General features: G+C 50.9%; 99 protein-coding genes, 2 pseudogenes and 1 riboswitch (1 of these 102 running past the window's edge). Of the genes and pseudogenes, 32 read left to right on the top strand and 69 right to left on the bottom strand.

The features are described from left to right. Positions 1-445, bottom strand: the 5' portion of a protein-coding gene (locus F456_RS0111535; RefSeq protein ID WP_018977188.1) for an HAD family hydrolase. It extends 227 nt beyond the left edge of the window; 445 of the gene's 672 nt are visible here — the first part of the coding sequence; its start codon is at positions 443-445; the stop codon falls past the left edge of the window. Positions 446-631: 186 nt separating this feature from the next. Here F456_RS0111535 and F456_RS22435 point away from each other — a divergent pair, with 186 nt between their 5' ends. Further along, the gene (locus F456_RS22435; protein ID WP_018977187.1) at positions 632-1,681 is read left to right on the top strand and encodes an FUSC family protein; all 1,050 of its coding nucleotides are present in this window, start codon (positions 632-634) and stop codon (positions 1,679-1,681) included. Positions 1,682-1,946: 265 nt separating this feature from the next. Here the strand turns inward: F456_RS22435 and F456_RS0111525 are convergent, their stop codons facing one another. Beyond that, positions 1,947-3,677: an alpha/beta hydrolase gene (locus F456_RS0111525; protein WP_018977186.1), complete on the bottom strand. Its 1,731-nt coding sequence runs from the start codon at positions 3,675-3,677 to the stop codon at positions 1,947-1,949. Positions 3,678-3,992: 315 nt separating this feature from the next. Here F456_RS0111525 and F456_RS0111520 point away from each other — a divergent pair, with 315 nt between their 5' ends. The 5 genes from F456_RS0111520 (at position 3,993) to F456_RS0111500 (ending at position 15,506) form a co-directional block, all read left to right on the top strand. After that, positions 3,993-10,079, top strand: a complete 6,087-nt coding sequence (locus F456_RS0111520; protein ID WP_018977185.1) for a cadherin-like beta sandwich domain-containing protein — start codon at positions 3,993-3,995, stop codon at positions 10,077-10,079. Positions 10,080-10,335: 256 nt separating this feature from the next. Further along, entirely contained in the window at positions 10,336-11,691 is a 1,356-nt protein-coding gene (locus tag F456_RS0111515) for an MFS transporter (RefSeq protein ID WP_018977184.1), read from the top strand. A gap of 275 nt (positions 11,692-11,966) precedes the next feature. After that, positions 11,967-12,797, top strand: a complete 831-nt coding sequence (locus tag F456_RS0111510; protein WP_018977183.1) for an aldo/keto reductase — start codon at positions 11,967-11,969, stop codon at positions 12,795-12,797. Positions 12,798-13,360: 563 nt separating this feature from the next. Next, complete coding sequence (locus F456_RS0111505; protein ID WP_018977182.1) at positions 13,361-14,887, top strand: glycine betaine uptake BCCT transporter; 1,527 nt, start codon at positions 13,361-13,363, stop codon at positions 14,885-14,887. Positions 14,888-15,086: 199 nt separating this feature from the next. After that, entirely contained in the window at positions 15,087-15,506 is a 420-nt protein-coding gene (locus F456_RS0111500) for a bifunctional (p)ppGpp synthetase/guanosine-3',5'-bis(diphosphate) 3'-pyrophosphohydrolase (RefSeq protein ID WP_018977181.1), read from the top strand. A gap of 108 nt (positions 15,507-15,614) precedes the next feature. Here F456_RS0111500 and F456_RS0111495 read toward each other — a convergent pair whose 3' ends face one another. The 4 genes from F456_RS0111495 to F456_RS0111480 all read right to left on the bottom strand — a co-directional run bounded on the left by F456_RS0111495 (position 15,615) and on the right by F456_RS0111480 (position 19,954). Further along, positions 15,615-16,625 (bottom strand): ABC transporter ATP-binding protein, encoded by a 1,011-nt coding sequence (locus F456_RS0111495; protein ID WP_018977180.1) that lies wholly within the window; start codon positions 16,623-16,625, stop codon positions 15,615-15,617. Positions 16,626-16,638: 13 nt separating this feature from the next. Next, entirely contained in the window at positions 16,639-17,475 is an 837-nt protein-coding gene (locus F456_RS0111490) for an ABC transporter permease (RefSeq protein ID WP_018977179.1), read from the bottom strand. Then, the gene (locus F456_RS0111485; protein WP_018977178.1) at positions 17,472-18,287 is read right to left on the bottom strand and encodes an ABC transporter permease; all 816 of its coding nucleotides are present in this window, start codon (positions 18,285-18,287) and stop codon (positions 17,472-17,474) included. The genes F456_RS0111490 and F456_RS0111485 overlap by 4 nt, the downstream gene beginning before the upstream one ends. 260 nt (positions 18,288-18,547) lie before the next feature. Continuing rightward, positions 18,548-19,954 carry an NAD-dependent malic enzyme gene (locus F456_RS0111480; protein ID WP_018977177.1) on the bottom strand — a complete coding sequence of 469 codons (1,407 nt, stop codon included), beginning with the start codon at positions 19,952-19,954 and terminating at the stop codon, positions 18,548-18,550. Positions 19,955-20,201: 247 nt separating this feature from the next. Between F456_RS0111480 and F456_RS0111475 the strand changes: the two genes are divergently transcribed. From F456_RS0111475 to F456_RS0111465, 3 genes are read left to right on the top strand one after another with little or no spacing between them, the layout of a single operon-like run. Next, on the top strand, positions 20,202-20,978 hold the full coding sequence (locus F456_RS0111475) for a Cof-type HAD-IIB family hydrolase (RefSeq protein ID WP_018977176.1): 777 nt from the start codon (positions 20,202-20,204) through the stop codon (positions 20,976-20,978). 48 nt (positions 20,979-21,026) lie between these two features. After that, the gene (locus F456_RS0111470; protein ID WP_018977175.1) at positions 21,027-21,806 is read left to right on the top strand and encodes a Cof-type HAD-IIB family hydrolase; all 780 of its coding nucleotides are present in this window, start codon (positions 21,027-21,029) and stop codon (positions 21,804-21,806) included. A gap of 51 nt (positions 21,807-21,857) precedes the next feature. Then, on the top strand, positions 21,858-22,370 hold the full coding sequence (locus F456_RS0111465; protein ID WP_018977174.1) for a hypothetical protein: 513 nt from the start codon (positions 21,858-21,860) through the stop codon (positions 22,368-22,370). A gap of 174 nt (positions 22,371-22,544) precedes the next feature. Here F456_RS0111465 and F456_RS0111460 read toward each other — a convergent pair whose 3' ends face one another. The 3 genes from F456_RS0111460 to F456_RS0111450 form a co-directional block, all read right to left on the bottom strand. Further along, positions 22,545-23,069 (bottom strand): hypothetical protein, encoded by a 525-nt coding sequence (locus F456_RS0111460; RefSeq protein WP_018977173.1) that lies wholly within the window; start codon positions 23,067-23,069, stop codon positions 22,545-22,547. Positions 23,070-23,154: 85 nt separating this feature from the next. Next, the gene (locus F456_RS0111455; RefSeq protein ID WP_018977172.1) at positions 23,155-23,739 is read right to left on the bottom strand and encodes an SLOG family protein; all 585 of its coding nucleotides are present in this window, start codon (positions 23,737-23,739) and stop codon (positions 23,155-23,157) included. A gap of 82 nt (positions 23,740-23,821) precedes the next feature. After that, on the bottom strand, positions 23,822-24,313 hold the full coding sequence (locus tag F456_RS0111450; RefSeq protein ID WP_018977171.1) for an LURP-one-related/scramblase family protein: 492 nt from the start codon (positions 24,311-24,313) through the stop codon (positions 23,822-23,824). Positions 24,314-24,477: 164 nt separating this feature from the next. Here F456_RS0111450 and F456_RS0111445 point away from each other — a divergent pair, with 164 nt between their 5' ends. Then, positions 24,478-24,870, top strand: coding sequence for a winged helix-turn-helix transcriptional regulator (locus tag F456_RS0111445; RefSeq protein WP_018977170.1), 393 nt, complete (start codon positions 24,478-24,480; stop codon positions 24,868-24,870). 130 nt (positions 24,871-25,000) lie between these two features. Beyond that, a complete protein-coding gene (locus F456_RS0111440; RefSeq protein ID WP_018977169.1) occupies positions 25,001-25,564 on the top strand; it encodes an NAD(P)H-dependent oxidoreductase in 564 nt (187 codons plus the stop codon). A gap of 100 nt (positions 25,565-25,664) precedes the next feature. Here F456_RS0111440 and F456_RS0111435 read toward each other — a convergent pair whose 3' ends face one another. The 9 genes from F456_RS0111435 to F456_RS0111395 form a co-directional block, all read right to left on the bottom strand. After that, a complete protein-coding gene (locus F456_RS0111435) occupies positions 25,665-26,165 on the bottom strand; it encodes a hypothetical protein (RefSeq protein WP_018977168.1) in 501 nt (166 codons plus the stop codon). 438 nt (positions 26,166-26,603) lie between these two features. Next, positions 26,604-28,238, bottom strand: a complete 1,635-nt coding sequence (locus F456_RS0111430; RefSeq protein WP_229675651.1) for a glycosyl hydrolase — start codon at positions 28,236-28,238, stop codon at positions 26,604-26,606. Between the two features lie 116 nt (positions 28,239-28,354). Continuing rightward, positions 28,355-30,058 carry a methyl-accepting chemotaxis protein gene (locus tag F456_RS0111425; protein ID WP_018977166.1) on the bottom strand — a complete coding sequence of 568 codons (1,704 nt, stop codon included), beginning with the start codon at positions 30,056-30,058 and terminating at the stop codon, positions 28,355-28,357. 164 nt (positions 30,059-30,222) lie between these two features. Beyond that, positions 30,223-31,074, bottom strand: coding sequence for a MetQ/NlpA family ABC transporter substrate-binding protein (locus tag F456_RS0111420; protein WP_018977165.1), 852 nt, complete (start codon positions 31,072-31,074; stop codon positions 30,223-30,225). 48 nt (positions 31,075-31,122) lie between these two features. Continuing rightward, positions 31,123-31,800, bottom strand: a complete 678-nt coding sequence (locus F456_RS0111415) for a methionine ABC transporter permease (RefSeq protein WP_018977164.1) — start codon at positions 31,798-31,800, stop codon at positions 31,123-31,125. Next, entirely contained in the window at positions 31,797-32,558 is a 762-nt protein-coding gene (locus F456_RS22430) for a methionine ABC transporter ATP-binding protein (protein WP_229675649.1), read from the bottom strand. The genes F456_RS0111415 and F456_RS22430 overlap by 4 nt, the downstream gene beginning before the upstream one ends. A 233-nt stretch (positions 32,559-32,791) precedes the next feature. Further along, the gene (locus F456_RS22425) at positions 32,792-33,340 is read right to left on the bottom strand and encodes a hypothetical protein (RefSeq protein WP_018977162.1); all 549 of its coding nucleotides are present in this window, start codon (positions 33,338-33,340) and stop codon (positions 32,792-32,794) included. Positions 33,341-33,483: 143 nt separating this feature from the next. Next, on the bottom strand, positions 33,484-34,935 hold the full coding sequence (locus F456_RS0111400; protein WP_018977161.1) for an N-acetylmuramoyl-L-alanine amidase family protein: 1,452 nt from the start codon (positions 34,933-34,935) through the stop codon (positions 33,484-33,486). 217 nt (positions 34,936-35,152) lie between these two features. Continuing rightward, positions 35,153-36,865 (bottom strand): alpha-keto acid decarboxylase family protein, encoded by a 1,713-nt coding sequence (locus F456_RS0111395; RefSeq protein WP_018977160.1) that lies wholly within the window; start codon positions 36,863-36,865, stop codon positions 35,153-35,155. 405 nt (positions 36,866-37,270) lie between these two features. On the opposite strand from F456_RS0111395, the gene F456_RS0111390 reads away from it, so the two are divergent. Further along, positions 37,271-37,678, top strand: coding sequence for a hypothetical protein (locus F456_RS0111390; RefSeq protein WP_018977159.1), 408 nt, complete (start codon positions 37,271-37,273; stop codon positions 37,676-37,678). A 17-nt stretch (positions 37,679-37,695) separates the two neighbouring features. Here F456_RS0111390 and F456_RS24810 read toward each other — a convergent pair whose 3' ends face one another. The 8 genes from F456_RS24810 to F456_RS0111350 form a co-directional block, all read right to left on the bottom strand. Then, a complete protein-coding gene (locus F456_RS24810) occupies positions 37,696-39,030 on the bottom strand; it encodes an acyl-CoA dehydrogenase family protein (protein WP_018977158.1) in 1,335 nt (444 codons plus the stop codon). 732 nt (positions 39,031-39,762) lie between these two features. Next, positions 39,763-40,650, bottom strand: a complete 888-nt coding sequence (locus F456_RS0111380) for a radical SAM/SPASM domain-containing protein (protein ID WP_026293827.1) — start codon at positions 40,648-40,650, stop codon at positions 39,763-39,765. 124 nt (positions 40,651-40,774) lie between these two features. Beyond that, complete coding sequence (locus tag F456_RS22420; protein WP_018977156.1) at positions 40,775-41,149, bottom strand: Asp23/Gls24 family envelope stress response protein; 375 nt, start codon at positions 41,147-41,149, stop codon at positions 40,775-40,777. 170 nt (positions 41,150-41,319) lie between these two features. Next, positions 41,320-41,745: a universal stress protein gene (locus F456_RS0111370; protein ID WP_018977155.1), complete on the bottom strand. Its 426-nt coding sequence runs from the start codon at positions 41,743-41,745 to the stop codon at positions 41,320-41,322. Between the two features lie 120 nt (positions 41,746-41,865). Continuing rightward, positions 41,866-42,966, bottom strand: a complete 1,101-nt coding sequence (locus F456_RS22415) for a YhgE/Pip domain-containing protein (protein WP_229675632.1) — start codon at positions 42,964-42,966, stop codon at positions 41,866-41,868. A gap of 90 nt (positions 42,967-43,056) precedes the next feature. Continuing rightward, positions 43,057-43,482 (bottom strand): MarR family winged helix-turn-helix transcriptional regulator, encoded by a 426-nt coding sequence (locus F456_RS0111360; RefSeq protein WP_018977153.1) that lies wholly within the window; start codon positions 43,480-43,482, stop codon positions 43,057-43,059. Between the two features lie 164 nt (positions 43,483-43,646). Continuing rightward, positions 43,647-43,862, bottom strand: coding sequence for a helix-turn-helix domain-containing protein (locus tag F456_RS22410; RefSeq protein WP_018977152.1), 216 nt, complete (start codon positions 43,860-43,862; stop codon positions 43,647-43,649). Beyond that, on the bottom strand, positions 43,814-44,152 hold the full coding sequence (locus F456_RS0111350) for a hypothetical protein (protein WP_018977151.1): 339 nt from the start codon (positions 44,150-44,152) through the stop codon (positions 43,814-43,816). Before F456_RS0111350 ends, F456_RS22410 begins: the two co-directional genes overlap by 49 nt. Positions 44,153-44,438: 286 nt before the next feature. Between F456_RS0111350 and F456_RS0111345 the strand changes: the two genes are divergently transcribed. Further along, positions 44,439-46,358, top strand: a complete 1,920-nt coding sequence (locus F456_RS0111345; RefSeq protein ID WP_018977150.1) for a DUF4127 family protein — start codon at positions 44,439-44,441, stop codon at positions 46,356-46,358. 204 nt (positions 46,359-46,562) lie between these two features. Here F456_RS0111345 and aroD read toward each other — a convergent pair whose 3' ends face one another. After that, positions 46,563-47,333, bottom strand: a complete 771-nt coding sequence (gene aroD / locus F456_RS0111340) for a type I 3-dehydroquinate dehydratase (RefSeq protein ID WP_018977149.1) — start codon at positions 47,331-47,333, stop codon at positions 46,563-46,565. Positions 47,334-47,520: 187 nt separating this feature from the next. Between aroD and F456_RS0111335 the strand changes: the two genes are divergently transcribed. Continuing rightward, positions 47,521-47,724 carry a helix-turn-helix transcriptional regulator gene (locus F456_RS0111335; RefSeq protein WP_018977148.1) on the top strand — a complete coding sequence of 68 codons (204 nt, stop codon included), beginning with the start codon at positions 47,521-47,523 and terminating at the stop codon, positions 47,722-47,724. Then, positions 47,721-48,113, top strand: a complete 393-nt coding sequence (locus tag F456_RS0111330; protein WP_018977147.1) for a hypothetical protein — start codon at positions 47,721-47,723, stop codon at positions 48,111-48,113. The genes F456_RS0111335 and F456_RS0111330 overlap by 4 nt, the downstream gene beginning before the upstream one ends. Before the next feature lie 5 nt (positions 48,114-48,118). On the opposite strand, the gene F456_RS0111325 is transcribed toward F456_RS0111330, so the two are convergent. The 12 genes from F456_RS0111325 to F456_RS0111270 form a co-directional block, all read right to left on the bottom strand. Further along, entirely contained in the window at positions 48,119-48,943 is an 825-nt protein-coding gene (locus F456_RS0111325) for a nucleotidyltransferase domain-containing protein (protein WP_018977146.1), read from the bottom strand. A gap of 306 nt (positions 48,944-49,249) precedes the next feature. Further along, positions 49,250-50,149: a L,D-transpeptidase family protein gene (locus tag F456_RS0111320; protein ID WP_018977145.1), complete on the bottom strand. Its 900-nt coding sequence runs from the start codon at positions 50,147-50,149 to the stop codon at positions 49,250-49,252. Positions 50,150-50,743: 594 nt separating this feature from the next. Further along, complete coding sequence (locus F456_RS0111315) at positions 50,744-51,805, bottom strand: iron-hydroxamate ABC transporter substrate-binding protein (protein ID WP_018977144.1); 1,062 nt, start codon at positions 51,803-51,805, stop codon at positions 50,744-50,746. A gap of 244 nt (positions 51,806-52,049) precedes the next feature. After that, entirely contained in the window at positions 52,050-52,895 is an 846-nt protein-coding gene (locus F456_RS0111310; protein ID WP_018977143.1) for an undecaprenyl-diphosphate phosphatase, read from the bottom strand. Positions 52,896-53,010: 115 nt separating this feature from the next. Next, positions 53,011-53,676: a hypothetical protein gene (locus F456_RS22405; protein WP_018977142.1), complete on the bottom strand. Its 666-nt coding sequence runs from the start codon at positions 53,674-53,676 to the stop codon at positions 53,011-53,013. Positions 53,677-53,712: 36 nt separating this feature from the next. Next, positions 53,713-54,381 (bottom strand): deoxynucleoside kinase, encoded by a 669-nt coding sequence (locus F456_RS0111300; protein ID WP_018977141.1) that lies wholly within the window; start codon positions 54,379-54,381, stop codon positions 53,713-53,715. A gap of 27 nt (positions 54,382-54,408) precedes the next feature. Beyond that, entirely contained in the window at positions 54,409-55,032 is a 624-nt protein-coding gene (locus F456_RS0111295; RefSeq protein ID WP_018977140.1) for a deoxynucleoside kinase, read from the bottom strand. A gap of 463 nt (positions 55,033-55,495) precedes the next feature. Beyond that, positions 55,496-56,539, bottom strand: a complete 1,044-nt coding sequence (gene mnmH / locus F456_RS0111290) for a tRNA 2-selenouridine(34) synthase MnmH (RefSeq protein WP_018977139.1) — start codon at positions 56,537-56,539, stop codon at positions 55,496-55,498. A 36-nt stretch (positions 56,540-56,575) separates the two neighbouring features. Continuing rightward, a complete protein-coding gene (selD, locus tag F456_RS0111285; protein WP_018977138.1) occupies positions 56,576-57,625 on the bottom strand; it encodes a selenide, water dikinase SelD in 1,050 nt (349 codons plus the stop codon). A gap of 316 nt (positions 57,626-57,941) precedes the next feature. Then, complete coding sequence (locus tag F456_RS0111280) at positions 57,942-58,628, bottom strand: Na-translocating system protein MpsC family protein (protein WP_018977137.1); 687 nt, start codon at positions 58,626-58,628, stop codon at positions 57,942-57,944. 159 nt (positions 58,629-58,787) lie between these two features. Next, positions 58,788-59,180: a response regulator gene (locus F456_RS0111275; protein WP_018977136.1), complete on the bottom strand. Its 393-nt coding sequence runs from the start codon at positions 59,178-59,180 to the stop codon at positions 58,788-58,790. A 114-nt stretch (positions 59,181-59,294) separates the two neighbouring features. Beyond that, positions 59,295-59,972 (bottom strand): Na-translocating system protein MpsC family protein, encoded by a 678-nt coding sequence (locus tag F456_RS0111270; protein WP_018977135.1) that lies wholly within the window; start codon positions 59,970-59,972, stop codon positions 59,295-59,297. 241 nt (positions 59,973-60,213) lie between these two features. Between F456_RS0111270 and F456_RS0111265 the strand changes: the two genes are divergently transcribed. From F456_RS0111265 to F456_RS22400, 3 genes are all read left to right on the top strand, one after another. Then, positions 60,214-61,293, top strand: coding sequence for a permease (locus tag F456_RS0111265; protein WP_018977134.1), 1,080 nt, complete (start codon positions 60,214-60,216; stop codon positions 61,291-61,293). Between the two features lie 303 nt (positions 61,294-61,596). Beyond that, positions 61,597-64,695: an ATP-binding protein gene (locus F456_RS0111260; RefSeq protein WP_169577839.1), complete on the top strand. Its 3,099-nt coding sequence runs from the start codon at positions 61,597-61,599 to the stop codon at positions 64,693-64,695. Between the two features lie 29 nt (positions 64,696-64,724). Beyond that, positions 64,725-65,912: a response regulator gene (locus F456_RS22400; RefSeq protein ID WP_018977132.1), complete on the top strand. Its 1,188-nt coding sequence runs from the start codon at positions 64,725-64,727 to the stop codon at positions 65,910-65,912. Between the two features lie 150 nt (positions 65,913-66,062). Here F456_RS22400 and F456_RS0111250 read toward each other — a convergent pair whose 3' ends face one another. The 6 genes from F456_RS0111250 to F456_RS24010 form a co-directional block, all read right to left on the bottom strand. Further along, positions 66,063-68,036 carry a helix-hairpin-helix domain-containing protein gene (locus F456_RS0111250; protein WP_018977131.1) on the bottom strand — a complete coding sequence of 658 codons (1,974 nt, stop codon included), beginning with the start codon at positions 68,034-68,036 and terminating at the stop codon, positions 66,063-66,065. After that, the gene (locus tag F456_RS0111245) at positions 68,033-68,821 is read right to left on the bottom strand and encodes a PP2C family serine/threonine-protein phosphatase (RefSeq protein WP_018977130.1); all 789 of its coding nucleotides are present in this window, start codon (positions 68,819-68,821) and stop codon (positions 68,033-68,035) included. Before F456_RS0111245 ends, F456_RS0111250 begins: the two co-directional genes overlap by 4 nt. Then, a complete protein-coding gene (locus F456_RS0111240) occupies positions 68,821-69,492 on the bottom strand; it encodes a vWA domain-containing protein (RefSeq protein ID WP_018977129.1) in 672 nt (223 codons plus the stop codon). The genes F456_RS0111245 and F456_RS0111240 overlap by 1 nt, the downstream gene beginning before the upstream one ends. Before the next feature lie 181 nt (positions 69,493-69,673). Continuing rightward, positions 69,674-69,961 (bottom strand): NifU N-terminal domain-containing protein, encoded by a 288-nt coding sequence (locus F456_RS0111235; protein WP_018977128.1) that lies wholly within the window; start codon positions 69,959-69,961, stop codon positions 69,674-69,676. 272 nt (positions 69,962-70,233) lie between these two features. Then, positions 70,234-70,731 (bottom strand): CYTH domain-containing protein, encoded by a 498-nt coding sequence (locus tag F456_RS0111225; RefSeq protein WP_018977126.1) that lies wholly within the window; start codon positions 70,729-70,731, stop codon positions 70,234-70,236. Positions 70,732-70,903: 172 nt separating this feature from the next. Further along, positions 70,904-71,062 carry an aspartyl-phosphate phosphatase Spo0E family protein gene (locus F456_RS24010; RefSeq protein ID WP_018977125.1) on the bottom strand — a complete coding sequence of 53 codons (159 nt, stop codon included), beginning with the start codon at positions 71,060-71,062 and terminating at the stop codon, positions 70,904-70,906. Between the two features lie 338 nt (positions 71,063-71,400). Next, a riboswitch (cyclic di-AMP (ydaO/yuaA leader) is annotated at positions 71,401-71,538 on the top strand. Between the two features lie 3 nt (positions 71,539-71,541). Between F456_RS24010 and F456_RS0111215 the strand changes: the two genes are divergently transcribed. Next, positions 71,542-72,012, top strand: coding sequence for a C40 family peptidase (locus F456_RS0111215; RefSeq protein ID WP_018977124.1), 471 nt, complete (start codon positions 71,542-71,544; stop codon positions 72,010-72,012). A gap of 143 nt (positions 72,013-72,155) precedes the next feature. Here F456_RS0111215 and F456_RS25010 read toward each other — a convergent pair whose 3' ends face one another. After that, positions 72,156-72,848 carry an OmpA family protein gene (locus tag F456_RS25010; protein ID WP_169577838.1) on the bottom strand — a complete coding sequence of 231 codons (693 nt, stop codon included), beginning with the start codon at positions 72,846-72,848 and terminating at the stop codon, positions 72,156-72,158. A 397-nt stretch (positions 72,849-73,245) separates the two neighbouring features. Here F456_RS25010 and F456_RS0111205 point away from each other — a divergent pair, with 397 nt between their 5' ends. The 5 genes from F456_RS0111205 to F456_RS0111185 all read left to right on the top strand — a co-directional run bounded on the left by F456_RS0111205 (position 73,246) and on the right by F456_RS0111185 (position 80,460). Further along, entirely contained in the window at positions 73,246-74,898 is a 1,653-nt protein-coding gene (locus tag F456_RS0111205) for an ABC transporter ATP-binding protein (RefSeq protein ID WP_018977122.1), read from the top strand. A 70-nt stretch (positions 74,899-74,968) separates the two neighbouring features. After that, entirely contained in the window at positions 74,969-76,684 is a 1,716-nt protein-coding gene (locus tag F456_RS0111200; protein WP_018977121.1) for a cellulase family glycosylhydrolase, read from the top strand. Positions 76,685-76,910: 226 nt separating this feature from the next. After that, positions 76,911-78,023, top strand: a complete 1,113-nt coding sequence (locus tag F456_RS0111195) for an aminopeptidase (RefSeq protein ID WP_018977120.1) — start codon at positions 76,911-76,913, stop codon at positions 78,021-78,023. Positions 78,024-78,189: 166 nt separating this feature from the next. Then, positions 78,190-79,884, top strand: coding sequence for a cellulase family glycosylhydrolase (locus F456_RS0111190; protein WP_018977119.1), 1,695 nt, complete (start codon positions 78,190-78,192; stop codon positions 79,882-79,884). 159 nt (positions 79,885-80,043) lie between these two features. Then, positions 80,044-80,460 carry a DoxX family protein gene (locus F456_RS0111185; protein ID WP_018977118.1) on the top strand — a complete coding sequence of 139 codons (417 nt, stop codon included), beginning with the start codon at positions 80,044-80,046 and terminating at the stop codon, positions 80,458-80,460. A gap of 68 nt (positions 80,461-80,528) precedes the next feature. Here F456_RS0111185 and F456_RS0111180 read toward each other — a convergent pair whose 3' ends face one another. From F456_RS0111180 to F456_RS0111150, 7 genes are all read right to left on the bottom strand, one after another. Further along, entirely contained in the window at positions 80,529-80,804 is a 276-nt protein-coding gene (locus F456_RS0111180; RefSeq protein ID WP_026293819.1) for a helix-turn-helix domain-containing protein, read from the bottom strand. After that, positions 80,761-81,159 carry a type II toxin-antitoxin system RelE/ParE family toxin gene (locus tag F456_RS0111175; protein WP_018977116.1) on the bottom strand — a complete coding sequence of 133 codons (399 nt, stop codon included), beginning with the start codon at positions 81,157-81,159 and terminating at the stop codon, positions 80,761-80,763. Before F456_RS0111175 ends, F456_RS0111180 begins: the two co-directional genes overlap by 44 nt. 109 nt (positions 81,160-81,268) lie before the next feature. Then, a complete protein-coding gene (locus F456_RS0111170) occupies positions 81,269-81,883 on the bottom strand; it encodes a DUF2087 domain-containing protein (RefSeq protein ID WP_018977115.1) in 615 nt (204 codons plus the stop codon). 106 nt (positions 81,884-81,989) lie between these two features. Next, complete coding sequence (locus F456_RS0111165) at positions 81,990-82,616, bottom strand: histidine phosphatase family protein (protein ID WP_018977114.1); 627 nt, start codon at positions 82,614-82,616, stop codon at positions 81,990-81,992. A 91-nt stretch (positions 82,617-82,707) separates the two neighbouring features. Next, positions 82,708-83,097: a DUF2087 domain-containing protein gene (locus tag F456_RS22390; RefSeq protein ID WP_018977113.1), complete on the bottom strand. Its 390-nt coding sequence runs from the start codon at positions 83,095-83,097 to the stop codon at positions 82,708-82,710. A 247-nt stretch (positions 83,098-83,344) separates the two neighbouring features. After that, the gene (locus tag F456_RS22385) at positions 83,345-84,217 is read right to left on the bottom strand and encodes a hypothetical protein (protein ID WP_018977112.1); all 873 of its coding nucleotides are present in this window, start codon (positions 84,215-84,217) and stop codon (positions 83,345-83,347) included. Between the two features lie 109 nt (positions 84,218-84,326). After that, positions 84,327-84,905 carry a hypothetical protein gene (locus F456_RS0111150; protein ID WP_018977111.1) on the bottom strand — a complete coding sequence of 193 codons (579 nt, stop codon included), beginning with the start codon at positions 84,903-84,905 and terminating at the stop codon, positions 84,327-84,329. 256 nt (positions 84,906-85,161) lie between these two features. Here F456_RS0111150 and F456_RS0111145 point away from each other — a divergent pair, with 256 nt between their 5' ends. Then, positions 85,162-85,971 carry a polysaccharide deacetylase family protein gene (locus F456_RS0111145; RefSeq protein ID WP_018977110.1) on the top strand — a complete coding sequence of 270 codons (810 nt, stop codon included), beginning with the start codon at positions 85,162-85,164 and terminating at the stop codon, positions 85,969-85,971. 545 nt (positions 85,972-86,516) lie between these two features. Here F456_RS0111145 and F456_RS0111140 read toward each other — a convergent pair. The 7 genes from F456_RS0111140 to F456_RS22375 form a co-directional block, all read right to left on the bottom strand. Then, complete coding sequence (locus F456_RS0111140) at positions 86,517-87,140, bottom strand: LysE family translocator (protein WP_018977109.1); 624 nt, start codon at positions 87,138-87,140, stop codon at positions 86,517-86,519. A 269-nt stretch (positions 87,141-87,409) separates the two neighbouring features. Further along, positions 87,410-88,873 (bottom strand): S8 family serine peptidase, encoded by a 1,464-nt coding sequence (locus F456_RS0111135; protein ID WP_018977108.1) that lies wholly within the window; start codon positions 88,871-88,873, stop codon positions 87,410-87,412. Between the two features lie 178 nt (positions 88,874-89,051). Next, on the bottom strand, positions 89,052-89,873 hold the full coding sequence (locus tag F456_RS0111130) for a WD40/YVTN/BNR-like repeat-containing protein (protein WP_018977107.1): 822 nt from the start codon (positions 89,871-89,873) through the stop codon (positions 89,052-89,054). Positions 89,874-89,992: 119 nt separating this feature from the next. Then, a complete protein-coding gene (locus F456_RS22380; RefSeq protein ID WP_018977106.1) occupies positions 89,993-91,501 on the bottom strand; it encodes a serine hydrolase domain-containing protein in 1,509 nt (502 codons plus the stop codon). Between the two features lie 75 nt (positions 91,502-91,576). Further along, positions 91,577-92,236 (bottom strand): M48 family metallopeptidase, encoded by a 660-nt coding sequence (locus F456_RS0111120; protein WP_018977105.1) that lies wholly within the window; start codon positions 92,234-92,236, stop codon positions 91,577-91,579. Beyond that, positions 92,233-92,790, bottom strand: a complete 558-nt coding sequence (locus F456_RS0111115; RefSeq protein ID WP_018977104.1) for a DUF2812 domain-containing protein — start codon at positions 92,788-92,790, stop codon at positions 92,233-92,235. The genes F456_RS0111120 and F456_RS0111115 overlap by 4 nt, the downstream gene beginning before the upstream one ends. Next, positions 92,780-93,109 carry a PadR family transcriptional regulator gene (locus F456_RS22375; protein ID WP_018977103.1) on the bottom strand — a complete coding sequence of 110 codons (330 nt, stop codon included), beginning with the start codon at positions 93,107-93,109 and terminating at the stop codon, positions 92,780-92,782. The genes F456_RS0111115 and F456_RS22375 overlap by 11 nt, the downstream gene beginning before the upstream one ends. Positions 93,110-93,392: 283 nt before the next feature. Here F456_RS22375 and F456_RS22370 point away from each other — a divergent pair, with 283 nt between their 5' ends. Further along, positions 93,393-93,746: a hypothetical protein gene (locus F456_RS22370; RefSeq protein ID WP_018977102.1), complete on the top strand. Its 354-nt coding sequence runs from the start codon at positions 93,393-93,395 to the stop codon at positions 93,744-93,746. Between the two features lie 230 nt (positions 93,747-93,976). On the opposite strand, the gene map is transcribed toward F456_RS22370, so the two are convergent. The 3 genes from map to F456_RS0111090 form a co-directional block, all read right to left on the bottom strand. Further along, a complete protein-coding gene (gene map, locus F456_RS0111100) occupies positions 93,977-94,726 on the bottom strand; it encodes a type I methionyl aminopeptidase (RefSeq protein ID WP_018977101.1) in 750 nt (249 codons plus the stop codon). 118 nt (positions 94,727-94,844) lie between these two features. Further along, entirely contained in the window at positions 94,845-95,753 is a 909-nt protein-coding gene (abnA, locus tag F456_RS0111095) for an arabinan endo-1,5-alpha-L-arabinosidase AbnA (RefSeq protein ID WP_229675645.1), read from the bottom strand. A 308-nt stretch (positions 95,754-96,061) separates the two neighbouring features. Further along, positions 96,062-98,260: a GTP-binding protein gene (locus F456_RS0111090; RefSeq protein WP_026293818.1), complete on the bottom strand. Its 2,199-nt coding sequence runs from the start codon at positions 98,258-98,260 to the stop codon at positions 96,062-96,064. Between the two features lie 268 nt (positions 98,261-98,528). On the opposite strand from F456_RS0111090, the gene F456_RS0111080 reads away from it, so the two are divergent. Further along, positions 98,529-99,257: a hypothetical protein gene (locus F456_RS0111080; RefSeq protein WP_018977097.1), complete on the top strand. Its 729-nt coding sequence runs from the start codon at positions 98,529-98,531 to the stop codon at positions 99,255-99,257. Between the two features lie 402 nt (positions 99,258-99,659). Here F456_RS0111080 and melA read toward each other — a convergent pair whose 3' ends face one another. Together melA and F456_RS0111070 are read right to left on the bottom strand one after the other, a co-directional pair. Next, positions 99,660-101,165: an alpha-glucosidase/alpha-galactosidase gene (melA, locus tag F456_RS0111075; RefSeq protein WP_018977096.1), complete on the bottom strand. Its 1,506-nt coding sequence runs from the start codon at positions 101,163-101,165 to the stop codon at positions 99,660-99,662. A gap of 194 nt (positions 101,166-101,359) precedes the next feature. Further along, positions 101,360-102,289: an AraC family transcriptional regulator gene (locus F456_RS0111070; protein WP_018977095.1), complete on the bottom strand. Its 930-nt coding sequence runs from the start codon at positions 102,287-102,289 to the stop codon at positions 101,360-101,362. Positions 102,290-102,526: 237 nt separating this feature from the next. Here F456_RS0111070 and F456_RS0111065 point away from each other — a divergent pair, with 237 nt between their 5' ends. Next, entirely contained in the window at positions 102,527-102,982 is a 456-nt protein-coding gene (locus F456_RS0111065; protein WP_018977094.1) for a GNAT family N-acetyltransferase, read from the top strand. Between the two features lie 141 nt (positions 102,983-103,123). Here the strand turns inward: F456_RS0111065 and F456_RS0111060 are convergent, their stop codons facing one another. Then, on the bottom strand, positions 103,124-104,020 hold the full coding sequence (locus tag F456_RS0111060) for an SDR family oxidoreductase (RefSeq protein ID WP_018977093.1): 897 nt from the start codon (positions 104,018-104,020) through the stop codon (positions 103,124-103,126). Between the two features lie 282 nt (positions 104,021-104,302). On the opposite strand from F456_RS0111060, the gene F456_RS0111055 reads away from it, so the two are divergent. Beyond that, positions 104,303-104,830, top strand: a complete 528-nt coding sequence (locus tag F456_RS0111055) for a pyridoxamine 5'-phosphate oxidase family protein (protein WP_018977092.1) — start codon at positions 104,303-104,305, stop codon at positions 104,828-104,830. Between the two features lie 257 nt (positions 104,831-105,087). Here F456_RS0111055 and F456_RS22365 read toward each other — a convergent pair whose 3' ends face one another. Next, entirely contained in the window at positions 105,088-106,794 is a 1,707-nt protein-coding gene (locus F456_RS22365; RefSeq protein ID WP_018977091.1) for a sensor domain-containing phosphodiesterase, read from the bottom strand. Positions 106,795-107,101: 307 nt separating this feature from the next. Here F456_RS22365 and F456_RS0111045 point away from each other — a divergent pair, with 307 nt between their 5' ends. The 3 genes from F456_RS0111045 to F456_RS0111030 all read left to right on the top strand — a co-directional run bounded on the left by F456_RS0111045 (position 107,102) and on the right by F456_RS0111030 (position 111,222). Further along, positions 107,102-108,598, top strand: a complete 1,497-nt coding sequence (locus F456_RS0111045) for a hypothetical protein (protein WP_018977090.1) — start codon at positions 107,102-107,104, stop codon at positions 108,596-108,598. Further along, positions 108,582-110,024, top strand: coding sequence for a sensor histidine kinase (locus tag F456_RS0111040; RefSeq protein WP_018977089.1), 1,443 nt, complete (start codon positions 108,582-108,584; stop codon positions 110,022-110,024). Before F456_RS0111045 ends, F456_RS0111040 begins: the two co-directional genes overlap by 17 nt. 301 nt (positions 110,025-110,325) lie before the next feature. Then, positions 110,326-111,222, top strand: a complete 897-nt coding sequence (locus F456_RS0111030) for a prenyltransferase/squalene oxidase repeat-containing protein (protein ID WP_018977087.1) — start codon at positions 110,326-110,328, stop codon at positions 111,220-111,222. A 63-nt stretch (positions 111,223-111,285) separates the two neighbouring features. Here F456_RS0111030 and F456_RS24795 read toward each other — a convergent pair. Together F456_RS24795 and F456_RS24790 are read right to left on the bottom strand one after the other, a co-directional pair. Then, positions 111,286-112,377 (bottom strand): annotated as a pseudogene (locus tag F456_RS24795) (cohesin domain-containing protein); the annotation flags it as partial. A 339-nt stretch (positions 112,378-112,716) separates the two neighbouring features. Beyond that, a pseudogene (locus F456_RS24790) lies at positions 112,717-114,621 on the bottom strand (rhamnogalacturonan lyase); the annotation flags it as partial. Positions 114,622-115,343: the final 722 nt, after the last annotated feature.

The raw sequence follows: 115,343 nt of genomic DNA, 5'->3' as shown, positions 1-115,343 counted from the left end.
AAAAAACGTCTGGAGCCGGCTTGCCTCTCGGTACTTCCTCTCCGCTGGCTACCGCCTTAAACGCATCTCTCAGGCCGAACTTCTCCAATACGGCTTCGATAAACACTGGTGGCGACGAAGAAGCGACAGCACACGGAATACCGCCTTTTTCCAGTTCGGCGATTAGATCGGAGATGCCGTCGATCGGTTCCATTTCCGCTGCTCGCAGCACTTCAATCTTATGACCCATCTGGTACTCGACAATCTCTTCCACTGTCTGGGTCATGCCGAATTCAGCCCGAATCGCGGCCCACAATTCAGGGTTGGTCATGCCGACATACTCTTCCAACTTTTCCTGCGTAATCGGATAACCGTAGTACTCCATGACCCGGCGATCCACATCGAAATGCATCGGTTCGCTGTCGATAATGACTCCATCCATATCGAAAATAAACGCTTCAATCATACTCTTTCCGCCTCCCTTGTCGCTTCACTTCTTCCACCTTAACCGGAGTCATTTCTTTTCGCAACTTGCCACAGTTTCGACAATTGCCCTATGAGCCAAAAGTACGTATAATATTTCACATAGGTAAATATTTTGAAAATCGTTTATTTACATTTGAAATCCGATCAGGAAGGATTTGAAACCAATATGAGATTCTCAATCGGGATGCGGACGGTCAAAACGGCGCTCGCTGTCCTGATCTGTCTGCTGATCTCCAAGCTTCTAAATCTGGAATATCCGTTCTATGCAGCGATCGCTACCATTATCGCGATGGAGAGTTCGATCACCAGCTCTTACGCCGCAGGCAAGAACCGCACAATGGGTACCTTGGTTGGTGCCGCTTTTGGCGGTCTGTTTGCGTTTATCGGACCTCATAATGCCTACTTGTCGGCGCTGGGTATCATAGGTGTAATCGCCGTCTGCAACATGCTGAAATGGAACAAATCCGTTTCGATCGCCGGGATCGTTTTCCTTGCCATCATGTTGAACTTGCAGCCTCACGAAGCGCCCTTCGCCTATGCGGTGCATCGTGTGCTGGATACGCTCCTCGGAATCGGAGTAGCGGTGCTCGTCAACTACTTCGTCGCTCCACCCAAACATGACCGAAATCTGGAAAAAGCCAGACTGAAGGTGCGGCGGCATCTGAACCGATTGGCTCATGATCTGCTCCGGCAGGGCGGCGCTGTTCATATCAGTCCGCTTAAAAAAGACCTGGCCGCTCTGCAGAAAGCTTGCGATACGTACAAGGAGGAATTCGATATTGGTCAGAACAAACAGCACGATCTGATCGAACGTATCGAACAGGAACTGGACGTCTACCGCAATACGTATTCGCATATGCGAATGATTCGTCTGCTGACCGATCCCGACCCCGAAGGCGTCGCAAGTCTGGGGAACAGCTTACTGCAGACATCCAACCAGAAAGCCGAGAGTACGCTGTCGTCCGAATCCCAAGCCATTATTTACCGCTATCATGTCGCCTGCATTCTTGGCGAGCTGCAGACGCTGGGACTCGTTATACCGACGAATATTGCCTACCCATTGGAGAGGGAATCGGGCCACCTGCCATTTGGTACGTCAGAAACCTCCGGCGATCCGTCCAAGCAAGAAAAAAGCCGGCCAGCCGAGCGCACAGCCGGAACCCCGTTGAACAGAACTTCGGCGGTTCCATACCGACGGCAGACTGTGAAGTCGTGATTCGCAAAATAAAAAGAGCCGGGCTTATCGCCCGGCTCAATGTGTCGAGAAAGTCTGATTCAAGGTGAAGCCAATGTACGGAGGGAGAAATTCAGTGTAGGAGCGCCAGCGTTCGCCTTTGAAATCGAGAAATTACACTGAAATTTAATCCTTTTTCTCGATTTCAACACGCGACCGGAACGAATTTCTCCTGCAGTTAATGAGCTTCTATAACGAATAGGAATTTATCAACAACCTGAGAGCCGGGCTTATCGCCCGGCTCTTTTTATTTGTACTGATTCATAAACCGCTCCATCATATAGGTGAATGGCTCATTGTAATAACTCGGGAAATAGATGTCGCTGCCGTGAGTACCGAACGGCATTTCGACAAGAGCGGCTTGTTCATTCTCCGCTTCCCGATACGCGCGAATGAAAGTTTGTGCGATCTCCGGATCGACAATCCCGTCCTGTTCGCCCTGATAGATAAGCGCCGGAGGGCTGCCCGCGTTCACAAGCAGCGCAGGATTGGACAGCTCATCGGTGCTGCCTGCAATACCGATATCCGACGCCAGTCCGTTGGCTGGGTAGTAAGGAATGATTCCCTTGACCGTTAAGCGGGAATCGATCACGTTCTCGAAACCTTCAGCGAATGGCGCAAGCCCCGCTGCGGCCGCCAGCTGTCCGCCTGCCGAACCGCCGGAAATAAATACCGATTCCGTATTTGCCCCGAACTGCTCCGCATGATCCGCCATATAGGTCGTAAACAGACCGATATGACGAATCATATCGTCGATATTGAAATCGCCTACCACTTGCTCCGGCACTGGCGCCGACTCCACAAATTTTTTCTGATTGCTGAGGCCGTACTGCACGTCGAAGACGACATAACCTTGCGAAGCAAAATACTTATTCATCTGGGCGTAGTTGCCCGCCCCTTTATCTCCAATTGTCCAGCCTCCGCCGTGGATACGGATCAGCACCGAATCCTGTCCCGGCAGACCTTCTGCTCCTTCGGGAGGCATGTAGGCATCGAAGGCCAGTTTCACGCCTGCGTCAACGCCTTCCTGACCTTCATAATAGACGATATCCGTTTCGATGCGATAATCTGAGGTTTTAGCTCCATAGAAATAATCCGGCAGCAGGAAAGCGGTCTTCATAAAGTGCTCGTTCTGCATATCTAACGGATTGCTGCCGAATGCCTCCGTATACGATTCCTTCGCTTCACTAATAATTTTCGGTGCCGAAGCGAGCGGCAGCACACATATGATAAAAACAAACAGACTGATGCACCGTACTCCGACCCGGAATACGCCTGCAAAGAAACGCTCCGATTGTCCGTACATTTTGACCAGCAGGGCAGCCGCGCCAAGAAACATCAGACCGAAGAACAGCGCATATTCCGGAACAACCACTTCGAGCAGCCCCGGATCGACCGTACCCATCAGAATAGCCGCCATATACACACCTAGCGCCAAGTTCAGCAGGAACCAGACTGTAAGCAGTCCTCTGAAACCTTTTTTGACCCAGCCTTTTTCGGCAGAATTTCTTCCGTATGCAGAATAAGACGAATATCCGCCCCTGCTGTCTCCGCGCTCTTCCGTACCGCTGCGCAGTCTTAAGAAGGCAACAGCCGTCCCTACAGCAAAAAGTGCCAACAGAATAACCGCCGACCAGATGCTCCGGGAATCGTAATCACGAACGGCAGCCGAAGCGACCGTATTCAGCAGCGGCACCGCCGTCAATCCAAGCGCATGCAGCGCGAGATAGACATACTCCCAAACTCTATGTACGCCCCGCCCCATTGCCAAATGCAAATTCCCCAGCAGTGTCAGCAGCATCAGCAGCCCGTATAAGTTCCACCATCCTGCAGGTGTGTCGATCAATAAATAAGCAATGCCAAGCAGCAGCGAAGCCAAATTGCCGATTAGCAGCAGAAGCGTTCCTATTTTGCGAATTCCGAAGCCGCCGCGTCTACCTGACGAAAACGAAGATCCGTATCCGCTTATGTATCCCATTTGTACCCTCTCCTTATATTTATACTCTTTATGTATCCTATTATTCTTGAAGGAATTTGTCGAATCCGTTTGAAAATTATCAAAAGAAAACCCAGAGAATCTCAAAAGAAAAAAAGAGGTATTATTTGCAAAAAAAGCGTAAATTAAAATCTCTTCTCTACCGATAATTACGACGTGGATCATATTTTTCGTGCAGTTACCTAAAAGGGAGGTTTGTATAAGAGAGCGATATAGGGATATTCGAATCCGGTAAAGGCGCTCACATCGGTATCCGGGCAACAAGCATTTGACATCGTAGAAAATGGAGATGAAAGCGTGCATAAAAACAAAATATCCAGAATACTGATTTGCTTTTTGGTCTTCTCCCTGCTGCTGGGCACTTCGAATTTCCCCTTAAACAGCGTTTATGCAGAAGAATCCACAGAAGCTGCTCCTGCAGCGATCGAAGCTTCACAAGAAAACATTTCACAAGAAGAAACTTCTGACACCTCAATCCAAAGCGTAACAGCAAATGTATATATGGATCCGATTACGGAAGATCAATTCGATTCTCCGGGACAACCGACTTCGACTATTTATTCTCAAGGAATCGGCGTTACCGAAATGGACAATACCAACGGCCAGTGGCAGTACTTCAACGGTATGGTCTGGTACGCTCTGGAAAATCCGAACACGATTTTCGTACTCGGCGGCAACGTTCCTATTCGATTCGTTCCCAAAGCGAATTGGAACGGAACGGCGCAGATTCAATACCGGGACTGGCTTGCAGACCCGGACGGAATGAACCAGAACTGGATTGATCAAAATGCCAATTATTCCGCAGTACCAGACCATTTCGGCAGCGAAGTGAAGACTGTGCAAATCACAGTAACACCCGTCAATGATCATCCATATGTAACAGAGCTCGGCGGGTCCTTTTATTACGACCTGGACGGAAAAAGCTATGCTGCTCTTCCCGATCTAGGGCTGTATACAAACTCGTTCACCTTTGAAAGCTGGGTATATGCAACAAGCCGACCGACTTGGGGACGCTTTTTCGAAACTGCATACGGTCCCGACAACTTCAACGTATTTTTCGGCTTCGAAGGCAACACCGGGCAAACAAGCTTGACGGTCCTTCCTCAAAAAGGTGTCCGGACGAAAGAGTACAAGGTGTCTACCACGGAAGTACTTCCAACAAACAAATGGGTTCATGTTTCCATGGTATATAACCACGCTCAGAAAATGGCTTATATCTACTGGAACGGAATTCTGAAAGCTTCCGGTTCGGCCGATCTTAGCCAGATGATCTATGCCAGCGGCCAAAACGGCGGCGGACCAAGACCGATCAACTATATCGGCGAGAGCGCCTGGACTCAGGACGCTAACTATACAGGCGGCATAAAAGATGTCCGTTTCTGGAGCAAAGCCAAGACCCAGAGCGAAATTGCCAATGAAATGGGCATTCGTCTCAGCGGCAGCGAAAAAGGGCTTGCTGCTCTGTACCGTTTCGACAACCCGGATGATGGAGACATTGCCAGAGATTATTCGCTTGCAGGAAAAAACGGCAGCATCATCGCCGGCAAATGGCAGTCGAGCGAAGGCTTCAATTACGGGGTGAAGACGACAGTCAACAATCCTGTAACTAAAGGATTCAAGATTAATGAAGTTGACGGAGATCCCGTTAACGTTACGGTGACTTCCTCAAATCAACAACTGATTCCCGACGAAAACATCGCAATCAGCGGAGAGGGAGTTGAAAGACAGCTTCTATTGACTCCTGCCTTTGATCAGGCCGGCACAGCACAAATTACCGTCAAGCTGGATGACGGCCTAGGGCTTGTGAACAGCGTCAGTTACAGCAGTTTTCAGTTCAGCGTAATTGCGGGGCAGTACGAACTGATTTCAATCAAGCCTTCCGTTGGTGTCATGGAGCCTTCCTTCAGCCGAGCGATCACTTACAACAAAGTGCACGTTCCCAATAAAACGAAGGGTCTTCCGAACAACGATATCGACATTAACGTGACCGCAGCTGATTTGAGCACATCCACAGTCACTGCATATGCCGAAAAAGGCAGCGGAGTGACCGTATCGGGAACTTATCCGAAGTTCACGGTGAGCGGCTTGGCAGTCGGGACGTACAAATTGGTTAAGATTCGGGTTGCCGATAAAGGCGGATCCGGGTTCAAAGAATATGGACTCGATATTATCCGTTATCCTGGAAACGATGCCGATCTGGCAGCTGTAAACGGACTGAGCCTATTTGACGAAACACGGCCGGTAGCACTAAATCCCGCTTACGCCAACAATACGCCTAATTATACGGCAGAGGTTGCGTCCGGGGTCGAACGGCTCAGAGTAGACGTTGAGAAAGCCGCTCCGTTCTCCAGCGTACAGCTCAACGGCAGTCCGATCGGTTCATCGAGTGAGGCCAAAGCTTCTGGAACCGTCGAACTCAAACCGGGCCGGAACAGTATTCAGGTTCAGGTCACGGCCGAAGACGGCAGAACCGTGAAAAACTACACGGTCACCGTTATTCGCAAGCTTTCCGCGGATGCGAGACTGATCAGTTTGTCCACTCAACCGGGCGGAATGTCGCCAGCATTTGACAGCAATAAAGGCGATTACACCCTGAGCGTACCGTACCGTTCGGCAGAAGCAGTCTTTACACCGACTGCGGTTGAAGGAGCCTCTCTCCGGATTAACGGTATCGGACACGCAAGCGGAACGCCATTTACGGCGAAGAATCTTGTCAGCGGCAGCAACTATTTTAACATTGAAGTGATCGCCCAGGACGGCATTACTTCAAGAACGTACAAACTGTCCATTGTTAAAGCACCTTCCGATGTAGCGGATCTTGCAGGTTTGGAAGTCGCTCCCGGAACGTTGGCTCCGGCATTTACAAATACAAACACGGCTTACAGCGTCCATGTACCGAATAACGTGACGCATATCGGCGTAACGCCGACTCTCTCCGACAAGTCGGCGAGTCTTACAGTAGACGGAACTCCGCATAAAAGCGGTTCCGCCTATGACAAGTCGCTGCGTGTAGGTCTGAACACGGTTGTGGTGAAGGTTACTTCCGAGAGCAGATCGTATGAAAAAACGACAATCGTCACTATTGTAAGGGAAGCATCCTCCAATGCAGACCTTCGTGCGTTGGATGTATCCGAAGGGGTCTTAGCCCCTGGATTCGACCGCAACCTGGTTCAATATGCGGTAACCGTAGAACATGAAACGACTCAGGTCGACCTTTCTCCGGTAACCGATGACAGCAGCGCCCAAGTGTCTCTGAACGGCCTGTCGGTAGAAAGCGGCGGTCATTACGCCGTGCAGCTTCAAACAGGGATTAATACGGTCGACATTACCGTGAAAGCTCAAGATGGAAGAACTTCCAAAACGTATACGGTAACCCTTATACGCAAAGCTTCTTCCAACGCTGACCTGGCCAATATTTTCTTGAACGGCAAGCCGCTGAGCGGCGGCTTCGATCCGTCAACCTCGACTTACGTCGAGTATATGGCCAACAACGTAACATCCCTGTCCGCTTCCGCAGTGACAGTCGATCCGAACACCACTTACACGATCAATGGTGCGGCAGCCAAAGGGGCTCCGATCGATCTTGCAGTCGGAGAAAATCGGATTGTATTTGTTACGAAAGCTCAAGATGGACAGACAAGTAAGACTTATACGGTTACTGTTATTCGAGCAGCCTCCGGCAACGCCAACCTGGGCATTCTGTCGATGAGCGATGACCAAGGTCAGCCCGTTATCCCGGTTCCGGATTTTGCTCCTGACGTATTCGGCTACAAAGCTTCGGTTGAAAACACGGTCAATACCGTTACGCTGAGCGCAGCTGCAGAGGATGAAAATGCAGGAATCAGCGTCTATCTGAACGGCAGCCCGTCAGACGACCCTTATGTTCTGACTCCGAAAATCGGATTGAATATCATCGAAGTTGATGTGATCGCTCAGGATGGAAGCATGCAGCGTTATACAATCAACTTAATCAAGAATTCTAACACCGATGCAACGCTTAAAGATCTTGTTCTTGGCCCAGATATTTTGGGCGTCCCTCCCGTCTTTTCTCCGGGAACGGAAGAATTTGTCGTTAACGTAGCCAGCGGTACCCATAATCTGACTATTGATCCGACAGTCAATGCCGTAGGAGCGACGTATACTGTTACTCAAAACGGACAGCCGTTGTCTGGCAAAGACGCCGAACTGACAGAAGGCGACAATCTGTTTATTATCACTGTCACAGCGCCGGACGGTGTAACCACCAAGAAATACACAACAATCGTTCATCGTGAAGTTCTTCCGAAAGATGCGACTCTTGCCGACCTTTCTGTGACATCCGTAAGAGGAGTCGAGCCGCTTACACCGGACTTCCCTGCCAAAGAACATCGTTATACGGCGGAAGTTCCTTACAGCGTAAGCAGCGCATCCATCAAAGCTTCCGTAAATGATATGCTTGCAAGTACGACGATAAATAGCTTCTCCGTCGACGGTGCCGAAGAAGTTACTTTGACGGAAGGCGATAATCTCTTCGTCATCCGCGTACAGGCACAAGACGGAAAAACGGTACAGCTTTACACGCTTAATATCATTCGTCATTATTCGGCCAAAGATGCCAACTTGATCCGACTTGTACCAAGCTCAGGCAGCCTGCAGCCTGTATTTACGCCGGAGTACACACACTATACACTCGATGTCGATCATGAAGTTGAAGCGCTCGATCTGAAGATTGAACTTTCCGATCCTGCAACATCGACTTACCAGATTGTAGGCCAAGATGGTGCATCGCTTGAGCGCCTGCCTAGAGGCATCAGCCAATTCAATATTATTGTACTAGCGGAAAACGGAACAATAAAAATCTATACGCTTGTCGTCAATCGTGCGGAAGCTCCGGCTTCAACACCTGATCCGATACCGGCACCTAACCCAGTTCCGGTTCCGAGTCCTGAACCGCTTCCTGCTCCGGTACCTAGCCCGGTTCCGACTCCCGCACCTAGCCCAGCTCCGGTTAAAGAGAATGTAACCATTCGGGTAGAAACCGGCGAGTTGAATCAAGGACCGCTGCTGACTCAGATTCCGATCGAGCGGACGAGAGAAGCCGGCAGCGTTCGAGATGTAATAACGCTCAACGAAGCCTATAGTACCGAAGCATTGAAAAAGCTCGCCGAATCCGGTGGTAAAGTCGCTCGTGTCGTTATACCGGACGAAAAGGACGAAGTAACCGATCAGCGATTAAACGTAGCAAAAGCGGCAGTTAAAGCGCTCGGTACTGCAGATGTAAATATGGAGATCTTTACAGAAAACGTAAAAATCATTGTACCGCAAGCCTCCATGGACGGATTCGATGACGATCTTTATTTCCACCTCGTTCCAATCAAAGAAGAATCGGAACGCCTTGCAGTGGAAAATCGGGCAAGAGTGGAAAGGATTGTTCGTCAAGTGGCTCAAAACGATCAAATTACAGTCGTCGCGCGGCCGATGACCATCGAAACAAATATGCAGAGCCGTGCAGTTACCTTGGTCCTGCCGCTTACCGGCGTTACTCTGCCGAGCAACCCTGCCGAAAGAGAAGCATTCTTGTCCGATTTGGCAATCTTTATCGAACACAGTGACGGGGATAAAGAACTTATTCGCGCCAAAGTTGTCGATTATAAGCCAGGTCTGAAAGGTCTCGAATTCGATGTTAACAAATTCAGTACTTTCACAATCCTCAACATGAACGGAGCCGACCTAGACAGCCTGCTTGGTCCTGCCGACGGCAGCGAAGCCGGTGACTTGAACAACGGCGAATCCGGAAGTGTACGGTTCCACAAAGCTTATATCAAAGGATTCACAGACAACACATTCAAACCGAACCGTACAATTACGCGGTCCGAAATGGCTGCAATTCTGGCCAGAAATCTCGGCTACTCGGCAGCTCGGCTTCCGTCCGGTTACCCGGACGTCAAGTCTTCGCACTGGGCATCGAGCGAGATTGCTTTTGTACGAAACTTGGGATTGATGGTCGGTGACGAAGGCGGTTTGTTCCGCCCGAATGCTCCGATCAGCCGCGGCGAAATGGCAGCTATCGCCTTCCGTTACAAAAAGCTGGCATCTGCTGATGCAAATGCAGGCTTTAAGGATACGGTCGGTCACTGGGCAGCCAAGGAGATTGCAGCAGCTCATACTGCCGGCATCTTGAACGGATATACGGATGGAAGCTATCGTCCGAATGGTCGTTTAACACGCAGCGAAGCGGTCAAAATTGTCAATCGCCTATTTGATCGCGGTCCTCTGTACGGCACTTCTACTCCGAATTGGCCGGACGTCCCTGCTTCTCACTGGGCTTATAAAGAAATCGAAGAAGCTTCAAGAGATCACAACTTTACCATCCGTCCCGAAGGCGGAGAGAACGTTCAGCCGTAATGCAAATCTGATAGACAAAAAAGCCTGGCGCATCCCGCGCCGGGCTTTTTTATATACCAGAAACTCAAAGTCCGCTCCCGTTCATTTCTCCTCCCATCCTCTTCGCGTAAACCCAAGATCAAAATTGTTTGCCTGCCGTAAATCTTGCCTGCTTTCCCCCTCACTATGCGTTCGTTAATGATATGATTCGGTTAAGGAAACATACCGAAGGTTCGGCTTCCACGCTGACCACCTATTTCATGAAAAGGGGATTGCCATGTCTCAGCTTGCCGCTTCCAAACCACCCCGCCGCGCCCGCAAAAATCGTGCTGGCACGGGGCTGTTGTTGTCGCTTCCTGTACTCTCCTGGGCGCTGTTCGATTTCGCCAACACGATCTTTTCTTCCAACATCGTCACCATCTTTTTCCCGCTTTATCTGCAGCAGGTGTTGGGCGGAGATGCCCGTATGGATCAGATCGCCAGCACCTTCATCAGCTATGCCAATGCCGCTGCGGGATTTCTGCTTGTTATTTTCACTCCGCTGCTGGGCGTATGGATGGACCGGACCGGGCGTAAAAAAGCTTTTCTCGTTCCGTTTGCGCTCGCCGCAATCGTCTTCACCTTCCTTATGGGCTTTACTGCCTATACAAACAACTCTTCCACACTGTTCGGACTGCCGCTGTCTATCGTCGTGGTACTCATTTTCTTCACCGCGGCCAAGTTCTTCTACAATTCCAGCCAACTGTTCTACGACAATATGCTTCCGGATATCGCCACCGGTCCGCAGGTTCCGATTGTGTCAGGCTTCGGCATCGCGGTCGGCTATATCGGCACACTGATGGGACTTGTCGTCTACGGTATCGTGGGCAGCAGCGATTATCCGCTTGCCTTTATTCTGACCGCCGTACTGTTCCTAATCTTCTCGCTGCCGATCATTCTGCTGTACAAAGAAAAGCCGGCCGTACCGGCTCCCGCCGCTGTCGGCGAACGGAAAAGCTTTTTCAGCGGATACCGGGACATCTACGAGACATTCAAAGAAGCGAAAAAGCACCGTGCCGTATTTACATTCATGATCGCTTACTTCTTCTTTAATGATGCCGTGGCCACGGCAATTGCCATGATGAGTATCTACGCTACGGCCGTAATGGGGTTCAGCGCCGGACAGTTCATTCTGCTCTATCTGGTAGCGACAATCTGGGCAATTATCGGCTCTTATGCGTTCGGCTTGATCACCCGCCGCATCGGCGCAAAAATGGCCTCCGGCCTTGTATCCGTCGTGCTGATCGTCGCATTGGTTCTGGCGGCCTTCGCTTTTGCAGACACCGTCTTCTGGGTCGCTGCCTGTCTCTACGGAATCGCAATGGGCTCACTCTGGGTAACGTCGCGCACGATGATCGTCGAGCTGTCCCCACCGGAAAAAAGAGGCCAGTTCTTCGGCTTGTTCGCCTTCTCAGGCAAACTGTCCTCCGTACTCGGACCGCTTGTGTACGGCTCCGTCACCTGGGCGCTGGCCGGATATGGCACACTCGCCAGCCGTGCGGCGCTGCTGTCGCTCGTCGCTATGGCTGTGATCGGTTTGATTGTGCTGGTTCGGGTTCCTTATACAAAGCCTGTCGAAGAAATCCAAGCCTAAATCCTGCCATACTTTCGCTGTACCCCTCACTACTGCCGAACGATCCCGCTTCTGCGGAAACGTTCGGTTTTTTGCGCTCTTTTTCCGAAATCGGATTAGCGCCGGGTCTGGCGGGTATCTTATACATGGATGAGCACAGCGCCCGGTCTCAGCCGAAGCGTACACTCAATGACTGCTTTGTTGTAAGAAGCAAGTTTGTTATAATAAGTAACTGTAGGGCGGTGCCGCCCAGCGCGGCATACGCTCAATTTGTTGACGACAAGGAGGAGTTTGGAATGACGACAAGTTTAACCGCAAAAGTAAAACTGAATAACGGCGTTGAAATGCCTTGGTTTGGCCTGGGGGTCTGGCAGGTCAAAGACGGTGAGGAAGCGAAGGATTCCGTAAAAGCAGCAATTAAAGCCGGATATATCGGTATCGATACTGCGGCCGCTTACAAGAACGAGACAAGCGTAGGCGAAGCGATCCGCGAATCGGGCGTGAACCGCGAAGACCTGTTCATCACATCCAAAGTCTGGAACGGCGATCAAGGTTACGAAGAAACGTTGGCCGCATTCGACGCCACTATGGAGAAGCTGGGTCTTGACGTGCTCGACCTCTATCTGATCCATTGGCCGGTCAAAGGAAAATATAAAGACACATGGCGTGCGATGGAGAAATTGTACAAAGACGGACGCATTCGTTCGATCGGCGTCAGCAACTTCCAACCGCATCATCTCGATGATCTGCTCGCGGATGCAGAAGTCGTACCGGCGGTCAATCAGGTGGAATTCCACCCGCTGCTGACCCAGAACGAGCTGTTGAACTACTGCGCGCAAAAAGGGATTCAGGTTGAAGCCTGGTCGCCGCTTGCCCAAGGCCGACTGTTCGACAACGAAGTGGTCAAAGGTCTCAGCGAGAAACACGGCAAATCCCCGGCGCAGATTCTGCTCCGCTGGGTACTCGACAAGGGCGTTATCGTCCTAACCCGTTCCGTTAAGGAAAGCCGTATTGTAGAGAACGCCGATATCTTCGATTTTGTGCTGACGCCGGAAGAAATTTCGAGCCTGGAAGCACTGAACAAGAACGAGCGTACCGGTCCGGATCCGGACAACTTCAACTTCTAATCCGATTGCAATCGATCACATCACCCATGCAGTCAATCGAATCGCTTTCTTAAAGAAACCCAACAGGCTGCCGAGAAACTCTCGGCAGCTTTTTCATGTCCATTTTCTTACTCGTAATGCGGCTATGCACGCTCATTAAACCCTACTCGGTAAGCTTCAAAAACAGTCTTCACAGCCTTCAGAAAACCCACTATAAATGAAAGGCTGCAGCTCATCTTTATTCATGCAAAAAGCGAATTTTTCGGTGCGCTGACCAATTTTTTTATTTTTTTTGTATCCCTTTGCCTGCTTGGATTGGTCGCGCTTTCAATTTTAAGATTACACGATTGAATTTTTGCATCGTCATTGAAAGTTAGGGTATACTTGAACCTCGTATACCGGCCGACCCTCATTTTCCACCATGAATCGACACAATAAGTCACCGTGCATTTTCTATGAGGACGAGGAAGATCAAAAGCAAAAACGGAAATGATGCATTTCGTAAGTCTGCTTGACCGACTCGCAAATCGAAAAAGAGAAAACCCTCTGCGAGCAAATCAAAGATGGGAGTTGTAAATCCAGTTATGAAGAAAGCAACAAGTGTATTTTATATTTCGGCGTCTATTATCTTGGCGCTAGTCGTCATCGGTGCCTTAATTCCAAAGGCATTTGAACAATTCACCGCAAATGTACAGGGGTTCTTAACCGACAGCTTCGGTTGGTACTACCTCATCATCGTAACCTGCTTCGTGGCCGTCTGCCTCTATCTGCTGTTTAGCCCGATGGGCAAAATCAAACTGGGCAAAGCGGAAGACAAACCTGAATTTTCCCGTCCGACCTGGCTGGCTATGCTGTTCAGTGCCGGCGTCGGCATCGGATTGGTCTTCTATGGAACGGCCGAGCCAATCAGCCACTACGCCATAAGCTCTCCGACCGGCGAGACAGGAACAAATACGGCCATCCGGGAAGCCATGCAGTATACGTTTTTCCATTGGGGCATTCATGCCTGGGCCGTCTACGGTCTGGTTGCCATGACCTTGGCCTACTTCATGTTTAGACGCGGCGAGCCGGGTCTGATCAGCGCGACGCTGAAGCCGATTCTGGGACGACATGCAAGCGGCGGAATCGGTAAAACGATCGACGTCATCGCCGTAATTTCCACGGTGATCGGTGTTGCAACATCGCTCGGCTTCGGCGCCGTACAGATTAATGGAGGATTGTCGTACCTCTTCGGCGTTCCGTCCAACATGACCACTCAGTTTATTATCATTTTGGCCGTTACCGTGCTGTTCATGATCTCTGCCCTGACGGGACTCGGCAAAGGTATCAAAATTCTGAGCAATGTGAACATGCTGCTTGCGGCCGGACTGCTCGCTCTCGTGTTCATCTTCGGTCCGACGTTGTTTACGCTGAACCTGTTCACCGACACGATTGGCCGTTATCTGCAGAACTTCCTGAACATGAGTTTCCGAATTTCTCCGCTCAACGAAGAGAATCGGGCATGGATCAACGGATGGACAATCTTCTACTGGGCATGGTGGATCTCCTGGTCCCCATTCGTCGGCATCTTTATCGCCCGCGTTTCGAAAGGACGGACTATCCGTGAATTCGTTGCTTACGTGCTGTTGGCTCCTTCTCTGCTTGGCTTCCTGTGGTTCTCGGTATTCGGCGGATCGGCTATCTCGCTCGAACAGAGCGGACAAACGATCATCTCGGCTTTGGCTACAGAACAGTCATTGTTCGGCATGCTGGACACTTTCCCGTTCGGACATATCATTTCCATTTTTGCAATCTGTCTGATCGGCACGTTCTTCATTACTTCGGCGGACTCCGGCACTTTCGTTCTCGGCATGATGACGACGAACGGTTCGCAGAATCCGAACAATATGTTGAAAATGGTTTGGGGCGCACTGCTGACTTCCATCGCGCTTGTCCTGCTGTATTCCGGCGGACTGCAGGCGCTGCAAAACACGATGATTATCGCAGCATTCCCTTTCTCGTTCGTCATCATTATGATGGCGTCCAGCCTGCTGAAATCGCTGAAGCAGGATGCCAAAGAAACACTTCCCGCCAAGCGGAAAACCTCGCCTATCCTCGAGAAGAAAGCTTAATATACGGTATATTCCTCGGATCGGTACCGGAAATTCCAATTGTCGATAAAGTCCGATTCGCCTTGTGCGGACCAAGCTTTATCGACAGCCTTACGCACCTCTTAGGAGGTGCTTTTTTTATTAGGTATGAGATCCATTTCGGCAGAGGATGTGTGTTATGGACTTCCGGCGGTTAAAAAGAAGCAAAGGAGGTCTGTCTATGTCTACGCTAACCAAAGCGATCACCCTGGCAGCGCGCTATCACGAGGGCCAGACTGATAAGGGCGGTCAGCCGTTTATTTTCCACCCTTTTCGTCTGATGCTCCGTGCGCTGACCGAAGAAGAACAGATTGTTGCTGCGCTGCATGATACGATCGAGGATACCGAGCTGACGCTGGACGATCTGCGGCGCGAAGGTTTCTCCGAAGAAATCGTTGCAGCGGTCGATCATTTGTCCCGCCGGGAAGACGAGGAATACGAACATTTTATTCGCCGAATCAAAGGCCATCGTCTCGCTTCCCGGGTCAAAATTCTCGACCTGCAGGACAATATGGATCTGACCCGAATCAAAGAAGCGTCGGAGGAAGACCATAAGCGTGTAGAGAAATACAGTAAAGCGCTGGATACGCTGCTGTCCTGAACAAGCGGCTCGAACAAAACGATACATGCTAAGCGGAATGTATCCTTAGAATTCCATAAGAAGAAGGGCTCTTCGCTTCAACAGGAAGCAGGGCCCTTTTCTATTTACCTACATATATACTTGCCGGATAATTTCTTCGAAATCCGGCTCATGCATCTCCACGTCGTCAATTTCTCCCCAGTGTCCGAGTTCACGCAGAATATCCATGGTACGGGTCTTCTGCCGATTCACTCCAACCGTCAGCGTATGTTCGCCGAGTTCCACGACATGGATCGACAGCAATCTTTCTTCCGGCAGTCGGTATCCGTCTCGATAGGTGACTTTGATCTGTGTCGGCAGCCCGATCTTCCGCCGCAGCTCTTCTGTCGTACCGTCGAATGTCAGCCTTCCGCCGCCAATTACCATTACGCGACGGCACAGCTGCTCAATATCGTCCATATCGTGCGTAGTGAGCAGAATCGTTTTCCCAAACTGTTCATTCAGCACTTTCAGAAACCCGCGAATATTCCGCTTGGCATTCACATCGAGTCCAATTGTCGGTTCGTCCAGAAACAGCAGCTCCGGATCGTGCAGCATCGCAGCCGCGATATCCGCCCGCATTCGCTGTCCAAGCGACAGCTTCCTTACCGGCGTATCCCAGAATTCATTCAGATCGAGCAGTCCGGCAAACTCATCGAGACGCCGATTCTTGTCCTTGTCGCTCACTCCGTACATATGCGCCAAAATATCGTACGAATCCTTGACCGGTAGATCCCACCACAGCTGACTGCGCTGCCCGAATACAACACCGATCTTCGAGGCGCAGCGCCTGCGATCGGTGTGCGGATCGACACCTGCCAACCTGACGCTGCCTGATGACGGATGCAGAATGCCGGTCAGCATCTTGATCGTTGTGGATTTCCCTGCCCCGTTAGGACCGATATACCCGACAAATTCTCCGCTTTTTACCGTAAATCCGATATCCTGTACCGCTTCTTTCACCTTGTACTCCCTGGAGAAAAGGGAACGGACACCCGCAAACTTTCCTCCGGCGACAACCGGCGTACGAAAGCTTTTGCATAGGTTTATCGCTTCGATTGCCGCCTGCTCCGTACGCTGACCAACATGAGTGGTATTCATGATCTGCCTCCTCTCAGCTTCCCGTACTCTGGTATTTGCTCATTCCGAACGTCCAGAACCGCAGCGCCAGCAGCAGAGCCAGGCATGCGGCGGCGGCCAACAGCGGAAATACCCATATGCCCAATTCGCCCCGCAAAATATAGAGCGCCGGCAAATAATTGACCAGTCCTACCGGAATCGCGGTCAGCAGCAGTCCGCCCATCCAGTTTGGATACAAAGTCAGCGGATAACGCGCCGCCGTCTGCGCCGCGTCTTCGGTCATATTTTGCAGCATGGAAATCCGCGTCGTCCAGAATCCGCATGTCGCTGTCGCCAGCCCAATCGCAAACAGCACAACAGCTCCGGTCAAGATTGCGAATACTGTCTGCGGAATCGCCCACCAGGTGATCTGTCCGCTGCCCAGCATGCCGCCGAATGCCCAGATCATAATTGCCGTGCCCTGAATCACTTCACCGAGCATAAGCCGGAAGCTGCGGGGCATTAGGGACAGCAGCACCGGCAGAGGCTTTGTCAGCAGCTGATCCAGCTCGCCTTCAACTAGATAGCTCTCCAGATGATGCACCTCGTCGCCGAATGTTCGATAAAGCGTTTTGGAAAAAGTCATTACTGCAAACAGATAGCCGATCTCATACACACTCCACCCCTGCACCGCTCCGAACTTCGCCAGCACAATCGCGACCATAAGAAATTCGGACAGCTGGATCAGCGCAGCGAGAATCGAACCCAACGCGAAGTTGAACCGGTACTGCATTCGGCTGCGGATACTGGTACGAATCAGCAGGAGGTACAACTTTATGTAACGACGGATCGCCCGATTTGTTCTATTTGGCATCTGTGTCGATTGAGTCATCCTCCCTGCACCTCCACTTTACGCCGCATGACATGCGTTGCCAGCAGACATACCAGAGTTAGAACCGTGCACCAGGCAAGCGTACCGAGCAGCAGCGCAGGATCTCCTTTTCCCAGATACAGCTGTGTAGGAGCGTAGAGCATAAACGGGTAAGGCGATGCCCATGCGATCTGCTGCAACCACAGCGGCAGCCACTGCAGCGGGATGAAAAACCCGGCCAGCAAATTCATTATCGCCTGATTGCCCCAATGGAGCCAGGACGATTCGGTTGTCCACAGCGCGCTGATCCCGATCAAATAGCCGATACAGATCGACAAATACGCTGAACCTGTCAATGCGAGCAGCGCGAGCGGCAGCGTACGTCCGCCTTCCGCTGGCATCAGGCCGAGCGCAAGCAGCATGATCAGATAGACGGGAATCGACTTGTACAGAAACTGATAGGCGATCTGCCCGGCTTCTTTGGCGGCCAGATGCGCAAACAGATGCACCGGTCGCATCAGGTCGAGCGAGATCTGCCCTGTGCGTACGCTCTGCGGAATGCCAAGACCATTCGTAGTAAAACTTGAGACCCACAGCGAAGCTTGAGTAAACGTAATATACTGCATCATGCCGATCATCCCGTATTCACCGAGCGAATGATCGCGGCCAAGCCCGATCCAGATGCAGGCGTACAGATAACCGAACACCGCACTCGCGAAATTATGCAGCAGATGCGAGCCTCTGTACTGGATATTGCGGGCGTAGGCTTTGGAAGCCAGCGCCAAATAAAGCCGGGTATTGCCGTTATACAAAAGGGTCCTAAAAGAAATCATCTTACACCTCCGATAAGCTTTGGGTTGACGGTGAACGTCCACTTCAGACAAGGTGAGAAAAAGAGAAGGTCACTAATATAGCAGAAATTGAAAATCGAATGCAAGCGTTTTTTTGAAGAAAAAGTTTTTTAAAGAAGAAGAAAAGAAGAAACTTAAGCAGAATAAAAAGGAGCGGCAAACTGCCGCTCCTAAGACTCTCAAGAAGGTTCTATTCGCTTTACTGTGCAGCTGTCCTGTCCTTCTTCCCTTTAAGCGTGTGCTTAACGGAATTCCGGCGGCGTACGCCGCGCTACGCCGGTACGCAGCGCAGCTTCGACGACACCATTCCGAATACGGTCTACGACTTTATCATTGAATACGCTCGGAATAATATACTGCTCGTTCAGTTCGTCGTCTTCAACGACTGATGCGATCGCCTGTGCGGCGGCTACTTTCATCTCTTCATTGATGACTCTTGCGCGGCAGTCGAGCGCACCGCGGAACATCCCCGGGAAACAAAGTACGTTGTTGATCTGGTTCGGGAAGTCGCTTCGTCCTGTCGCCAGAACACGTACATGGGCTTCCGCCAGCTCCGGATCGATCTCCGGATCGGGGTTGGCCATCGCGAAGACAATGGGATCGGAAGCCATAGATTTAATATGGTCCAGTGTCAGCAGATTCGGACGTGACACGCCGACGAACACATCCGCTCCGGCGATCACATGCTCCAATTCGCCGGTTTCGCCCTTCGGATTGCAGTGATCCGCGATCCATTCCCACATCTGATTGTCATATTTCTCCGCCCGGTGCAGCGCCCCACAGCGATCGACTGCGATCAGGTTTTGTGCGCCGGCCGCCATCAGCATCTTGATGCAGGCTGCACCCGCCGCACCAACACCCAGAACGACGATCTTGGCATCTTCCAATTTCTTGCCGACGATGCGCAGCGCATTGAGCAGACCCGCCAATACGACAACCGCCGTTCCGTGCTGATCGTCGTGGAAGACCGGAATATCCAGTTCCTCCGTCAGTCTTCGCTCAATCTCGAAGCAGCGAGGCGATCCGATGTCTTCCAGATTGATACCCCCGAACGCCGGAGCGATCAGCTTGACTGTACGAATAATCTCTTCCGTGTCTTTTGTATCCAAGCAGATCGGAAAGGCATCTACACCGGCAAACTGTTTGAACAGCATCGCTTTGCCTTCCATGACTGGCATAGCCGCTTTCGGTCCGATGTCGCCCAACCCCAGAACCGCTGTCCCGTCGGAAACGACCGCGACCATGTTCCGCTTGACCGTCAGCGTAAAAGCTTTTTGCGGATCTTCATGAATCGCCATGCAGACTTTGGCTACACCGGGCGTATATACATGGGACAGATCCTCACGGTTTTTGACCGGCGTTTTCGCTTGAATCTCGATCTTTCCGCCGATATGAGCCAGGAATGTCCGGTCCGATACGTTGACGATTGTGACACCGGGGAGCGCTTCGACTGCTTGAAGCACCGAATCGCGCATTTTTTCAGGAAGGTTGATCGTCAAATCGCGAATTGTGTGCTCGGGGCTAGCGTGAATAACGTCGATTGCGACCACGTCGCCACCTCCGTCACCGATTGCACCGGCAACCTCGCCGAACGTCACCTGCTTTTTATCCATCTGCAAACGTATGATCATGCTCGTTCCAAGGGCCATTGTCTACCTCCTGAGGATACGGTATTGGCAGCAGGCTTCAAACCTTGCTCGCTGTCTGATAACGCTTACATACCAAATTCGGACTTATTATATCATAGTTTTGAAACAAAAGATTCCCCTGCCATCCTCATGTTATACTAGAGAAGACAGAGATACGGCGAAACGGATACAAGGCGCCGATCATACAGAGACAGAACTGCGGAAAACCGCGTCAAGACGCGATAAATGCAAATGGAGGGAATCTCATATGGAAAAAAGCATTATCTTTTTTGACCTTGACGGCACGCTGCTGAACGATAACAAACAGGTCAACGACTCGACCCGCGAAGCAGTCGCAGCATTGAAAGAACAGGGACACATTGTTGCGATTGCAACCGGAAGAGCGCCTTTCTTGTTTGAGCATATTCGCAAAGAATTGAACATTGATACGTATGTCAGCTACAACGGTTCTTACGTCGTACTCGAAGGCGAAGTCGTATTTACGAATCCGCTGAACGACAAAGCGCTGGAGCAGCTGACCAATCTGGCTCTGCAGCATGACCATGCCGTTGTCTATATGGATCATGAAGACATGCGCGCCAATGTACCGGACAGCGAACGGGTCACGGAAAGTATCGGTACACTGCAAATCGGTACGCTGCCAACCCACGATCCGCTGTACTACAAGGATCGTTTCATCTATCAGTCGCTGCTGTTCTGCGCCGAAGGCGAAGAGAAGCCTTATGAGACGCTGTTCGGCACGTTTGATTTTATACGCTGGCATCCGTTCTCGCTCGACGTTCTGCCGGCCGGAGGCAGCAAATTCAAGGGTATTGGCAAAATTACAGAAAAGCTCGGAATTCCGCTGGAGCGTCAATATGCTTTCGGAGATGCCTTGAACGATCTGGAAATGCTGCAGGGAATTCCGAACAGCGTCGCGATGGGCAACGGTCTGCCGGAAGCGAAAGAAGCCGCCAAATGGGTTACCACGTCGAATAACGAAGACGGTATTGCGCAGGGGCTGAAACTGGCCGGACTGCTGTAAGGCGGCTCCGCTTGAAGACAATTTCATAAAAGAAACGGAGACGCTAACATGGAGCAAAGTATCGTCTTTTTCGATATTGACGGCACGCTGGTAGACGAGCAGAAAAATATTCCGCTGTCCGCGAAGGAAGCGGTCTTCGAACTGAAGCGCAGAGGCCATATTGTCGCGATTGCGACAGGCCGGCCGCAGTTCTTATTCGAAGAAATCCGCGAGGAGCTGGGTATCGATACGTACGTCAGCTACAGCGGACAGTATGTTGTCTTGAACGGCGAAGTTATCTACACAAATCCGATTGACAAAGGTTCACTGGAGAAGATGACGGCTATTGCGCTGACACATAACCATCCGGTCATTCTGATCGACGATAAAGAAATGAAAGCAACCGTACCGAATGACGAATTTGTCGCGCAGGGCTTCGGTATGCTGCTCAATTACATTTCGATGTCGTCGCCCGATCCGCACTTCTACAAAGAAGGAAGCGTCTATCAAGCTTCGCTGTTCTGCAGCGAAGCGGACGAGGCACATTATGAAGAGATTCTGCCGTCCCTGCACTTCATCCGCTGGAGTCCGCTGTCTGCGGATGTACTTCCAGCCGGCGGCAGCAAGCTCGAGGGCATTCGCAAAATCACGGAGAAACTTGGCATTCCGCTTGAACGCCAATACGCTTTCGGCGACGCGCTGAACGACCTGGAGATGCTCGCCGGCATTCCGAACAGTGTCGCTATGGGCAACGCCCTGCCGGAAGTGCAGGAAGTCGCCAAGTGGGTCACAAAGACCAATGAGGACGACGGCATTGCACATGGATTGAAAATGGTCGGACTGCTGTAGCGGCACATTGACAAGGTTTAAAACAAATTTTATTGGAGGTTTACTCTCTATATGCTTACTTTCGAACAAAAAATCGCGATTTTGGACTCCTTTCCGGAGCTGGAACGCCGCAATGTCTCGCTCGGTCGGGTGAACTATCACTTCGAAGGCAGTACGCACGAGAAAAAGACGGTCGGCTATCGCTTCCATCCGAACGGCAACGGCTATGTGTTTGCCGGACTGGTTGGCGGTTACGAGACGGATGACAAGGGATTCGTCAACGTCCGCGATTACTCTGAAGAGCAGCTGCGCGAGATTATCGGTGCTTCGATCCGTTCGCTGTCTGCGAGTTCGGATTCGCCGAATCGCGCGTCATCCGCAGCTGCTTCAGCTTTCGCTTCGAATGCCGCACCGTCGTCCGATGAAGAAGTCTGGACCGACGAGAGCGGCCAGGAGCTGATTCTGAAATTCGAGGAAGAAACATTCTTCATCTATTCCGGAGTCAACCTGGAAATGGCGTTCGAGACGCGTGAAGAAGCTGAAGAATACCTGGCGGAAGAAGGATTCTCCTTCAACCGCCGCTAATAACTTGACCAAACTTCATGAAAAACAGCCGATGCAGGTCCGTACACGGTGTACGGGGTCTGCATCGGCTGTTTGCATTTGAGAATTCGAGGTACGATCGGGATACGTTCGAGGTACGTTCGAGATACGTTCGAAATAGCTTAATTAACTTTATCTTGATATGAAGGTTTTCTGCTATGTCCACCAAACCAACGACAGTACTCCGCTTACAGCTGCACTCAAAAGCACAGGATCAACGATCAATTCTTCGAGTCCCAGAAGTGCCGCTATCCATTCGTGCTGACTTACCGTTCCGCTGCCCGATTCCGGCTGCAGCCGATAAGCGACCGTTCTCCCCCAGCGGCGATCCCACTCTGCAAATATGATCCCATCCGGACCTTCAATCCGGTAGCGCCGGGCCGCAGAATCCTTCGTAATTTCAAATACGCCGCGCGTGCCGGCATCATACACAAAATGTTTGAACGATACGCCTGCCCGCTTGCGCAGTCTGCCGACCACTTCATCATACTCATTGCGGACGACCCAGCTTCTCGGATGCCGCTCCATGCGTCCTTGATACATGACATATTCCTCATTATCGAGTACATGAACGAGAGAAGTCATAGCCCTTCGATCCAGCATACCTGCAGCTGTACCATCCGAGCGCCGTATGTCACTTTTGCCCACAGTCCAACTTCTGCCTTCGAAAAGAAGTTCCATGTCTGCCGCCTCCCGTTCTCGATTCCGTTTATCCATGCATCATTTTGTTAGCTGGCTTGTCCGGAAAAACGTTTTTCGCAGCCTTTCAGTTCCAGTCTGTCATGTCTTCCTGTGCGTCGACCAGGTCGGCCTGCATATCTTCGGCTACCGACTGAATATCTTCCGGCGTAATCTGGATCAGCAGATACCCTTCTTCATCCCGCATTTTGAGCGCCGATTCCCTGAAATAGCGTGGACTGCCCGGCGCCGCCTCATCGTCGTACACAAGCAGCATGCCGTCACTCTTGCGCAGCAGCAGCGCATCTCGCGCCTTGAACTGCCAAGGGCCGCTGTATGGCTCTTTGCTGACCAGTCCATAATAGTCGACCCTCTTCAGCAGATCCTGCCAGTATTCCTTTTTTTCGTCGCTCCATTTCTCATCCATGCCCGAAAATGCAGCCAGAATCGACAGCTTAAGCTGCGGATATTCTTTTTTGAGTTCGATTACCGCTTCGCATGCCCATAAATCGACACCGTACTGACCAGGGGTAATGACCCACTCCAGTCCTTCTTCGATTAGCGGAATCAACCGGCGTTTGATCGCCTCGCGAATGAATGGAATGCCCGGATGCTTCTGATTGAAGATGCCGAGTTCATTCGCGCGGTAGCCGGTGACCAGCAAATTTTTCACGTTCGTACAGCCTCCTCGATCCTTTTGACTCCAGTGTACCATAAGCGCAGGAATCCTTACCGCATACCCAGAGTTGGAGTGTCTATCCTGCGGAATTGGAGGACTGCTGACGTTTGCGAATCGCATTGACGCCCATTACGATAGCGATCATCTCATAGTCGTCCAGCCGCGAGCGGTTGTCCAGCCTATAAGCGTTACTGCGCAGCCAGCCGTTTGTCTTGGCGAAGGTCGCAACCTCTGCTCCGCTTTCCATAATTGAATATTCTTTGGAAAAGTTCGGCGATTCGATCTCGTAGACTCCTCGTCCGCCGGCATCATACTCGAACTTTTTGCTGAACAGGGTGAACCGCGGCCGCAGCAGTCCTATCTCCCGCTCACTCGCATCCAGTACCCGCCAGCGGTTCAGCATCATCTGGAATTTGCCTGTGTACAGCAGCTCCCTACCGGGACCGTAAATATCCAGCGAAGCGCCAAAAGCGCTGCGAAGATCCATCGTGCCTGAAGCCTCGCCGGCGGCGTTCATAATTTCGGTCTCGCCCATATTAAAAAAGTTGTCCGAGAAATAAAGTTCCATAATGATCCGCTCCTTTTTTCGTATACCTGCATGTCGTTCTCTTACGGATTACAAATTTCTTCGGCAATCGTTATTACGGTAATGAACGCGGAAGGTGACACTTCAGTTACACCAAATTATGTTATTCTGAAATTAAAGAGGAAATCGACAGGAGGAGACGGGAGATGGAAAAGTCGCAAAAAAAGTACCGGATCGGCGTTGAAGTTACACTCGATGTCATCGGCGGGAAATGGAAAAGTATCATTCTATATCATCTTGTCGGCGGTACAAAAAGGTTCAACGAACTGAAGCGCCTTACCCCGAACATTAGTCATAAAATGCTCGCCCAACAGCTAAAGGAACTGGAACATGATGGTGTCGTGCTGCGCCATGACTATGTCGAAGTACCCCCTAAAGTTGAGTACGAGTTAAGCGAATACGGTCAGGAATTGATTGGAGTGCTGGACTTCTTCTGTTACTGGGGCGAAGCTCATCTGGACCGAGTATACGGCGATAAGCGGCTCATGCTGGAGGGAGAATTTCTGGATGACCAGGAGGCTCAAAAAGAAGCGGATTAATCTGCATTTCTTGTTCTTGAAATCTGCGAAGACCGAACGGTTACCGAAAAGTGCGTACTTAACAAGCCCTTCTCCTGCTTCTACAATAAGTCTTGTCCCACTTATTCGATCAATCAGGAGGAGAGCCGCTATGAAAACTTTGGTAATCGCCGCTCACCCGGCATTGGAATCGTCCCGCGTTAACCGTACATGGTTGGAGGAACTTCGGAAATTCCCCGAATTGATCACGGTAAGTTCTTTGTACGAAAAGTACCCCGACGGTACAATCGATATCGCCGCAGAGCAAGCTCTTGTTGAAGCTCATGACCGGATCATCCTGCAGTTTCCGTTCTACTGGTTCAGCTCACCGCCTATGCTCAAGCAGTGGCTGGACGAGGTATTGCTGGAAGGCTGGGCTTACGGCGAAAGTATCGATCTGTTCCACAGCAAAACGATTGGCGTCGCAATTTCTGCAGGGAGCCGGGAAAGCGAGTACCAGCCGGAAGGCAGATACCGCTTCGATATCCATGCGATGCTCAGTCCGTTCGAGACGACTGTACACTACCTCGGTGCGCAGTACGAACCGCCTTTTATCCAATACGGCGTGAATTCACGAACAAGCAATGAAGAAATTGCCTACAGTACGGAGCGATATATTCGGCATCTGCTGCAGAGCAGAGAAGCGGTTCTTCCTGACTTCACGGCAAAGTACTAATTAAACCCGAATTCAGATACTCAAATACGAATCCGGGAGATCGGCGATAAAATCGATAACTTCATCGCCGATCTCCCAACCAAAGGCTTCAGTCCACCCTTCACCTCTCCAACTTATTCAACCACTCGTCTTCCCGCCCCTTCTCAAACGCTTCAAGCAGCGCATCAACAATTGCGCCGGCTCGATCGTCCGGCCGTTCCAGAAGCGCCGATACTTTGGCCAAACGCTGATAGTTTTCCAACTCCCGCTCAAGCTTCCGCTTTTTCTCCCGGAAAGGCTCGATGTCTTCCTCTTCCGCATTTTCCGCTGTCAATCTCTCCATTTCACGCTCGACCAGCAGCATATGAATTCGGGTTCTACTGTCATCCGTCAAAAAGGCAGCAAACTGACGTGCGTCCGTTATCATGCTTTCCGGCACTTTGAAGTATGCAGCCAAAGCTGTCAGCCTTTCACCCGGTATCGGCCTGCGCTGCTTGATCCAGTCCGAGAACTGCTGGGGAGTAATTTTTAGTTCACGGCCGATGCCGCTATAAGATTGTTCGTTGAGCATGACCAAATATTCCAACATGGTACGATTTCCCGATCGTTCTTGATTTTTCATTTTAAATCTCCTGACGTATTTTATGTCACCATCATAACCTCTGACATAAAATACGTCAATAACTTTTAAAAAAGCGGTTCCTTAAGGAACCGCATAAACTTATGTTCAATTTTCGCTCCATGTTTTATGCCTTATGCCTTATGCCTTATGCAAGCCCAATAAGTGCCCATATGCAATTATTTTCTGCAAAAGCTCGCTAAATTGTACAATAAGTGCACAAGTACAACTATTTAACAGTGAAGTACGGTTAGAAACGCGAAAACGCTGAAATAAGTGTATGGAAGCACTTATTTCAGCGAAAGTTAAAAATTCGAAAAAATAAGTGTACATACGCACTTATTTTTCTTTTTGCTTTCTTCCACCTTCAATAAAATCTTTCGAATCTGGCTTGAAGAAGTTTACGTACAGGCCCTAGTTCACTTCACTCTACTCTACACTTTACTGCACTTTAACCTTCACCGACTGCGTCGTAAGAAGTTTACCCTGCTTATCGTACGCCTGAACGTCGATCGTAATGTTTTTGCCTTTGTACTTGGAAAAGTCGATCTCGGCCGTCCACGGCGGAGTTGTTGAGACGCCGACCTGTTTGCCGCCGATTTTATAAACAACTTTGCCAAGCGTCGGGGACCACGTTTTAACATAGCCGGACACTTTGAGTTTTTTTGCCGGTACCGTTGTTTTGATCGGATTGTACGTAAGTGTGGTACTGCTGCCGACGTCGCTCAGATAATACGGATTGGCGATCCCTTTTTTGTAAGCAGCGAGCATCTTGTCATTGTTGTAGAGCCCATAATACTTGACCCGGTCGGTCTTACCCTTGGAGTCGACATCGAACCAGAATGCGGCTTTTACCTTCGGATACTTCATTGGCAGCGTCGCGTACAGCTGCTGCGTCTGATAAACGGACCAATCGGTCACGTCGCGCATTTTTTCCGGATACATATACGATACGGAACCTTCTGCAATCATAATCGGCTTTCTGTCCGCATACCAATTGTAGATGGCATCCAGCTTGGCGATATGACTGCTGCGGTCGATGCCCTGCTTCAGCGGATCATTTGTCGGATTGTAGATCGAGTACAGGCTCACGCCGACCCAATCGACGTATTTGTCGCCGGGATAATAGCTTTGAATATTGTCGATCGGATTGGCGCCCGGTGCCCAAACCATCGCGACATTGTCAGGGGCTTCTTTGTGAAACACGTCCGCCACGAGCCGGAATTTTTCGATATAAGTTTTCGGTGTGCTTTTCCATGGTGCCCAGTTGCCATTCATCTCATTGGCGAAGCGGAAAAAGATCGGGACTTCCGCCGCCGCCGCATCCTTGGCCAACTGACGCAGGTAGGCATTGTCTTTGACTTCGCCCAATCCATTAAGCGGCTGCACGCCAAGCTCGATCGCGGTACCGTTCTCTTTGGCTTTTTTGATATGTCTCTGGATTGAAGAAAGCGGCTGCCCGTACGTGAAATAGATCAGGTAACCGGCATGCTTTTTCCCGGAAAACTTCGGATATTCATCGGTATAGAATTTACCGCCTGCCGAATTGTGCGTCTTCTTGTTCTGTTCCGCATAGGCGCCGATCAGAATGCCGTTGGCCGGCTCCAGAGGTGCCAGATTTCGGCTGCGATTCTTAATCGCCGCAGAAGACAGACCCGTTTCGTAATACAGCTCTACCGAACTGCGCAGCGCATCGGCTTTACGCTTGACCGCAATGCTGTCCTGTACTAGATTGACCTTCGCATAATAAGCTGACTCCAGATCATAGCTGGCTACGGCCTTATCGTACTGATTCAGCTTGATGTACGCATCCCCCGCGTTGCGATACATGCGTCCGGCGTTGCCGTATTCGCGGCTGGCCGCCATTGTTCGTCCCGCCTGCTCGTACTTTGCGATAGCCTGTGCGTATTTCCCCTGTGCATCCAGGCGTCTTGCATCGTTGTAGACGTTCCAGACGCTTGCCGCCTCTGCCGTGCCCGGTTGAACGAATGCCGCTGTCCCTGTCAGCAGCGCTGCCGCCAACACGGCCGCCAACAGTTTTTGCAATCCTTTTTGTACTCCCTTCAAGCCCTTCATCCCCTTTGTCTGTCTCATACCTGATCGCTCGCTTAGTATCTAACTAACAGGCTATTTGTCTTTTATCGGCAAAAAGGCCTCTTTCATTTAAGAAAGAGACCGGTTTTAACCAAAATTTACAGTTTAAATTGTCCGGCCAAACGCTGCAGTTCGGTGGACATCTCCGACAGCGATACAGCACTGGCTGACATTTCCTCCATCGCTGCTGCCTGCTCTTCGGAAACGGCTGACACGCTCTGAATTTCCTCTGCAGCACGTTCCGTCTGTGTTCCACTCTGCATGATGGAAGACGCTACCGTCTCGACAACCTGAACCATTTCGCCGGTAGCCCGCACAGCCTGCTCACTCTGTACACCGACCTGTCCGACCGCTTCCCGGATGCTTTGGAACAGTCCCCCTGTAGCATGAATCGCTTCGCGTCCTGCCGACACCTGCCCGGCAGCCTGTACAATCACACCGCTAAGCCGCTCGGCGTCCGACTGCACCAGATGAATCATATCAATGATCTGCGACGCAGAGTTGGAAGACTGTTCGGCCAGCTTGCCTACTTCTCCGGCAACAACTGCAAAGCCTTTGCCATGCTCTCCCGCACGCGCCGCTTCAATCGAAGCGTTGAGCGCCAGCAGATTAGTCTGCTTGGCAATATTCGTAATCAACTGAACGATCTCACCGATCTCGATTGAGCGCCGATTCAACGCTTCGACAGCTTCAGTCATTTCCTGCATGCCCTGCGAGGTTGATTCCATCTGCCGGACCGCTTCACCAACTACTTCGCCCCCCTGCTTCGAATGAGCGCTCGCATTCTCTGCCGTTTCGGAAGTCTGTCCAATCCGATCCCGGATAACTAAGATTTGCTCCATCATCTGCTGCATCTGCTGACCGCTCGAACGCGAACTCTCCAGCTGCAGCTCACTCGACTCCGCCATATTCTGCATCAAGGTAGCAGAATGTTCGGCGCCCTCTGCACTTTCCTGGGCTACCGAAGTAAATTCTGCGGCCGCCTTCGACAAGAGTTCGGATGTCCGTTCAACTTCCAGTAAAATATTGCGCTGATTCTGACCCATTCGGCGCAGCGAATCGGCCATCTGCTTCAGTTCGCCTTTAAGGTTCGTCGGAATTTGATCCAGCCTGTCTAATTTCCCTTCTGCCATCGCATCGACCTCCGCAATCATGGCATTCAGCGGACGTCTGATACTGTGCGAGATCAGTATTGTCAGCAGAACCGCCAGAACTACCGCTACTACCAGAGAAGCGATCGACACTTTCAAAATGATACGTGCTGCTCCCGACTGCGCCTCAGCTGCACGATTCATCGTGTCAACTTTTCCAGCTATAGCCGTTTCTAGAGCATCAGTCATTCCAACTACAAGTTCCTGCGTTTGCTTGTGAAGCTGGGTGGCCTCGTCGTCTCTGTTCACTTCCGACAATTCGAGAATCTGCATTACGGCATTTTGGTAGCCGACAGCAGCTTCTTTAAAAGCGGCAGCTTCCTCTTTTTCTTCCTTTGATCTTACCAATGAGGAATAAGATTCTATAGTTCCGTTCAAATCATTCTGTGCTTGATTGATCGCCGTGATGCTTTTACCCATTTCAGAGTCTTCTGTTTCCAAAATATTTCGCATGATCAGCAGATCAATCGTTTTCAAGCGATCATTGATCTCTTCGAGCATAACGACACTTGGAATATCTCGTTCTTTCAATTCATCCGCGCGCTGCTTCAAAAAATTTGTTCCCATGTTCGTAAGGCTGTTCAATACGACAATCAATACGATCATGATTCCGAATCCACCGATTAACTTTTGTCTAATTGTAAATTTCAATTCGCTGCCTCTCCTCTGTTGTGCAGTATAATTTCCACAAATTCAATTGTTCTCCATACTATTTCGGCAGGTATATTGCTTTAATTAAGACTTTCTCCCTTTTTTCGACAAAAAAAGACCAATTGGCAGAAGCCAATCGGTCTTTTCATGATTCTCTGGAAATATTAAAACGCTGGATACGTATCGGTATATTCTTCTTCAAGGAACTTCTCGACTTCTGGACCACTCATACGCTCAGCCAGCTTCTGGATCGCCGGGTCATCCTTGTTATCTTCACGCGCCATGAGGGTAATGGCAAACGCCTGCATGTCTTTTTCAACAATCAAAGCATCTTTTTTGGCAGACAGTCCAAGCGGCTTGGCATAAGCTGGATACATCGTAACCAGATCCGCGTCGTCCATCATGCGGTTGAGTGTCAGCAGATCGACTTCCTTGAACTGGAGGTTCTTCGGATTGGATGTAATATCGTTCAGTCCCGCTTTGATCCCGGCTCCTTCTTTCAATTCAATCAGATCGTTCTGTTCAAGCAGCAGCAGCGAGTGTGCAATATTCGGCGGATCGTTCGGAATAACAACAACCGCTTCGTTCGGCAGTTCTTCAATCGACTTATGCTTGCTTGAGTAACCTGCATACAGAGCATTGTATACGGGCTGTACCGGTACGATGTTGGCGCCGCGCGCTTCATTGTACGCTTCCGCATACGGAACGTGCTGGAAGAAGTTTGCGTCGACTTCCTTGTTCGCCAGCGCGTCGTTCGGCTGGATATTGTCCGACATCTCAACAATTTCCAGATTGATGCCATCTTCAACGAGCAGCGGCTTTACCAGGAGCAGAATCGCATCCATCGGTGCCGGAAGCGAAGCGACTTTCAACGTAGTCAGTTCCTGACTTTCGCTTGGGGCAGCTTCTCCGCCAGTTGTGTTATTCGTCGTGTCGGTGGACGTTGGAGCAGCTTGTCCGCAGCCGGCCAGAACAAGCATCAGCGCGGCAAGGATAAGGAAGAAAGATTTTTTCATAGTGATGATATACCCCCATTTATAAGTGTGTTGTTGCCGAATTACCGGTTATCGTTTGTCGATCTTGCGTGAAAGGGTACTACCAGCGACCTGCACAATCTGAACCAGCAGGATCATCAGCACAATCATGCAGATTGTGACATCCATCTCGAAGCGTTGGTAGCCGTAGCGGATCGCAAAATCGCCTACTCCGCCGCCTCCGACGATGCCAACGACCGTAGAATAGGAGATGAAGCTAACAATGGAAGTCGTCAGTCCCAGAACCAGTCCGGAACGGGCTTCCACATACAGAAATTTATACACAATCTCTAAGCGCGAAGCCCCCATTGATCGGGCTGCTTCTACGACGCCGCGCGGTACTTCCACCAACGCCTGTTCGACGAGCCGCGAATAGCCGGCTACCGCCACGATCGCAAGCGGAATAGTTGCTGCCGTCGTTCCAATTGTCGTCCCGACAATCGCTCTTGTCAGTGGGAACATGAAGACGACCAACAGCAGAAAAGGAAAAGATCGAATCACATTGACCAGTGTATTCAGGAATACCGATGTGGGACGATTCGCCAGCATACCGCCTGGCCGCGTCAAATAGATTAGCGTTCCTAGCGGAATGCCCAGAATTATGGCCGCAAGGGTCGACATTCCAACCATATAGAACGTCTGGCCAATTGCTTCCCAGATCTGATCATCATACTGAGCCCATATTTCCATAAACCGATCAAGAGTCATAATTCTGCCTCCTTGCCGACAGTCCCCAGGATCTGCTCACGATAGGAGAGCTTAGGACGAACGCTTTCTCCTTCACGCTTCGGCAGATCGAACGTATCAATGACCTCGCCCATCTCCATCACTGATACATGCGTACAAATCTGTCGAACAACCTCCAGCTCATGTGTGACAATAACAATTGTAACCCCGAGCGTCCGGTTGATATGCATCAGCACGTTCAGCAGATCTTCCGTCGTCTGAGGGTCGAGCGCCGAGGTCGGTTCGTCGCACAGCAGCAGCTTCGGACTGCTTGCCAGCGCCCGGGCAATCGCCACTCGCTGTTTCTGACCGCCGCTCAGCTGTGCCGGGTACTGCTTCGCTTTGTCTTCAAGGCCAACGAAACTCAGCACTTCCATGACTCGACGCTCGCGATCCCGTTTGGGCGTTCTCGCCAGCTCCAACGCCGATGCAACATTACCGTGCACCGTTCGATTGTGAACCAGATTGAACTGCTGAAAAATCATGCCCATTGAACGGCGCGCTTCACGCAGTTCTCGTTCGCTCATCGTCATCAGATCGCGGCCTTCCAACAGGACGTGACCGCTGTCCGGCCGTTCCAGCAGGTTCATCAGACGCAGCAGCGTCGATTTTCCTGCCCCGCTTGTGCCGATAATGCCGTAGATGCCGCCCGTCTCAATTTCCATGCTGACGGGAAGGACGGCCTGAAACGTCTGGCCCTGCGCCGTGTACGTCTTACTGACTTTCTGCAGGGATAGAATAACCAAGCCCTCCTTGTACCAGTACTTTTTTGTGCTGTTTCATTTCTTAATCGTCTAAATTATAAGGCAATTCATATCCTGTGTCACTATTTTTGCTTATAATTTTAATATTTAATTTACAATTGGCGCAGCAGTAGGCATGCTTGTTTGAACAAGAAACACTCTCCATATTCTTCGAAACGTCTCACCCTCACTTCAACTGTACATTTCCAAGGGCGGAAAACGTTGGAATATTACGAATATGGACGAAGTACACGCAGTGTGAGAATTGTATGCAGCAGCAGACCGGATGCGGCACCGTACAGCAGATGTATAACACCCCACCACAACCATGCAGGCAGACTGTCGATTGGCGGCGTGCCTCCTGCGGACAACAGCGTCGTCGGATACAGAAGCAGGCCGATCAGGGCACCAATCGCTGCTGTTACGCCTACCATTTGCTGCGCAGAAGGAATCTTGTTACGCGATCTTCTCTGCCAAAGCAGGCCCAGTACAATGCAGAGCACTACAGAGATTACCAGATGAATCACGAACTCCGTCCATTCACTTAAACGGAATTCTTTTAGTACCGGCACATAGTCCGCATTCAGCAGAAGCCGATATACACGGTGTCCGGTCATCGTCTGGATCGCTTTAAGCATCAGACCGAGCAGCATTCCCGATACGATCCCGGCAGTTCCGTAAGCGAGCAGACACAGCGCTAACGGTGAAAGCGATCCACTGTCAGAAATTTTCTTGCGGCCGGTGTCTTTGTTTGGCGATCCTGTATTTTCCGCCCTCATCTTATTCGATCCGCTCCTTTTTATCCCGCCTACCTGAATACAACTGCAGAGGTCTAAGTCCTTTTAACCGATAAGACGACAGTTGAAGTCACGAGTTTTTCAGGCAAATCAAAAGGACCGCCAAATGGCGGTCCTCTTTTGATTTATAAATCCAAATATTCTCGAATGCCTGCCACAATCGCAGCGGCTACCCGATTCTGCCATGCCGGGTCCGTAATCTTCTCCACATCGCCTCCGGCGTACAGGAAGCCTGTTTCGACCAATGCGGTCGGCAGATTCGATCTCCGGTCAATATACAGATTCTGGTATTTTGCCCTCCGATCCGGCAGTCCAGTCGCTTGGATCACATGCTTGTGGATCGTCTCCGCCAATGTCTTGCTCTCGGGCTTGGTATACAGGGTTTCCGTACCGCTCGTCGGCTTGGTACCGCGCGGCATGCTGTTTGCATGAATCGAAACCATAATGTCGGCATCGAGACTTTCGGCAATGTCCACCCGTCCTTGAAGCGACACGTCCGTGTCGTCACTGCGCGTCATGACGACATCCAGACCTTCAACCTGCTTCAGCAGCGCTTCGACCTTAAGTGCCATATCCAGGTTAACGTCCTTCTCTTTAAGCGTCGGTCCGCCGGTATAGATAGCACCCGGTTTTTCGCCGCCATGTCCAGGATCGATAACGACGATTCTTTTGCCATTGTCTCCGACCCCTGGCGTGGAAGTTCCGCCGGCCTTGTTCAGATCGATGAAGAACAGATTGCCTTCCCGATACGTTTCGTAATTTTTGGCCTTGTTCAAATCGATAACAATCCGCACCCGCATCGGCGAATCATTGTTGAGTGCGAAGCGGATGCCGCTCACATCGGCAGATCCCTGTGCGGCGATACTGCCCTGCTGACCGATCAGCAGCCCTTGTCCTTCGGCGAATACCGGGCTGAACGAAGTGTCCGGCAGGTCGATGACGATCCGGTTCGGTGAACCGATCGCCGAGACTTTCGGCGTAACACTGCCGCTGAGTCCAATCATCAGACGGTTTTCGCTGAAGCTGACCTGCTCGACCAACGCAGCCGTATTCGGCATACCGCCCGGCGCCGGCTGACTGCCGTTGTCATTCGGTACGGAAGGCCGCGGCGCTTCAAGAGGAAGCGGGGACTGCAGGTACACCGTTTTTACTTTGTTGTCCCATTTGACTTTAAGGCCCATCTCCGTACTTACAAAGCGAAGCGGTACATACGTTGTATTCGCCTGTAAGAAAGGAGCTTGTTCGAGCGTAACTGTTCCGGCCCCCGAGATTGCCGAACGACTTCCGAGTGTCAGCGTGACTTGATCGCTTGAAGCTCCGACCGTCACCTGTCGGCTGCCGGAATTCCATCCTACCGGGTATCCCAGCTCTTCCGAGATTACTCGAATCGGAACCATTGTTGTCCCTTTTACAGTCAGTACGTCTCTGGCATCGGTCACTTCCCTGTCATCAATTACGATCTTCGTCGTCGAAGCTGCCTGACTGACCTGAACCGACAAGAAAAACACCGCCGCCAAAGCAAGAACCGCCGCAACCAATAATCTGCCGAATGCCATTTCTCTGCCTTTTGCCATCATCCTTGTTCCACCTCATATCTCCCCTTATCTTCAAAATGTAAAAAGCGCCTTACAGGCGCATCAATAATATAGACGCTTAGGCAGAGTCTAAAGTTTCAGTACTCCGGACTATTTTTTGTTGAATCATAAAAAAACTGTCGACTTCCCGGTAAGGGAAATCGACAGCACAGTCTGTATATTTAATGAGGAACAGCTTTTACTGCCGAATGGGCTATCTTCAGCCTTTTTCCTGCTTTTCTAATTCATCGCTCATAAGCTTCAAGTATTCAGGCGCGTCCATATCATCAGGCACAATCATCTCGATTAAGCACAGCTTATCTGTCCGCTGAAGTTCGGAATCGTGGAAAGCCCGAGCCAATTCTCCGATCGTTCGTACCTGTTCCGTATGAGCGTTACCGCCGAATGCTTCGACCAATTTCGTATAATTCCATCCCGGAATTTCGTTATACGGTTGATCTTCGACCGGTACACGGAAGTTCAAATACTTTTCAATCGTATACCCGCCGTTGTTCAATACGAAAACAATCGGTTTGCACCCGTATTCCATCATAGAGCTGAGCTCTTGCACGGTCAGCTGCAGCGATCCGTCGCCTGTGAACAGCAGAACCCGCCGTTTTGGCGCGGCCATGCAGGCACCAAGCGCGGCCGGTGTTGCATAACCGATACTCTGCCAACCTCCCTGCGCGATGTAGGTCGCTCCCTGCGGCAGCTGGGTTTGCGACAGCCCGTAAGCGAATGTACCCGTCTCCGCAATAACAATATCGCCCGGCTGCAGCAAACGCTGAATCAACGGATAGTATTCCTGCGCCGTCAGCGGGTGGCTGCCGTCGAGCTGTGTACCGCTGTTATACGGACGATCGGCGGCAGGAATCGGAGGTTCCGCGGTCAACCCAAGAGCCGACAATTCGCGCAGCATATCTTCGCCCAGAATGTCTTTGTACTCCTGGCCGCCAATCGTTACCGATTCCGGCTGCACAATGATCATCTTTTTCGGATTCAGTTGAGCCGTTTCATTGGCCAGATTGACATCCGAAGGCACGAAACCCGCTACAATCAGGCAGTCGGCACTTTCGACAACTTCTTGTACTTTCTTGCTGCCGAATGCCCCTCCATACATCCCGATATGATTCGGATGACTTTCGTCGAAACCTCCCTTGCCCATTGTCGTCGAGGCAGCGGGAATCTGCATCTTCTCTGCCACTTCGCGTACCAGCGATTCCCAGCCCCAGCTTTTCACCTTGGCATCGCTAAGCAGCACTACCTGTTTGGCAGGCTTAAGCATCTTGCGAGCCTGTTTCGACGCCGATCTCAGCGAAGACTCGCTTGTTTTTGCCTGTTCCAGCTTTGGTACCTTCGTCGAAAGCGGCTGCTGTACCAGATCAAGGGCAACCGACAGATAGACCGGCTTCTTCGTCCGTTTGGCGATAGAGATCGCCTTAGGGATTTCTGCCATTGCATTGCTCGGCGTAAGCACAGCCGTATAGGCCGAGATCGGCTCGAATACCCGGCGGAAGGCATCGTAATCGCCATCCATTAGTGTATGATGCATAAATTTGTGCTGCTTTTGCTTCTCCGATTTCGGCGAACCGACAATATGAATTATTGGGATATTCTCGCTGTAAGCCCCTGCAATTGCGTTGGCCGCGCTCAATTCGCCTACCCCGAACGTCGTAATCAGCGCTGCCAGACCCTTGACCCTCGCGTAGCCATCGGCAGCATATCCGCCGTTCAGCTCGTTTCGGGTAGGCACCGCCTTAATTCCTTCACACTGCTGCAGCGTATCGAACAGCGTAAAATTGTAATCGCCTGGCACACCGAATACTTCCGTCACGCCTTCTTTTTTCAGGCAGTCGAACAGATAGGTGCCGAGCGTTGCTCTGCCGTCCCCCTGCGTGTTCGAACGAACTTTACCCATAATCACTTTTGCCATGCTTGCACGCTCCTTCCGTGATCGAGCGGCTCAGCGGATCCGTCTTCGGCCGCTAAACCTCTAACCTATGATTACCCCGGAAAAGACCCTACGGGTCAATAAATTGAAAAATCGACGAATTCGTGACGAATCCTTGACGAATCTGTATCGTAACGACAGATAAATCAGGGGCGTTCAAGTATCTGAACCCCATTACGAAAAAGTATATACAAAGGAGCAATCCCTATCGTCAATTATGAAAACCTCACCGAAATCCGTAAGCGTAAGCTGCTGATTACCTACGGATCGAATCTGGACCACAGTAACATGGATTATTTGGTCCGGACTCTGCTGAAACCTTACATTTTAGACTCTCCAAATTGGGATTATCACAATCCTGTGCTGCGCAAGGGGGCAGAATTTGTCTTGAATCTTGAAACGTTCGATACCTGCCCCGGCAAGCCCTTCGAAAGTTATTACATGGAAGATTATCATCTGACGCAGGCGCAGCTGGACGGATTTTTATACAAACTCGGCAAGCTGAAAGGCACACATGTTTTTGGAAATCCGAATATTCGCGGACATGCCGAAGTATTCCGGGACGAATTGGAATTTTCTTTTTTGGTCACCCATACGCTCGGCGGAGAAGCCTTGTATGTCTACTATTTCGGACAGTCCAATGGCGACGAGCTCGCCCTGCGGCTTATCCCGCTGCTGCCCCCGGCAGAGCGCCATCTGCTCATGCCGATCGACGAGGAACTATCGGTCGTACAGCGTCGGCTTGAAGAGTGGGTCGATCGCCTGCTGTCTTTGGACAGCAAATTCAGTCTTTGATCTGATCCGTTTCTGTGCTACTCTTCCAGCGCCGTACGCGCCAACGTCTGCAGCACGGCGTCTTCCATCGGCGGATTATGCAGACCGGCCCGCACATCGCGGTAATAGCGTTCCAGCGGCACGCTTCTCGACAAGCTGGAGCCTCCGACAATCTTCATCGATTTGTCGACGACCTGTGCGGCGAGATGAGTGGCGTTATACTTCACCCAGCCGAATTCGGGACGCATTGAGGCTCGTTCTTCCGGATAGCGATCCCAACGATCCGCAATATCATACAGCGCCGTACGCGCCAGACGAAGTTCGCTTTCAATCTGACCGATCCACTGCCGGATATGCGGCAGCGTTCCGATCGGCTCCTTCAGGCTGTTCGGCGTATAATTTTTCGCAAAGTTTAGAGCGTAATCCCTTGCCGCATACGCAATACCGAGATAGCAGGCCGGAATATGCAGCAGCCAGCCGTCGCCATCGTCGATGCCGCCTTTGGACTGTCCCATCGTATAAATGCCCATTACCTGTTCGTCCGGCACAAAGACATCCTGCAGTACAATATCATGGCTTCCGGTTGCCCGCATGCCGAGCGTATCCCACGTCTCTTCGAGCGTTACTCCTGCCTGGGTGCGCAGTGCGGCCGCTCGGCGCTCCGAAGCTTCGGCACGGCGCGCGATTTCTGTCCGATCCGGTAGTGCCGCGCCGCCGGAAGCAAACGGCGAGCTGGCCGATACATCGGCATTCCACGATTTCGCAGCGGTGTCGCTTCCCGGATTTGCGGATCCCAGCCGCACAACAAAGTCGCCGACATCAGGCGAATTCTCGATACCTGCACTGACGATATAGTCCGTCAGCAGCGGACTTAAAGTGCTGTACGTCTTGCGCCCCGTGAGCTTCCAGCCTCCGTCGACGCGTACGGCCGTCGTCTGCGGACGACCGCCGCGAGTCGGGCTGCCGGTCGCGCGCTCGCTGGCATACTTGTTGATCATCGCCCCCGATTCCGCAACGTCGCGGCAGAAATCCGAATAACTTGGCTCCGGCCAAATATTGGTCTCGCGATAATGCAGCATCATGCCGCCGTGCCAACCGGCGCTGAGTGCGGTTGAGCCGTCACCGCGTGCAATTCGTTCTTGTACCAGGAGCCATTCGTACAGCGACAGTCCGTCGCCGCCCTGCTCCGCAGACAAGGTCAGCTTCGCGTAACCCGCTGCTTTAAGTTCTTCGAAATTCTCGAATGGAAACGAGCCTTCGCGGTCGTGCTTCGCGGCGCGCTCCGCAAAACGCTCTGCCAGGCTGTCCGCCCAGACCGCCAACTTCTGTTCTCGGTCATTTCTTACAAATGCATCGATCGCCTTTTGTCTCAATTCCGCTCATCCTCTCCGTTTGCCTCTGCATGCTTTCTTTCATTATAGAGAAAAAAAGTGCAGGAAAGCAAAGCGGATGACTCGGATTTGTGAATGATGACGGAAATCGATTCGTTGAAATTTTTACGACGGCTCGGCAAGACAGCGCGAAAACGTGAACTGGACGCTTGCCATCAAACACGAAGTGAACGCTTGGTATCAAAACACGGAGTAAAAGTTTGAAATGTAGATTTGGTCCCGGAATAAAAGTCCAAAAGCGCGGAATGAAAGTGCAGGCTGCTGACAAGAGTGCATAAAAAAAGACCGCCGAAGCGGTCTCTACAATTTGCTCGCCATCAAATAAACGATGATCGCATATTCAGCTTTACCGCAGTCGTACCTGTACCTGTACCTGTATGGCACGACTGCTTTTCACTATTTCTGCGTCTTTTCTGCTCGACACAGCCTACCGCTAACGAATCCTTATCACGCTAATCTGCTATTTCGCTCTACTTTCAAGTTTTAAAGAATCCTCATATCCTTATTCGTTCATTTTAAAGCCGATTCGCTCTACAGGCAGCTCGATAGCGTGACTACGATTCGTTAGATTTCGAAAAGTCGAAAATGCGGCTGAATAACGGTAGGAGGATTCGTTAGATTGGGCGGCAGGTTCGATGCAGGACTTTCGCCTTGTTCGCCGCATTTCGATTCAACTATCGGTCCGGATTCCGCCGTTCTTCCCGGGTCTTCTCTTCAGGCTCCGAACCGCTTCCGATACCCACATTTGCGGCACAGCTCTTCGACCGCTTCGCGACGCGAGAAACCGTAGACGATATCGTTGGCGCGTTTGCTCTCGATAATGTCGGTAAATTCCTGTTCCAGCACATTTCCCAGGTTAATCACGCCTTCCCCGTCCAGGCAGCACGGCACAACTGTTCCGTCGACCAGAATGGCCGCATGGCTGCGCAGCGCATGACAGAACCCTTTTCCGTCATCTTCCGGTGCACTCAGGCTCGGCCACTGGAACTCATGATCCTGATTGAGGTACACGTTATTCGCTACCTTCAGTCCCTTGCCCCGCTCAAACTTCTCTTCAATCCGGTAATCCAGATTGTATTCGCGCTCAATCAGTTCCAGCGTCTCACGGTTGCGGCTGCGTGCAGCGTTGGTCATATTGTCTTCGGTCAAGTTCCATAACCGGAAAGAAAACACGACTTTGTTCGAAACTTCATGCTCCGACGCGTCACGCACAAATGTCAAAATATCGGCCAGATAGCCGTTGCGGTCTGTGGAGCCGGCATGACCGTCGAAACTGTGCAGCGAAAAGTTCATCTGGCGCAGTGCCGGCTTGCCGAGCAGTTTATGACGGTTTTTCTCAATTAAGGTTCCGTTCGTCGTGATATTGACCTTAAAACCTCGCTCATTCGCCAAATCGAGCAGTACGTCGATCTTCGGATGCAGCAGCGGTTCACCTTTGACATGCAGGTAGATATGATTTGTATGCGGATCAATCTTGTCCAAAATTTGCGCAAACGTTTCCGGCTTGATAAATTTCGCCTGACGAGCCGTCGGCGGGCAGAAGTGGCAGGACAGATTGCATACGCTCGTAATTTCGATATAGACTTTTTTGAATGTTTTCAAGAATCGGCGCTCCATTTCCGGTATAGTATCCTATCCGATCCACTTCGTCATTGGACCTGTACAGGATAGAAAGTTCTGTGTCTATTATGTGTCTCCGGAAGCAAAAGCTCAACCCCTTAAGTCACTAGACGGAAAAAGCTCCGCCGACCCGGTCGGCTCGCGTCCCGCTCAGACCTTCTACAGCAACCTCAATCACATGGACCGGCAGCCCAGCCAACTTCTCTACGCTAAGGCGAACGTTGTCGCGGAGCTTTCGACATACTTCCTGGATGCGCATACCGAATCGTACGTCGATTCGCAGCTCGATCTCAAGTCCTGCCTCTCCCATCCGCAGAGCAATGCGGCCATTTCGGCCTGCCGCACGCAGCCGTTCCGGCAGACTCGCCGATTCGTTCGCGGTCAGTGCGACACCTTCCGTTTCGGCAATCGCTCCGGCCACGATTTTTTGCAGCGCCTTCTCTGTTATGCTGATGATTCCATGTCCCGTTTCGATTTTCATCGTAAATCCTCCTTGGAGTGGGGTGAAATCCGGCTTTTATGCAAACCGTTCTCCTATAAGTATGAACGAAATAATCGGCCTTTTGTCGCTGTCCATTCGTGATTTTCGTAAAAATAATTTATTGGGCCCCAATAAAAATCAATAAAAAGAGGAGACGGAAGTCTCCTCTTTTATTTGACGATCAATACCGGCACTTTCGCATGCTGGGCTACATTATGACTAACGCTGCCGAGCAGCAGCTCCCGCAATCCGTCCAGTCCCCGACTGCCTATGACAATCAGATCCACGTCTGTTTCTTCCGCATATTTAAGCAGTGATTTAGCAGCATGTCCTCCAAGTACAACGCCTCGGGCATTCGGAATATCTTCCGCAAGCTTGCGCAGCGCTGCCTCCTGCTCCCGAATATCGCGGTCTAAACGTTCTTCCAAATCGTTCGTGTAGAAAACCAGCGGTTCTTCAAGCACTTCCGACTCCGCCGGATCGACATATACAATGTCGATTGCAGCTTTTCCGCCTGCCAAGGCGCGAGCTTGTTCCAGCCCACGCAGCGCATGTTCGGATCCATCGTAAGCTACCATAAGATGACGATAAATCATAGACAATCCGCTCCTTTTGATCATGTTGACCTTTCATTCCGTCCTTTCGCCCTGCCTGCTCGGCGTTCGACATTCGACATTCGACATTCGTATGACGGTCATCAGTCCTCAAACTTTCGATTAATGGGACGCAGCGGCACTTCCCGGCTGTCCGCCTGCAGCGGCCGGCGAAGGAGCCGGATTTTGCAGCTGTACACGCAGCAGGGTGACTGCCCAGGTAACGAGCGCAATCAACAGAAGGTGCAGCATAAATGTACCTGCTCCGCTGCCGTTATAGATCAATCGCATAAAACCTTGAATCCCGTTCGGGGCGGGAAGGAAGCTGCCAAAGTGACGATAGAACGGCGCCAGCATGGCGGCCGGAATGATGTTGCCCGCTGTCATCAGCTGAAGCGGCACGAGTGCGACATTGAACAGAGGAGCAGCATTTCCGAACAAAGCGAAGCTCATTTGGGTTACGCATGCGCTTGCCAGGAAGACGCAGCCAAGCAGCATCCACATGCTTCCAAAGGAAGCGGCCGGTTGGGCAAACAGCTGAGCCACGCCGATTATAATCAGCGGTGCAAAGACCGAAATCAGCAGGAGCAGCAGTTGACGACTCCAGAAGATCTGCCATTTCCCATGGTTTCGCTTCATAATCTGCGACGAGATATTCAGCTGGATATTGGCCGTCATCATCGCAATGTATGGAATAAATCCAAGAATCATCGGCAGCATTGTAACTGCAAAGTTGTTCTGTTCGTGCGTCTTAACGATCTCAGACTGCACCGGCTCGGCCGCCGAAGTTCCGGCGATGGCCTCGTTCATCCCTGCAGTCAGACGTGCAGCTGCACCTTCAACCATCGCCGAAGCCACTTCTGACGTACCCTGATTGATATAATAGGTCAGCTTTGCCGAGCCGTTCTGAAGACCGGAAGCAAAGTCTGCCGGAATGACAATAACCATCGAGTAATCTCCGGCGTCCATTGCCGCTTGTGCCGTATCGGCATGATTAACGGATTCGGTATGGAACGGTGCGTTCGCGGCAATCTGCGCTGATACGGCTGTCCCTGCCTCTCCAGCTTCGTTGACGACAGCGACATTCAATTGATCGATTCGCTGAGTCGCGTCGTGATAGCCAGTCATCCATAGCAGAGTGAACAGAAGCGGAACGAACAGCGAAAAGACGATTCCGATCCGGGTTTGAGTAATTCCCATTAAAGTTCTAAAAGCTTGTTTCAACGTTATTTCTCTCCTCTTGGTACAAAATTCGTGTTTCTACGCTACCTTAAATCCAAATAGATGAATATGCATCTATTCGCTCAAAAAAATTCATTCGGACAGATTACCGAATATACGGTCCAGTACCCGAATGAATAGGTTCAACTCTTCCTCCGACAACCCTTCGATAGCCTCGCCATTATGTGACTGCATAAGCGGGGTCAGCACATTTACCGTTTCCCGTCCTTTTTCCGTCAGATAGACCAGCACGCTTCGACGATCAACAGGGTTGGCTCGACGAACAATCATCTCTTTCTGTTCCAGCTTGTCGAGCGCCTTACTGATCGATGTTTGGTCGCGTGCGTGCAGACTGGCCAACTTCTTCTGCGATATGCCATCGACGAGAGTCAATCGGTGCAGCACACCGTATTGTTCAGGCGTCATATCTTCCGCTGCCGTTACTTTACCCGCCGCTTTGGCATAAGCCAAGTAAGTTCTGGACAGCCGAAATCCAAGTGTATCCGCCTCATTTTCCATAGTTCCGCTCCTCTTCCAAGCTATCTTGCGACTGCACGACATATACTTGCATATCCATCTATTGCACATGCTATTATATCGGTCCGATGTTTGATAAGTCAATGAAAAACGCTGACGGAAGTTCCAATGAGGCACACCTGGCTCCCAAACAAACATAAAATGCTTCACTCTTTTCGAAATACCATAGCAATGAGTTCGGTCTTAAGCGTCTGCTTGGCATCGCTTTTCTCCATCATCATTTTCCGGCTGAGTCTTTCAATATCGGGATCCAGCAGCTCAACCAGGCTCTGCAGCGCTTCGGCATCACCTGCCCGCGAACGCTCCAGTAGACTTACAAACTCAGACTCTGACGCAGATGCTCGAGCGATTTCCGTTTCCACTTGTTCACCCCCTGCTGACTGATCTGCAGCTCGGCTGCAGCGGCCGTTTCTGTCTTGCCTTCCGCAAAGAGCGCTTTAATTACCTCCCTACCATTGTCAAAAGGAATAAGTTCAAGATACTCACGCATTGAAAGTTCTGCTCCCAGCACATTCGGATCGGCTTCCATGTTCTCTCTGCCCGTTTCGCTCCACGCCCATTCTCTCGCATAGCGAACACGCTGCCGATAACGTTCTCTCCAAGCTGCACGTTTCAATGCCTGCCGGTAATGATCGATCGTTTCTGTTTCCATCTCTCTCGCCTCCCATACCAAATTGAGAACAAGTGTTCGTAATAAGTATAATATAACCTTTGCCTTTTGGGTAGAACCAATTTGAGTAAACCGACATATCCACAACCATTTGCGTAAAAAACGCGTAGACGGAATAGAGGTTTTTTCGATTCTTATAATTTTTTTCGGATTCCGGTTGTAAAAAGGAGTCCTTTTCCTCCTCCCTAAGTGAAGGCGGAACATTCCGACCGACGTCGGTCCTGAACTTCGGATCAAGCGCCAAATTGAATCCAAAGGAGAGGTTACAATGAAAAAAGTAGTATACGTACCGCTGGACGACCGTCCGGCCAATCTTGATGATGTCATTGTTCAAGGTAAAGCGGCAGGTCTTGAGGTATTGACGCCGGAGCGCAGCATCATTCGCAATCGGATGGACGATAAGGCCGAAGTCGAAGGAACGGAAGTGATCGGTACAAGCGGAGCGGTATATGGCGATTCAGCTGCAGTAGGCCGATTCTTGAAGGAAAATGCGTCCCAAGCCGATGGATTTATTATCTCGATCGACATGCTCGCCTACGGCGGGCTGATCGGCAGCCGCAGGCTGCGTGAAGACGGAGGCGGCGACTATCCGGATTATGATCCGAATACGACAGCTCTTCTGAACGTTATCGCCGATCTCAAACGCGATTATCCGGGCAAGCCAATCTTCCTGCTCGATACGATCATGCGCCTCGCTACAACGACAATGGCCGAAGGGCTCAGTATCGAAGCCTACACCGAGTCCCGCGCTCTTATGATGAAGCCTCGTCCCGAGCGAACGGAATTCGGCGATATTCTTGAAAGTTACGATCTTCAACCGGACGGCACGCCTTATCCGGAAACCGTTCATTTTGACAAGGAACGCTATTATAATGCTCGTCGACGCAAGTTTAAGACCAACCGTTATGTATTAGAGACACTTGTTCGGGACGCGGGCGTAGATTTTGCCGCCTTCGGCGTCGACGATGCTTCCATTCAGGGCGTGCAGGCGAACGAGATTAACTGGATTGAAAGACAGATCGACGAACAGCTGGGCGGCAGCGGCGGGCAAAATTCGGAACGTGCCGTGATTCTGCCAGATGCGGATGGATTGGGTCATGTTCTCTTGGCTCGTATGGCTGCTTATCTGTATGCGGATATGCAGCCTACCAAGCCGATTGTCGCTGTCCGCTATTTCGGCCGGGACGGATCGGAGATCGTCAATTCGTATGAATATATGGATGTGCATACGAATATTTTACGGCATATCGATATTGCAGGCGGCGCTTATACGGGAGACGGTCGGTCGCCGGTCAGCGGCGAAGCGGAGAGTGGAACAGGATTCGAAGCAGAACGCGAAGCATCGAATGAAGCAGCGGAAAATGAAGCAGCGACGAATGGAGTAGAAGAAGCAAGAAGCACAGCTATAAACGCAGAGACAGAAAAAAGCGCAGTGCAGAACGGTACGTTGGAACTTGAACTCGTCGCCCTCACGAGCGAAGATGCAATCGGCAGCGCTATAGCGCACATCGAAGCAAATCGCTCGGCGCATATCCCGACGCTGGTCGTTGACTTTACGCGCGGCGGCTCGGCCGGTACGGTCGTTACGCCGGAGCTGTTGGCTTCTCCTGCGACAGGCAGCCTGCTGGGATACAGCGGCTGGAATACGGCAGGCAACAAAATCGGCATCTCGCTGGGAATGGCGCTGTCACGTTTCTTTTTCCTCAAAAAAGAAACGCAGGAACGTCAGCTGGGCCTCGCGCTGGATGCGCACGGCTCGCTACTGTTCAAGCGTTTCCTCAAAGATTATTCGTACAAGACGCTGGAGATCGGCAGTATCCGGACAGAATCCCGTGCCCGCACTCCTTATACAAATGTTACGGCCGATCAAAATATGCGGATCTTCAATACGCCGGAAGACTATGAGTTCCTTACGGATCTGCTGCGCCGCGACATGCAGACACGTACGAATGAGCTGGCTGCCATGCCGGCATTTGGAATCGGCTCTCAGTCGCCGGCGTGTATCATCCGCCGATTCGGTATTCCTCAAGGCGAGAGTGAACCGAATTCCCGCGACTGGCGTTTTGCACAGTACGCCAATGTCCGGCTTCCTCAGAACGACCCAGGCTTTATCTGGTGGCGTGCATTTGAAATTACGCTGAATCCGGAAGTCGAGCTTCAGCGCACGTCCCAGGGAGCCTGCCGCTAAGAAGAACGAAGGAACGTTTAGGGAAGCGGCATAAGGCCAACCCTATCAATAAACAAGTGAGCAAAGAAAATGCATCTCTTAAAATGCTCATTGCACCCTTCCGGGTAAGCAATGAGCATTTGAGGTGCATTTTCTTTGGATCAAGCTTATTTTCCTAAGCATCGATACTTAATCGTCAGCTACCGATAGATTACAGCTCGCTGTTCAGCCGCCATACAGCGTATTCAAGATGCCTCGCAGCTCCGCTACGGCAAGCTGTCCTGGCGCCGAAGCCTTCTTCGCCGCGCCGAAGGTCAGCGCAGAGCCGAACGTACCGCCGGCAATTCGGCTGACGACGCCCGTACGGTCCATCGACATAGTGATGATCGGACCGATCCCGTCTGAGCTGACAATGTAGGTCGCTTCAAGCAGCGCCAATACGTCGCCGGGATTGTGCGGCATAACCGCAATCTTCGGCACGTCCGCCCCTAGTTCGCGTGCCAGACGCAGACGCGCCGTCAGCTCCTCCTTGGACGGCGTACCATGGAAGTCATGATTCGATACGATCGACAGAGCGCCGATCCGGCGCACCTCGGCTGCCAGTTCGCGTACGATATTCTCTCCCATGAACAGCTCAATGTCGATCATATCGGCATGACCGGAAGCCGCCGCTTCACGGTTCAACCGGATATATTTGTCCTCCGCCAGTTCACGCTGACCGCCTTCCCGGGAACTCCGAAACGTAAAGATCAGTGGCGTATTCTCCAGCAGCTCGCGCAGCTCCGCAAGCACTGCCAGGATTTCTTCAAACGAATCGTCAAGCGAATCGACCGCTTCGAAAAAATCGACTCTCCATTCGGCAAAGTCCGGCTTGATCGAGCGGAGCAGTTCCGCTTCTTCGAGCAGCTCTTCCTTTGTTCGTCCGGTCATCGAAACGCAAATTTTCGGCACACCTTCCCCTAGACGCACTCCTCTGACTTCCACAATCGCATTCATTCCTTCTTCCCCTTTCGCCGCCTGCTTGTTCTTTATTTACGGTAACGCATATACGCGTTAATTACCAGCGGCAGTTGTTCGCAGTTGCACCTAAATATTTACATCCCATCTTTTTTCGTTTACACTCAATGTGTCAAACATGTTTTACACCTTTGAGCAATCTTACTTTATAAAAGGCGGTCCTGCCATGCAAAATCGAATCAAGGAACATCGGGAACGGCTCGGACTGTCCCAAGGCAGGCTTGCTGAATTGTGCAATGTCAGCCGACAAACGATCAATGCGATTGAAAATGACAAATACGATCCCAGTCTGCAGCTTGCCTTTGATCTGGCACAAACACTGGGGCTGAGTATGGAACAATGTTTTATACCGAAAGGAAGGAATAAATGATGACCATCAAAAAAGTTATGCGTTGGATTTCAGGCGTAGGAGCGCTGGTTATTATCGGCTCTACGCTGTACAAGATCGTCTCGGGACAAGAAACGGGCTCTAACGAAATCATCGGAATCGGAACCGCGCTTACGCTTTTCTTTTCCACCATCGCTTGGGGCACCAAGGGAGAAGATGACGGCATTCGAGAAGATGAAGAATTGGGCCGCCGCATCTCGGAAAGAAGCGGAATGCTCGGCTATTACATTTTGCTTGCCATGCTCTTACTGACAATTGTCGGCGAAGAATGGCTTTACGGCACGCATTCTCCTTTGCTGCTGATCCTGCTGGCCATCGGCATGTTCCTCCACCCTATGCTCGAATTTTTGCAGACACGAAAATACCGGTAACGGGCTTAGTTGGACGATGTCCTTGAATGCTGCTCGTTCCAGACCATACGCAGTACGGAGCGAAACAGCGGATCAAGCCGATCATCGACCGATTCGCCATGGTCCGGCATTCGCGGAGCCCTCTGTTCATAATAATCAATTTGCGTTTCTACATATTGATTGATAACTTCAATACGAGATTCTTCTTTTAATTCGATGCCGGATTTTTTGCGTTCCAGCAGCCGTTCGATCGCCATTTTGAGCTCACCTTCTTCCAGCAGCGTATCTATAAGCGTGTTGAACGCCATTGGCGGCAGTTCACCGAACCGTTCGATCCAGGCGCAGGCAAGCAGCGGACGCAGCACGTAGAAGTACTTTTTGCTGCGGACCGTCTCTCCCTGCAGGTAGTCCCGATAATTGCCGCGGGCCATATGCAGGTAATGGAACGTACAGGCTTTGGGCGAAAAAGCAGGGCCGGACAGCGAGCGAATGTCATCCGCCGCTTTCGGGATCTCGCGATACACGATTGGCGACTGCAGCCATTCCAACAGCGGCGGATTACTTTTGCGGAACAGCCGCAGCGCTTTGCGCAGATCCCAACCGTTAACATCAAGCTGATCGCTGATCGGACGCTCGATTACATCGCGACGATCGAATACGGACAGATACCAATGGGATTCGTGGACGTACAAAAACCGTACGTCGTAGTCACTATCTTGAGAAGGAAATCCCCACGCACGGCTGCCGGACTCGCAGGCGTAGAGAATCCGGACACTCTCTTCCCGTTCGATACGGGAAAGTTCAGTTTGGATGTTGGCATATACGGTAGGGTCTGTATGAGCGTTGAACATTTGAATATCCTCCTTCGCCGTTCTTTTTGAAATCTTGTACCTTTATCTTGAAGGATGATGAGAAGAGATGGAAGGACGGAAGTATAGCGATCAATAGGATCGCCTACATATTTCGCGTCTTGACGGAAGTATAGCGATTAATAGGATCGCCTATATACTTCGCGTCTTGACGGAAGTATAGCGATTAATAGGATCGCCTACGTCCACAAACAAAAAGACGCCTCTTTCCCGAAGGAAAAAGGCGTCTTGTCTACTGTCCGATCATGTTTGGAACAGTTTCTCAAGATCTGTACAGCTGTACTTCGTTTACTTAGGTGCGATCAGCGAAACCATATTGTCTTTGCCGTACCATTTCACCGTGTAACCGGACAGCTTGGATACATCACGCAGCGGGATGTAGAGCTTGTTGCCGACGAAACGGGAAGCCGTCATGTTTACCGACTTGCCGTTTACTTTGGCCGTACTGCTCTTGGCTTTGTGCACAATCGTTTTGCTGCCGACTTTCGATGTAACTGTCATTGTTTTCGCGTTCCAGTTAACCGTTCCGCCCAACAATTCAAGACCTTCGCGCAGCGGCATGTACAGACGGGAATCGATCATCAAGATGTCATCTTTTACAGTCTGAAGCTTGCCGTTTACAAATACTTTTCCGGTAAACTTGTCGGTTACGTTCAACGAATAGCCGTTCTTGGCTGCGATCTGCTCAAAACTCAAGCTCGACGACGTGATGACAGCGTATGTTCCTCTGTCAACCTGTTCGAATAGTCCTCGGATATCGTCATTATGCATCCGGATACATCCGGCGCTGACATATTTGCCGATCGAATTCTCGTTGTTATTGCCGTGAATGGCATAAGTCGTGCCGTACGTGCTGCCGACTTCAAGACCGAGCCAACGATCGCCGAGCGGGTTCTTGGGATCTCCGCCTGCAATGCCATCTGTGTAATAAGGACGGTTTTTAATTTTGTTAACGATTTTGAATTTGCCTTCCGGTGTCAAATCGTTCGTTTTTCCGGTCGCGACCGGGAATGTAGACTTTAACTTCCCGTTATCGAAAAAGGCCAATTTGTTCGTCTTTTTGTTAATGACGATTAGCTGCCCACTGCTTCCAGCCGCCTGCGCGGAACCTGCAAAGGAAAAGCTGCCGACGACCAAAGCCAACAGCATTAGCACTGCCACCCATTTTCTTAAATTCTTCATGTTCATGTATCCCCCTCCTGATGCATCGTGTATTCGACACGATATAAAACTTAGCCCAATATAGATCGGATTCTTCTCTACCATTAGACGCTAACATCATAAGATAAGTTGCACAGAGCGACAAACTTTGCCTTATATGCGGTCTGGTAAAAGATCATCGTTGTGTTATTGTACCCAAAATTAAACCGCTTGCTATTGTTTTGCGCAAAAGAGACAAAACTGTAAACCATTCACCGAAACAAATTACGGAACCAAACAGCCATAGGCATCCATACTTCCTTCCTAATCCATGCTAATGGTGAACGAAAGAGCGTCTGATGCATCCAGTGAAGCGGACGAACGACTAGCAGGTGCCACAGTGTCCCCATTATTGTTCCGACCCAAGCTGCAGCGACACGGCATGCATGCATGCAGGACCGGGCGCAGAATATGAATGTAAAGTACCTGGAAGCCGCGTATTCGTGCCGACCGATCAAATAATTGAAAAACCCGCGTCTGCATGAGATGCAGACTACGGGTTTGAGTGGTTCCTATTTTTGAACAAATACTCGGATACGAATATTCTTCCTTACTTATTTGTTCACTTACTTACTCGTTTACTTACTTGTTTTCTTCCGCATTTTTCACCAGCATATCCACAATCTCCGTAATCTGACCCTTGATCGAAATCGGATCGTAACGGTAGAACTTGTCGAAGTCGTTGACGAACACATGATTGTCTTTAACTGCCGGAATGTTTTTCCACACAGCGGATTCTTGAAGCTCTTTAAGTTTGTCACCTTTTTTCTCCGGATCGTAGGAAGTGATAAACATGTAGTCCGCCGCATAATCCGGCAGAACTTCCATCGAGAGCTGGAGGAAGCCTTCTTTATCTGCGACATCGGTCTTGATCTTCTCCGGCATCTGCAGTTCCAGCGCATTATAAATCGCCTGTCCTGCACGTCCGGAATTTTCACCAAATGTCCAAAGCTCGCCTTTGTTCGTAATCTCGTATAGACCGAATGTGGCCTTCTTGTCGATAACGTCTGCCAGTTTGGCGCGTCCTTCTTCAGCCGTCTGCTCAAAGTCTGCCAGGAATGCGTCAGCTTCGGCCGTACGACCCGTCAATTCGCCGAACAGTTTAACGTTTTCTTCGACCGTGCTTGCCGTTCCATACGGAATATAGACGGTCGGTGCGATCTTAGACAGCGCTTCATACTGGTCATCGTACATGACAACAATCAAATCCGGCTTAAGGCTCATCGTCTTCTCCAGGTTGGTCGGATAGCCGACGTCTTCGGTATTCTCCAACAGGCCATCGAAAAACGGATTGTCCTTGACGCTCGGTTCCGCTCCTACAACATTCGCGCCCACTGTCAGCAGCTCGCCTGCGTAGTAATCGGTCACAATCCGCTGCGGCTTGGCTGGGATACTGACGTCGCCTTTTACACTGGCATAGGTGCGCATTTCGCCTTCCGCAGCCGCTTCCTCACCTGCTTCTTTCTTATCTGACGCTGCTCCCTCGGCCGTGCTCGTGCCACTGTCGGCCACCTCGGTCTTCGCAGCAGCGGCCTGACCGCTTCCGTCGGTCTCCTCTGTATTCGTTGAGCCGCAGGCTGCGAGCATCATTACAAGCAGCAGTAGAACAGCGGCAGCTGCTATCCAATGTTTTCGAATGAACATTATAATCCCCCTATGTATACACGATAGTTTATGATAATGGTTATCATTATCATTGAGATCATATCAAATGATTCCTGGTTCCGTCTATGGACAATCATTACAAGATGATATGGATTATTGTCACATTTCACTTTCTGTCCTTGCAAAAAAGAGACTAAATAGACGTAAAAAAAGTCCGTACAGATTACAGTCTGCACAGACTTAAAACATTTACAGCTGTTCAAAATTCAAAACTTTTCAAAAATTAAAACCATACCAAGTAGATTACCGCTGCCAGAACGATCCGGTAGATCGCGAACGGTATAAGCTTAATCCGATTGATCAGCTTCAGGAAGAAACGGATCGAGATTGCAGCGAATACAAAGGCACTTATAAATCCAGCAATAAAGTAAGGCAGCAGTTCCGGCGAAAAATACTGCCAGCTGTGTCTGAGTGAAACCAAGCTTGCTCCCAGCATGATCGGCACGGCCATAATAAATGTGAAATCCGCTGCGGCACGGTGGCTCATCCCAACTAATACGCCTCCGGAAATGGTTGCTCCGGAACGTGAGAAACCTGGCCATAGCGACACACACTGGAAAAGTCCCATGTAAAGTGCCCGTCCGTATGTAATCTTGTCTACCGTATCGATCATCTGACGACCCGATTTGCGATTGACGATATCGGCAGCAATCATTAGAATCGCTCCGATCACAAGTGCAGCCAACACCGTTCGCAGAGAGAAGAGATGCTCATCGATATAGTCATTGAACAGCAGACCGAGAATGGCAGCCGGCAGCAGTCCGATCAGCACGTGCAGCAGATTCAGCTTGGGTGTATCTGCCGGGGCTCCGGAATGCCGACCCCTCAGACCGAGCAGTTGATAGAATTTCTCCCGGAACAGAATCACGACCGCCAGGATGGATCCCAACTGGATGACAACCTTAAACGTATTGGCAACTTCTTCAGAGCCGAAAAACAATTTTGACTGCAGCCACAGATCATCGACAACGATCATATGGCCAGTCGAAGACACCGGAGCGAATTCGGTCATTCCTTCCACAAAACCCAACAGGATCGATTTAAACAAAGAAAATAAATCCCAATCCACGCATTCCGCCTCCGCTTTCTTTTGTCATGTGAAAAGCCTATTCGATCTTAGCACGGCGGCCGACCATCCAGCCAACTGCAGAAAAATGCCGCTCCCGGTGGAGGGCACTTTCTGTCTATTTGGCGTATCGAAGCAGAGCTTCTGCAGCACGTACGCGCAGCTGAGGATCTTTGCTTCCCAGCGCTTCCCGCAGTACCTTCACCGCTTCATGAAGAGTTTCTTCGTTGACACGCGGAACGGCATCTGTCGGCGGTCCGGATTGCACCGGCAGATTCGGCGAGACTCCCGGCAGAAGTCCGCCCGGAACCCCGGCTGCAAAGACTTCAAGTCCAGCCAATTCCGTCGGCAGGGGGAATTGAACAACCGTACCTTCAGACACATCCGTCATCCAGGCGCGCAGAACCGGGCTGAGCTGTTCTTCCGCCAGTACTCCCAGCCAAGTGACGCCGCGACGATGGCAGGTCGCCTCCTCCGCACTGTCGTACTCTTCGCGGTAATAGTAATCGCCGAGATCACCAAGCCAGACGCTTCCGCCGTGCGGGACCAACACATAATCGCCGTCCTCCATGCCGTGTACGAAGAGTTCCACGTCATCTGTGCGGCGCTCAAGCTTGGTCCCTGCATATTCATACACCCGATGAAGCTGCTTAGAAACCTCTTCGCTGCCGACCTGCTCCAAATTTCCGATTCCGGGGTAGCCGATACTGACGTAACAATCCTGTAAAAAGGCCTCCATACGGCTGCTCCCGCAGATAAAAGGCGAGATTCGAAATACATTCATGTCGGTCCCTCCCCTGCTTTGATCGTTAGGCTTCTTTTAGACGTTCAAACCGGACTTCCCCCTGCGGGCTTCCGCCACTTTTTCTCCAATTTTAACAATAATGTCATCCAGCGAACCTGGATCATTCACATCATATTCGTCAATATTGAGCCGCAGTACGGGACAAGCGTCAAAGTTCTCAATCCAATTGGCATAGCGGGTATGCATCTTCTCCCAATAAGAGACTTCCGTCTGCACTTCCATCTCGCGGCCGCGTTCTTTGATCCGTCCGAGAATCGAAGGAAGACTACCTTCTAGGTAAACCAGAACATCCGGGTGCGGGAAGTACGGCGTCATGACCATCGCTTCGAAAAGGCTGGAATACGTCTCATAGTCAACGGCGGACATCGTGCCCTGATCGGCATGCATTTTGGCAAAAATACCCGTGTCCTCGTAGATGGAACGATCTTGAACGAAGCCGCCTCCGGCCTCGAAGATCGCTTTCTGCTCTTTGAAGCGTTCGGCAAGGAAATAGATCTGCAGATGGAAGCTCCAGCGCTCAAAGTCATGGTAGAACTTTTCGAGATATGGATTGTGATCGACCTTTTCTAAAGATGTCTTGAAGCCGAGGCGCTCGGCAAGAGCGGCGGTTAGCGTCGATTTGCCAACGCCAACCGTACCGGCTACCGTAATCAGCGCATCGGAGGGTATATGAGGATGTGTCATGATTGTCGTACTCCTTCTATAGGGTTCCTATGTGATTCTTTCTTTGACTTGGGCGACAATGGCTGCGAAATGTTGAGGCTCTGCCACAAAGTCCATGGCATCGCCGTCGACGGTTATGATCGTCGTCTGCGGTTCGGTGACGGCCAGCGAGGCCATTGCCGATTCGTAGTCTTCGATCAGCTGCTGGAGGTAAGCCTCATCCATCGCCTGCTCGAATGAGCGGCCGCGCTTGGCAATGCGTGCAAGCAGCGTTTCCAGACTGGCTTTGATGTACACGATCACGCCGGGCTTAGTGAGGTCGTCCGTCAGTACATGATAGATCTGACGATATTTCTCACGTTCGCGTCCTTTGAGAGTACGCTCGGAGAAGATCAAGTTTTTGTAAATATGATAATCCGACACGACAGGCGTTCCCTGCCGGATCAGCTGTGACTCGGTATCGCCAAGCTGCTTGTACCGATTGCACAGGAAAAACATTTCGAGCTGAAAGCTCCATTCGTCGATATTCTGATAAAACTTGTCCAGAAACGGATTTTCTTCGACGATTTCCTTAAGCACGGGCATATTGAGTTCCGCGGCCAGCATCGTTGCGAGTGTCGTCTTCCCCGCTCCGATCGGCCCTTCGACCGCGATAAAAGGAACCTGGTTCATGATGAATCCTCCTGCTTCTGCCGCCTCCAGGCGGCTCTGATGCTCTCGTCCGAAAACAGAACGTAAAACATTGTATCACAGCCGAAGAGAAAACCGGATAGGCAAATTCAAAAATCAGGCGGCGAAAAGAAGACATTAAAAAAGACCCCGGAGGGGTCTCAGGTTGTCGAGAAAGTCCAATGTGTAGAGAATCCGTAGAGGAAATTCGTTCCGGTCGCGTGTTGAAATCGAGAAAAAGGATCAAATTTTAGTGGAATTTTCTCGATTAGCGGTGCAAGTTCACATCCTGGTTTTGGGTGAACTTGCACCACAAAGGCGAACGCTAGCAGCATATGCTCCCGAAGTGGCTTTCTCCGAAAGCCTGTACTTCATTGAATTTCCTCTTCCGCTTACTGTCTGCTCACAAAAGAAGACTTTCTCGACACCTTAAAGACCCCGGAGGGGTCTTTACATAATGCAGTTCTTATTTTCCGCCGAACTCGTTCGCCAGAATTTCCTTGATCTGCTCTGCGGCTTCCTCGGCCGTAACAGCCTGGATATCGATTGTCGCTTCCGGACTTAATCGATCGGCCGAATGTTCGTACTTCGGATCGTAGTAAGATTCCAACATCAGCTTCACGGCACCCGCGTATTCCTCGGATTCCATCATCCTGTGAATTTCTGCCGCGATCGGCTGGTGAATATGCGGCTTGATACGCAGAAAAGCATTCATGCAGGCTTCGGGATGTTCCTCGGGACGATAGTCCTCGAGAATATGACGCACACGCTCTTCCATCGGAAGCGCAATGCGCAGTTGAACGCCGTGCTCCTTTTTCTCCATCAAAAATGCGGGCACTTCAACTTTGCCGATCCGCTTGCTTTCGGCTTCAAGCAGAATATATGGAGATGGCTCTATAAGCAGCAGACGCTCGAGCAGCAGCGCGTCGAACGTTTTCTGATTGCGCGCCTCGACCCCGATACCGCCAAACACGGAACCGCGGTGTCCGGCCATACCTTCAAGGTCGATAACGGGGTAGCCTTCACTTTGCAGACGATGCAAAATGACTGTCTTGCCGTTGCCCGTGTTGCCGTTCAACACAAATGCCCGGACATTCAGTTCGAAATGCTCCAGCCGTTCGACAACCCATCTGCGGTAAGCGCGGAAGCCGCCGTTCAACCGGTAAGCGCGAATTCCCATCAGGTCAAGCACGGTCGCTGTTGTACGGCTGCGCATGCCCCCACGCCAGCAGAAGACCGCTTTCTGTCCTTCGACTTCCTTGAACTGCCGGATAAATTCCGGCAGTTTGGCCGAGGCAATCTGCAGACCGCGCTCCTTGGCCTGTTCAATACCGACCTGCTTGTACAGCGTGCCGACTTCCGCGCGCTCCTCATCGTCGAAAAGCGGGATGTTTACACTGTTCGGTATGGAAGCGCTGCGGTATTCGGAAGGAGAGCGGACGTCGATCGTCGTAATTTCTCCGCTTTTCCGCTTGGCCAAAAGTTCTTCTATTGTGATGTCCTGAAACAAATTACTTCTCTCCTTTGGCTGGCCGTCAAGCGGCCTTTAGATGACGATAATGCGTCCCGCGTGTTCCGCCGTAACTTCGCCAATTTCCGACGCTTCGACACCGGCCGACTTCAGACGTTCCAGCAGCTCGCCTGCCTGTTCGCCGGCCACAGCAATCAGCAGACCGCCGGATGTTACGGCATCGCACAGAATAAAGCGGCCGATCTGATCCATGTCTTCCGGGAATGTGACATCTCCTTCGATATGCGCATAGTTATTACGCGTACCGCCCGGCACCGAACCGCCCTCGGCCAGTTCACGTACGCGCGGCAGCAGCGGCACATCGACAGAACGAATGACAATGCCGGTCCCGCTGCCCTTCGCCATTTCCGTTGCATGTCCAAGCAGACCAAAACCTGTTACATCGGTGCAGGCGTGGACATTATAGGGTTCCATCGTTTCCGCAGCCGTCTTGTTCAACGTTGCCATGACCTTCGTGACTTGGGCAATCTCCTCTTCACTGAGCAGATCCTTTTTGATGGAAGTCGTCAGAATGCCTACACCGATCGGCTTAGTGAGGACCAGTTTGTCTCCCGGCTTGGCTCCGGCATTCGTTCGTATACGATCCGGATGAACGGTTCCCGTTACAGCCAGTCCGAATTTCGGCTCCTTGTCGTCGATGGAGTGACCGCCGACGAGCGTTACGCCGGCTTCGGCCATCTTGTCGCCCGCTCCGCGCAGAATGTCGGTAAGAACCGACTTGTCCAGCGTATGAATCGGAAAAGCGACAATATTCAACGCGGTAAGCGGCTTGCCGCCCATCGCATAAATGTCGCTGATCGCGTTGGCTGCAGCCACCTGCCCGAAGTCGTACGGATCGTCGACAATCGGCGTGAAGAAATCAAGAGTCTGAACAAGCGCCAATTCGTCACTTAAGCGATATACGCCGGCATCGTCGCTTGTATCCAGTCCGACCAGCAGGTTCGGGTTTGCCGCTTGGGGCGGGAGTCCGCGCAGAACCTGAGCCAGATCCGCAGGACCGATCTTGCAGCCGCAGCCCCCTTTCGAAGACAACGAAGTCAATTTGATAGATTCCGGTACAGTCATACATTCATCTTCCTTTCGTAAATACCTTTTTGGATATATGCGTCCGGCGGAAAGGTATCCGGCCGGTTAAACCGTATAAGTGCGGTGACCGCTTTTTCTATTCTATCACTTTTCGAATACTCGGGGTGTTTCAAGTAAAGAGTGTTCGGTAACTATCTGCATGCACAAGCAGGCCGAAACCGAGGCGCACTCATGCACCTTGGTTTCAGCCTGTAAGACCGATCAAACGATATGACCGATCAAAACGGAGCGTCATCGGCATTCATCCCGAACCGCTCTGTTTTCGCTTTTCTGCGATTCGATGGCCTGAAGTCATTCAGGCTTTGAAACGGCAGACAATGATGCTGTCGTCGCGATCGAAATCCCAGTCGATATAAAGATCACTCATAGGTTTCCCTACAATTGTACCGAAGCTTGTCTCGTCCCTTAGCAGACCTTTTTCCAGCTTGCGTTTGGCAGTCTTCAAGATATCCGTATATCCAAGTGTGTTCAGCTCTTTCTCAAGAAGAATGGCAAGCCCTCTGCGGAAAATAAGCAGCGTCTCCGAATCAATCCACCAGGAATCGATCAGAGACGGTTTCCTTTGTGAGCGTGTCAACACTTTAATGATTTGATAATGAACATCTTCTCTACCCGAATAGTCTTCCTCCGCCAGCTGTCCTTCGAATTCTTCCTGGACCAAGCCTACAATTATTCCCGAAGAATTCTGAAAGTTCCAGTCATAAAAAAGATTCATCGGCCGAAACCCCAGTTCTTCTCTGAAAAAAATTTCAATCTCCGGAAGCAGAGATTTCATCATCAGCTCCCGTGTATAACGGAAAGTCTTTTCGTCTTCCCTGGCCAGCAGCACTTCTTCGATCGGACTCATGAAATTTTCGAGATGGAGCACGATACTTCGGTCATCAAAAAAAACACCCAGGGCTTCGGGCCCCTTGCCGAAGCGTTTCCTGAGTAATTTCCCTGTGTAGCCCGTAATCGCATTTACAATTTCCTGTTTGTCCATTCAAGGCACCCGTATTCACTTCTCGAAGATATACTCCGCGTTCAGGTTATGGGCTGCAGTGATATGGCAGAACGTGAGCATTCCCTGCCATTATACGCTTATCCCTTCTGATAATCGAGACATAATCGGCACTTCTTCCATTAAATTCCCAGTGTGCCGTTACTGCTTCGCAAGCTGCAGGCTTTCTCTAATCTCTCGGACAAAATCTTCCATCTTGAGCGGTTTTTTCAGATATTTCTGGAATCCCGCTTCAAGTCCTCGCTGCACATCGTCATTCAGTGCGCTTGCACTAACCGCCCATACCGGAATCGATGCTGTTTTCAAATCGGAACGCAGGTTGATAACCCCTTCAAATCCGTCCATGCCAGGCAGCTGAATATCCATGAGGATCAGGCTCGGCCGATGCAGACCCGCGAGCATAATGCCGTCTTCCACACTCCAAGCTTCCATCAATCTGATTTCAGGCAGCTTTTTCCTGAAAATATGCCGCATCAACAGCATACTGGAACGATCATCTTCAATATACAGCACACACTCAACCGCTTCCCGCATCAATACCATCCTTTCCCCACAAAAATAGGCCGAAGAAGAGGTGTACGTACACCTCTTCTTCGGCCCGATTAATCAGCGCGCCTCGAAGGCGTCTGAATCGTTACCGATCTTATCCTATTCCTGGAATATGTAAATGACGATGCTGCGGTCGCGATCGAAATCCCAATCCGCATAGAGGTCCGTTAACGTCTTATTCAGAATTGCACCTGCGTTAGCTTCCTGCTCCAGCATTCGTTTCTCAAGCCTTCGCTTCGCTGCTTTCAGCACTTCCGTATAGCCAAGCTCGACCATTTCTTTTTCCAGCAGTACGGTTATACCCTGTCTAAAGACCGCCAACATCTTGGGGTGGACCCACCAGGAGTCGATATGTTCCGGAATTTTCTGAATGGCGGCTGTGACATCGATTACCTTATTGTGCACGTCCGCCTTGCCTGGATAATCAGGCGAGTGTTCGGTCTTCGGATCGAACATGCCGACAATTGCACCGGAAGCGTTATGAACGCCCCAATCGTAATAGAATTCTGACACATCCATACCTGCATTTTCCTGCAAAAAAACTTTAAGTTCCGGCAGCAGCGACTCCATCAAGAGTTCGCGTGTATAGCGGAACGCTTTCTCTTCTTCCTGTGTCAGCAGAAATTTCTCCACCGGTCCCATGAAATTTTTCAGGTGGAACACAATGCACCGCTCGCACAGGAAGACGCTCACGGATTCGGGGCCTTTACCGAAGCGTTTTCTTAGCAGCTTTCCGACGTAACTCGTCACCAGGCTGATTGTTTCTTTTTCATTCATCACTAACACCGGCCCAGTTTATCAGGATATGCCCAGGATTCGGACACATCGGCTCTACGACCTAATGAGGCAGCCGAATATGAGCATTCCAATCAAGTATACTGGATCTTCTTTCAATATGCGATAGCAAAATTTAGGAAAATTATAATTTGTAACTTCAGAAAATAGTATGGTTTTAAATTGGATATGCTATAATTCACTTTTGTAAAACGACATTCTACAATATAGGGGGATTCTTTTCATGCCTGCTGCTTCTTCAGCTCCAACCCCCCATTCTCAGCGTAATAAAACGATCCTGCTTGCCGTTATCTTCATCCTTATTGCGGCTGCAGGGCTTTTTTACGTGAAATGGTGGCCGTATTACCATAAAGCGATCAAGGCGGCGGCCGATCACTCGATCGGATCGTCGATTCTCGGTGAAAATGGATCGCCTGCTCCATCTTGGGCTGCAGCTTGGGATTATGCTGTCGTGTATTACAAAGCCGTCTGGAAAGCTGCCGTATTCGGTATTCTGCTGGGATCGCTTGTTCAAGTCATGCTTCCTGCGCAGTGGCTGCTCAAGGTACTTGGCAAGACTTCATTTGGCAGCACGCTTGCGGGCGGCGCCGCCAGTCTGCCGGGTATGATGTGTTCCTGCTGCGCTGCGCCGATCGCGGTCGGACTGCGCAAGAAACAAGCTTCAGTCGGAGCCAGCCTCGCCTTCTGGATGGGCAATCCGACACTGAACCCGGCAGCGCTCATCTTCATGGGCTTTGTGCTGTCGTGGAAGTTCGTCGCGCTGCGGATTGTATTCGGCGTACTGCTCGTGTTCGGCGTCAGCTACTGGGCAAACCGCTTTTCGCCGGAAGCCAAGCTTCCGAAAGACATTCAGCCTGAACCTGAAGGTACGCTGACGACAGCCCATACTGCGCCCGAACAACCTCTTATGCTTCGCTGGCTCAAAACTATCGGCAGCATGGCGTTAACACTCGTTCCCGCGTACTTCATCTTCGTGCTGCTGCTGGGCGCCGCACGTGTCTGGCTGTTTCCGACTGTCGGGATCGAAGGCGGCAATCAGCTGCTTATGATTATCGGATTTGCACTCGCAGGCATGCTGTTCGTGATCCCAACCGCTGCCGAAATTCCGATTACCCAGTCGTTTATGGCATTGGGACTTGGCGGCGGACCAGCGGCGGCCCTAATGTTTACGCTGCCGGCCGTCAGCCTTCCGTCACTGATGATGATCTCGCGTGCTTTCCCGAAAAAAGTGCTGCTGTTCGTCGCCGGGTCCGTTGTTGTGTTAGGCGTACTCTGCGGATTAGCCGGGATGTTAATTTTATAAAGAATGCAGCATACAGAGCCGCTCTGATCGTCGCCGAACGAACAGGGCGGCTTTGCTGTGTTCTGCACTCGTCAATTTGGCATAAGGAGCTCCCCTGCCTTTGGACTCATTTTCTCTTCTAAACACACTTCTGGAAAAGAAAGGGTGGATTCAAAGGCAAAGCAGGATTAAAGTATAGATATGCGACCTTTTATTACAAAGGAGAGATTCACTCTTCCAAGCACACTTTCCATTTTTCTTTTGCTCTTTTTTCTGCTGCTGATCCTGGGTGGCCTTCGACTCGTTCTGAATAACCCTTTTGCAATGAGTCATCAGCCGCTTGCCGAAAAAGGCGTGCTCGATCTGCGCGGAATCGAATTTGACGAGCGTCATACGCTGGATTTGAAAGGAGACTGGGAATTTTATCCGCAGCAATTTATCTACTCGGACTCGAAGGACAGGATATCTGAGGAACCGACCTATTTACACGTTCCCGGAACATGGAAATATGCGATGCTTCCGAATACAACTTCGGCAAAAGGGTACGGAAGCTACAAGCTTCGTATTCTGACCGATCCATCCGATTTCTCTTATAAACTGCTGATTAAGGAGATCACCAACTCATTCAAGCTGTATGCCAACGGCAATCTGGAAGCCCAGATGGGGCAAATCTCCAAGACAGCGGAAAAGCACAATCCCGATGTCATGACAAAACTTGTTTCGCTGCCGAATACGACCGAGATTGAATTAATCGTTGAAGTATCCAATTTCGAAAACCCGTTCCGTGGAGGCATCTCCCGTTCGATTAAGTTCGGCCCGGCTCATGCGATCCATTCGGAGCGTACATATAATGTTGGGATGCAGTTGATGACAATAGTTGTTCTAATGCTGCACGCCGTATACATTGGAATCATTTATTTTTTCAGCCGGAATAACAAAATTTTCTTGACCTTTACACTGCTGTTGATTGCGGCTATGTGCAGTATCTCGCTCGATGAAGATAAGGTGCTGCTGTCTCTTCTTCCTCTCGATTATGAGATGGTTAAGCGAGTATCACTTATCTCTTATCTGTTGATGATGGGATTCATGCTCCAGCTGACCATCTCGTTTTGTACACCGCCAAACAAACGGAAGTACTACAGGGCTTATTTCATTCCGGCCTTTGTTTTTGGAGTATTCGTGCTGGTTGCTCCGATTCATTGGGTACTCCTGATGGCGAACACAGGGCCTTTCAGCGTACTGGTGCTGTTTCCGTCAGTCTTTGTTCCTTTTTTGCTGACTCGCTATGTTATTCAAAAGGATCGCAGCGCCGTCTTCCTGCTTATTGCCGCCAGCAGTATCGCATCCACGCTGATTTGGGGCGGATTCAAGGGCAGAGGCATGGCAGACTCAGGCTTTTACGCTTTTGACATTCTGATTGCGCTCCTAAGTGCTGCTGCTTATGGCATCTGGCGTTATTTCCAAAATAACGAAGCGCTGACGGATGTGGCGGCGCGGCTGCAGAAGGCAAACGATACGAAAGCCGATTTTCTTGCCAACACTTCGCATGAGCTGCGCACGCCGCTGCACGGCATGATCAATATGGCGGACAGTGTGCTTGCCGCCGAAGGCGACACACTGTCCGAGCGATCCCGAAAGGATTTGCAGCTCTTGGGTCAAGTAGGCCGCCGTATGAACGTACTGCTCGGTGATCTGCTTGATGTTTCGCAGCTTCGCGAAAATCGCCTGTCCATACGCCCGGAGCCGGTAAAAGTTCAATCTATGGCTGCCGGCGTTCTGGACATGCTTCGTTATATGGCAGCAGGCAAGCCGATCGAGTTGAAGCTAGACATTCCTTCCGGCTTCCCTTCCGTTTATGCGGACGAGAAGCGTCTGACACAGATCTTGTTCAATCTGGTGCACAATGCGATCAAATTTACGTCATCAGGTACGGTAACCGTACGAGCTGAGATTGTCGGCGATTCTGCAGCGATCCAGATTGCCGATACCGGCATCGGGATTGCCGAGAAGGAACTTGTTCGAATCTTTAGTCCCTATGAGCAAGGCGATTCACTGCGCAAAGCGGCCGGCATTGGCTTGGGTCTTACCGTCAGCCGCAGCCTGCTGGAACTTCACGGCAGCGAGCTAAAAGCCGAATCCGAACCCTCCAAAGGATCGGTCTTCTCCTTCTCACTTCCGCTGGCGGAAGTCTCGATCCAGGAAGCGAACCCTATGGAGGAGCAGGCTGTTTACCCGGAGTTTGCGCTTGCCTTTGACGAAGATGCCGACATCCGGCGAATAGCCGGGATGCCTGGCGGCAATTACGAGTTGTCCATGCCGTCCCATCCGGCAGTCAGACATCTTAACGATTCCCAAAACGGAGCGGAAGCCTGGGATGAGGACAGTGATTCAAGAGCGCATGTGCTTGCCGTGGACGATGACCCAATCAATCTGCGCGTCCTGCGCAGCATGCTAGCGGAGGAGCATTATCTCGTCACTTCGGTATTAAGCGGCGAGGAGGCTCTTGAACTTCTGGAAAATCAGGCTTGGGATCTTGTCATCGCGGACGTGATGATGCCCAATATGTCAGGTTACGAACTATCTGCTCGTATACGAGAACGTTACTCGCGAGCCGAGCTGCCTATTCTCCTTCTTACTGCCCGCAACCGGCCGGAAGATATCTATGCCGGCTTCGCGGCTGGAGCGAACGATTATCTGACCAAGCCGGCAGATGCATTGGAACTGAACTACCGCGTCAAAGCATTGACCGATCTTAAGCGGGCGTTGAGTGAGCATTTGAGTATGGAGGCCGCGTATCTGCAGGCTCAGATTCAACCCCATTTTCTGTTCAATGCCTTGAATTCGATCACAGCGCTGAGCGGCATTGACATCGACCGGATGAACGAAACAATCGAGGCATTCGGTTCTTATCTGAAGATCAGTTTCGACTACTGGAACGCTCGTCAGCTGGTGCCGCTGGAACGTGAGCTTGAGTTGGTCCGTTCGTATCTATATATCGAATCAATGCGCTTTGAAGACCGTCTGCGCGTTGACGTCACTATCTCGGAAGAAATTGATCCCGAAGCAACAATGCTTCCGCCTCTATGCATACAGCCGCTCGTTGAGAACGCAGTCCGGCACGGTGTGCTCAGCCGTTCCAAGGGAGGATGCGTATCCCTAAATGCAGCGGTTGAAAATGGAAAGATCGTGTTTACGGTTCATGATGATGGAGTCGGTATGGATGAAAAAACGCTCCAGAGCCTACTGCTCCCTGATTGCAGCGAACGTCGAGGCATCGGGACGCGCAATACGGATCGCCGTCTGAAGCGAATGTACGGCTCCGGTTTATCGATTCACAGCCGCCTGGGTATTGGAACGACCGTCTCCTTCCAAATACCGGCGGCACCCTTACAGTCCCCCCTATACGGCATGGCTTCCGACTAGATGCAAAATCGTAAAGAGGTGAAACGATCATGATAAAAGCTCTGCTGATTGACGATGAGAAGCTGGCTGTAATGCATATGGAAAAACTGCTGCGCGAGCTTCCGGAATTCGATGCCGTCGAATCGTATACCGATCCTCTGGCAGCCGTTGAAGCGGCACGCAAAAGCCGGCCCGACGTCATCTTCCTCGACATCGTGATGCCTGAACTTAACGGTATGCAGGCCGCAGAACTCATGCAGCAGGCAAGTCCTGATTCGGATATCGTATTTGTAACCGGATATGACCGTTATGCCATTGAAGCGTTCGAGATGAATGCGCTCGATTATGTGCTCAAGCCTGTGCAGCGGACAAGGCTTGCCAAGACACTCTCTCGTCTGATCGGTCGAAGAAAAAATGTGATTCAGACAGCCGAATTGCAGACCCACCAAGCGATGATTGGTTCCTTCAAGACTCTCCGTCCAAATGCCGTTCCCGGAACTTCCGGTATGTCGGCATTTCGCTGGCGTACATCACGTGCACAGGAAATGTTCGCTTATCTGCTTCATTATCGTGAACGCTTCGTCGGCAAAGACAAGCTGATCCAGCAATTCTGGCCTGAATCTCCGTTCAAGCGTGCCTCCACTTACCTGTACACAACCATCTATCAGATCCGCCAATGCCTTAAGCAGAGCGGTCTGGATGTGGAGATCGCCAATGCAAGCGGGGGAGAAGGATATACGCTGCATTTGAAAAACACCGCCCTGGATGTAGACCAATTCGAGACCGGATTAAGAACATTGGGCGCGGTGACCGCCGACAACTGTGCCGAACATATTCGCCTGTCACAGCTCTACATCGGCGATTATCTGGCCGATTACGATTATTCTTGGGCAGAAGGAGAGCGTCAACGGCTCAGATCCGTTCAACTGCATCATGCATCCGGACTTGCTCTGTTTTTACTGGAAAACGGACGGACTGTCGAAGCAGCGGCCGAATATACAAAACTTGCAGAGCTGCATCCTTATTCCGAGCATACGCATCTGGGACTGCTGCAAGCTTATGCCCTGCTGGGCGATCAGAATGCTGTTGACGAACGATATCGCCAAGCGGAACGTCTATTTGAAAAAGAGCTGGACGTGGAAACTCCGCTTGTGCTGTCCGAATGGTACAAACGTTGGAATGCAGGTGAATTTTCCGGCAGCGATAAGATTCCTACCGCTCTTCGTTCAAGCGTTTAAATCCTCTTTTGCAATCCATAATAGAAAAGCCGCCTCCAAAGTGACTATGCACTGTGGAGGCGGCTTTTTTGCGCTGCAAGCGGTATGAACCGAAAGCCGTCAGGACCTCGGGCTTCGGTTCGCACCGCTTTTATCATTCCGGTTGCCCGGTTATAAAACACTCACATCGAGCTCAGCTTCGGCCAATGCTTGAGCGGTTCCACCCGCTTCTCGCAGCACTGTTTCCTGCCTGACGCGAATACCGGCAGAAATGCGCATCAGCTCTGCCGCGCCGATAGACAGCCGGCGCTCCAGCTCTCTCATGCGGGTCTCAACAACCCGTTCAACAGCCGCTATCTCGGACTTCGGCACCTGACCGAGCACCGGATCGAATACAAATCGGCGTTCGATCCGATCACGCCAGGCAAGCAGCATTCTCGTGTTTGCCGGACCGAACCCTGGCACTTTCGCCAAGCGGCCGCTCTCGACCTGTAAAGCCGTTTCAATGCCGAACAGCGCAAGCGTCGCCCTACGGCCCGGTCCGATGCCGTCGAGCTGCGCTTCGTCAATTCGATACTTCCGCAGGTAAGCCTGCAGTTGACTGGCGCGCTGCTTCTCTTGCAGACGACGAAGCTCTGCCGCTTTGAACGCCTCCAGACCGAGATAATCGCGTCGGGCCTGTTCCAGCTCCTGCAGCTTGCTTGAGAACGGTCCTGCCCGGCTTGCCTCGATATAACGGCGGGACAGCTCGTTCCACCGAACGCGAAGCCGGTCTCGTTCATCGATTCGCTCCGAACGCAGTCGCCGTCGTCCTCTGCCTGCCGCAAGCAGCAGCAGATTGAAGCCGGCCAGAACGCCGGCTGTCACTATCCATAGGCCGGGAAAGAACAGCCATAATCCCACGGCTGCAGCCAGTGACAGCATAGACAGGCCGATTCGCCATTTCCGATATCTAAGACAGGAGGCTGCAGGCGCCGAGAGCTGCGTCTGCAGTGTTGAAGGCTCCGGCAGAGCACGGGCCGGCGCAGGTGCAGGCACCCGCTGAATTTGCGTCCATACAGCAGAGAGCTGGAATCCGGCCGCTGAATTCGCAGCCTTGCGCTTCATCCCCGGTGCCGGACGCCGGACAGCATCGGATGGACGGAACAGCATGCCTCCGGTTGCAGCTTCCATCGCGCACCAGGGGCAGGATCTCGCATGCGACGGATATTGATGCCAGACATTGGCGGCGCAGGGAACGAGCGTGCCGCCCATATCCTGCAGGGCAGCAATCCATTCTTGGGCATCGGGACGCCTTTTCACGGAATCCTGCGAGAAAGCCCGTGCAAAAAGCTCCTGCAGCGCCGGTGTCAGAACCTGCAGCGGCAGTGCGCCGGGCGGCGGCTGCATCTGCCGAGCGGACGCCGAAGGACCGTAAGCGAAGCGGAACTCGCGAATCGCCCGTTCGATCGGCATATCACCGGGACCGGCGTATTTGCCCGCAAAGGGATGCCGTCCCATAAACAGCAGCATAAAGATAAACACCGCCAGACCAAAGTTATCGTGATTGCGGGTCCGTACCATCCCTCTAAAAGAAGTTACTCCCTGCAGCTCCGGCGGCATATACATCGGAATCCCGACGTCGCAGCCGAATTGGGTACTGCCGGATTGTACCTGGAAACTATCGCAATCCAGCATCAGGATCGTCGCTTGGTCCGTAACGTAAAAGTTGCTGTGGTTAATGTCTCCGACTACATGTCCGGCTTCATGTACAGCTGCAAAGGCTCGTGCAAGATTGGACGCCGTATGTATAAGAAAAGGATAGCCTGCCTGAGGAAATTCCGTCAGCCTTGTTTTTGGTCCGTACAGCTTATGAATTTCTTTTCCACTCAAGACCGGCATAAGAAATCCGACTATCCGGCGCCCAGCGTCGCGGAGTACATCGACCGGCCAGACCGTAAAGCGAAGCAGCCTTTCCGTTTTCAGCCGCACCATCGCTTCGATCTTCTCCTGCTTCTCTTTGGGCAGAGGTTGATGATACAGCTTCGCGACAAGATCCGAACGACCGGTCACTTCAAAAACCGAACCTTCTCCTCCGCGTCCGAGCTCCTGTCCGAAGCTCACTTCCGCACCGCTTCCGGTTACGATCCGAGCCGCCCGCTTCATGATGCATCGTCCCGCTTCGACATCCGCGTCGCCAGCACAAGCGTCTTGTCGTCGTCTGTCCGTTCGTTAACCCTCCCGGACTCGAGAAACGCGCGCAGCGAATCGCGATACCGATCGTTGTCGGACGGTTCCAGATTTCTCAATATGGAGAAGAAAGGTAGAAAGAACGGCCCATACGCGGTTTTTGTCTGGTAATGCAGCGCCAAGCGCTGGATGCCATCGGTGAATAAAGCCACCTCGCCGTATATTCGGCCGGTATGCAGACTGTACTGCAGAACATTCTTCGCACTGCTCTGCGTCGCAAAGTAAGTCGTATTTTCATATTCGCCCTGCTGGGGCCAGAATTCCCACATATAGACGTCCTCCTTCTCCGAAAATACAATCGCGCCGTCACCGATCTGAATAAATACTGCCGCGTCTTCACAGACGACTGCTGCCAGAAGCGTACAGGCGAACTCACGTGAGCGGCAGCCTTCTTTCTCCGCCAGGCCTCGTACCGTATTCTGAAATCGATCAAGCCAAGCTTCGCAAAATTCGCGGGTCAATTCATCGACGCGGCCTCCCTCTTCCAGGTGCTGCCCGACCGCATCGATGAACATCGAGCAGACCAGTTCGGAACCTTCATCTGAACGCGAAGCGCTGCCTGCTCCGTCCGATACGACCGCAGCAAGCACTTCTCCTCCGTTCCGGTCCACAAATGTCCGGCACAGCGAATAATCTTGACAGGGCGCGCCCGTTTTGGCATGCGACGTGCCGCGTACGGAAGCGTTCGCGTACCGCCACATCAGATTAGCGCCCAGCCTTCCGGTGACGCTGGATTTTCCAGACGGATCTGGTCACCCGGTGTCGAATGCGAAACCGAATTCAGCGAGTTCGACAACCAGGAGAACAAGTCGGCGAAACGAAGTCCTTTCAGCTTTAACGGGGCACGAGTAGAAATCTGTGCAAGTACATTCATATCGGCATTTTCTACGCCGACCGCGAAGAACATGAATGATTTTGCGGCTTCGCCGCTGCGTACCAGCGATGCCGCACGCTGCCAATCGTCGGTTGGAGCTCCGTCGGTGATCAAGAAAATCCAAGGACGATAATAAGAAATTCCGTTTTGCTTATATACATTTTTGCGCGTTTCCAGCATGGAGACCGCCTTCTCAATAGCCGCACCCATCGGCGTATTGCCGCTTGCTGTCAGCGTCGGCGGGTAGAAATCGTCCGGTGTGCCGAATTCAGAAGTGGCCTGCACAGGACCAAAGCTGACAACGGCCAGCTCTACACGTTTGACGGACATGCTATCCGTCATCAGTTCTTCCTTAAACGAAGACAATCCCCGGTTCAGTTCTTCAATGGGCTGACCGCTCATTGAATAGGAAGTATCCAGCAGCAGGATACAAGGACATCTCGGCTCGGGATTTTCCGCAAATTCTGCGGCAAACGGTATCTGGTCGAATTCAAACATCGAAAGCAGCCCCTTCGTCTTTAATCATGACTTCCTGCGACTCGTAACGTCTCTTCATACATTTAGTTCTGTCAAACATCTGCCCCTATACGTTAAATCCAACTTTCTTTGCTCTCTTTTCCTTGCTCTCTATAGTAATAACCTGTCTCCGAAACGCGAAAACGCTCCGTGAAGGAGCGTCTTATTCGTATACGCGTTGGAAAGCTTCTTCGACCTGCGGAAGAATGCTGTCCCAATCGGCATCTGGGTATTTACTGACCGTAACAAAGTCACGCATCCCGAAAATGTTGTCTACGCCGTCAATTGCGACCAAGGCCGCAGCCAATGGATGTTCGCTGGACTCACCCGCTTTAACGGATGTACTTTTGGGACCTTCGAACAGAATGGTGTCAGCACCTACTCGAACCGAGTTAGGATTTGGCGTCTGTTGAATATGAATTTGAACTGCGATGATCCTCACCTCTTTCATGGATTTGTTCTTCGTTTTCACGGATTGGCTTTATTGTACCATATGCCTGCCGCAAGCGGCTCGTCAAAATCCGTATTCGGAAGCTAATGCAGCACTGCTTCCAAACCGATTACTTTGGCCCACTTAAAAACCCCCTCCACAGCGCGGAAGGGGGTTTGATCGAAACACAGGATCTGTTTCTCCATAAAACTTTTCTCTTCGTTTTTTCTCTTCATATAAAGTCGATTTACAGAGAATTGATTTAGATAGAATCAATCAGGGCCAAACTGATCTTATTTACGGCTCTGCAGATCTCGCCAAACTTTTTTGTTGCTGTATTCCCGCTTTGAGCTAATATCTTCTCCGAACCAGTCCGGCGGAATGAAAGACTGCGCAGTTTCAATGGAATCGAATTCGACTTCGGCCACTGTCAAATTCAGCTGATCGTAACGATCGAGCTCTACTGTGAATCCATTCCATTCACCGGTTGTACGCGTTTTGGTCAGCGGTACCGCACCGGATGCCTTGAAAAGTTGCTCATAAATACTCTCGGTAATCGAATATTCGACCTCTTCGCGACTTAACCCGTTACCCTGCTTAAAAGTATGCGTGTATTCGACTTCACCCGTATCGGCGTCAACCAATCGTCGAACTCGAATCTCCTGCTGCTCGTCCAGCGCCAGATACGTCTGTTCAATCACCTGCTGGGATTGACGGACAAACACTTTCTCGGCAGCCAATTCATCCGGCGTGCGGTCCAATAAAAATTTGCGTTCGATCTCCATTGCCATGATTGTGTCTCCTCCTTCGTTCCCATATGCTCTTTTTCAGTATACTCCGAAAGATCACGGTGTCGAAAGTCGAAGCCGACAAAACACAAAAAGCGCGTAAAGTACGCGCAGAGGGCTCAAGCTTTTTCGATTTTCCGGCAGAATCACCTCTTAATGACAAAATCCTCCCGGCTTATTTTTTCTGACGCTCATATTCGTTCAGCCATTGATCCAGCTTCTGGGACTGAAGCAGCACCCTTTGATCCAAGAAACCATACTCGTCCGCAAGCCTATAAAGAACCTGACGCTGATACTCCATCTCGTTTCGAATATTTTCGCAGCTGACCTTCATCTTTATGCCCTCCCGCTCAGATCTTATATACCATAATTCGGTAAATCAGCGTCTTTTGCAAAGAGTGAATGCTTAAATTTTATTCATTTTTTTCGAAAATCTCTTCGTAAATTCGGTTGGACTGCCGAAAAATAAAACTTGGAACCATTTTATTCGAGTCGAAGATACCCACCCGATAGGGCTAATTGTAACAAATACCTACGTTTTTCCTAGCATTAATTACAAATTTGTCACTTGTGTTTCATATTTAGACTGTTATAATCATGCGAGTCGAGAAGTTTTCGAAGGGAATTTGACAAACTAGCAGGCAGTAAGGTAGAGTATCAATAGTTACAAAATATTAATAAATGCCGAATTTCTTTTGTAAGAAAACGGGGGAACCATTTTGGGTGAATTATTCTTGTTTCAGAGGGAATATAGGGAAAATCCTTCCACCGAATCCTTAGCTAACTCCGTAGGCACTCAGGGGGAAAACTTTTTTGAAGAAGCTCGTTATTTCCGTATTGGGAGCAGCCATTGTATTCACTTCAGGGGCAGTGAATACTTCCGAAGCCAGCTCTGTACCAATCAAGTCCGCAGTCAGTCAAGTCGCAGGAACGCCTTATAAATATGGCGGCACCACCACATCAGGTTTCGATTGTTCCGGATTTACCAGATATATCTTCAAGAAATTCGGCATTAATCTGCCTCGCACGGCTGCAAGCCAAGCCAAGCAAGGTACAACCGTATCGAAAGCCAATCTCCGCGTAGGCGATCTCGTCTTCTTCAATACGACGGGCCGCGGCATTTCTCACGTGGGATTCTATATGGGTGGCGGCAAGTTTGCCCACTCTTCGAGCAGTAAAGGCGTCAGCACTGCAAGTCTTTCCAATTCGTACTGGTCTAAACGCTATGTGACCGCAAAGCGCGCAACCAGCGAATGGACGTATGGTCAGATGATCAATAGTTAATTTTTCATCAAACCGCATATTTTCCACTTACCCGTTCCTTTCGGCGCATGAGCCGAGGAACGGGTTTTATTATTATTGGCTTGAATTGTATCGAATTCCAGCCGAAGTCCGCCTATATGGCTATCTTATATGGATATGGATACCTAAACCGGATCAATAACTAGATCCACGCGGCGGTTTCGGCTGCGCCCTGCCTCGGTATCATTGGATTCCACAGGCTGCGTCTTCCCGTAGCCGACTGCTTGGAATGTCACATTCGGCAGATCCGCGGTTTCAAGATATTCGAGAACTGCCTGTGCACGTTTATTAGACAGCTCCTGATTATACTCTTCCGAACCCCGATCATCGGTATGGCCTTGAATTTCGATCGAAGCGCCTTTCAGATCTGCAAGCGCCTTAACGACCTCGTCTAACATCTCTGCAGCTTCCGGTTTCAGCTCGGCCTTGTCATAATCGAACAGCAGCGTGTCTGCAATCTCAAGCTTCACCGGCTCGTTTCCTTGACCCAGAGTGATCGGTTCTCCTGGGCGAATCGGGGTACCCGGTTGGATGGCTTTGCCCGGTTCGATCGCCTTTCCTGGTTGAATCGGCGTACCCGGTTCGATGGCCTTGCCGGGTTGGATGGGTGTACCAGGTTGGTTCGCATTTCCTGATTCAATCGTTTTTGCACCATCGGATTGATTCCCATCTGCGGCATCCGCCGTCTCGACACCGACATCCGCTGCGTCCTGCACTTCACGGCTCTCACCGTCTCCACAGGCTGTCAGCGCCAACATCACCGCCAGCGGGAAACTGAGGGTCCGTGTCATCATTTTAAGTGTCGTCTGTTTGTTCATCCGTTTCGCCTCCAAAAATTTTTCTGGGAGACATCTACGTGCAGCTTCGGACAAAAGTTTCAAATGTTCATTCTCCGTATTCATATCCATTCGAAGCATTCTGTCGAAGCCGCTCTCTTCCTTAATAACGAACAATTCGCTCATTTAGTTGCATATTGAGAAAAAGTTTTTTATTTGTCCCCCCCTTTTTTTGCTATAGTGAATTCAACTTTTCGAAACGGGGTGACTGGAGAGAATGTTCTGCCGCACAGTTGTGAGGAAATAAGTTTCGGGCCGGATCAAAACGCGTACCGGCTATCAAGGGGGCAGTCTGCCTTTTTGATCAAACTTATGTATCCTCGCTTGACTGTGTCCGGTCGGACATCTCTTCAACCTAATTTCGAAAGGCGGCTTTGTCATGTTAAAAATCTGCGTTTCTTTATACAAAAAAACGATTCTGCTGTATATTCTGCTCGGCTTTGCTCTGCAATTATTCAGTGCGTACGGCGTTTACATCTTTCAACGTCTGCTTGACGCTATCCCCTTGGCTTCGGATCTTAACCAGTTGAGTAAAACACTCCTGCTGTATGGCGCTCTACTTGCCGTTTGTGCCGTCATCCGTTATGCCTCGGAGTACCCGGAAACCTTCCTCCCAAAAAGTATGACGGAGCAGCTCAAGCTGCTGGCGCTCTCCCGCATCTCACGAATGGACTATTCCGCTTATCGCAGTCTGGGCACAGGCGAATTGATCCAGACGATCGAGAATGGTGCGCAGGCCGGTTCAGGCATCTTGTATCGATTTTATCTGCGCATTCTTCACGAGCTGCTGCCAACGCTGCTGTTCAGCCTGCTCTTTATTGGCCTTTATAACCCGGCGATCATGCTAATTATTGCGGGCGGCTACATCGTTGTCTTCTTCCTGACGCACCTGATTCTTCGTTTTCTCTATTCAATCAAGGAATCTCTACTGACGAGTCAAGAAAGTCTGTCCCGATATTCGGTGCGCGGATTTATGGAGCTGGTCGTCTTTCGATTGAACCGCCGCTATCAGCATGAGATTGAACGTCTGAACGCCACAGCCCAAGACATTGTTCGCAAAAATGTACAGATTCGAATGATCCATGAATCGTTTTTTGCCTTGTTCGAGCTGCTGGTCATTCTGATCAAGATTGCTGTATTGGCGCTGGGTATTTCGGACATCGCTGCAGGGCGTTCGACGCTCGGCGTGACACTTGCCCTTCTGCTGCTGATCGACAAAGTTTATTCGCCTATTGCAATATTCAATGTCATCTACGTCGATTATAAGTTGGATCGGGTAACTTACAATCGCTTCAAGCAGTATCTCAATGCACCCACTGATGGCAATCTGGAGCAGGGAATTGAAATAACGAAACTGCAGGGAGAACTCGTATTTGAGAACGTCACCTTCAGTTACGGCAGCGGACAACCTCCTCTGCTGCGAGGCATTTCCTTTTCACTGCCCGCCGGTTCTTCCACCGCCATTGTCGGTCTCAGCGGCAGCGGCAAATCTACACTCGTTAAGCTAATGCTGGGTCTGCTGAAAAGAGATTCGGGAAAACTGCTTATTGATGGCACCGACATCGACAAGATTCGGCTCGACAGTCTGTATGCCCGACTTTCGTATATCTCACAGGACGCACCAGTATTCGACGATACGCTGCGAGGGAATCTGGTTTTCGACGAAGCGGCGGACGAAAATCGGCTGAGCCGAGCTCTGAGCGACGTGCTGCTGAGGGAAAAAGTACACAGTTTGCCCGACGGCTTAAATACATCGGTTGGCGAGCGCGGCATCAAGCTGTCCGGTGGCGAGAAGCAGCGGTTGGCTTTCGCTCGTGTTCTTGTCCAAAATCGTGACATGGTCGTGCTCGACGAACCAGTATCAGCTCTCGATAATATTACCGAACGCCATATTATGGAAACGGTACTGGATCACTTTCGCGGTCGAACGCTTATTATTGTGGCTCATCGCCTGCATGCGATCCGCAATGTGGACCATATATTTTACTTTTTCGATATTTTCGATAACGTTTTATATTCATTGGTACTTTAGCAGGGTAAATAATAAAGCGGTTACAAAAAAGTGGCCGCCATTCATATTTTACATATCAAAGGAGGCCAACATGTTCAAACGACGCTTTAAGCCCGCTTTCGCCATGCTGCTTGCCGCTGTGCTCCTCATTGCCCTACTGCCTGCAGCTGGAACCGCTTCCGCGGCCGTCAACCCACCGAAGAGCAAGATGCAGACTTACGTCGATCGCATGCAGCCCGGCTGGAACCTGGGCAATTCGCTCGACGCTGTCGGAGAAGACGAGACGGCTTGGGGCAATCCCCGTGTTACGCGCGAATTGATCAAGCAAATCTCCCGCCAAGGTTTCAACAGCATTCGTATTCCGGTAACCTGGGACAACCATATCGGACCGGCTCCGGATTATAAGATTGATCCCGCTTATCTTGACCGCGTCGCGGAAGTCGTAGACTGGGCGCGCAAAGAAAATTTGTATGTGCTGATCAACGTACACCACGATTCTTGGCTCTGGATCAGTCATATGGAAAGCAAACATGATGAAACGCTTGCCCGCTATAACGCGATCTGGAAGCAGATTGCGGAGCATTTCAAGAACGAGTCCGACAAACTTTCCTTTGAAAGTGTTAACGAACCGCGCTTCAGCGACGGCGGCACGACTGACGAAGCACTGGCGCAGGAAATGCTTGACGAGCTGAATCTGTCTTTCCATGAGATTGTTCGCAACTCCGGTGGAAAGAACGCAACCCGTCCGCTCGTATTGTCCACGCTGGAATCGTCTCCGACTCAGGAGCGTATGGACGAGCTGTACAAAACGTTCGAACAGCTCAAAGACGACAAAAACCTGATTGCCACTGTTCACTACTACGGCTACTGGCCGTTCAGCGTGAATATTGCCGGTACAACAACTTTCGATGAAACGACCAAAAACGATATCGTCACAACGTTCGACAATGTGTATAACACGTTTACCGCACGGGGCATTCCGGTCATTGTTGGCGAATACGGCCTGCTTGGTTTCGATCAGGGCCTTGATGTCATCGAACAAGGCGAAAAGCTGAAGTTCTTCGAATTCTTGACCTACTACTTGCAAGAAAAGCATCTAACCGGTATGTGGTGGGACAACGGTCAGCATTTCAGCCGTACCCAGTACGAGTGGTCCGATCCCGAACTGTATGAGATGATTCGTTCAGGTCAAAAACAGCGCTCTGCCGTTGCCGAGTCGGATCTGATTCAGCTCCGTGAGGGAGAAGCGGTAACTGATGCCGTAATCCAGCTGCAGCTCAACGGCAATAAGCTGACGTCGCTTAAAGCCGACGGGAACCGTCTGGTCCGCAACAAGGAATACAGCTTGAACGGCGAGACGCTGACGATTCCGGCATCGACACTGGAACGCCTGACTGCGTCCGGCGAACTCGGCATAAATTCGGTGCTGACAGCCGGGTTCACCAAAGCTCCGGACTGGAACTTCTATCTAAGCGTGCATAAGACGCCGGTATTGGACGCTGCAAACGGTACGACAGCCGACTTTGCCATTCCGGCGACATTTAACGGAGATAAGTTGGCTACAATGGAGGCTGTATACGTCTCCGGCGGCAGTGCCGGTCCGAACGATTGGACGTCGTTCAAGGAATTCGGGCGGACATTCAGCCCGGATTATGAGAACAACAAGATCGTACTGACTCCAACACTGCTGGACACGCTGCGCGATAACGATCCGGTTACGCTGACGTTCCACTTCTGGAGCGGCGACAAGCTGACCTACACCATCACGAAGAATGGTACGAGCGTCAGCGGTCAGCCTGTTCAATAAGGTACCTTTCCGCTTGAGCGCATGCCGCATGACCTTATTCAATCAAGCCGTCCGTGCCGAAATCCCGGCGCCGGACGGCTTTTTATCTTCGCAAGACAATGTTTTGTTTTTGCCTTATGATTAAGCGAGAAAAGACATTATGCTTTAGTCACCATTGATTCCGTTCCCGGCAGCGCTTCTATTCACCCATGCCCCGCCGGAAAACGGAAGTCCGGGAGGAATTTCTATGACAGATCCAAGATTGCAGCAGCTCGCCCGTACGGTCGTTCATTACTCCGCAAGCGTACGTCCCGGCGAAAAAGTGCTGATTCGGGCAATGGATGTACACGACGCCGATATCCTTGCTCCTTTTATCGATGAGATCCATGCGGCTGGCGGACTGGCTTTTATCGATTACAACGACTACGCCGTCAATCGACGTATGATGCTCGGCGGCAGCGAAGAACAATTCCGGATCGATGCGGCGGTAAAGCTTGAACAAATGAAGCAGGTGGACGCTGTACTTGTCGTGCTCGGCGAAAACAACGTGTCTGAATATGCGGACGTTCCAGCTGCCAAACGCGACGCTTATCGCAAATGGTACAAGCCGATCCTTAATGAACAGATTAAGAAAAAATGGATTCTGTTCAACTTCCCTACCAAAGCCTATGCCCAACTTGCGGAAATGAGCACCGAAGCCTACACCCAGTTTCTCTACGATACCTGCACAATGGATTACAGCCGTATGTCCGCCGCTATGGATCCGCTGACCGAGCTGCTGAATGCCACAAATCGCGTACGAATCGTGGCTCCAGATACAGACCTGAGTTTCTCTGTCCAAGGCATGCCGGCCATCAAGTGCGACGGCAAAGTCAATCTACCCGACGGCGAAGTCTATACGGCTCCCGTACGCGATTCGGTAGAAGGAACAATCACGTTCAATACCCGAGCTTCTTATTTGGGTCAAAGCTTTAACGCCGTATCGCTTACGTTTGAAAAAGGACGGATCGTGTCCTGCCTCAGCGACAACAATATTAAGCTGAACGAGCTGCTTGATACCGATGAAGGCGCACGTTATATCGGCGAATTCGCAATCGGCACCAACCCTTACGTGAACCGGATTATGAATGATATTGGCTTCGATGAAAAGATTAACGGCAGTCTTCACTTTGCACTGGGACAGGCTTACGAAAACGCCAATAACGGTAACGTTTCGGATATCCATTGGGACATTGTTTTGCTGCTGAAGGAGGAGTTTGGCGGCGGAGAAATTTATTTCGATGACGTGCTTGTGAGCAAGAATGGACGTTTTGTAATCGATTCGCTGGTCGGTCTCAATCCGGAAAATTTAATTGGATAGGCGAAAAGACGGCGAAAGCCGTCTTTTGTTTACACCTCTAATTATGACATGATTTTACAGCTGATTATGGGGGTGTCTCCAAAATCTCTTGTGTGATATTTTAGTATCAGTAAACGCTTACATTTACATATGTGTTTACAAATATCCAGACAAAAGGAGATTATTCATGCGAAAAAGATCGTTCAAACCGTTTGCCGCGCTGGCTCTTGCCGCCGCCATGCTGTTCTCGATGCTCCCTGTCTCTTCCACCGCTTCGGCCGCCGCTCCGCAGAGTGCCATGCAGTCCTACGTAGAAGCGATGCAGCCCGGTTGGAATCTCGGCAACTCGCTTGATGCAGTAGGCTCCGATGAAACGGCCTGGGGCAATCCCCGCATTACCAAAGAACTGATTCAGAACATTGCCGCTCAAGGTTATAAAAGTATCCGTATTCCGGTAACCTGGGACGCTCATATCGGTGGTGCTCCAAACTATACGATCGATCCCACTTATATGGCCCGCGTTAAAGAAGTCACTCAATGGGCACTTGACGCCAACCTCCACGTCATGATCAATGTACATCACGATTCATGGGTCTGGCTGAGCAAAATGGAAAACAACCGCACCCAGACACTCGCCCGTTATAACGCGGTCTGGACTCAAATTGCAAACGCCTTCAAAGACAGTTCGAACAAATTGATGTTTGAGAGCGTCAATGAACCGCGCTTCACCGACGGCGGCACCCATGATGAAGCCAAACAGCAGAGCCTGCTCAATGAGTTGAACGATTCGTTCCATCGGATCGTACGCGCTTCCGGAGGAGGCAATACGGCTCGTCCGCTCGTCATCTCGACGCTGGAAGCTTCGCCTTCGCAGGAACGCATGACTGCGACTTACAACGCGATCTCCAAATGGAATGACAAAAACATTATCGCGACCGTCCACTATTACGGCTTCTGGCCGTTCAGCGTGAACATCGCGGGCTATACCACATTCAATCAAGAAGTGCAGAACGACATTACAACGACCTTTGATAATGTCTACAATACATTCGTAGCCAAAGGTATCCCGGTCATTGTTGGCGAGTATGGTCTGCTCGGCTTTGACAAAAACACCGGTGTAATCGAACAGGGCGAGAAACTGAAATTTTTCGAATACATCGGCCATTACATGAAACAGAAACAAATCGCTTCGATGCTGTGGGATAACGGTCAGCACTTCAGCCGCACCCAGTACAGATGGTCTGATGCCGACCTGTTCAATATCATCAAAGCAAGCTGGAGCGGACGTTCTGCAACGGCTTCAAGCGATCTGATTCACGTGAAAAAGGGAGCCGCTGCGCAGGACAAGAGTGTCACGCTCAACCTGAACGGACGCACACTGTCTTCACTTACGGTAAACGGTACAGCCCTGAGATCCGGCACGGACTATACGCTGAACGGCAGCACGCTGACGTTCAAGGCATCCCGCCTGTCGCAGCTGACCTCCTCCGGTACACTCGGCAGAAACGCAGTAATCACAGCCAAGTTTAGCGGTGGTGCGGATTGGAAGTTCAATGTCGTACTGTACCAGACACCGAAGCTCTCGAATGCGACGGGTACAACATCTTCCTTCTCGATCCCGACTGCCTTTAACGGCGATCAGCTGGCTACAATGGAAGCTGTATATGCAAACGGCGGCAGCGCCGGCCCACAGAACTGGACTTCGTTCAAAGAGTTCGAGACGGCATTCAGCCCAACTTCGAATACAATCAAGCTGCAGCCGGCGTTCTTCAGCGAAACGAACGACGGCACAGTCAAGCTGACGTTCCACTTCTGGAGCGGCGAAAAAGTGACCTACACAATTACGAAAAACGGATCAAACGTTACGGGCACAGCGTCTTAAGTTCAACTAAATTTAACTAAGTCAGGATAAGTTCAAACAACGGTTCGAGCGCTTCCATGTTCTATGGAAGCGCTTTTTGCATCGTTCCGTGTACGGAAGCCGGCTGGCGGGTAATAGTCAATATAATTAAGCAATTTAACCGACAAGGAGTTGATGGCGATGAGCGACCGCAATCCCCCGACAACCGTCCCGCGCACGATTGGACGCATCCTGTTTGCGCTGCTGTTCATAGCTGCAGGCATTTATCACTTTGTTGAAACGCTCGGCTTCGCAGCCATGATGCCGAAGTTCCTGCCGCTGGAGCTGCGCAAATGGGTTGTCTGGATCTCCGCCGTGATCGAATGGATTCTGGCGATCCTGCTGTTCGTGCCGCCAATTCGCAGGAAAATGGGCATCATCATCTCGATCTTCCTGATCCTAATCTTCCCAGCCAATATCTATTCGGCCATCATGCATATCCCGATGCCTGGTCAGGAGTACACGCCGCCAATCTACCTGTGGCTTCGCCTGCTCGTACAGCCGCTGTTCATCTGGTGGATTCTGTGGGCGACAAGTCCTCCGAAAGACAAGCGTTAGATGGAAAGCGGATCAAAAAAGAAGCAGTCGGGAGAACTCCCGGCCGCTTCTTTTCGCCGTTAAGTGTGTTATTTAAAATGAATAATTAATTCCTTATCCATCCCGGCTGCAATCTCGTCGAGCAATTGAACAGATACGTTCATGCTCCCATTTTCGATACGTGCAATTGTAGATTGAGGTTTTCCAATACGATTGGCTAGTTCTCTCTGAGAAAGGCCGTTTTCTTCGCGCAGCTTCATTAAGGCAACTGCAGCCTTCAAACGGTTGTCTTCTTTTCGAAATTCCTGTTCGAATTCCGGTTTATTCTTTTTTTTCTGTTCGATCAATTTGTCGATCATACTCATGCTGTTCCTCCTTATAACGTTCTCTTAAATTTTTGGCGTGTTCGATTTCAGTAGGCGGTGTCTTTTGAGATTTTTTCGTAAATCCGTGCGTAATCATATACTGACTGCCTACTTTTTGAAAATAAATAGCTCTTTGAATGTTACTTCCCACTTTGGATCGTAATTCATACAAATCTTCATCCAGTTTCTTAACCCATTTCATTTTTATCGCAATCGAAAGTCCTTGTTCTTCCGTGTTTTTGATTACCGCTAACAACTTAGCTTGATCTTTTTCCGGAATAGAATCAAGAAAGTCTTCAAACTCGCTTGAACCGTCCTTGTTACGAATATAGTCAAACTCAATCCGTTTCTTCATATCAAAATGATAGCATATACGCTATCATTGCGCAAAATAATTTATTTACACTGTGTATGCACTATATGAAAAGAAGCAGTCGGGAAAACTCCCGGCCGCTTCTTTTCATTTACTTTAAAGTCTCCCAGCGTTCCCATAGCTCTGACGGATTCAGCTCATAGATCTCATTTTCACGGAACATATACTGATGCATAATAAATTCCCGCCGCAGTGTTGCGAAATCATCGTGGAACGTCTTAATGAAATCATTGATTTCTTTTTCCTCGTACTTGCGTCCCGCCTCAAGCTGCTTGATCATCTCTTCGAGAACAATTAGCTTTTTCTTGAGCTGCACCGGGATGCTTTTCAACCGACCGTCCGCCGTAAAAAAGCTTTTGAGCACAGCCGCTTTCGTCTTGGCCCGCTGCTCCAGCACCGACGGCTCGACTTCCGCTGTATCGACTTCCGCGGCGCGCCGGTAGATCAGTTCGGCTGTTGCCGTACCGCTGCTGCGAATAAAATAGTCGTCGAGCGAAAAATAAATCGTATTTTTATCCCGCCGCTCTCGGATCAGGCTCGCGGCCCGAAGTTTTGACGCATGATGCGTAATCGTCGCGGGCGTCACGCTCAGCCGCTTCGCCAGCGACTGTCCGTTCAATTCGCCTTCGCTGAGCAGGATCAGCATCCGAATGCGCGTCGGGTCGGCCAGTGCCTTGTGGTAGGCGACCAGTTTCTCCAATTGCATGCCAACCGAACTCCTCTCGGGTGGATTCCGTTTCTTTCCCAATTAGAGCATGAATCCGGCGAAGGAAGCAAGCTCGCTTCTTGACTGCTATTATTATGTTTTGCTATTACTTGTTATTAGACCGCGGCGCAAGATGGCATACATCTGCGAAAAGACCTAGGCGGAAACTCCCGTCTCCCTCGACAATCAGCTCCGTAATCGAGCATTCGGGAATCAATCCGTTCTGCAGGGCGACAAAATCCGGGCATACAGCATTCAATTTCTCTTCTTCGAATGTACACACCAAAAAATCAGTGATCAGACCACCATGTGTGACAAAAACAATTTCACTGCCCTGTTCACAACGGTCGGCCCAATCGCGAAGAGCTGAGTCCAGACGCATCGCGGCTATTCGGACTGAATCTCCACCCGAAGGAGGCGTATAATCTGGTTCCCACGTGCACCGATCCCAGACAGCGACAAACTCTTCGAATGTCTGCTCCGACAGATCGCCCCAATTTGCTCTTTCTCGCAATCTTGTGTCTTCTACGACTTCAAGTCCTCCTGTATGCGCCAGGAAGGCTGCCGTTTCTTGCGTTCGGCGCAGCGGACTTGAGACGACTGCCTTAATTTTGCGTTTGCTAAGTGCATAAGCGGTCGAACGTGCCTGAAATATTCCTTCTCCGGTCAGCGAGACATCTCCAATCTTGCTCTCCTTCAGTCCATGTCGGACCAGCCAGAATGTAATGCTCATCTGCATCCTTCCTCCAAATTTGTATCAGATATCGGTCGAATTGTGTGCTGTCCAGTTTAGTCTAGTCTAACTCTGATGCAGATGCTCCCTTCTACGACAACTCTTCCCAACGGCGCGCTGCTGTTCGAGGAGTGCGGATGTATCGTTCATTCTCCCGCGCCATAAAACCCTGCACGATAAACTCCCGCCGAATCGTCGCATAGTCCTCATGATACAACCGGATAAACGCATTGATCTCCGCTTCTTCGTATACACGCTCTGGCTCCAGCTTCTCGGCCAGATGCTCCAGTATGATCAATTTTTTCTTCAGCTGGGCAGGGATGCTTGTTAACCGGCCTTCTTTGTCCAAAAAATTTCGTACTACTGAATCGCGAAGTTTGCGCTGCTTCTCCGCTTGTTTACTATCTGGGTTGGATTGTTTACTGTCTGAGTTGGCTTGTTCATTGTCCGGGTTCGTGTATGTTTCTGTATATTCTTGCATCTTATCTTCTCCTCTGCACCGGCAAGGAGAGCTCATCCTTCCCGTATATAATTTAACGGATAACTAATTAGGTGTTTATTAAATTAGATAATAAAGTTGAAATACACAACTGTCAACACAAAAAAGCGCGGGCCGTTTTGCGGTCCACGCTTTCTCTCACTGTCTTTATGCTTTCTTTTATTGTCTTTATACTGTTTCCAAGCTGTTTCCATACACGTAAATCTTCGGTGGTCTGTAAAATTGAAGCTTAAGCTTCCGGCAGCAGCATCCGCCAGAACTGCCATGCCGCCAAGTACTCGTCCAATTCACTGCGTGACTCCGCTGCGCAGACGCCGATCCGGCAGTACAGCCGCAGCAGCGCTTCCTCTACAAGCCGCTCCTGATCCGCCGTTTGGACGTCAAGCGCCGAATAGGCTTCGAACAGCACTTCCAGCGACAGATCATCGGGTGTCGAACAGAAAGCCTGCACCAGATCATATAGTACCGGTCCCGCAGTTGGTTTCGGGTCGAGCACCCCAGTCAGTTCTTTATCGCGGAAAATGAATGCATCGGCGTCCATATTTCCGTGCAGCAGGTATTTCCCTCCGGCTTCCGCAAGCGGCTCCAGCAGCAGCGCCACTCGCACGCAGTCTTCGGCGACCTGCAGTCCGTTCAGATTCTCTCTTGCTTTGGACAGTTCCCGCTCGTTGAATTCGCTCCAGGACGAGCACGGTTCGGTCAATCTGCCCCATTTGCCTCCCGCTTCATCTTCTTCATAGCGGTTCAGCAGTTCGGTTACGAGCATCGGCAGCCACCCCCCTTTCGACTCCCGATTGGCAGTGTCGCTTCCGGTTGTGCCCTCAACATATGGCTGGACCATGTAACCCTTGACCGGATCGGCGTACAAAATCTTCGGCAGCAGTGGACTGTCCGGGTAGGCTTTGCACAGCTGTTCGGACATCGCAATATTTTCGGGTGTATCCATACGCAGCGTATATTTCGGCTTTCCATCCGCTGTCAGCAGATAGGTTCGTTTGCCTTCTTCTTCATGACCGGGCTTCTCCCGGAGTTCAACGGTATCAATAATGCCTTTCATAAACAAATGCTGAATCGTGGCGTAAATACGTGGTGCAAGCGTCATTCTTTTTCCCCCTAGTGCTTGGTTGCCTGTGTGAACGAACTGATGTATTTTACCACGCAATAGGAGCTTACAAAAGGCTATGGAGCTGCAATAGGCGATTATTTTAATATCAAGAAAAATATTCGGGATAAAACTTCGGACATAAACAGTGCTTGTCGTTCAACGGAGGATCGACGATCCGATCGGTCAAGTTGCCTAGCTTGGTTTCGATTTTCTCTACCGCTTTGACTGTACGAGGGGTCACGTCAAACGGCTTGTCGGCATCGGAGATTGTGATAATCAGGCGCTCCCGCCGAACCCAAACATGCGCGGGCAGACCGAACAAACGAAGATGGCCCGGCTGGCGCAAATTCGGATAATCCGGAATACGGAACCGGTCGGCCGCCGCGCTTGCAGCGTCCGTCTCCGGAAGCGACTCAAGCGCAATACCGAGCTCTGCGCACAGGTTCTCCAGCTCTTCGCTTGAGGAGAAGCGGAATGCAGCCATCAGCCGGTCTCGGTCGCCCGTCTGATCAGCATTGGCCCGGCAGAAGCGAAATATATGCATCCGTCGCGCCCATTCTTTCAATTCAAGTCGAGGATGCGTTTCGTAAAAATAGCGATACCACATCTCTTCAACTTCTTCCTGGGTCGGCATATGAACTTTTGGCCGCTTCTTCTGCTTCGGACCGAAGAACAGTCTCCACATTGGTAATCCCTCCCGTTCAACAGATTGAAGCGGCAGCAGGCAGGCAAACACCGGCTCGCCGTCTTCTTCTTACTGCTATTGTACCCGCTCGGAAGCAAAATGTGAGATTCCACACTGTTTTTTTGTGAAAAAAGACATTTTATTCGTACAGCTTGACGTTGACCCCCTACTTATGTAAGCGTATTCTATTCCTGAAAAAGCAAAAATACATACAAGCGGGATGATCGTCACGATTATCTACGCAAGGAGGAGAATCATGAACATTTTGTTAAACCTTTTTCCTGGCGGACGCCACAAGGCACTGACGTTCAGTTACGATGACGGACGGACACAAGACCGACGTCTTGTCGAGCTGTTTAACCGCCACGGTCTCAAAGCAACATTCCATCTAAATTCCGGCAAATTCGACGAGCCTGGATATGTGAAATATGAAGAAGTCGCTTCTCTGTATGCGGGTCATGAGATTTCGGCGCATACGGTCAGTCACCCTTTCCTGGAACGGGTTCCCCGCGAACGACTGATCATGGAAGTGATGGACGATCGAGGTGCTCTGGAAGAATTGGCCGGATATCCGGTACGCGGCATGTCTTATCCGTACGGTGCATATAATGACGAAGTAACCGGAATGCTGGGCTCGCTCGGTATCCGCTACTGCCGCACCGTTCGTTCGACCGGTGAATTCGCAATTCCGTCGCAGCTTCTAACCTGGCATCCGACCTGCCACCACAAGCAGATGACCGAATACGGAGAAAAGTTTCTTCAACTCGATTTCCCTGCCCATCGTGTCAATCTCTCTCTACTATACGTCTGGGGACACAGCTATGAATTCGACAACGATAACAATTGGCAGGAGATTGAAGATTTTTGCAGCAAGATATCGGGCCGTGAAGAGATCTGGTATGCGACCAACATCGAAATTGCGGACTATCTGGATGCGCTGCACAGACTGGAGTTTTCCGTCGGTGGTACGCTGGTGCGCAATCCATCTGCGATATCTGTCTGGGTAACCGTAAACGATACGGCGGTGGAGATCCTAGGCGGGGAGACAAAGCGGCTGGACGCTTAGTACGGACGAACGAATGGACAAGCGGACGAATCTCAGAGAAACACAAAAAAGGTATGGGGAGCATCCCCGTACCTTGAGTTGCCAGAAAAGTCTCCACAGCGTGGCGAATCAACGAATCGTTATCACGCTACTGGCTCTCTGAACGGCTTATGCGTGTTCTATTCGCCTATGGACGACTACACATACACATACATGTTCTAACGAATCGTAGTCACGCTATTTGGCTCTCCAGACGGCCTTTGCGCATTCTAACGAATCGTAGTCACGCTATTTAAGCTAATTTAGCCTTAAATCGCCCTAATTGCGGTGAATAGGGATGTGAGGATTCGTTAGATTCTTAAAAAAGCCAAAAACGAGCAAATAGCGATATACGGATTCGTTAGAAAGTTGAGCAGGACGCGGAGGACAGGAACTTAGAAATGCAGAGATTCGAGGATTTAGGAACTTAAGAACTTAAGAACTTAAGAACTTAAGAACCTAAGAACTTAGAAACTCAGGGATTCAAGAATTTAAGATCCAAATCCCAGAGAATATAGATTCACACCTTAAGGACGGCGCTCCAGCGCCAGCTTCACACCGAAGCCAAGCAGCACGAATCCGGTTACGCCCTGCATCGCATTTTGAACCGACGGACGCTTCAGCCAGGCACCGATTCGGTCCAGCAGGCAGACGTAGAACACCATCCACAATACAGTCATAATCGTGTACGTCAGCCCCATCAGCAGAAACGGCAGCAGCGGCTCCGCATCGGCGGCGAGAAACTGCGGCAGAAACGTCAGGAAAAACACGGCGACTTTGGGGTTCAGCGTATTTGTCAGCATTCCCTGAAGCAGCGGTGAACGGCTCTGATGACGATTTTTGAGCGTCTCCGCCGGGCTGCTCTTCGCTTTGCGCAGAGCCAGCAGCGAGGTTACGCCAAGATAGATCAGATACAGCGCACCCGCATATTTAAAGATCGAAAACAGCAGCGCCGACTTTACGATCAGTGCCGACAAGCCGACTACTGCCGCAAGTGTATGGATAAGCGTACCTCCCGCACTGCCCAATACCGTTTGTACGCCACCTTTACGTCCATACAGAATAGTGTTCTGGGTCGCCAAGCCTGTATCGGGACCCGGCAGCAGAATCAACATAAATGACATGAACATAAACAGGAAAAAATGCTCCATATTCAACCTCCCGGAACCAAATTTGATTTAGTTTACCACAGGAAAGCGAAAAAGAACACGGTCCGCGCCGGACAGAAAATCCGATATTAAGGCAGACCACAAACTTCAAGGATATAGGAGCTGTCCTCATAGGGTCTGTTTTTATAGGGTCTGTTTTTATAAGATCTGTCTTCATAGGATCTGTCTTCAAAAAAAACGGACGCTCTGCTGTCGCAGAACGTCCGGCCATTTTGACATAAATATGAAATCGATAAGCACTTTTCAAAAAATCAATTCAGTTGGAACGATGTCGAAGCCGTGCTGCTGCTGTAACCGCTCAGGGATACATCGGCTTTCACGCGGTAAGTTCCCTTGACACTGATTATGGTTGTCGAAAAATTGAATGCTACAGTACCGTTTGACCCTGTTACTGCTTTGCCCGACGACACTCTTCCAAGAGGATCAGTCAGCGTCAGCGCAACGGCTGCTCCTTGAAGAGGCGAGCCTGACGAGTTCTTAACGTTCACGCTCATCACAACAGTTTCTCCCACTCTATATGCAGTCTTGCTTGTCGTTACCGTTGTCGCAGTTGCCGGAGTCGGAGCAGGCTGGGTTGGTGCCGGTTCAGTCGGTGCAGGAGCCGGAGCAGCCGCCTGCGGTGCTTGGATCAGTCCGTGGCCGTACCAGGCATCGCGGCCCGGAGCTCCCAGATCGATTGCACTGCCAGTCAGCTTTGCGCGCAGCTCGATATTGGTCGACGTCGGATTGGCCTGCTTAAGCAGGGCAAGATTACCGGCTGCATAAGGCGTTGCCATGGAAGTTCCATTCATCGACACGTACTGATTGCCAAGGTAAGTACTGAGTACGTTAACACCTGGAGCCGCAACTTCAACTTGGGCGCCTGTTGCGGAGAACGACGCACGTTGATTAGCCGAATCGATCGCTGCAACCGCGATTGCAGAATCGTAACGGGCCGGGTAATTGACAATATCGCCCGAACCGTCTGCTGTTCCATTGTTACCAGCCGCAGCGACAACAAGAATGTCTTGAGCATAAGCCTTGTCCACGACCTGCTTGAGAGCGGAGGAATCTCCGGTCGTACCAAGACTCAGATTGACGATGTTCATCTTGTTCGTGATCGACCAATCAATGCCGGCTACGATATCCGAGAGGTAGCCGCTTCCGCCTTGATCAAGTGCCTTGATAGCATACAGACTGGCATCCGGCGCAATGCCTACTGTTCCGATTCCATTGTTGAGCGCTCCAATAATGCCTGCAACATGGGTACCGTGTCCGTTGTCGTCTCCATACGAGGTTGTATATGAGACAAACGAAGCACCCCCGGCAATTGCCAGGTCTTCATGGGCAGCAATCCCCGTGTCGACCACTGCTACTTTGACTCCTTTTCCCGTATAACCGGAAGCCCAGGCCGAGGGAGCGTTCGTTTTCTGAATCCCCCAATCCTGATTCTGCTGCTCGGTTTTCACCGGCTGGTCAATCTCAATCGACTGAACATTCGGGTTATGTGCCAGTCCTTTTACAGCTGCTGCGGGCAGACTGACAGCGAGCGCAGGGATATGTTGAAACTCGCGATTGATTCGACCGTTCGCTTTGCCGACCAGTGATTTGTCCGCTTTATCTTTGAACATGACAATGACCCGTTCCTGGGCCGAAAATGGCTCCGCCGAAACGGTCGCCGGAAGCAACCCTAATGTAAGCGAGAGAGACAGGATAACCGAAGAAATCTTTTTCATTGAAATCCTCCTTGAGCGAATGTAGTTCGTCCCTGCCGCAGAAAAAGCAGACCGTGCTATTTTTATCGGTCATTCAGACCAACAAGTTAACAGATTTCACAAAAAAAGGATTAGCCAAAACGCTTTTATGCGTTATGGCCAATCCTGCAAACCGCTTAATTTTCTGCTCCTATAAGCTTTATTCCATCAACCGCTGAAATTTCCACGTCCGGCCGTCAATTGTAATTGCCCAACTGCGGCCGGGTTCTCCGGAAAGACGCTCCGTCTTCCAACTCAGGCCTCCCTGCTCCCCCTGCTCGCTTTGAATGGGATCCGACCAACTCGCACCGCCGTCGGAAGTGACGTAAAACAGCAGTGGAGCATCTTCGTCATGCTGCGAAACGGAGCCGATCTCCGCAATATACAGCCCTCGCTCCGTACCTTCAAACAGAATCGGTACTTTTGGTACGAACCAAGCGGTATTCAAGTCGGTAGGAATCTTCAACTCCGCCTTGGTCCAAGTCTTTCCGCCGTCAAAAGTTTCATACAGACCGGGATCACCGTTCTGCAAATGATCAACGGATACCCAACCACGCTGTTCGTCAGTGAAACGCACGGCTCCAGCGACTCCTTCCGGGAAAGAACCGTTTGTTGAGCTGCTGATTTTCTTCCAAGTCGCTCCGCCGTCGCCCGTCCGATACAGCGTATTACTGTTCACATCAACTGCGCCGTCAACTGTGTCATTAGCGTTGCCTTTTGCTTGAAATTCTATTTTCCAGCCGTTACGGCTATCATTCAAGTAAATTTCTTGAGATTGCTTATTGTCGCTAAGAGAATTGACCGATCGCTCTGCTTCCGGAATAAAAGTCTCGTATGCGGCCGATGAAGGCGCTATAGGCATCGGAGAGGTTCCTTTGCCGGAAATATCGCTGTGTACCGAACAACCCGCGATCAGACTGCCCGTAAGAACCAGCGAGACGATCCAACCGGCACTTTTGGAAAAACAACGTTGTATATTCATGATGATAACCTCCTCGTTCGCCGCCAGTATAGCAAACTTGGCAAGCCTGAAAGTGACAGTGTGCCCTGATGCTGTCACTTAACGGTTAAAATTCGGTAACCATTCGACAAATATCGTGTTTATTGGGAGTTAATGATCCCTTTTCCTCGTATACGGCCGAATACTTCATAGCTTCGAAATCCGAAAGAGACATTGAGTTCAAAGCTCAACCTAATTCCGCAAGCAGCCGCATATACCGTATAAGTCACGATATAAGGCGTCTCGATGTACTGCAGCTTCATCTGCAGGATTCGTTCTGTTTCCTCCGGTACTTCGACCGAAGTAACCACCCGCTGACGGTGCAGCGACAAGTCTTTGACAAAGACATGCTCCGACTCCAGCGGGTGGGTGAAATCGAACGGCAGCATCCCGCTGCGTTCATCTCCTTCGCCGTAGTCTATCTTCAGCTCAAAATCTTTTTCAATTGAATAAAAGGCAATCGATCGGAGTCCGTCCGGATTCTCGTCCAGAACAAATTCACGATTTGCAGCAAAAAGCCATCGAGTCGCCTGCGCTGCTCGAAGCGAATTTGAAGGAGACCTCAGGGCTGAAGAACGGGATAAGCCGAGTTCCTCAACGGTATCAAAACGGCGACATCTGCCATTTTCAATTCTGTTACCGCCTGATGGGTTGGCCGCTGTTTTTTTTAAATGTCCTGTCTCCTCTTCCGCCAGTTCGAAAATCAAGTCCAGCAGCGTCTGCAGCTTCGTCATGCTTGGAAAGGCACAATTGGCCGCCACAACCAGATTGTGCTTCGGCGACACGAGACACAGCTGGCCGAACGAACCATCACCCCGGTATGCTCCGAAGCGGCATAGGTGGAACTGGAAGCCGTATCCCTGCGCAGAATCGACCCGTTCCGGCCTCGCTCCCTTACGGTTGTCGCTCTGCTCTGAAGTCGCAAGCCTAATATAATCCGCCGAAACAATCTGCTGCCCTTCGTAGACACCGCCATCCAGCAGCATCTGACCGAATTTCGCGACATCTTCGGTAGAGAGGCTGAGTCCCATTCCTCCCGCGGCGGCACCCAATGGACAAGTCTCCCAAGTCGGCCGGTCAATACCCAACGGTCCGAACAATGTAGGCATAAGAAAATCGACCAGATTCATGCGGGATACCCGCTCTACAATGGCCGATAGCATATAGGTGGAGGGCGTACTATAACGGTAATGCGTTCCCGGTACCCGCTGGACAGGTTGATTCAGAAAAGCGGCCGCCCAATCCCGCTGCGATACGACAGCTGGATAGATGTCTTCTTCGTGCCCCGCGGTCATCGACAGCAGGTGGCGTACCTTCATGGCGTCCAGGTGAGGAGACAATTCGGCGCCAAGAGGAAGCTTATTCGGGAAAAAGGAGATCACGCGATCATCCAGCCGCAGCAGTCCGAGGTCGCAGGCGATTCCGACAGCGATTGAAGTCACGCTTTTGCTGAGTGAATACAGCAGCTGCGGGACACCGCGCCGATAAGGTTCCCGGTACCATTCCACTACGATATGCCCACCGCTTAACAGCACAAGGCCGTTAACTTCAAGACCGGCACGTTGAATCACTTCAGGCAGCTCGGCGTACTTGGTTAAGGCAGACGACACAACCATCCCTCCTCTTCCCATGCATACGGATGTCTGTACTTGCGATTACTGAACCGTCCCTGATTCCTGCTATCCTCACATAACCATAAATCGCCCATACCGGTTGAGGTAAGCCTCCCGCTCCTTATAGTCCGGCATGATGCTGCCCACTTTGCGCCAGAAGGATCGGTCATGGTTCATATGGTGAATATGGCAGAGCTCATGCACGATGACATAATCAATTGCATACACAGGAGCCATCGCCAACAGATAGTTAAAATTCAGCCTTTTTTTCGAGTCACAGCTGCCCCACTTGGTTGTCGATTCAACGATTTCGATCGATTTTGGTTCAGCTTTGAGCTGCTTGGCATAAGCGCCGATCCGTTCATTGATTACCTTTTTGCAGCTGGAAAAATAAAACTTCTTGAGATCGGCGCGCAGCTGTTCCTCCGTCCGGCCTTCCGTTGGAATCAGCTCATCCAGACGGCAGCGGCGGCCCAGATGCAGAAAGTCACCTTCTCCGCCTTCGCGGTATTCTTTCGGCTTGGGTCCTTCCCGGGCCTTCTCCAACCGAGCTCGGTATTCGATAATCCGCCCCGCTTCACGTCGAACCGCCTCAGTTATTTCCTCCTCCGGCATGCCGTTAGGCACTTTGACCGTCACGAGTCCATTGGGATCGATCTGAACGTAAACCTTTTTGCGCTTGGCGTATTCGACGTGGAATTCGATGATTTGCTCGTTATGGATGATATTCATGGGAAAGTCCTGTATACCCGATGATGTTTCACATAGTTTCTAAGCGAGCTTAAAATGCCCAGTACAACAGCACCCATGCCTGCAATTATAGCCGGATATTTTAACCATATATAAATCGAGACAGCAAATGTTAATACAATGCAATAAGCTAATGCATTCATCAAACAAGACTTCATCTTGCGCTGCTCCCGCTCCTTATAAGAATCGTCTTCCGAGAAAATATCCGATGCTGCATCTTCACGATCCGTCCAGAAAATGTGCTTGGCATACCGGGAATTCTTCGCAAGTCTCTGCCAACCCGCATCTTCGAAAAGGGAATTGTATTCCTCGAAAGCCGCTTTTCCCTTCAAAGGACGGTAATCGATTCGGTAGGTGCGCGACCGTACTTCATCCGGTTTTATCGCTTCAAATACGTAGGTGCATTCGTCGATCTCTTCTGAATTATACCGGGACAGCGCCCAGCCTTTGTGGAACATGGATTCCAGCCACATCTCTTCAGCTTTAAAATCCGTAAACTTTTTCATAACCCACTTGGTCTTTTTCTTATCCCTCATCCTGCCGCTCCTTGTCTGTCCATGTTTTTTCCGTAAAACGAATCAGTCGTTTGATCCGCTCAAACTCCTCGCTCAACACCTGTTCTCCTTCGCCGGTAATCCGGTAGGTCGTCTTGTTTCGACTGCCGCGCTCCCGATCGACGGTCTCGATCAGCTTCTGCTTCTGCAGATTGTTCAGTACACCATACAGGGTTCCCGGGGCTAACAGAAAGGTTCCTTCGCTAACTTCTTCAATCCGCTTGATGATTCCGTAACCGTGGGAAACTTCCTGCCTCAACGCCAGTAGGACCAGATAGGTGGATTCGGATAGCTGCTGCATGTAGTTCCCCCTATATAATAACTTGACACTCGATATATCGACACTCATAGTATATATGTTTGAATTTTATGCTGCAACCCTTCTTTACGAGCATCAAAAAGGGAGTTTTTGGGCAAGCAAGCTGTTCCTAAAAATCAAAGAAAACGTCTCTCAGAACTGCCACTTTTTCTTTCTGCCGTTTTTTGAAATCCGAGTTCCCGTTCATTTTTGTCAAGCAATTGTTACGATTTGAGCCAAGCGGGTAATAACACACATAGATTTTAATCGAAGGGAGTTTTTCATTATGGATAAATCATTTGTAACCACTGCTGCAATTGGAGCCGCCGCCGGCGCTTTGATCGGAGCCGGAGCCGCTGTCATTGTTGGTACGCAAAAAGGAGAGCAGATTCGCAGTACGGTACTCGACGCTACTGAAGCACTGCGCGAAGTCGGTCCTCAAGTTAATGAAAAAGGCCATGCGCTCACTGAAAAAAGCCAAGAAGTTACCGGTATCGTGAAGGAAACACTGAGTGCTACAAAAGAACTTAAAGAAGATGCCGTTTCCGCAGCTCGCGACGTCAAGTCGGGTGTGCAGGATTCCATGCGGACATCCGGTACAGGCGACAAGCCGAAGGACGGCAGCGCCGGAAGTATGTAAACTCATTTTATGCTTACCAGTGATTCAAGCAGACCGTCTTGCGGACTTCGGCATGCCGATCCGCGAGGCGGTTTTTAAGTATGCTTCTTATTCTTCTGCTTCTATGCATGTTTCTTCTATTTATATATTAAAAGAGCACGGAAACCGATGATTGATCGGTTCCGTGCTCTTTTTGTGCGCTGCCGAGTCGCTGCGAAAATGGGCTGTTGAGGCATCAAGGCCAGTAGGCCTCAATCCTGTGAAGTCAAAATTCGAGGACCGTTCTTCGTAATCGCAAGCGTGTGTTCGTACTGCGCAGAGTTGCGACCGTCCTGCGTGCGCGCTGTCCAGCCGTTGTCATCCCGCGAAGTCTGCCAGACGCCGACGTTGACCATCGGTTCGATGGTGATGACCATGCCTTCCTTAAGACGTTGACCTTTGCCCGGTTCGCCGTAATGCAGCACCTGTGGTTTCTCATGGATGGTCGGTCCGATACCGTGACCGGTAAATTCGCGTACGACCGAAAATCCTTCGCCTTCCACATAGCTCTGAATCGCATGTCCGATATCGCCCAGACGATTGCCGACGACTGCCGCTTCAATGCCGAGCTCCAACGCGCGATGTGTGACTTCCATCAGACGGCGATCCTGCTCGGAGATCTCGCCGACCGCATAAGTCCAAGCGGAATCGGCGAGTCCGCCGTTCAAGTTGACAACCATGTCGATCGTAACGATATCGCCATTCTTCAGCGGCTGACGTCGCGGAAAACCGTGACATACTTCGTCGTTGATCGACGCGCATGTGGCATACTCGTAACCGTTGTAGCCTTTTTGCTCTGGAGTCGCACCGTGCTGCTTCAGGAATTTTTCAACAAAGCGATCGATTTCCATCGTCGTAACGCCCGGCTTAATCATCTTTGCGATTTCCTTATGGCAGGCCGCAAGCAGATCTCCGGCCGCGTCCATCAATTGAATTTCACGTTCACTTTTGAGTGTAATCATGGATTTATCGCTCGATTCCTTATGAATTTGGTAGAGCACAGCCGCGAACGACCGCACTTATCTCATAAGGATAACGCGCTTCGCAAAAGCTTGCAATATTCGCTCAAGCCTTTACCGGTTAATAAGTTGGCCAACCGTCCGACGTCCATTTCAGATCACTGATCATCAACTTTGGTCTACCTTCGTCTTCCGCATCGTAGGCATGGCGAACGATCAGGTTGGCATTATAGATGTCTTGGCCGCCCGGACCTTTCCAACGTGCGTTGCCGGCGTCGAGAATAGTGCCGCCGTTATTCATCATGCTTACGCCGTTTTTGTCTACATAAGGACCTGTGATACTCTTGGAACGCCCGTAAACCATCTTGTACGTGCTGTTTACGCCGCTGCAGCACTTATCGATAGAAGCGAACAGATAATAGTAACCGTTGTGGTACGTAATGGATGGAGCTTCGATTGCGCCGTCGTTAACGGTACGACGAGCGATCGAAGTGAGACTGCCTGTCGGCTTCATCGTGTTTTTGTCCAGTTTGGTGAGCTTCAGTCCGCTCCAGAACGAACCGAACGCGAGCCACGGTTCTCCATTTGCGTCAATGACCAGCTCAGGATCGATTGCATTGTAGTTCTGCGTGCCGTTCGTGGACAAGACGATTCCTTCGTCCTTCCAACTGCCTGCACCGATGCTGCTGGCCGAAGCCAAGCCGATCGCCGAAACGTTCGATCCAAAAGTCGAGATCGAGTAGTACATCCAAACTTTGCCGTTGTACGACTTCACGTCCGGTGCCCACACGTCCATTGGCTTCTGGTTCGGTACGTAGTTTTTCCACCATGACGGAGCAGTCAGGAAAATTTGCGGAATGCGGTAGAAGTTTTTGCCGTCATCGGAACGCAGTCCCTGGATCCCCTCCCCGGTCGAGAATACATACCAACTATTACCTTCCTTCATGATCGTTGGGTCATGTGCGCCGAGATCGCCGCTCAGTCCCCAGTGGGCTGCATAACTGCGAGCGTCCCCAAACGCCGCTGCCATAATAGTCAGTGCGATAAACAAAATACCGAATTTGCGCTTCATTTCGATTATCCCTACTTTCTCTAATTTTCTTATCTGGTCTCACAAATGATGACGCTCTCAAAAATTTATTTTTTCTCTTCCTCCTCTCTTTTCAAAGCTTTTCACTAAAGCTTTTTAATTATGTATGCGCTTTAGTTTAGCTTTACCTATAAGATTTTAGGTTTCTTTAAATCAAATGTCAACAATAAATGATAAATTTTGTAATTTTTTGAGACTAAAAATACCCGAATGCGTTTTTTGGTCGCATCCGGGTATCGCTTATCAAATCACAGCAAATGCATCATCGCTTCCGCTTCATCCCAGGGTACGGAATAGCCTGCGCCTTTTGCGCAAAAAATAGATGAAGACGTATACAGCGGGTCGGCGTTTTTGTCATATCCTTTTCGTTCAACTGTCTCTTCGGTGTTGTGGCACGGACGATAACTGCCATACGACAAGCTCAGCATCCCTCTGCCCCGGGTAAACGAAGCGAGTTCCGCCGAGTAGTTCATAAATGTCGCCGCCGGTACAATACCGGTCAGCAGCAGATGGGTCTCGTTCGTCTCCGGCGCGTCGAAAGTTCCATGCGCCTGCTGCACATCGGCCATAATCCGTCCCATATGCTCAAGCTCCGCACGGATCCGAAAGCGATAGCACGGCTCAAGCAGTACATTATCCGCCTTCTCCAGACCCTGCCGCAGCGCCCGGAACGTCGCTTCGCGAAAATCGCCGCCGTGCGTATGCTTATTGTGCGCCCGGCCGGTCAACAGTGTAACTTTAACATCCGTCAGCGGCGAGCCGGTGAGCAGGCCATGATGTTCGCGCTCCAGCACATGCTGGCCGACCAGATTGCGGTAGCCGACCGATAAGTCGTCGGCGTGGCATTCGTCCACGAAGACAACGCCGCTTCCACGATCGCCGGGCTCAATCCGCAGATGCACTTCGGCATAATGCTTAAGCGGCTCGAAGTGCCCGTAGCCCATTACGGAAGCTGCCACCGTCTCCCGGTACAGAATCTCCGGCGTACTGAACGAGACCTCTATCCCAAACCGCTCCCTCAGCACACTGGTCAGCACTTCAAGCTGAATGGCGCCCATCACCCGAATGTGGAGCTGCTGCAGCTCTTCTTCCCAGACGACGCCAAGTGCGGGATCTTCCGCCTCCAGCATACGGAAGATCCGCAGCACGTCCTTGATCGGCAGCTCACTCGGGAATTCGACGCCTGCTGTTAGTGTAGGCGTCATCTCGAACGGAACGCGGTCGTGCAGCAGCTCACCGACACCCATGCCGGCATGCGCTTCGGTCAGCCCAGTGACGGCAAACAGCTCTCCGGCATGGACGCGATCGACCTGCGTGTAACGATCACCGCTATAAATGCGGATGCCGGTGATCTTCTCCTCCCGTATATCGCCTTCTGCCGCATTTATGGCATTTGTCCTATTTTCCGCATCCGTTGCATTCCCCACATTCTCCGCGTATTTCGCGAATTCTCTTACACCCAGCGAGCCCTGCAGCGCTTTGATATACGTCAGCCTCGTACCGCTTTCGTCGTGGCCAATTTTGTATACGCGGCCGGCGAAAGGCTCTTCCGAAGCTTTGTCCTCTGCTGCATAATCCGTGACCGTCAACCGATCGAACTTGGTTAGAAACTCCTGTACGCCGATATCCAGCAGTGCCGAACCGTGCATGCATGGATAGATCCGGCAGCCACGAATCATGGAAATCAGAGCGTTCGTCCACTGCTCGGGCGTCAGCCGATCTTCCAAATAGGCCTCCAGTAGTTCCTCGTCGCGCTCGGCGAGAAACGTCTTGAGCGAATCATCGAACGTAACAGTCGTTTTGACGCGGCCGCTCGTCCCCTGCATCTTTTTGTTGGACGCAGACTTTTCGGTCCGAGTGTCATCATAGGCAGAGACTTCCTGTCGGTGTTCTCCATCTCCGATCGTGTCTCCGTTTCCGCCTGCATCTCTACTTCCGTTGCTACTTCCGTCACTGCCGTTTGCATCAAGTTCCAGCGTATTCGTCAGATCAACCGCATCCGCGGTCAGCAGGCTGCGAATCTCACCCATGACCCGAGAGACGTCCGCGCCTTCTCGGTCCGTTTTGTTGATAAAAAAGAAAGCCGGAATCCCATAACGACGCAGCAGCTGCCAGACGGTTTCCGTATGTCCTTCAACACCTTCTACCGCGCTGAGAAGTACTACCGCATAATCCATCGTACGCAGCGCACGTTCCATCTCAGCTGAAAAGTCGGCGTGCCCCGGCGTGTCGAGCAAATAGTAGGTCGAACCGTTATACTGCATGACGGCTTGCCCCGCGAATACGGTGATGCCTCGCGCCCGCTCAATTTCGTGACTATCGAGAAACGCATCCCGATGATCCACCCGCCCCCGGCTGCGTATGCTGTTCGTATGATAAAGCAGCTGCTCGGCGAACGTCGTTTTGCCCGCGTCCACGTGAGCCAGCATGCCGATCGTTTTTTTCATAAATGCCATGAGTGTAAGATCCTTTCCGTGAGCAGCTTGTCTCATTAAAATAGTAGGATTTCGTTACTCTGAAACGCACACGGTTTAGGTGCGATTTAGAGGGGCGAAACCGATCATCTGATTGAGACAAGTTACCAGCTGCAATCTTTTTGTGAAATGAGGAGGTTTTTCTAATGAGTTCTGTTTCTAACAAGGCTCCATTTCTACGGTATACTTCAAACGAACAGCCGGTCAAGTGCGTTTATAGGAAAAGAGAGGGGGTTTTCCAATGAAACGATCACATGAACGAAAAGGGTTTGCTTGGCCGATGGTATTGATTCTGCTCGTTTGCCTAACCTCCGTCGCAGGATGTTCAAGTTGGCTGTCTCCCACTACTACGGAATGGACAAATTTTGTTAAGCTCGATGACACGATGTATATGGCCCTAGAGGACGACAGCGTACTGCGTGATCCGGATATGCTTACGAATCATTCGGTCGGCACGGTGAAGCAGAAATTGAACAATAACGTAGAAGACTTCGACTACAACACCAAATCAGGCGATGCCGGTTATTTGGAAAAAGGAACGGAGCTGTATCGGGTAGAAGGATTTCAGCCGAGCGACGTGGTTGCCGTACGAACAGATCGTCGAATTGATGGAATCCAGCTGTATGTTAGACAAGGGTTTGACGACATACCGACAAACGATTTTGAACGGATACTGCGCGCCGATCCTTCTTCAGTTCAGATTCACTCTTGGTCCGCGCCGCAACAAAAAGAGGTAAAAGGCAGCGAAGCCGAAGAATTGATCGGTCTGCTGCAGAACAGTGTCTATGAGCCGATTGATGGGGTAAGCTACTCCGAAGAAACTCGATATTACGAGATCGCATTCGATACGGGCGAGCCAATTTTGTATACATTTCCGCTGGTGGACGAAGGTCCGGGCGAAAATGAAAATATACGATTCCGAAACGATTACGTGGTCGACGACTCGATCCAAAAGTTTTTGACGCCTTGATCGGGACGAGACGGGAAAAAACCTGAAGAAGCCAGACATCTTATCCCATGAACAACCAAAAGAAGCGAGAGCTCCGTCAGCCGGAGCTTTCGCTTTTTTGGGATCCAAGATCCAAGCGCCCGATCAGAATCGGCTAATGAATCCTAATCACGCTATTTTGACGTTTTCAAGCATTTCTCACATCTAACGAATCCTGATCACGCTAATCGACTCCAAATTGCTCAATTCTTCTCAAAAGAAGCGAATAGCGCTATGAGAATTCGTTACTTTTTCAAAGCGGGCATAAAAACGGAAATAGTGATATAACGATTCGTTAGAATTCTGTCGATTGGCGCAGCTGCGGGTTGAGGGACTGGTTGAGGGACTGTCGGTAGAAAGCAAGAGTTCAACGTATTATTGTTTCTACCGCACTTTCTCCCGGTCTTTCCCTTTGTCCGAGGCGCCCGCGTTTTTGTTCGCCGCATCGCGGTCCTGCTGCATTTCCTCCACGGTCTTCACCTTAAGCCGCGCTGCGCCTTCATTGCCTTCGCGCGTTGGGATCAGATTACCGGAAGCCAGTCGTTCTTTCGCAGAAGCAATCGCCTCGCTGTACTGCGGCAGCCACTTTTCCCCCGCTACCAGCATCTCATCGACCATCTGCCAAATTTCCTTCGGATTGCAAACGGCGCCGACGAGCGGGTCCATCATGAACGCCTGACGCAGCAGTTTATCATCGCCGTGTACGGCCGCTTCCACAGCCAGCCGCTGTACGGAGATGCTCACGTTGCAGACAGCAGCCGGACCAAGCGGCAGGTCGCCGACGACCGGCATGGAGATGCCATTTCGATCGACGTAACCCGGCGCTTCGATAATCGCATCAGCCGGCAGATTAGAGATAATCCCGTCGTTCACTGTGTTGAAATGACCCCGATATACCCGTCCTGTCTCCAGTCCTTCCACGATATACGAGCCATGCTCCTCGCCGCGATGTTCTGCTCCATAGACATAGGCCGGATCTTTCATCCAGTTTGGGAAATCGGTCTCGAACCAATTCCGTCCTTCCGTGCAGACCCGCAGATAACCGCCCGTCTCGCCATTGATCCAGCTGCCGAGGTCGATCCAGTCTCCAATCTCGTCGCTGCGCTTGCGGTACCACGGTACATATTCGCTCAGATGTCCGTTCGATTCCGTGCTGTAATAGCCGAAACGGCGAAGCATATCAATTCTAACCTTTTCCGTCCGACTGAATTCCGGGTGGGCTTCGAACGCTTCCAGCAGACCTTCCGTCAGATCGCGGCCTTCGTGCTTGGCAGAAATATACCAAGTCTGATGATTGATGCCCGCGCAGATAATATCCACGTCTTTCTTGTCCAGCCCGTACACTTCCGCAATCTGATGATGCCCGTGCTGTACGCCGTGGCACAGCCCTATTGTTCGTACACCGCCGTACTTATTGCACGCCCAGGTCAGCATCGCCATCGGATTGGAGTAGTTGAGCAGCAGCACATCCGGCGCCGCCGTCTCGCGGATATCCCTGCAGATCTCCAGCATCTCGGCGATTCCCCGCTGTCCGTACATGATGCCGCCCGCGCACAGCGTATCGCCGACGCACTGGTCCACGCCGTACTTGAGCGGAATATCGACGTCTGTCGCGAAAGCTTCCAACCCGCCGACCCGAATAGTACAAAATACGTACTTGGCACCGGCAAGCGCTTCGCGCCGATCGGTTGTCGGAGTGATCTGGATGGAAAGCTCATTCTCAATGATATCGCGCTGGCAGAGTTCTGTAACCATGTCCAAATTGTGCTGATCGATGTCCATAAACGATACTTCAATATTCGAAAATTCCGGTACGCTCAGCAGATCTCGCAGCAGTCCCCGCGTAAATCCGATACTTCCCGCTCCGATAAAAGTGATTTTAAATGACATGCTTTTTCCCCTTTCGCCGTACGGCTCGTCCCGCTTCGGCTTAAGATTAACCCGCACATTTATCTTAGCAGTCAACATATAGAAAGCGTTATCAATATCGTGACCGGTTTGGCGAAAAAGTGTCAAAAATCCTCACTTTTTGTTAAGGAGACTCTCAACCTTACCCTTCATCCAAAGTCTCGTTCTACCATTTATCAAATGCTGCGTACCTCGTTTTTCTTCCGGGAATCGCGTTCGGCACGCTCTCGATATTCCGTCGGCGTGCAGCCGCCATATTTACGAAACAAAAGGTGGAAGTACTGCCGGCTGCCTATTCCCACATAGTCGGCAATATCCGCAATGGGAACGGCGCTTCCGGACAGCAGCATTTTCGCCTTGTCTATGCGCAGGCCGTTTAGGTAATCGGTCAGCGTACGTCCGGTATGCCGCTTGAACAGACGGTGCAGATAACCCGGATGTAGGTTGACGGCGGCGGCAATTTCTTCTACCCGGATCGAGCGGTCGTAATTCTGATGCAAATACTCCATCGCTTTGCGTATATAGTGATGGACATGCTGGCGGCTCGAATCCAGCTGTTCCCGCCGCAGCCGGGCTAGGCGCAGCAGCAGTTCGGCGAACAGTAAGCGTACCATAATGCCCTGCCCGCCTTTTTGATCAAGTTCGAGTACCAGCGATTTCAAGGTATGCAGGACTTCTTCGGGATCGGGCAGTACCAGGCTGGCAAATGGCGACCGCAGCAGATCTGCCAGCGCCGGTTCCTCGCGCGCGAGCACACCAATGCCTGTCGCCGAATTGCATTCCGCATTTGTAGGTACAAAGGCAAACTCCACATTCAGCATTCGGCAAACTGCACCTTCTTCGACGATTAACCGATGCGGAACGTTCGCGTCCAACAGGATCAGCTCGCCTTTTTTTAACGCAAAGCGCTTTCCCGCTCCCTCCTCGGTCTTCACGTCCACGATACAGCTGCCGGTCATCAGATACATGATCTCCGTCGAATTGTGGCAATGATAATCCATCCGGTACGCTGTCCACTGCTTATAATAATAGGCGTGGAAATCCGGTTGTAATCTCCCGTCCGTCATCCCTACTTGAAACAGGCTTCCACTGCTTGTCTCCGGCACGATCACTCCTCCTCTTTTCCTTTTCCTTACCCTATATCGGGCATATGCAGCGGTCAAGCTCACTTGAACATAACCAAAATACCACACAAAAAATATGTGAGAATTCATGCCATTAAGCAGGAAAATCGCAAGAAAAGAAGAATTCAATTCAGTGTAATGTCACATTTTCTGCCCAATCGATACTAAGTGAAATGAAAAAGAAGGTCTAAAACAACTTTTCAAGGAGTGAACGGATTGATGGAGATTGTAATTGATGATTTAAAAGGACCCGAAGTCGCTGCGCTGCTGCAGGATCATCTCGACAGCATGACGCTGCACTCGCCGCCCGAGAGCATCCACGCGCTGGATCTGGATAAGCTGCGCAAGCCCGAGATCACGTTCTGGAGCGCTTGGGAGAACGGCGAACTGCTTGGCTGCGGCGCAATCAAGGAACTGAACCCGGAGCATGCGGAGCTGAAATCGATGAAGACCGACAGTCGACATCTGCGCAAAGGTGTAGCGGAGAAATTGCTGATCCATGCAATCGAAGAATCCAAAAGCCGCGGATACAAGCGGATCAGCCTTGAGACCGGATCAATGGACGCATTTCTACCGGCACGAAAGCTGTACGAGAAGCACGGGTTTGTAGAATGCGGGCCGTTTGGGGATTATGTATTGGATCCGTACAGCTTGTTTATGACGAAAGAGCTGTAGCAGGCACTGACTTCGTTCCCTTGCATTATTGCTTAACAAAAAATCTCCAGCCAATTATTGGCTGGAGATTTTCACTTACTTCAATACGACTGCTATGCCGCTTTAATTGTATGCTTATCGTTCAAAACCATATAGAATCCGTTACGGCGAAACCATACCGCCGTTAGCATTCAGCGTCTCTCCCGACACATAGCTGGACTCCTGACTCGCCAGGAATACATAAGCCGGTGCCATTTCGACCGGTTGACCCGGACGGGCAAGCGGAGTCTGCGAACCGAATTCCGGCAGAGCATCCGGCGGCTGTCCGCCTGCAACCTGCAGCGGCGTCCATACCGGACCCGGTGCGACTACGTTCACACGGATACCTTTTTCGCCAACCTGCTGGGCCAACGCTTTGCTGAACGTGTTGATCGCGGCTTTGGTCGTCGCGTAATCGAGCAGAATTGGCGAAGGGCTGTAAGCCTGAATCGACGATGTGTTAATGATCGAGCTGCCAGGCTTCATATGTTTGATTGCTGCTTTGCACAACCAGAACATCGCGTATACGTTCGTCTTGAACGTCTCGTCGAACTGCTCTGTCGTAATCTCGTCAATGCTTTCGCGGAACTGCTGCTTGCCCGCAACGATTGCGAGGATATCGATGCCGCCTAGCTCTTTGACAGTCGTTTCAACGAGATCTACGCAGTACTGCTCGTCTTTCACGTCACCCGGCATTGCAACGGCTTTGCGGCCTTCTGCCTCGATCAGCTTGACGACCTGCTGCGCATCCGCTTCTTCTTCCGGCATATAGGACAGCACGACATCTGCCCCTTCTCTTGCATAAGCAATAGCAGCCGCACGGCCGATACCGCTGTCCGCTCCGGTGATCAGTGCTTTTCGTCCGGTCAGACGGCCTTTGCCTACATACGTTGTTTCTCCCGAATCAGGGATCGGGGTCATTTCTTTCTGAAGTCCCGGTCCTTCCTGCTGCTGTTCATATTCCGGGCCGGCTTTCGGATACTGGGTGGTTGGATCCTGCATCTTGTAGAAATCACTCATGTTGACTGCCTCCTCGTATATATTGAATGGGACGAAAAACATAACGGCTTTACGGCAGGCTGTCGTTCGAACGTTTCATGTCCTGCCACTGCCGAACTCTTTCACTATGTAACCGCAGCGATTGCGATTTAAACGAACCAATTTCGGGTAGAAAGGCGGTTCTAGCTTTTCTAAATGATTGTTTAATTTTGTCTTTTTTTGTTCAAAAACAATCGTTTATTCCGGGGACATCACGTTTAAGGTTTTAACAAATGCCCATTTCGGGAAAAGGAGAGATTCATCATGTCCAATCTGAGCGAACATGCTACGACGTCCGATCCGAAAGCGATCGAAACGGTGCGGGATCTGATCGCGGATATTGAGACGGCGATGCTCACAACCGTTACCGATACGGGTCTTGTATCCCGGCCCATGCAGACGCAGCACATCGAATTTGATGGAGATTTGTGGTTTTTGACCAAAAAGGATACCGCCAAGTACGACGAAATTTTGAAGGACTCGCGTGTAAACGTGGCTTATGCCGACAAATCCTACGTATCGATCAGCGGTACAGCGGAGTTTGTCGAAGACGATGCCCGTAAAAAAGTACTTTGGAACAAAGCTTACGAGAAAATTCTGGATACTCCTTACGACGATCCGAACCTCGTGCTGATCCGGGTCAAGACGGAAACGGCTGAATATTGGGAAAGCGGCAGTGCGGTAAAAATGGTAAGTCATCTGCTGAAAAAGGCTGTCGGCAAAGGCTCCGATCCAAAATCCGAACCCGGCCTTAACGAGACTGTCGATTTGAATTCGGCACCTAAGAACTGAACAGGTTTATGGAATAAATACGTCTATCGTAAACAGACGGCTTACAAATAGCTGCAAAAAAGATGAAGAGACAGATAAGCAGATAAACAAGCGCATATCGCGTAAAAAAGAGGAGTTCCGGTTCATCCGGAACTCCTCTTCTGCATATTTCAATCATATTCCACAACCTTGTTAGGCTTCAGTCCCCTATGCTGCATCACCATGTGCTGCAGCGTCGTAGAAATAGTACAGCACTAGATAGTACAGCGCTGCAGAAATCATCGTCCTTCTATCGACCGCTCATTCCCATCATCGCTGCCTGAGTGTAAGACGCTGAGTGGCTGAGGCCGTGAGAAATAATAACCCTGCATATGATGGCAGCCGAGAGACAGCAGCTGTTGACGCTGTTCTTCCGTCTCCACGCCCTCGGCAACAACGGTCAGTTCTAGTTCCATCGCCATTCCTATAATAGCGCGTACCATAGCGCGGCTAACCCGATTGGTCTGCACATCCTGAGTCAGCATTCGGTCAATCTTCAAAGTCGCAATCGGCAGCTCCTGCAGCAGACCTACACTTGAAGAATGACGGCTTCCCAGATCATCTAATGAGAACGTTACTCCCCATTCCTGAAGCCTGAGCAGCTGAGGAAGAATATGAGAAGCATCCACCCGCTGGGTCGTCTCGTTTAATTCAATTTCGATCTTCTCCGGCGGGCATCCGGTCTCTTGAAATACGTCTGCGGCAAGTTGAACGAAATACGGATCGCGCAGCGACTTGACCGTAATATTGACATGAATACGCTCTTCGGGCTTCAGCAGCCGCTGCGCCAAGCACGCCTCCCGCAGTACCCAGAGATCGATCTGCTGGATCAAACCGGCCTTCTCAGCCGCATCGATCGCTTCAACAGGCGAGACCATTCCGCGCTGCGGATGCCTCCAACGCAGCAGTCCTTCGTAAGACACAATGCGTCCATCCCGCGACTCGACAATAGGCTGATAATACAGTTCCAGTTCTTCCTGCTGCAAAGCCTGACGTATATTGAGTTCCGCCTGCGGGTCCTCAATCTGGAAAATACCTATCGCGGCTTTGCCTGCTTTTTTGATCTTGTACATAGCGGCATCCGCTCGCTCGATATATTCGCGAAGGGAGTCGGCTTCCAGACAAACCCCAATCGACAGCGTCAACCGATCTCCCTGCTCAGGCAGCGGCAGATCTTCCTTCTGAAAAGCCAAAACAAGGCGGCTGACTGCATGATGAACCTGCTCCAGATCGTTCGTCGGTAGGATAACCACAAACTCGTCTCCTCCATAACGGCAGAGAAGCCAGTCATCGTCGGCGGCTTTACGGATAGCTTCCGCCAAAGTCTGAAGTACCTGGTCTCCCGCCAAATGTCCATAGCTGTCATTCACTTCTTTGAAGTCATCCAGGTCCATAAAGACTACGGCCTTCGGCAAGGTTCCCGGTTTTCGTTCATAGAAAGACTCCAGAGCGCCGTAGCGCAGAAACCCGGTTAGATCGTCGATATAAGTCGTTTCTTCCAAGTGAATCAGATTGGAGACTACCGAAGCGATATACGACAGCCGCTCGACATCTCCCTCCGTAAAAGTATGCTGGCGATCCAGCGAGCAGATTGTTCCGTATAATTCCCCACTGTCCAGCCAGATCGGCACACCGAGAAAGCTGGCTTTTCCAATATCCAAAGTAATGGGCATTTCCCGTGTTAGCGGCGACATTGTCGTATCTTCAATAATAATTGGGCCTTCGATATGACCTACCAGACTACAGTACGATACGGGATAAGGCAGGACGCTTCCTTCCTTGATCAGTTCTTCTTTGGCATTCCATGCGCTGATAATTGTATTTTGTTCGCCATTATTGTAAGCCATAAAAAAAGTGTTCGCGTCGATGACAGAGTGCACAAGTGAGAACAAGGTTTTGGACGTGATTCGGATCAAGTCCTCCCGTTGTCCCTTCATTGGTTTCATAAAAGCCTCCGTGAGTCCCAAGATATACTGATGCGGGTATATACGCCTATTATAAATGATGTCAAACAAGCGTCACTCTTCAAATATTTAATATTTCTGCTGAAAGTCGTAACGCTTAACGTATTTGTAACCGTTCCATAGTTAAAAAAAACGAAGCAGCCTACCGCTTTCCGCTTCTCATAAATTTTCCGCTTGACCTGCGCCCTTCCAACTGCGAAAATAAACCGCTGAACCTTATTGTTGTCGCATTTCCGGCCTTGATGCCGATATAAGAAAATAGCCCTATCACCGTAAGGAGAAACCGCTCATGCATGCAATCAAAATCGCCGTCCTGCTGCTGATTCTGCTGACCGTCAGCGGCTGCGGGCAGATCGCTTCGCCCGGTGACCTGCTCCACGCTCCCAATCTTGCGGGCGAAGAACAATCACTTTACCGTTCTGTTCAGCCTTTCCTCCCTTCCGGTTATCAGCTTACGACCCCCGACCAGTCGGATCAGGGCAGCGCAATCCGACTCGCCGATCTCAATGGGGACGGAGAAAAGGAACTGATCGTTTCCTATAAGAAGCCGGATATTGATTACGAAGTTAATGTCCTTATTCTGAGCAGGCAGAACGGTTCCTGGCAAAAAGCCGACCTTATTACCGGCAGCGGAACAAATCTCGATTATCTCGGAATCAAACCGCTGATCCATTCTTCATCTGCCGAACTGCTGCTTGGTTATGAAGGCGGCGGCTATGGTCTTCCGAAGGAACTGTACATCTATTCGTTCGCCAATCAAAAAGCGGTCGAGCTGCTGCACCGCTCGTACGATCAGATCGCGGTAGGCGATCTGGCCGGAAACGGGCTGAACCAGATTGCTATTGCTCTTCCTGCTGCCGAACCTAACGACTCGCCTTCGCAAATTGAAGTCCTTGGCGAGAAAAGCGGCAAGCTTGCTGTACTCGCAGAGCGCCGAACTGAAGGGGACGTTCTTAATCTGCAAATCGAACGCGCTTCGGAACAACGCATAGGGCTGTTTGCTCAGGTTTTGGGCACAAAACGCTCCGGCTATACCGTCCTGCTCGCTTGGGAAAACGGAAGACTGGGAAATGTTCTGTCCCTGCCTCAAAGCATCTACGATAAGCGCTCCTCCAGGCAGAATCTGAAACTCGATGAACCCGATTACAATCCGGATCTGGCCGTTACGGAGCAGAAATGGTGGATCGACTATCCAGCGAACAATCGGGACATCGATAATGACGGCATCACGGAAGTCGCTCTGCCCAATCCGCTGCCGAATACCGACGAGCCGACCGCTCAACCGCAAACATGGAGCGACTCTTACTATCGTTGGGACGGAAATCGCGAAATGACGTTCGTCGAAGACCGATTTTGGCAGTGGGGTTACGAACTGCGTATTCCCGACCGCTGGCTTGGACATTATCGAATCGAACTTCCGAAAGCAGATGATACGACGGTCAGTGAAGTCTTATTCGTTTATTCGCCGCATGAAGATCCGGAAGGCGGAAGTTCTGCTCTACTGTTGACTCTGCGTCAGCTGTCAATGGAAGAATGGAACCGTCTCCGGCCGCTGCTGGAGAATCAGCAGAACGAATACGTTGTGCTCGGAAGCACCGGCCCGGCTGCGCCGGGAAGCTCTTCCGAAGTGACGGTCGCGCTGCTTCCCGATACGGACAACAATCTGACAGGCGCCGAAGCGGCAGAGTATGAAAAACTTCGACTAACGGCAGACGAAGTACGTGAAATGGTCGGGGCAGACACCGATGAGGAAGAGGAGGCAAACCACAATGTTGAAAAGCATTAGAGGCCGCCTGCTGCTTCAGATCGGACTTCTGCTTCTGACCATCGTACTGGTTCTCGAGGTCATTTTTGCTGCTGCCGTATACACCTATTATTTCGATAGTGCCCGTCAGATCGTCCAGTCGAGAGCTGTAACAGCGGCCACGCTGTCCAATCAGTTCATGGAAGGTTACACTTTGTCGGAGAGGGCTCGTTACATTCTGGAAAATCTTGTTCCGAGCGAGAGCAGCCGGGTTGAAGTGCTGGACCTCCAAGGAAGAACAATCGTCGATTCATACGGCTTCTCCTCGACTCAGCGTATCCGTACTCCTGACGTTCGCGCTGCTCAACAGGGCGGTGTCGGCAGCTATACCGGCTACTCGCAGGCATTCAAGCAGCGTATTATGGCCGTATCTAGTCCGCTCGTCAGCTACGGCGAAACGATCGGAACGCTGCGCTTCTCCGTCTCGACCGAACCATTGTACCGCGAAGTCGCCAAGCTGATCGGCTGGGCGATAGCCATCGGAGCCGCTGTGCTGCTGCTGGGCTTTGCACTCAGCCTAATTATTGCCCGCCGTATCGTCGATCCGGTCAAAGAACTGACAGCGATCTCGCGGAAAATGGCTACAGGCGATTTTACTGCCAGAGCGGCACGCAAACACAATGATGAGATTGGATTGTTGGCTGAATCACTCAATTATATGAACGAAGAGTTGTCCAAGAGCGAGAAGATGAAGAATGACTTCATTTCAACCGTGTCCCATGAGCTGCGCACGCCGCTGACCTCGATCAAGGGCTGGGGCGAAACCTTGGTCGGCGGACTGGAAGACGAGGAGACGACCACACTCGGCCTGACCATTATCACCAACGAGACCGATCGACTGATCGGACTGGTTGAAGATCTGTTGGACTTTTCCAAGTATCAAGCCGGCGAAATCCGTATGCGTTCCATTCCCGTTGACCTGAACAGCCTGCTTCGGCAGTTGGGTATTCAGTACAGCCAAGCGGACATTAAGCGCGGCATTACGTTAAGCACTAATCTGCCAAACGAACCGCTGCCCATGCATGCTGATCTTAATCGGCTCAAGCAGGTTTTCGTCAACCTGCTCGACAATGCGATTAAATTTTCCGATTTAAACGGGGAAATTCGTTTGACCGCTGTCCGTCAAGATCTTCAGGTGTTTGTCGCAGTCCAAGACGACGGCGAAGGCATTCCGGCAGAGGATCTTGAAAAAATCGGCCAACGCTTCTACAAAGGCAGTTCCAAAATGTCCGGCAGCGGTCTGGGCCTTGCAATCAGCAAAGAGATTGTCCGCCTGCACGGAGGAAGAATCTCGATCGAAAGCGAATACGGTGTCGGCACGACTGTGACCGTTATACTGCCTCTGGCTGTGGCAGAACCACTAAACGAAACGGCAGAACAACCGGATAAGCCGGAATGGCTGTTGTAAGCTGCCGGATAAGACATAGAAATCGCCAAAAAGGAGACCCTGATAATTCAGGGTCTCCTTTTTGGTCTTTAGCGATATTTTGTGAAGGCGGCAGGGCCATCGCTTACCGGCATCCATCCTTCGATCTTCATCATTACAAGCCGCTTGGCCGACCTTATTCTTAGAGCGTCTTCCGTCGATGTCCAAACCCTCTTCTTCCGGGCTCGCTTTTTCGCTTTTTGAATCAGGTATTTTTCAGTCCATTGCACAGGGAATGATTTATAATGAAGGAACGAAAACATCTTGTTTAAGGAGAATTCCCATGACCGATAGAACGACGCTTTCCGCCGCAATCGAGGCTTCTATCCGTTTTCTTGAAACCACTTCGCACTTTGAATCGGAGCATGGTGAGGACAGCCGTAATAAATGGGAGGGCGCGTGGTGGCAGATGTGCACTTTGTACGAGATGGGCGAAGTGCACCGCATTCCCGAGTCCGCAATCCTTCAGGCGAAAAAGATTCTCCAAACCCGCGTCTGGCCGCTGTTCGTGATCTCCAAAGCCAATGAACCCATTCGCGAAGAAGACTTGAACAAATGGGACTGCTGTCATTGTGAGCTTGCCATGTTCTATCAAATTCTACAGGCGTACGGATGCGATCTTGACAGAGAAATGCCGTGGATTCGTGACTGGCTCCTGAAGCATCAGCTGCCCGACGGCGGGCTGAACTGCGATCCCGACGCGTATGTTCATTCCCGTAAAAGCTCGATTGTCTCCACTCTGCCGCCGCTTGAAGCGATCCTGCGCTATACCAATCGTGAATTTACTGAGCGGGAAAAGGAATTTCTGGACGAAGGTGCGCGTTACTTGACCGAACATCGGTTGGTGTATTCGAAATCAAGCGGCGAGATTATCAATGACAATTGGTTGAAACCTTGCTTCCCGAGGTTTTTTGAATACGATATTCTGCGCGGATTATCGTTCCTAAATGAATGGTCATGGAGAAGAAACAAGCCTCTTCCGAAAGGGATTGTGGAAGAGGCTCTGGAGCAGTTAACGCCTTATTGGGACGGATGGAATGTGCGAATTGGGCGGCAGGTCTGGGAGGCGGGCGGCGAGTGGGGCGGGAATACTTTCGAACTGCTGGAAAAGCTTTCGGGAGTCGGAGAAGGTTCGGAATTCTTGAGTCGCGAGATCAAAAAAATAGACCGCCCTCGTTAGAGGCTGCGGTCTATTTTTAACAACGTACATATTTTCGCTTAAATCCAATCCGTTTAAGATCGATTATTCCGGAAGAGGGTCCGAAACGGCCGGTACCGCGTAAAACTCCAGTTCAGCGACATTCGCGTTTCCTGTCTCGGGACTGTAATAGCGAATGTAGCGGTAAGCGGTGTCCGCCGAGACGTTCACCGTATTCCATCCTGCATCCGGACGCTCGCCGATCGTGTACAGATCGACGAACCCTTCCGTACTCGATACGTTGGAGCCTTGGAATTTGCCTCCGTTCATTCGGACTTCCATTCCTTTGCGCGGATAGAAGCGTACTTCGCCAAGCCGCGCTTCGAACCCTTCGCCGAGGTCGATGCCGGCATAGCCGCCCGCACCATTTTTAAAGTCGTAGTACGTATTCACATCCCCATCGAAGGCTTTGTCATATTCGCTGCCTGCCGCCCATGCCGGCTCGGCTCCGAACAGCGTACCCGTCAGCGCCAGCAGCTGATTGGAAATATCCACAATCAGCTCTCCCGTTACGCCGCTTCCGTCTACGGCTTCCGCAATGACTTTGACCTGGCCGTTAAGCCCTTTTGTGTTACCGGACAGCAGTCCGTCCTGTGTGATCGAAGCGAGTTCTGTTGTCTCTCCGTCCAATCCGTACACGGACCATGTGACCGAGTGGTTTGCGTTGGCCGGATTCGCCTGCGCAGTCAGCTGCAGTGTGCCGCGGTTCGAGTCGATAGCGGAAGCTCCGCCTTCACTGCTCACGATGATTTCGTTAATATCGCTGAATAGATCGATCCCGTGAACAGCATCTGCAATCGTATGACTTTCTTTTTTAGCGTTCGTGTAAACGATGTCCCGCATCGTTACGTCGCTCTGCGTCGCTTCCGTCTCTTTGGCTTTCATACGTACCGTAAACAGTTCCGCTCTATTAAACAGCTGGTTCGTTGTTCCGCTTGCCTTCACGGCTACGGTTCCCGTCTGGCCGGCTTCTGCGGAAAACTCCAGCTGCTTCACTGGGGATTCTGCCGATACAAACTCCAGGGCGTCTGGGTCGTAGGACAAATTCATGCTCAGATCACGTATGCTGTCGCTCGCGCCGTTGATGGCATAACTCAGAGTGAATTCTTCGCCTGCTTTCACACGGTTGTTGCCTTTAACGGACAGCGTCAGCGCTTCCGTCTTAAGCATCACCGTATCTTTTCCGACGAACATATATCCGGCTTCGGTGACAAGAGCGATTTTCGTTTCTACTTCTCCACTCTGTCCACTGAGCGCCTGCACAAACGCTCTGCGGTCTGCTTTAACATCGTAGCCTTTTCTTACCTTCTTGATCTCCGCCGCTACAGCTTGTCCGTTGACCATAAGCTGTACCGAGGAACTCGCCAATTGTGCAGCGTTATCCGGAATTCCTACGCCGATCTTCACGTTTCCTGTCAATTTTCCAGCTAATACGTGCGGATCAATATCGATCGAAGAAGGCACGATATAGTTGGCGTTCGCTGCCAGCGGCTGCTCCATACTATTGCCCAGGAAATAACTTGTATGCGGCGGCTGGTTGTAAGCGACATTCTGCCAAGCGATACCCAGTCGGTAGACCGGATCGTGCATCAGTGTGGGAATGCGATATTCCGTCAAGTCGGTAGTCGTGTACATACGCAGCTCAGTGCTGTCGAGATTCCGCACGATGACTTCCTCGCGCCAGTCGCCGAGCAAATCGGCCTGCAGCACCGGTGTGCCTTTGGTTCCGTTGTTCGAGGTCGTGCCTTCCATTGTCAGCAGATTAACGAGTTTGCCATTCTCATAATCCCATTTGTCGATACGCGGCGTTCCGATGCCAATCTCGTAATCGGTCCAATCGTGATCCAGCAGCTCGCGCGACAGATCACCATCCCACCAGATTGCGAAGTTCGAACTTGGGATATTCTCTCCGATCTTCTCGCCGGCGGCCGTATACATATTGCCAATCTTACTGTTCCAAGCACCGGACACCGCCCACGCTTCCGCTCCCGGATAGCGGGGATCGATATCCGCCGCCAAGCCGCGTCCCGTATCTTCTCCCGTAGAATGACTCCACAGCATTTCGCCTGTAGCGGCATCACGCATCGTTAATCCGTACGGGCCCGATTCGTGTACCTGGAACACTTCCAGTCCCGGTCTGTTCGGATTCAGATTGCTTACATGCATCGCGTCGCCATGGTTCCAGCCTGTCGAATACAAGCCAGTACCGTCATGGTCGATAACCGCAGCTCCGAAAATAATCTCGTCCCGGCTGTCGCCGTCCACATCCGCAACGCTTAGGCTGTGATTGCCTTGTCCCTCATATTCCGGATATCCTTCATCAGTATCGAACGTCCAGATCTTGCTCAGTTCCCCGTCCCGGAAATTGTAGGCGGACAGCATTGTTTTTGCATAATAGCCGCGTGTCATAATTAGACTCGGCCGCTGTCCGTCCAGATAAGCGATCCCCGCCAAGAAGCGGTCTCCGCGATTTCCGTAAGTATCTCCCCAGTCTCCCAGGTTACCCCGTTCCGGCGAAAAGTCGGTGCTCACGACTTCCCTGCCCGTCTCTCCGTCGAAAATCGTTAAGTATTCGGGTCCTTCTAAAATGTATCCGCTTGCATTTCGATAGTCAGCATCCGGATCGCCGATTACGTTACCGGCTCCATCCTTGGCGCCGTCGGCCGTTCTCATCGCCACTTCCGCTTTGCCGTCGCCGTCTAGGTCATACACCATAAACTGTGTATAGTGCGCGCCTGCCCGGATATTTTTGCCCAATCCGATTCTCCAGAGCTGTGTGCCGTCCAGCTTATAGGCGTCGATTAATACTTCACCGGTATATCCGGATCGGGAATTATCCTGCTCTCCCGCACTCCATTTCAGAATCAGCTCGTATTCGCCGTCTCCGTTTAGATCGCCGACACTAGCATCATTGGCGCTGTATTCGATGGTTTGCCCGTTTGGAAGCACAGCGTCTGCCGGCTTTTGCAGCGGAATCGACTTGTACGGCTGTGTCCAAGACTTCACTTTGGCAGAGGCATCGACTTCTTCCCCATTCACGATAGCGCTTACAGAATAACTCGAGTTTGTCTTTCCTGCCGGGTCCAAATAATTGGTGCTTGTTGAGATTGGCTGAGTGTTGATTTTGCGTCCATCGCGATACAGATTGAACGTTGTGCCTTCCGGGTCCGTTCCAAGCAGTCTCCAACTGACAAATACCCCTTCGTCCGTATTGACGGCGACAATGCCGCGTTCCAGATACTCCATCTGTCGAGGTGCATTCGTGTTCTCCGCAGCAGCAGCTGTCTGTGGTTGAATCGGTCCGGCCAGCGAAACCCCCAGTATCGCTGCACTAAACAGGATTGTACTCTTCTTGAACTTTGATCCAAATTGTTCCAACATCGATCAAACCTCCTCATCATTCAACAAGTTTTTTGTTTGAAATTCTTTGAAAACCACACCCTAACCCGAATACTAACCCATATCAAAGATTTCCACAATATTTATTAAATGGTTTTTTCGAATCCTTTTTGCTTGTTAAAAGGCTTTAAAAGGGAGAGGAAAAGCAAAAAACCTTCGCTGGAAGCGAAGGTTTCAGGGTGTCTTTGAAAGTCCTATTCGTTATAGAAGCGTGGTGGCTGCGAGAAAAATTCGTTCCGGTCGCTTGTTGAAATCGAGGAAAAGGAATCAAATTAAAGTGGAATTTTCTCGATTTCAAAGGCGAACACTATCGTTCCTTCACTGAATTTCTCTCTCCGCCTCCTCGCTTCACTCGGAATCAAACTTTCTTAACACGTAAAAAACCTTCGCTGGGAGCGAAGGTTTTCCATCTTTTAAATCTCCCTTTTCAAGAGTGAATGGGAGAGGTGCGAGAATTGTCTTAGACTCTAAACTAAGGGCATGTACGCAAACTCATCAACTTTTTCGAATAGAAGATGCTTTCAACGCCCAGGTCCGGTTTCCAAGTTTAAATGAAGCCTTTGAACGTAAATACGCAGCCGATTATTGGTTCGCGTATATGCCGAAATGGGACGCGTCTCATAAGATTTCATCCATAAGATTCAACGTAAAGCCCAATAAGTGCCCATATGCAATTATTTTTCGCAAAAGCTCGCCAAATCGTA

Source organism: Saccharibacillus kuerlensis DSM 22868, from assembly GCF_000378145.1.
Lineage (GTDB): Bacteria > Bacillota > Bacilli > Paenibacillales > Paenibacillaceae > Saccharibacillus > Saccharibacillus kuerlensis.
The sequence above is the reverse complement of the archived record's forward strand: the minus strand, read 5'-3'. Positions and strand labels throughout refer to the sequence as shown.

Excerpts from the sequence above, each read along its gene's own strand:
- F456_RS22435 (WP_018977187.1), top strand. The coding sequence starts at position 632 with ATGAGATTCTCAATCGGGATGCGGACGGTCAAAACGGCGCTCGCTGTC.
- F456_RS0111525 (WP_018977186.1), bottom strand. The coding sequence starts at position 3,677 with ATGGGATACATAAGCGGATACGGATCTTCGTTTTCGTCAGGTAGACGC.
- F456_RS0111515 (WP_018977184.1), top strand. The coding sequence starts at position 10,336 with ATGTCTCAGCTTGCCGCTTCCAAACCACCCCGCCGCGCCCGCAAAAAT.
- F456_RS0111510 (WP_018977183.1), top strand. The coding sequence starts at position 11,967 with ATGACGACAAGTTTAACCGCAAAAGTAAAACTGAATAACGGCGTTGAA.
- F456_RS0111505 (WP_018977182.1), top strand. The coding sequence starts at position 13,361 with ATGAAGAAAGCAACAAGTGTATTTTATATTTCGGCGTCTATTATCTTG.
- F456_RS0111500 (WP_018977181.1), top strand. The coding sequence starts at position 15,087 with ATGTCTACGCTAACCAAAGCGATCACCCTGGCAGCGCGCTATCACGAG.
- F456_RS0111495 (WP_018977180.1), bottom strand. The coding sequence starts at position 16,625 with ATGAATACCACTCATGTTGGTCAGCGTACGGAGCAGGCGGCAATCGAA.
- F456_RS0111490 (WP_018977179.1), bottom strand. The coding sequence starts at position 17,475 with ATGACTCAATCGACACAGATGCCAAATAGAACAAATCGGGCGATCCGT.
- F456_RS0111485 (WP_018977178.1), bottom strand. The coding sequence starts at position 18,287 with ATGATTTCTTTTAGGACCCTTTTGTATAACGGCAATACCCGGCTTTAT.
- F456_RS0111480 (WP_018977177.1), bottom strand. The coding sequence starts at position 19,954 with ATGGCCCTTGGAACGAGCATGATCATACGTTTGCAGATGGATAAAAAG.
- F456_RS0111475 (WP_018977176.1), top strand. The coding sequence starts at position 20,202 with ATGGAAAAAAGCATTATCTTTTTTGACCTTGACGGCACGCTGCTGAAC.
- F456_RS0111470 (WP_018977175.1), top strand. The coding sequence starts at position 21,027 with ATGGAGCAAAGTATCGTCTTTTTCGATATTGACGGCACGCTGGTAGAC.
- F456_RS0111465 (WP_018977174.1), top strand. The coding sequence starts at position 21,858 with ATGCTTACTTTCGAACAAAAAATCGCGATTTTGGACTCCTTTCCGGAG.
- F456_RS0111460 (WP_018977173.1), bottom strand. The coding sequence starts at position 23,069 with ATGGAACTTCTTTTCGAAGGCAGAAGTTGGACTGTGGGCAAAAGTGAC.
- F456_RS0111450 (WP_018977171.1), bottom strand. The coding sequence starts at position 24,313 with ATGGAACTTTATTTCTCGGACAACTTTTTTAATATGGGCGAGACCGAA.
- F456_RS0111445 (WP_018977170.1), top strand. The coding sequence starts at position 24,478 with ATGGAAAAGTCGCAAAAAAAGTACCGGATCGGCGTTGAAGTTACACTC.
- F456_RS0111440 (WP_018977169.1), top strand. The coding sequence starts at position 25,001 with ATGAAAACTTTGGTAATCGCCGCTCACCCGGCATTGGAATCGTCCCGC.
- F456_RS0111435 (WP_018977168.1), bottom strand. The coding sequence starts at position 26,165 with ATGAAAAATCAAGAACGATCGGGAAATCGTACCATGTTGGAATATTTG.
- F456_RS0111430 (WP_229675651.1), bottom strand. The coding sequence starts at position 28,238 with ATGAAGGGCTTGAAGGGAGTACAAAAAGGATTGCAAAAACTGTTGGCG.
- F456_RS0111420 (WP_018977165.1), bottom strand. The coding sequence starts at position 31,074 with ATGAAAAAATCTTTCTTCCTTATCCTTGCCGCGCTGATGCTTGTTCTG.
- F456_RS0111415 (WP_018977164.1), bottom strand. The coding sequence starts at position 31,800 with ATGACTCTTGATCGGTTTATGGAAATATGGGCTCAGTATGATGATCAG.
- F456_RS22425 (WP_018977162.1), bottom strand. The coding sequence starts at position 33,340 with ATGAGGGCGGAAAATACAGGATCGCCAAACAAAGACACCGGCCGCAAG.
- F456_RS0111400 (WP_018977161.1), bottom strand. The coding sequence starts at position 34,935 with ATGATGGCAAAAGGCAGAGAAATGGCATTCGGCAGATTATTGGTTGCG.
- F456_RS0111395 (WP_018977160.1), bottom strand. The coding sequence starts at position 36,865 with ATGGCAAAAGTGATTATGGGTAAAGTTCGTTCGAACACGCAGGGGGAC.
- F456_RS22420 (WP_018977156.1), bottom strand. The coding sequence starts at position 41,149 with ATGAAAATCGAAACGGGACATGGAATCATCAGCATAACAGAGAAGGCG.
- F456_RS0111370 (WP_018977155.1), bottom strand. The coding sequence starts at position 41,745 with ATGATTTATCGTCATCTTATGGTAGCTTACGATGGATCCGAACATGCG.
- F456_RS0111360 (WP_018977153.1), bottom strand. The coding sequence starts at position 43,482 with ATGGAAAATGAGGCGGATACACTTGGATTTCGGCTGTCCAGAACTTAC.
- F456_RS0111350 (WP_018977151.1), bottom strand. The coding sequence starts at position 44,152 with ATGGAAACAGAAACGATCGATCATTACCGGCAGGCATTGAAACGTGCA.
- F456_RS0111345 (WP_018977150.1), top strand. The coding sequence starts at position 44,439 with ATGAAAAAAGTAGTATACGTACCGCTGGACGACCGTCCGGCCAATCTT.
- aroD (WP_018977149.1), bottom strand. The coding sequence starts at position 47,333 with ATGAATGCGATTGTGGAAGTCAGAGGAGTGCGTCTAGGGGAAGGTGTG.
- F456_RS0111335 (WP_018977148.1), top strand. The coding sequence starts at position 47,521 with ATGCAAAATCGAATCAAGGAACATCGGGAACGGCTCGGACTGTCCCAA.
- F456_RS0111330 (WP_018977147.1), top strand. The coding sequence starts at position 47,721 with ATGATGACCATCAAAAAAGTTATGCGTTGGATTTCAGGCGTAGGAGCG.
- F456_RS0111325 (WP_018977146.1), bottom strand. The coding sequence starts at position 48,943 with ATGTTCAACGCTCATACAGACCCTACCGTATATGCCAACATCCAAACT.
- F456_RS0111320 (WP_018977145.1), bottom strand. The coding sequence starts at position 50,149 with ATGAACATGAAGAATTTAAGAAAATGGGTGGCAGTGCTAATGCTGTTG.
- F456_RS0111315 (WP_018977144.1), bottom strand. The coding sequence starts at position 51,805 with ATGTTCATTCGAAAACATTGGATAGCAGCTGCCGCTGTTCTACTGCTG.
- F456_RS22405 (WP_018977142.1), bottom strand. The coding sequence starts at position 53,676 with ATGAATGTATTTCGAATCTCGCCTTTTATCTGCGGGAGCAGCCGTATG.
- F456_RS0111300 (WP_018977141.1), bottom strand. The coding sequence starts at position 54,381 with ATGACACATCCTCATATACCCTCCGATGCGCTGATTACGGTAGCCGGT.
- F456_RS0111295 (WP_018977140.1), bottom strand. The coding sequence starts at position 55,032 with ATGAACCAGGTTCCTTTTATCGCGGTCGAAGGGCCGATCGGAGCGGGG.
- selD (WP_018977138.1), bottom strand. The coding sequence starts at position 57,625 with ATGACTGTACCGGAATCTATCAAATTGACTTCGTTGTCTTCGAAAGGG.
- F456_RS0111280 (WP_018977137.1), bottom strand. The coding sequence starts at position 58,628 with ATGGACAAACAGGAAATTGTAAATGCGATTACGGGCTACACAGGGAAA.
- F456_RS0111275 (WP_018977136.1), bottom strand. The coding sequence starts at position 59,180 with ATGCGGGAAGCGGTTGAGTGTGTGCTGTATATTGAAGATGATCGTTCC.
- F456_RS0111270 (WP_018977135.1), bottom strand. The coding sequence starts at position 59,972 with ATGAATGAAAAAGAAACAATCAGCCTGGTGACGAGTTACGTCGGAAAG.
- F456_RS0111265 (WP_018977134.1), top strand. The coding sequence starts at position 60,214 with ATGCCTGCTGCTTCTTCAGCTCCAACCCCCCATTCTCAGCGTAATAAA.
- F456_RS0111260 (WP_169577839.1), top strand. The coding sequence starts at position 61,597 with ATGAGTCATCAGCCGCTTGCCGAAAAAGGCGTGCTCGATCTGCGCGGA.
- F456_RS22400 (WP_018977132.1), top strand. The coding sequence starts at position 64,725 with ATGATAAAAGCTCTGCTGATTGACGATGAGAAGCTGGCTGTAATGCAT.
- F456_RS0111250 (WP_018977131.1), bottom strand. The coding sequence starts at position 68,036 with ATGAAGCGGGCGGCTCGGATCGTAACCGGAAGCGGTGCGGAAGTGAGC.
- F456_RS0111245 (WP_018977130.1), bottom strand. The coding sequence starts at position 68,821 with ATGTGGCGGTACGCGAACGCTTCCGTACGCGGCACGTCGCATGCCAAA.
- F456_RS0111240 (WP_018977129.1), bottom strand. The coding sequence starts at position 69,492 with ATGTTTGAATTCGACCAGATACCGTTTGCCGCAGAATTTGCGGAAAAT.
- F456_RS0111235 (WP_018977128.1), bottom strand. The coding sequence starts at position 69,961 with ATGAAAGAGGTGAGGATCATCGCAGTTCAAATTCATATTCAACAGACG.
- F456_RS0111225 (WP_018977126.1), bottom strand. The coding sequence starts at position 70,731 with ATGGCAATGGAGATCGAACGCAAATTTTTATTGGACCGCACGCCGGAT.
- F456_RS24010 (WP_018977125.1), bottom strand. The coding sequence starts at position 71,062 with ATGAAGGTCAGCTGCGAAAATATTCGAAACGAGATGGAGTATCAGCGT.
- F456_RS25010 (WP_169577838.1), bottom strand. The coding sequence starts at position 72,848 with ATGAACAAACAGACGACACTTAAAATGATGACACGGACCCTCAGTTTC.
- F456_RS0111205 (WP_018977122.1), top strand. The coding sequence starts at position 73,246 with ATGTTAAAAATCTGCGTTTCTTTATACAAAAAAACGATTCTGCTGTAT.
- F456_RS0111200 (WP_018977121.1), top strand. The coding sequence starts at position 74,969 with ATGTTCAAACGACGCTTTAAGCCCGCTTTCGCCATGCTGCTTGCCGCT.
- F456_RS0111195 (WP_018977120.1), top strand. The coding sequence starts at position 76,911 with ATGACAGATCCAAGATTGCAGCAGCTCGCCCGTACGGTCGTTCATTAC.
- F456_RS0111190 (WP_018977119.1), top strand. The coding sequence starts at position 78,190 with ATGCGAAAAAGATCGTTCAAACCGTTTGCCGCGCTGGCTCTTGCCGCC.
- F456_RS0111185 (WP_018977118.1), top strand. The coding sequence starts at position 80,044 with ATGAGCGACCGCAATCCCCCGACAACCGTCCCGCGCACGATTGGACGC.
- F456_RS0111180 (WP_026293819.1), bottom strand. The coding sequence starts at position 80,804 with ATGAGTATGATCGACAAATTGATCGAACAGAAAAAAAAGAATAAACCG.
- F456_RS0111175 (WP_018977116.1), bottom strand. The coding sequence starts at position 81,159 with ATGAAGAAACGGATTGAGTTTGACTATATTCGTAACAAGGACGGTTCA.
- F456_RS0111170 (WP_018977115.1), bottom strand. The coding sequence starts at position 81,883 with ATGCAATTGGAGAAACTGGTCGCCTACCACAAGGCACTGGCCGACCCG.
- F456_RS0111165 (WP_018977114.1), bottom strand. The coding sequence starts at position 82,616 with ATGAGCATTACATTCTGGCTGGTCCGACATGGACTGAAGGAGAGCAAG.
- F456_RS22390 (WP_018977113.1), bottom strand. The coding sequence starts at position 83,097 with ATGCAAGAATATACAGAAACATACACGAACCCGGACAATGAACAAGCC.
- F456_RS22385 (WP_018977112.1), bottom strand. The coding sequence starts at position 84,217 with ATGACGCTTGCACCACGTATTTACGCCACGATTCAGCATTTGTTTATG.
- F456_RS0111150 (WP_018977111.1), bottom strand. The coding sequence starts at position 84,905 with ATGTGGAGACTGTTCTTCGGTCCGAAGCAGAAGAAGCGGCCAAAAGTT.
- F456_RS0111145 (WP_018977110.1), top strand. The coding sequence starts at position 85,162 with ATGAACATTTTGTTAAACCTTTTTCCTGGCGGACGCCACAAGGCACTG.
- F456_RS0111140 (WP_018977109.1), bottom strand. The coding sequence starts at position 87,140 with ATGGAGCATTTTTTCCTGTTTATGTTCATGTCATTTATGTTGATTCTG.
- F456_RS0111135 (WP_018977108.1), bottom strand. The coding sequence starts at position 88,873 with ATGAAAAAGATTTCTTCGGTTATCCTGTCTCTCTCGCTTACATTAGGG.
- F456_RS0111130 (WP_018977107.1), bottom strand. The coding sequence starts at position 89,873 with ATGAATATACAACGTTGTTTTTCCAAAAGTGCCGGTTGGATCGTCTCG.
- F456_RS0111120 (WP_018977105.1), bottom strand. The coding sequence starts at position 92,236 with ATGAATATCATCCATAACGAGCAAATCATCGAATTCCACGTCGAATAC.
- F456_RS0111115 (WP_018977104.1), bottom strand. The coding sequence starts at position 92,790 with ATGAGGGATAAGAAAAAGACCAAGTGGGTTATGAAAAAGTTTACGGAT.
- F456_RS22375 (WP_018977103.1), bottom strand. The coding sequence starts at position 93,109 with ATGCAGCAGCTATCCGAATCCACCTATCTGGTCCTACTGGCGTTGAGG.
- F456_RS22370 (WP_018977102.1), top strand. The coding sequence starts at position 93,393 with ATGGATAAATCATTTGTAACCACTGCTGCAATTGGAGCCGCCGCCGGC.
- map (WP_018977101.1), bottom strand. The coding sequence starts at position 94,726 with ATGATTACACTCAAAAGTGAACGTGAAATTCAATTGATGGACGCGGCC.
- abnA (WP_229675645.1), bottom strand. The coding sequence starts at position 95,753 with ATGGCAGCGGCGTTTGGGGACGCTCGCAGTTATGCAGCCCACTGGGGA.
- F456_RS0111090 (WP_026293818.1), bottom strand. The coding sequence starts at position 98,260 with ATGAAAAAAACGATCGGCATGCTGGCTCACGTGGACGCGGGCAAAACG.
- F456_RS0111080 (WP_018977097.1), top strand. The coding sequence starts at position 98,529 with ATGAAACGATCACATGAACGAAAAGGGTTTGCTTGGCCGATGGTATTG.
- melA (WP_018977096.1), bottom strand. The coding sequence starts at position 101,165 with ATGTCATTTAAAATCACTTTTATCGGAGCGGGAAGTATCGGATTTACG.
- F456_RS0111065 (WP_018977094.1), top strand. The coding sequence starts at position 102,527 with ATGGAGATTGTAATTGATGATTTAAAAGGACCCGAAGTCGCTGCGCTG.
- F456_RS0111060 (WP_018977093.1), bottom strand. The coding sequence starts at position 104,020 with ATGAGTGATTTCTACAAGATGCAGGATCCAACCACCCAGTATCCGAAA.
- F456_RS0111055 (WP_018977092.1), top strand. The coding sequence starts at position 104,303 with ATGTCCAATCTGAGCGAACATGCTACGACGTCCGATCCGAAAGCGATC.
- F456_RS22365 (WP_018977091.1), bottom strand. The coding sequence starts at position 106,794 with ATGAAACCAATGAAGGGACAACGGGAGGACTTGATCCGAATCACGTCC.
- F456_RS0111045 (WP_018977090.1), top strand. The coding sequence starts at position 107,102 with ATGCATGCAATCAAAATCGCCGTCCTGCTGCTGATTCTGCTGACCGTC.
- F456_RS0111040 (WP_018977089.1), top strand. The coding sequence starts at position 108,582 with ATGTTGAAAAGCATTAGAGGCCGCCTGCTGCTTCAGATCGGACTTCTG.
- F456_RS0111030 (WP_018977087.1), top strand. The coding sequence starts at position 110,326 with ATGACCGATAGAACGACGCTTTCCGCCGCAATCGAGGCTTCTATCCGT.